Origin of the sequence: Pseudomonas mandelii (assembly GCF_900106065.1) — a bacterium.
Classification (GTDB): Bacteria; Pseudomonadota; Gammaproteobacteria; order Pseudomonadales; family Pseudomonadaceae; genus Aquipseudomonas; species Aquipseudomonas mandelii.
In genome coordinates this window covers 1,314,069-1,397,500 of record NZ_LT629796.1, presented here as the reverse complement: position 1 = coordinate 1,397,500, position 83,432 = coordinate 1,314,069, and the positions used below count along the sequence as shown (strand labels likewise).

General features: G+C 59.5%; 68 protein-coding genes, 2 rRNA genes and 2 pseudogenes (2 of these 72 cut by a window edge). 56 read left to right on the top strand and 16 right to left on the bottom strand.

Annotated elements, in window-relative coordinates; all coding sequences use genetic code 11:
- The 8 genes from BLU63_RS06395 to BLU63_RS06360 all read left to right on the top strand — a co-directional run.
- Nucleotides 1–1,802 (top strand): 23S ribosomal RNA (locus BLU63_RS06395); it begins 1,090 nt to the left of the window's first position.
- Nucleotides 1,803–1,960: 158 nt separating this feature from the next.
- A 5S ribosomal RNA gene (rrf, locus tag BLU63_RS06390) occupies nt 1,961–2,076 on the top strand.
- Between the two features lie 156 nt (nt 2,077–2,232).
- Nucleotides 2,233–5,685 (top strand): exodeoxyribonuclease V subunit gamma, encoded by a 3,453-nt coding sequence (recC, locus tag BLU63_RS06385; protein ID WP_083375113.1) that lies wholly within the window; start codon nt 2,233–2,235, stop codon nt 5,683–5,685.
- Entirely contained in the window at nt 5,682–9,371 is a 3,690-nt protein-coding gene (recB, locus tag BLU63_RS06380) for an exodeoxyribonuclease V subunit beta (RefSeq protein ID WP_077747327.1), read from the top strand. The genes recC and recB overlap by 4 nt, the downstream gene beginning before the upstream one ends.
- Entirely contained in the window at nt 9,368–11,479 is a 2,112-nt protein-coding gene (gene recD, locus BLU63_RS06375; RefSeq protein ID WP_077747328.1) for an exodeoxyribonuclease V subunit alpha, read from the top strand. The genes recB and recD overlap by 4 nt, the downstream gene beginning before the upstream one ends.
- Nucleotides 11,480–11,592: 113 nt before the next feature.
- Nucleotides 11,593–12,168: a YfiR family protein gene (locus BLU63_RS06370; RefSeq protein WP_010463742.1), complete on the top strand. Its 576-nt coding sequence runs from the start codon at nt 11,593–11,595 to the stop codon at nt 12,166–12,168.
- On the top strand, nt 12,165–13,433 hold the full coding sequence (locus BLU63_RS06365) for a diguanylate cyclase domain-containing protein (protein ID WP_083375112.1): 1,269 nt from the start codon (nt 12,165–12,167) through the stop codon (nt 13,431–13,433). Before BLU63_RS06370 ends, BLU63_RS06365 begins: the two co-directional genes overlap by 4 nt.
- 6 nt (nt 13,434–13,439) lie before the next feature.
- Nucleotides 13,440–13,943, top strand: coding sequence for an OmpA family protein (locus tag BLU63_RS06360; RefSeq protein WP_010463740.1), 504 nt, complete (start codon nt 13,440–13,442; stop codon nt 13,941–13,943).
- Here the strand turns inward: BLU63_RS06360 and BLU63_RS06355 are convergent.
- Nucleotides 13,940–14,887 (bottom strand): LysR family transcriptional regulator, encoded by a 948-nt coding sequence (locus tag BLU63_RS06355; RefSeq protein ID WP_010463739.1) that lies wholly within the window; start codon nt 14,885–14,887, stop codon nt 13,940–13,942. The two genes, BLU63_RS06360 and BLU63_RS06355, sit on opposite strands and share 4 nt — an antisense overlap.
- 163 nt (nt 14,888–15,050) lie before the next feature.
- Here BLU63_RS06355 and BLU63_RS06350 point away from each other — a divergent pair, with 163 nt between their 5' ends.
- Together BLU63_RS06350 and mmsB are read left to right on the top strand one after the other, a co-directional pair.
- Nucleotides 15,051–16,577, top strand: coding sequence for a CoA-acylating methylmalonate-semialdehyde dehydrogenase (locus BLU63_RS06350; protein ID WP_010463738.1), 1,527 nt, complete (start codon nt 15,051–15,053; stop codon nt 16,575–16,577).
- A gap of 10 nt (nt 16,578–16,587) precedes the next feature.
- Nucleotides 16,588–17,475 (top strand): 3-hydroxyisobutyrate dehydrogenase, encoded by an 888-nt coding sequence (mmsB, locus tag BLU63_RS06345; RefSeq protein WP_077747330.1) that lies wholly within the window; start codon nt 16,588–16,590, stop codon nt 17,473–17,475.
- Nucleotides 17,476–17,694: 219 nt separating this feature from the next.
- On the opposite strand, the gene BLU63_RS06335 is transcribed toward mmsB, so the two are convergent.
- Nucleotides 17,695–18,039: a cupin domain-containing protein gene (locus BLU63_RS06335; protein ID WP_007946320.1), complete on the bottom strand. Its 345-nt coding sequence runs from the start codon at nt 18,037–18,039 to the stop codon at nt 17,695–17,697.
- Nucleotides 18,040–18,559: 520 nt separating this feature from the next.
- Here BLU63_RS06335 and BLU63_RS06330 point away from each other — a divergent pair.
- The 11 genes from BLU63_RS06330 to BLU63_RS06280 all read left to right on the top strand — a co-directional run bounded on the left by BLU63_RS06330 (nt 18,560) and on the right by BLU63_RS06280 (nt 33,258).
- On the top strand, nt 18,560–19,129 hold the full coding sequence (locus BLU63_RS06330; protein ID WP_083375111.1) for an acyl carrier protein: 570 nt from the start codon (nt 18,560–18,562) through the stop codon (nt 19,127–19,129).
- A gap of 8 nt (nt 19,130–19,137) precedes the next feature.
- Nucleotides 19,138–20,412, top strand: a complete 1,275-nt coding sequence (locus BLU63_RS06325; RefSeq protein ID WP_083375110.1) for a beta-ketoacyl-[acyl-carrier-protein] synthase family protein — start codon at nt 19,138–19,140, stop codon at nt 20,410–20,412.
- A 1-nt stretch (nt 20,413) separates the two neighbouring features.
- Nucleotides 20,414–21,472: a beta-ketoacyl-[acyl-carrier-protein] synthase family protein gene (locus BLU63_RS06320; RefSeq protein ID WP_083375109.1), complete on the top strand. Its 1,059-nt coding sequence runs from the start codon at nt 20,414–20,416 to the stop codon at nt 21,470–21,472.
- A complete protein-coding gene (locus tag BLU63_RS06315) occupies nt 21,469–22,764 on the top strand; it encodes a beta-ketoacyl-[acyl-carrier-protein] synthase family protein (RefSeq protein ID WP_083375108.1) in 1,296 nt (431 codons plus the stop codon). The genes BLU63_RS06320 and BLU63_RS06315 overlap by 4 nt, the downstream gene beginning before the upstream one ends.
- Nucleotides 22,761–23,978 (top strand): beta-ketoacyl synthase N-terminal-like domain-containing protein, encoded by a 1,218-nt coding sequence (locus BLU63_RS06310; RefSeq protein ID WP_083375107.1) that lies wholly within the window; start codon nt 22,761–22,763, stop codon nt 23,976–23,978. The genes BLU63_RS06315 and BLU63_RS06310 overlap by 4 nt, the downstream gene beginning before the upstream one ends.
- A gap of 45 nt (nt 23,979–24,023) precedes the next feature.
- Nucleotides 24,024–26,894, top strand: coding sequence for an aminotransferase class III-fold pyridoxal phosphate-dependent enzyme (locus BLU63_RS06305; protein WP_083375106.1), 2,871 nt, complete (start codon nt 24,024–24,026; stop codon nt 26,892–26,894).
- Nucleotides 26,895–26,903: 9 nt separating this feature from the next.
- The gene (locus BLU63_RS06300; protein WP_083375105.1) at nt 26,904–27,641 is read left to right on the top strand and encodes a 3-oxoacyl-ACP reductase family protein; all 738 of its coding nucleotides are present in this window, start codon (nt 26,904–26,906) and stop codon (nt 27,639–27,641) included.
- On the top strand, nt 27,638–28,402 hold the full coding sequence (locus BLU63_RS06295; RefSeq protein WP_010463725.1) for an SDR family NAD(P)-dependent oxidoreductase: 765 nt from the start codon (nt 27,638–27,640) through the stop codon (nt 28,400–28,402). Before BLU63_RS06300 ends, BLU63_RS06295 begins: the two co-directional genes overlap by 4 nt.
- Before the next feature lie 2 nt (nt 28,403–28,404).
- Nucleotides 28,405–29,703, top strand: coding sequence for a DUF1302 domain-containing protein (locus tag BLU63_RS06290; RefSeq protein ID WP_083375104.1), 1,299 nt, complete (start codon nt 28,405–28,407; stop codon nt 29,701–29,703).
- A gap of 69 nt (nt 29,704–29,772) precedes the next feature.
- Nucleotides 29,773–30,609, top strand: coding sequence for an outer membrane lipoprotein-sorting protein (locus BLU63_RS06285; protein WP_010463723.1), 837 nt, complete (start codon nt 29,773–29,775; stop codon nt 30,607–30,609).
- Nucleotides 30,610–30,642: 33 nt separating this feature from the next.
- The gene (locus BLU63_RS06280) at nt 30,643–33,258 is read left to right on the top strand and encodes an efflux RND transporter permease subunit (RefSeq protein WP_083375103.1); all 2,616 of its coding nucleotides are present in this window, start codon (nt 30,643–30,645) and stop codon (nt 33,256–33,258) included.
- Between the two features lie 64 nt (nt 33,259–33,322).
- Here the strand turns inward: BLU63_RS06280 and BLU63_RS06275 are convergent, their stop codons facing one another.
- From BLU63_RS06275 to BLU63_RS06265, 3 genes are all read right to left on the bottom strand, one after another.
- Nucleotides 33,323–33,733, bottom strand: a complete 411-nt coding sequence (locus BLU63_RS06275) for a MerR family transcriptional regulator (RefSeq protein ID WP_083375102.1) — start codon at nt 33,731–33,733, stop codon at nt 33,323–33,325.
- 199 nt (nt 33,734–33,932) lie between these two features.
- Nucleotides 33,933–34,508 carry an NAD(P)H-dependent oxidoreductase gene (locus BLU63_RS06270; protein WP_077747337.1) on the bottom strand — a complete coding sequence of 192 codons (576 nt, stop codon included), beginning with the start codon at nt 34,506–34,508 and terminating at the stop codon, nt 33,933–33,935.
- 55 nt (nt 34,509–34,563) lie between these two features.
- Entirely contained in the window at nt 34,564–35,454 is an 891-nt protein-coding gene (locus tag BLU63_RS06265; RefSeq protein ID WP_083375101.1) for a LysR family transcriptional regulator, read from the bottom strand.
- A gap of 209 nt (nt 35,455–35,663) precedes the next feature.
- On the opposite strand from BLU63_RS06265, the gene BLU63_RS06260 reads away from it, so the two are divergent.
- Complete coding sequence (locus BLU63_RS06260; RefSeq protein ID WP_083375100.1) at nt 35,664–36,428, top strand: sulfite exporter TauE/SafE family protein; 765 nt, start codon at nt 35,664–35,666, stop codon at nt 36,426–36,428.
- Here BLU63_RS06260 and BLU63_RS06255 read toward each other — a convergent pair.
- Nucleotides 36,418–36,732: a putative quinol monooxygenase gene (locus BLU63_RS06255; protein WP_083375099.1), complete on the bottom strand. Its 315-nt coding sequence runs from the start codon at nt 36,730–36,732 to the stop codon at nt 36,418–36,420. The genes BLU63_RS06260 and BLU63_RS06255 overlap by 11 nt on opposite strands.
- Nucleotides 36,733–36,893: 161 nt before the next feature.
- Here BLU63_RS06255 and BLU63_RS06250 point away from each other — a divergent pair, with 161 nt between their 5' ends.
- From BLU63_RS06250 to BLU63_RS06215, 8 genes are all read left to right on the top strand, one after another.
- Entirely contained in the window at nt 36,894–37,484 is a 591-nt protein-coding gene (locus BLU63_RS06250) for an NAD(P)H-dependent oxidoreductase (RefSeq protein WP_010463714.1), read from the top strand.
- Between the two features lie 136 nt (nt 37,485–37,620).
- Nucleotides 37,621–38,532: a LysR family transcriptional regulator gene (locus BLU63_RS06245; protein ID WP_077747341.1), complete on the top strand. Its 912-nt coding sequence runs from the start codon at nt 37,621–37,623 to the stop codon at nt 38,530–38,532.
- Nucleotides 38,533–38,635: 103 nt separating this feature from the next.
- Nucleotides 38,636–39,529 carry an NAD-dependent epimerase/dehydratase family protein gene (locus BLU63_RS06240; RefSeq protein WP_083375098.1) on the top strand — a complete coding sequence of 298 codons (894 nt, stop codon included), beginning with the start codon at nt 38,636–38,638 and terminating at the stop codon, nt 39,527–39,529.
- A gap of 205 nt (nt 39,530–39,734) precedes the next feature.
- A complete protein-coding gene (locus tag BLU63_RS06235; protein WP_083375097.1) occupies nt 39,735–41,180 on the top strand; it encodes a SulP family inorganic anion transporter in 1,446 nt (481 codons plus the stop codon).
- A gap of 182 nt (nt 41,181–41,362) precedes the next feature.
- Entirely contained in the window at nt 41,363–42,712 is a 1,350-nt protein-coding gene (locus BLU63_RS06230) for a GntT/GntP/DsdX family permease (RefSeq protein WP_010463705.1), read from the top strand.
- A gap of 15 nt (nt 42,713–42,727) precedes the next feature.
- Complete coding sequence (locus tag BLU63_RS06225; RefSeq protein ID WP_077747344.1) at nt 42,728–43,588, top strand: MurR/RpiR family transcriptional regulator; 861 nt, start codon at nt 42,728–42,730, stop codon at nt 43,586–43,588.
- A gap of 1 nt (nt 43,589) precedes the next feature.
- Nucleotides 43,590–45,047 (top strand): N-acyl-D-amino-acid deacylase family protein, encoded by a 1,458-nt coding sequence (locus BLU63_RS06220; protein ID WP_083375096.1) that lies wholly within the window; start codon nt 43,590–43,592, stop codon nt 45,045–45,047.
- Between the two features lie 120 nt (nt 45,048–45,167).
- On the top strand, nt 45,168–45,536 hold the full coding sequence (locus BLU63_RS06215) for a glyoxalase superfamily protein (protein WP_083375095.1): 369 nt from the start codon (nt 45,168–45,170) through the stop codon (nt 45,534–45,536).
- 117 nt (nt 45,537–45,653) lie between these two features.
- Here BLU63_RS06215 and BLU63_RS33705 read toward each other — a convergent pair whose 3' ends face one another.
- A complete protein-coding gene (locus BLU63_RS33705; protein WP_408003734.1) occupies nt 45,654–46,367 on the bottom strand; it encodes a methyl-accepting chemotaxis protein in 714 nt (237 codons plus the stop codon).
- A gap of 144 nt (nt 46,368–46,511) precedes the next feature.
- A pseudogene (locus BLU63_RS33700) lies at nt 46,512–47,438 on the bottom strand (methyl-accepting chemotaxis protein); the annotation flags it as partial.
- Nucleotides 47,439–47,836: 398 nt separating this feature from the next.
- Between BLU63_RS33700 and pmrG the strand changes: the two are divergent.
- Nucleotides 47,837–48,508 carry a lipopolysaccharide core heptose(II)-phosphate phosphatase PmrG gene (gene pmrG, locus BLU63_RS06205; protein ID WP_083375093.1) on the top strand — a complete coding sequence of 224 codons (672 nt, stop codon included), beginning with the start codon at nt 47,837–47,839 and terminating at the stop codon, nt 48,506–48,508.
- 26 nt (nt 48,509–48,534) lie between these two features.
- Complete coding sequence (locus BLU63_RS06200) at nt 48,535–49,398, top strand: phosphatase PAP2 family protein (RefSeq protein WP_083375092.1); 864 nt, start codon at nt 48,535–48,537, stop codon at nt 49,396–49,398.
- Here BLU63_RS06200 and BLU63_RS06195 read toward each other — a convergent pair.
- The 4 genes and pseudogenes from BLU63_RS06195 to BLU63_RS06180 form a co-directional block, all read right to left on the bottom strand.
- Entirely contained in the window at nt 49,349–50,788 is a 1,440-nt protein-coding gene (locus tag BLU63_RS06195) for an ArnT family glycosyltransferase (RefSeq protein ID WP_083375091.1), read from the bottom strand. The genes BLU63_RS06200 and BLU63_RS06195 overlap by 50 nt on opposite strands.
- Nucleotides 50,789–50,872: 84 nt before the next feature.
- Complete coding sequence (gene rimJ / locus BLU63_RS06190) at nt 50,873–51,460, bottom strand: ribosomal protein S5-alanine N-acetyltransferase (protein ID WP_010463690.1); 588 nt, start codon at nt 51,458–51,460, stop codon at nt 50,873–50,875.
- 58 nt (nt 51,461–51,518) lie between these two features.
- A pseudogene (locus BLU63_RS33270) lies at nt 51,519–51,763 on the bottom strand (ATPase domain-containing protein); the annotation flags it as partial.
- Between the two features lie 276 nt (nt 51,764–52,039).
- Nucleotides 52,040–53,446, bottom strand: a complete 1,407-nt coding sequence (locus BLU63_RS06180) for a DUF2252 domain-containing protein (RefSeq protein WP_083375090.1) — start codon at nt 53,444–53,446, stop codon at nt 52,040–52,042.
- Between the two features lie 132 nt (nt 53,447–53,578).
- On the opposite strand from BLU63_RS06180, the gene BLU63_RS06175 reads away from it, so the two are divergent.
- The 5 genes from BLU63_RS06175 (at nt 53,579) to BLU63_RS06155 (ending at nt 57,569) form a co-directional block, all read left to right on the top strand.
- Nucleotides 53,579–54,508, top strand: a complete 930-nt coding sequence (locus tag BLU63_RS06175; protein WP_010463686.1) for a YeeE/YedE thiosulfate transporter family protein — start codon at nt 53,579–53,581, stop codon at nt 54,506–54,508.
- A 58-nt stretch (nt 54,509–54,566) separates the two neighbouring features.
- Nucleotides 54,567–54,818: a helix-turn-helix domain-containing protein gene (locus BLU63_RS06170; protein ID WP_010463684.1), complete on the top strand. Its 252-nt coding sequence runs from the start codon at nt 54,567–54,569 to the stop codon at nt 54,816–54,818.
- Entirely contained in the window at nt 54,815–56,014 is a 1,200-nt protein-coding gene (locus BLU63_RS06165; protein ID WP_010463682.1) for a type II toxin-antitoxin system HipA family toxin, read from the top strand. The genes BLU63_RS06170 and BLU63_RS06165 overlap by 4 nt, the downstream gene beginning before the upstream one ends.
- Before the next feature lie 90 nt (nt 56,015–56,104).
- Nucleotides 56,105–56,680 (top strand): type IV toxin-antitoxin system AbiEi family antitoxin, encoded by a 576-nt coding sequence (gene abiEi / locus BLU63_RS06160; RefSeq protein WP_231990943.1) that lies wholly within the window; start codon nt 56,105–56,107, stop codon nt 56,678–56,680.
- Nucleotides 56,667–57,569 carry a nucleotidyl transferase AbiEii/AbiGii toxin family protein gene (locus BLU63_RS06155; protein WP_083375089.1) on the top strand — a complete coding sequence of 301 codons (903 nt, stop codon included), beginning with the start codon at nt 56,667–56,669 and terminating at the stop codon, nt 57,567–57,569. The genes abiEi and BLU63_RS06155 overlap by 14 nt, the downstream gene beginning before the upstream one ends.
- Nucleotides 57,570–57,619: 50 nt before the next feature.
- On the opposite strand, the gene BLU63_RS06150 is transcribed toward BLU63_RS06155, so the two are convergent.
- The 3 genes from BLU63_RS06150 to BLU63_RS06140 form a co-directional block, all read right to left on the bottom strand.
- Nucleotides 57,620–57,874, bottom strand: coding sequence for a hypothetical protein (locus tag BLU63_RS06150; RefSeq protein ID WP_010463676.1), 255 nt, complete (start codon nt 57,872–57,874; stop codon nt 57,620–57,622).
- Nucleotides 57,875–57,909: 35 nt separating this feature from the next.
- Nucleotides 57,910–58,293, bottom strand: coding sequence for a DUF6124 family protein (locus BLU63_RS06145; RefSeq protein ID WP_083375088.1), 384 nt, complete (start codon nt 58,291–58,293; stop codon nt 57,910–57,912).
- Nucleotides 58,294–58,881: 588 nt separating this feature from the next.
- Complete coding sequence (locus BLU63_RS06140) at nt 58,882–59,805, bottom strand: hypothetical protein (RefSeq protein WP_083375087.1); 924 nt, start codon at nt 59,803–59,805, stop codon at nt 58,882–58,884.
- A gap of 417 nt (nt 59,806–60,222) precedes the next feature.
- Between BLU63_RS06140 and BLU63_RS06135 the strand changes: the two genes are divergently transcribed.
- The 10 genes from BLU63_RS06135 (at nt 60,223) to BLU63_RS06090 (ending at nt 74,981) form a co-directional block, all read left to right on the top strand.
- Complete coding sequence (locus tag BLU63_RS06135) at nt 60,223–61,155, top strand: NAD-dependent epimerase/dehydratase family protein (protein ID WP_010463668.1); 933 nt, start codon at nt 60,223–60,225, stop codon at nt 61,153–61,155.
- A gap of 62 nt (nt 61,156–61,217) precedes the next feature.
- Nucleotides 61,218–64,031, top strand: coding sequence for a bifunctional glycoside hydrolase 114/ polysaccharide deacetylase family protein (locus BLU63_RS06130; RefSeq protein ID WP_083375086.1), 2,814 nt, complete (start codon nt 61,218–61,220; stop codon nt 64,029–64,031).
- Entirely contained in the window at nt 64,009–67,602 is a 3,594-nt protein-coding gene (locus tag BLU63_RS06125) for a tetratricopeptide repeat protein (RefSeq protein WP_083375085.1), read from the top strand. The genes BLU63_RS06130 and BLU63_RS06125 overlap by 23 nt, the downstream gene beginning before the upstream one ends.
- A gap of 28 nt (nt 67,603–67,630) precedes the next feature.
- On the top strand, nt 67,631–68,149 hold the full coding sequence (locus BLU63_RS06120) for a hypothetical protein (protein WP_010463662.1): 519 nt from the start codon (nt 67,631–67,633) through the stop codon (nt 68,147–68,149).
- Nucleotides 68,150–68,154: 5 nt separating this feature from the next.
- Nucleotides 68,155–69,522, top strand: a complete 1,368-nt coding sequence (locus BLU63_RS06115; protein WP_083375084.1) for a PelD GGDEF domain-containing protein — start codon at nt 68,155–68,157, stop codon at nt 69,520–69,522.
- Nucleotides 69,500–70,489, top strand: coding sequence for a tetratricopeptide repeat protein (locus tag BLU63_RS06110; protein ID WP_010463659.1), 990 nt, complete (start codon nt 69,500–69,502; stop codon nt 70,487–70,489). The genes BLU63_RS06115 and BLU63_RS06110 overlap by 23 nt, the downstream gene beginning before the upstream one ends.
- Nucleotides 70,486–72,000, top strand: coding sequence for a GT4 family glycosyltransferase PelF (gene pelF / locus BLU63_RS06105; protein WP_010463656.1), 1,515 nt, complete (start codon nt 70,486–70,488; stop codon nt 71,998–72,000). Before BLU63_RS06110 ends, pelF begins: the two co-directional genes overlap by 4 nt.
- Nucleotides 72,001–73,371, top strand: a complete 1,371-nt coding sequence (gene pelG, locus BLU63_RS06100) for an exopolysaccharide Pel transporter PelG (RefSeq protein ID WP_010463655.1) — start codon at nt 72,001–72,003, stop codon at nt 73,369–73,371.
- A gap of 193 nt (nt 73,372–73,564) precedes the next feature.
- Complete coding sequence (locus tag BLU63_RS06095) at nt 73,565–74,521, top strand: enoyl-CoA hydratase/isomerase family protein (protein WP_174604240.1); 957 nt, start codon at nt 73,565–73,567, stop codon at nt 74,519–74,521.
- A 37-nt stretch (nt 74,522–74,558) separates the two neighbouring features.
- Nucleotides 74,559–74,981: an organic hydroperoxide resistance protein gene (locus BLU63_RS06090; protein WP_083375083.1), complete on the top strand. Its 423-nt coding sequence runs from the start codon at nt 74,559–74,561 to the stop codon at nt 74,979–74,981.
- A gap of 308 nt (nt 74,982–75,289) precedes the next feature.
- Here the strand turns inward: BLU63_RS06090 and BLU63_RS06085 are convergent, their stop codons facing one another.
- Nucleotides 75,290–76,213 carry a LysR family transcriptional regulator gene (locus tag BLU63_RS06085; RefSeq protein ID WP_083375082.1) on the bottom strand — a complete coding sequence of 308 codons (924 nt, stop codon included), beginning with the start codon at nt 76,211–76,213 and terminating at the stop codon, nt 75,290–75,292.
- 143 nt (nt 76,214–76,356) lie between these two features.
- On the opposite strand from BLU63_RS06085, the gene BLU63_RS06080 reads away from it, so the two are divergent.
- From BLU63_RS06080 to BLU63_RS06040, 9 genes are all read left to right on the top strand, one after another.
- Complete coding sequence (locus BLU63_RS06080; protein ID WP_083375081.1) at nt 76,357–77,910, top strand: MFS transporter; 1,554 nt, start codon at nt 76,357–76,359, stop codon at nt 77,908–77,910.
- Nucleotides 77,911–77,933: 23 nt separating this feature from the next.
- Nucleotides 77,934–79,127 carry an MFS transporter gene (locus BLU63_RS06075; RefSeq protein ID WP_083375080.1) on the top strand — a complete coding sequence of 398 codons (1,194 nt, stop codon included), beginning with the start codon at nt 77,934–77,936 and terminating at the stop codon, nt 79,125–79,127.
- 369 nt (nt 79,128–79,496) lie between these two features.
- Nucleotides 79,497–80,255 carry a thioesterase II family protein gene (locus tag BLU63_RS06070; RefSeq protein WP_083375079.1) on the top strand — a complete coding sequence of 253 codons (759 nt, stop codon included), beginning with the start codon at nt 79,497–79,499 and terminating at the stop codon, nt 80,253–80,255.
- Between the two features lie 10 nt (nt 80,256–80,265).
- Nucleotides 80,266–81,066: an AfsA-related hotdog domain-containing protein gene (locus tag BLU63_RS06065; RefSeq protein WP_083375078.1), complete on the top strand. Its 801-nt coding sequence runs from the start codon at nt 80,266–80,268 to the stop codon at nt 81,064–81,066.
- Nucleotides 81,067–81,088: 22 nt separating this feature from the next.
- Entirely contained in the window at nt 81,089–81,394 is a 306-nt protein-coding gene (locus BLU63_RS06060; protein ID WP_083375077.1) for a hypothetical protein, read from the top strand.
- Entirely contained in the window at nt 81,384–82,088 is a 705-nt protein-coding gene (locus BLU63_RS06055; RefSeq protein ID WP_144443442.1) for an SDR family NAD(P)-dependent oxidoreductase, read from the top strand. The genes BLU63_RS06060 and BLU63_RS06055 overlap by 11 nt, the downstream gene beginning before the upstream one ends.
- 29 nt (nt 82,089–82,117) lie before the next feature.
- A complete protein-coding gene (locus tag BLU63_RS06050; RefSeq protein WP_083375075.1) occupies nt 82,118–82,372 on the top strand; it encodes a phosphopantetheine-binding protein in 255 nt (84 codons plus the stop codon).
- Entirely contained in the window at nt 82,369–83,388 is a 1,020-nt protein-coding gene (locus BLU63_RS06045) for a 3-oxoacyl-ACP synthase III family protein (RefSeq protein ID WP_083375074.1), read from the top strand. Before BLU63_RS06050 ends, BLU63_RS06045 begins: the two co-directional genes overlap by 4 nt.
- Before the next feature lie 24 nt (nt 83,389–83,412).
- A protein-coding gene (locus BLU63_RS06040; RefSeq protein ID WP_083375073.1) for an HAD family hydrolase crosses the window boundary here: on the top strand, nt 83,413–83,432 show its 5' portion. 655 nt of this gene lie beyond the right edge of the window; the window shows 20 of its 675 coding nt (coding positions 1–20); it begins with the start codon at nt 83,413–83,415; the stop codon falls past the right edge of the window.

Below are 83,432 nucleotides of genomic sequence, written 5' to 3'. Positions count from 1 at the left end.
CTCACTAGTCGAGTCGGCCTGCGCGGAAGATGTAACGGGGCTCAAACCATACACCGAAGCTACGGGTATCACTTAGGTGATGCGGTAGAGGAGCGTTCTGTAAGCCTGTGAAGGTGAGTTGAGAAGCTTGCTGGAGGTATCAGAAGTGCGAATGCTGACATGAGTAACGACAATGGGTGTGAAAAACACCCACGCCGAAAGACCAAGGTTTCCTGCGCAACGTTAATCGACGCAGGGTTAGTCGGTCCCTAAGGCGAGGCTGAAAAGCGTAGTCGATGGAAAACAGGTTAATATTCCTGTACTTCTGGTTATTGCGATGGAGGGACGGAGAAGGCTAGGCCAGCTTGGCGTTGGTTGTCCAAGTTTAAGGTGGTAGGCTGGAATCTTAGGTAAATCCGGGATTCTAAGGCCGAGAGCTGATGACGAGTGTTCTTTTAGAACACGAAGTGGTTGATGCCATGCTTCCAAGAAAAGCTTCTAAGCTTCAGGTAACCAGGAACCGTACCCCAAACCGACACAGGTGGTTGGGTAGAGAATACCAAGGCGCTTGAGAGAACTCGGGTGAAGGAACTAGGCAAAATGGCACCGTAACTTCGGGAGAAGGTGCGCCGGTGAGGGTGAAGCATTTACTGCGTAAGCCCATGCCGGTCGAAGATACCAGGCCGCTGCGACTGTTTATTAAAAACACAGCACTCTGCAAACACGAAAGTGGACGTATAGGGTGTGACGCCTGCCCGGTGCCGGAAGGTTAATTGATGGGGTTAGCTAACGCGAAGCTCTTGATCGAAGCCCCGGTAAACGGCGGCCGTAACTATAACGGTCCTAAGGTAGCGAAATTCCTTGTCGGGTAAGTTCCGACCTGCACGAATGGCGTAACGATGGCGGCGCTGTCTCCACCCGAGACTCAGTGAAATTGAAATCGCTGTGAAGATGCAGTGTATCCGCGGCTAGACGGAAAGACCCCGTGAACCTTTACTATAGCTTTGCACTGGACTTTGAATTTGCTTGTGTAGGATAGGTGGGAGGCTTTGAAGCGCGGACGCCAGTTCGCGTGGAGCCAACCTTGAAATACCACCCTGGCAACTTTGAGGTTCTAACTCAGGTCCGTTATCCGGATCGAGGACAGTGTATGGTGGGTAGTTTGACTGGGGCGGTCTCCTCCTAAAGAGTAACGGAGGAGTACGAAGGTGCGCTCAGACCGGTCGGAAATCGGTCGTAGAGTATAAAGGCAAAAGCGCGCTTGACTGCGAGACAGACACGTCGAGCAGGTACGAAAGTAGGTCTTAGTGATCCGGTGGTTCTGTATGGAAGGGCCATCGCTCAACGGATAAAAGGTACTCCGGGGATAACAGGCTGATACCGCCCAAGAGTTCATATCGACGGCGGTGTTTGGCACCTCGATGTCGGCTCATCACATCCTGGGGCTGAAGCCGGTCCCAAGGGTATGGCTGTTCGCCATTTAAAGTGGTACGCGAGCTGGGTTTAGAACGTCGTGAGACAGTTCGGTCCCTATCTGCCGTGGACGTTTGAGATTTGAGAGGGGCTGCTCCTAGTACGAGAGGACCGGAGTGGACGAACCTCTGGTGTTCCGGTTGTCACGCCAGTGGCATTGCCGGGTAGCTATGTTCGGAATAGATAACCGCTGAAAGCATCTAAGCGGGAAACTAGCCTCAAGATGAGATCTCACTGGGACCTTGAGTCCCCTGAAGGGCCGTCGAAGACTACGACGTTGATAGGTTGGGTGTGTAAGCGCTGTGAGGCGTTGAGCTAACCAATACTAATTGCCCGTGAGGCTTGACCATATAACACCCAAGCAATTTGCTGACCTGAAAGGGCACCAGATTGCGGTGTGTGAAGACGAAACGAACCGAAAGTTCGATTGTTCACAAACACCGAGATCTATCACATACCCATTCGCTGGAGCGTGCGCCGTAAGGCAAACGACCTGGCTACCGAATTTCTTGACGACCATAGAGCATTGGAACCACCTGATCCCATCCCGAACTCAGCAGTGAAACGATGCATCGCCGATGGTAGTGTGGGGTTTCCCCATGTGAGAGTAGGTCATCGTCAAGATTAAATTCCGAAACCCCTATCTGCGTATGCAGGTAGGGGTTTTGTTTTGTCCGCAGGAAAGTTCGTACAGCAACATCGGACGGCTCCCGGCTGTCACAGTCTCCCGACAATGCTAAGGTTCGGCCCTAGCTTTTGTATTTTTCCAAGGAAGCCTTTATGCCGGACGCGACGTCCCTCAGTGCTGGTTTTATGGTGGTTCACGGTAATCGCCTGGACGAGTTGCGCAGTCTGGTGGTCAGCTGGATGCGCCGCTACCCGTTGGCTCCCTTGGAAAATGAAATCGCCCTGGTACAGAGCAACGGCATCGCCCAGTGGCTGAAACTGGCTCTGGCTGAAGACCCTGAAGAAGACGACATGGGTGGCTGCGGCATTGCGGCAGCCATCGACGTTCAACTCCCAGGCAGCTTCATGTGGCAGCTCTATCGCATGGTTCTGGGTCGTGATGAAATTCCGGTCAAATCCCTGCTCGATAAAGCTCCACTCACCTGGCGTCTGATGCGTCTGCTTCCCCAGTTGATCAATCAACCGCACTTCGAACCGCTGCAACGCTTCCTTACCAATGACACTGACCTGCGCAAACGCTACCAACTGTCCGAGCGGCTGGCTGATCTGTTCGACCAATACCAGGTATACCGGGCCGACTGGCTCGAAGATTGGGCGGACGGTCGTCATCAATTGCGAAACGGCCGAGGCGAAGCCAAGCCCCTGACCCCAGCCAACTGCTGGCAGGCAGAGTTATGGCGGGCTCTGTTGCTGGATGTGGGTGAGCAAGGCATGGCGCAAAGCCGTGCCGGTGTTCATCAACGGTTCATCGAGCGCATCAACAGCCTCGACGTGGCCCCCAGCGGATTACCTTCCCGGGTCATCGTTTTCGGGATCTCCTCTCTCCCGGCGCAAGCGCTCGAAGCTCTCGCCGGACTGGCGCGATTCAGCCAGGTTCTGCTTTGCGTACACAACCCATGTCGTCATCATTGGGCAGACATCGTCGCCGATAAAGACCTTCTGCGGCATCAATACAAGCGTCAGGCTCGCAAGAGCGGAATGCCTGTTGTGCTTGATCCGCAAACCCTTCACCAACATGCACACCCGCTATTGGCGGCATGGGGCAAGCAGGGGCGGGACTACATCAATCTGCTCGACAGCTACGACGATCCCAACAGCTACCGCTCGGCATTCCGTGATGGGCGCATCGACTTGTTCAGTGATAGCCAGCCACAGACCATGCTCAACCAGTTGCAGGACGACATCCTTGAACTGCGCCCCTTGAATGAAACCCGCGAGCTCTGGCCGCCTGTCGATCTCAATCAGGACGAATCCATTCGTTTCCACATCGCCCATAGCGCCCAGCGCGAAGTGGAAATCCTCCACGATCAGTTGCTCGCACGCTTCAGTGCCGATCCAGACTTGAAGCCTCGCGACATAATCGTGATGGTTCCGGACATCGACAGCTACGCTCCGCATATCCGTGCAGTCTTCGGTCAACTTGATCGCTTCGATCCGCGCTTCATCCCCTTTACACTGGCGGATCAAGGCCAGCGCGGTCGTGATCCACTGCTGATTGCTGTCGAACATCTACTCAAACTGCCCGACAGCCGTTTCCCCGTCAGTGAGATCCTCGATTTGATGGATGTTCCTGCACTGCGCGCTCGCTTCGGTGTCGAGGAACGTGACCTGCCCACCCTGCATCGCTGGATCGAAGGCGCTGGTATTCGCTGGGGAATGAATGCCGAGCAGCGCGCGGGTCTGGGTTTGCCTCAAGAACTGGAGCAAAACAGTTGGCGTTTTGGCCTGCGCCGGATGCTGCTTGGTTATGCCGTCGGCAGCGCCGCTGCTTGCGAAGGCATTGAGCCTTACGACGAGATTGGCGGTCTGGATGCTGCGCTCATCGGTCCTTTGGTTGCGCTGCTGGACGCGTTGGAGATTGCCCATCAGGAACTGACTCAACCTGCACCGCCTAAGCAATGGGGCGTCAGGATGCAAGCTTTGGTGCAGTTGTTCTTCCAGGCCAGCAATGAACATGACGACTACTTGCTGGGTCAACTTGAAGAACTGCGGGAAACCTGGCTCGAGACCTGCGAATCAGTGGGCTTGCATGATGAGCTGCCCTTGACCGTGGTCCGTGAAGCCTGGCTGGCAGGCCTCGACCAGGGCCGGCTGTCCCAGCGTTTTCTGGCCGGAGCCGTCAACTTCTGCACCTTGATGCCGATGCGGGCGATCCCCTTCAAACTCGTTTGTCTGCTCGGGATGAATGACGGAGATTACCCGCGTGCACAACCGCCGCTGGACTTTGATCTCATGGGCAGTGATTACCGCCCGGGTGATCGTTCCCGGCGCGAGGATGATCGCTATCTCTTGTTGGAAGCCCTGTTGTCGGCACGTGACCAACTCTATATCAGTTGGGTCGGCCGTAGTATTCGGGACAATAGCGAGCGCCCAGCCTCGGTACTGATTGGTCAACTGCGCGATCATCTCGCCGGTGGTTGGCGATTACAGGTCGACAGTGAAAAGCTGCTGGAATCCGTGACTCAGGAACACCCGCTGCAACCTTTCAGCGCTCGCTATTTTCATGAAGGTAATGACCTGTTCAGCTTCGCAAGCGAGTGGCAGGTGCTTCATCAAGCCAGTGAACAGGCAACGGACATCAAGCCCCTTGATGCCTATGTTCAGGAAGAGCCGCTGAGCCTCGGTCAATTGCAGGATTTCCTGCGCAATCCCGTGCGACATTTTTTCAGTCAGCGACTCAAGGTGTTCTTCGAAGCGGCTGAAGCCCCCTTGGCCGACGAAGAGCCCTTCGTACTCGACGCTCTCCAACGCTATAGCCTCAGTGACAGTTTGCTCGAAGCGGCGCTCGGGCAACTGGATCACGTCGATCATGCGCTTGAGGCCCAGGCAACGCGTCTGCAAAACAGCGGGCTCTTGCCCATGGCCGGTTTCGGCGAATGCCTGCAGCGAGAGTTGATCGAACCGCTGCCGGATCTGTTGCAGCGTTATCAACAACTCCTTACGTTGTGGCCAACGCCGCTGACTAGTGCGTTGCCTGTGAATCTGGAACTGGAAGGCCTGCGCCTGGAAGGCTGGCTTAGTGGCCTGCACCAGCGTGCGGATGGTGGCCTGTTGTCGATTACCACGATTCCCAACAGCATTGGTTCGATCAAGACCCGCAAGTGGCATCGGCTGACGCGACCTTGGGTCAATCACCTGGTCGCTTGCGCCAGCGGCATGTCGATGACCACCGCGCTGGTCGCCAGTGACGACAGTCTGCTACTGGCCCCTTTGGAGCAGGGCGCTGCACGTCATGCCTTGAGTAACCTGTTGCAAGCATGGCAAACCGGCATGCGCCAACCCCTGCCGATTGCCGTGAAAACCGCCTTCGCGTGGCTCTCTCAAACTGACCCGGCCAAAGCCGACGCCGCTGCTCGCAAGGCCTATGAAGGCGACGGTCAAACCACCGACGGCGAACGCCGCGAAAGTCCGGCACTGGCACGACAGTTCGCTGATTACGACGCGCTGACCGCCGAGGAGACTTTCGCCGATTGGTGCAACGCTTTGTACAAACCGATGCTTGAAGCCCCCTGGCGTTCATTGACCAGCGAGGAGGCGCGTTCATGACCACGAAAACACCGCTGGCCCTGGCTTTTCCCCTGAGCGGCAGCCAACTGATCGAAGCCAGCGCCGGTACCGGCAAGACGTTCACCATTTCTGCGCTGTACTTGCGTCTGGTCCTTGGTCACGGTGGCGAATCGAGTGGGTTTGGGCGTGAACTCTTGCCGCCGCAAATCCTCGTGGTCACGTTCACTGATGCCGCGACCAAAGAGCTGCGCGAGCGTATTCGTACCCGACTGGCCGAAGCGGCCCGATACTTTCGTGACGAGACCCAGGCACCCGATAGCCTCATCGCGGAGTTGCGTGACCAGTACCTCCCGGAACAGTGGTCCGGCTGTGCAAACCGTCTGGACATTGCCGCGCAGTGGATGGATGAAGCCGCCGTCTCGACCATTCACAGTTGGTGCCAGCGCATGTTGCGTGAGCACGCGTTTGACAGTGGCAGCCTGTTTACCCAGACCCTGGAAACCGATCACAGCGACTTGCTGGGTGAAGTCCTGCGTGATTACTGGCGGCTGTTCTGCTATCCGATGCAAGGTGATGCGCTGAACTGGGTGCGGGGTAATTGGGGAGGGCCAGCGGCGTTATTACCGCGAGTACGTAGTTTATTCGCCAGTGAGCGTGACAGCACTGAAGGCAAGGAGCCTGCCGAGCTGATCGCCGAGTGCTTGCAGGAACGGCGACTGGCCTTGCTCGAACTCAAGATGCCCTGGCGCCAATGGGCGGACGAACTGCTTGCCATCTGTCACCAAGGTGTTGCGAGCAAAAGTGTCGATGGTCGAAAGATGCAGGCACGTTATTTCGAACCCTGGTTCGAAAAGCTCAAAGCATGGGCTGAAGATGAATCCCTTGAGCAACTGGATATCGGCACGGGCTTCACTCGCCTGACGCCTGACGGCATGGCCGAAGCCTGGAAAGGCGCCGCCCCCAGTCATCCGGGGCTGGACGCCATGCCCGGGCTCAAGGCCAGCCTCGACGGCTTGCCAACCCCCGACGCGGCCGTTCTGCAACATGCTGCGCAATGGGTTGGGGCACGGTTCGAAGAAGAAAAACGCCGCCGCGCGGAAATGGGCTTCGACGACATGTTGCTGCGCCTCGATGCGGCGTTGCAATCCGAGGGTGGTGAACGCCTGGCGACCTTGATCCGCGAACAGTTTCCGGTGGCGCTGATCGATGAGTTCCAGGACACCGACCCGGTGCAGTACCGGATTTTCGAAAGCATCTATCGCATCGAAGACAACAACCCTGAAGGCGGCCTGTTTCTGATCGGCGATCCCAAGCAAGCGATCTACGCCTTTCGCGGCGCCGACATCTACACCTACTTGCGAGCCCGCCAGGCCACCGCCGGCCGTCTGCATACCCTGGGTACGAATTTCCGTTCCAGCCATGGCATGGTCAATGCGGTGAACCATGTGTTCGAGCGCGCGGAGTCCCGTGAGCTGGGGCGCGGCGCGTTTCTGTTTCGTGAAAAGAACGGTGAGAACCCGGTACCGTTCCTGCCCGTCGAGTCCCAAGGGCGCAAAGAAGTTCTGCACATCGATGGCCAGCTCGTGCCGGCTCTGAACATCTGGCACCTGTCCGCCGATCAGCCGCTGTCCGGCGTGGAATACCGACAAAAACTCGCCGCCGCGTGCGCCAGTGAAATCACTGCGTTACTTAATGGTGGCCAGGAAGGTCGGGCAGGTTTCATTGAGAAGGACATGGACTTCCGGGGCCTGCTACCCGCGGACATCGCGATTCTGGTTCGCGACGGCAAAGAGGCCCAGGCCGTGCGTGGCGAACTGTCTGCACGCGGGGTGCGCAGCGTTTATCTGTCGGACAAGGATTCGGTGTTCGCCGCTCAAGAAGCCCACGACCTGCTGACCTGGCTCAAAGCCTGTGCCGAGCCGGATGTCGAGCGACCGCTGCGAGCCGCATTGGCCAGCATCACGCTGAACCTTTCCCTGGCGGAACTGGAGCGGCTGAATCAGGACGAACTGGCCTGGGAAGCGCGGGTCATGCAGTTCCGCGGTTATCGCGAGCTGTGGCGCAAGCAAGGCGTGCTGCCCATGTTGCGGCGCTTGCTGCATGACTTCCAGTTGCCTCGATCGTTGATCGCCCGCAGCGACGGTGAACGGGTACTGACTAACCTGCTGCACCTGTCCGAGTTGTTGCAACAAGCCGCCGCCGAACTCGACGGCGAGCAAGCGCTGATTCGTCATTTGTCCGAGCATCTGGCGTTGTCCGGTCAGGCCGGCGAAGAACAGATCCTGCGTCTGGAAAGCGACGAGCAACTGGTTAAGGTCGTGACCATTCACAAGTCCAAGGGCCTTGAGTATCCCTTGGTGTTTCTGCCGTTCATTTGCTCGGCAAAACCGGTGGATGGCAGCCGTTTGCCGCTGCATTACCACGATTCAAACGGCAAGGCGCAGGTGACCTTGAAACCGACTGCGGAGTTGATCGCCCTGGCCGATGATGAACGTCTGGCGGAGGATCTGCGTTTGCTCTATGTCGCCCTGACCCGGGCGCAACATGCCTGCTGGCTGGGTGTGACCGATCTCAAGCGCGGCAATAACAACAGCTCGGTGCTGCACCTTTCTGCATTGGGTTACTTGCTCGGCGGTGGTGCCCCTCTGGCCGAGTCCGCAGGTTTGAAACGCTGGCTCGAAGACCTCCAGCAGGACTGCCCGGCGCTTCTGTACGGTGATATGCCGCCAGCGACGGCCGAGCATTACCATCCGCCACGCAATGACGCGACGTTGCTTGCGCCGCTGATACCCAAGCGCAAGGCCAGTGAAAACTGGTGGATTGCTTCGTACAGCGCTTTGCGTATCGGCGACAGTCTGAGCGTGGGCAGTGACGAGGCCCCGGAGAATCCGCAGGCGCAAAAGCTCTTTGACGATGAACGTCTCGATCCGCAGGCGCCACGAGAAGTGGCCGTCGGTGGTGCCGATATCCATCGGTTCCCTCGCGGCCCCAACCCCGGCACCTTTCTCCATGGTTTGCTGGAGTGGGCCGGTGATGAAGGTTTTTCTGCTGCACCACAAGTCGTGGAAGATGCCATTGCCCGCCGCTGCAACCGCCGAGGCTGGGAAGGCTGGATCACCACGCTGAGTGATTGGTTGCAGCACTTGCTCAAGTCTTCGTTGCACCTCGGCGGGGGGCAGCCTCCGGTCGTGTTCGAGCAGCTCACTCAATACCGCGTCGAGATGGAATTCTGGTTCGCCAGCCATAAAGTCGACGTGCTCAAGCTGGATGAACTGGTGCGCCAATACACCCACAACGGCATCGCCCGGGTCGCCGCTGAACCGGTCTCGCTCAACGGCATGTTCAAGGGTTTCATCGACTTGACGTTCGAACACGACGGCCGATATTACGTTGCCGACTACAAATCCAACTGGCTGGGCCCAGATGACGCGGCGTACACCGAGCAGGCCATGGAGCAGTCGATTCTCGACAATCGTTACGACCTGCAATACGTGTTGTACCTGCTGGCCCTGCATCGCCAGCTCAAGGCGCGGCTTGCCGACTACGATTACGACCGGCATGTCGGTGGCGCTCTGTATTTGTTCTTGCGCGGCACACGGGCATCCACCCAGGGCGTCTATTTCTCCCGTCCGCCCAGAGAGCTGATCGAGCGTCTGGATCGGCTCTTCCAGGGCAAGCCAGAACCCAAGGCCGAACCCGCCTGGGAACAGGGAGTATTGTTATGAGCCGCACCTTCGCCGATTTGCTGCCCACGTCATTGGCAGCCGAAACCATGGCGGATCTGGCACCCCTGAGTCGTGCCGATGACTTGTTGCTTTTACTCTCGCGGTGGGTCGAACGCGGCTGGCTGCGGGCGCTGGACAAAGCCTTCGTGGCCTTCCTCCACGAGCTTGCCCCCGACGACGATCCGTTGGTGTTGCTTGCCGCCGCATTGACCAGCCACCAACTGGGTCACGGCCATGTCTGCCTGGACCTGTTCGAGACGCTCAAAGAGCCGGATTTTGCCCTGTCGCTGCCACCCGAAGGCGATCTGCAAAGTGGCGCGATGCTGTTGCCGTCGCAACTGCTTGAGGCGCTGGATGGCGCCCATTGGTGCAAGGTCCTGGCGTCCAGCCGTCTGGTGGCTCTGGCGGTCGATGGTCGTGAGGCTGCGCAATCACGGCCCTTGGTGTTGTCGGGCAAGCGCCTGTACCTGCGTCGCTACTGGGTTTACGAAAGACGCATCGACAACGCCCTTCGCCTGCGCCTGGCTGAACACGAAACAACGCCGAATGACTTGCCCCAGCGACTCACTGGTTTATTCGGTCCAGCCAGGCCCGGCGAAGTGATCGATTGGCAGAAACTCGCCTGTGCCCTGGCTACCCGCAGTGCGTTCAGTATCGTCACCGGCGGCCCGGGGACCGGTAAAACCACCACGGTCGTGCGGTTGCTGGCATTGCTCCAGGCGCCAGCGGTGGAGGCCGGCAAACCGTTGCGAATTCGCCTTGCCGCACCCACCGGTAAAGCGGCGGCACGGCTGACAGAATCCATCAGCCAGCAAGTCCGGACGCTGGAAGTCGATGAAAACGTAAGAAACAAGATCCCCTCTGACGTGACTACCGTGCACCGCCTGCTTGGCAGTCGCCCCGGTACCCGGCACTTCCGTCACCATGCCGGTAATCGCTTGCCGCTGGATGTGCTGGTGGTGGACGAAGCCTCAATGATTGACCTGGAGATGATGGCGAACTTGCTCGACGCGATGCCGGCCCATGCCCGGCTGGTGTTGCTCGGTGACAAGGACCAACTGGCATCGGTGGAGGCCGGCGCCGTGCTCGGTGATTTGTGCCGCGACGCCGAGGCCGGTTGGTACAGCCCGCAGACGCGCCAGTGGCTGGAGACGGTCAGTGGTGAAAGCCTGCTGGCCAGCGGTTTGCAGGAAGACACTGACGCGACTCACCCCCTGGCCCAGCAAGTGGTGATGCTGCGTCACTCGCGCCGCTTCGGTGAAGGCAGCGGCATTGGCCAGTTGGCGCGATGGGTCAATCAGCAGCAACCGGAGGAAGCCCGCACGTTGTTGGCTGCTCGAAGTCACGCCGACGTGTTTTCCCTGCCCCTCAAAGGTGAGCACGACCGGGCGCTGGAACACTTGCTGCTCGAAGGCCATGGCGACGGACCGCAAGGTTATCGCCACTACCTGAGTGTGCTTCGCAGCCAGCGGCCACCGCTCGACAGCCTGCTCGAAGACTCCCGCTGGACCGATTGGGCGCGTCAGGTATTGCAAGCTTTCGACGCCTTCCAGTTGTTGTGCGCGGTACGCAAAGGGCCATGGGGCGTGGAGGGATTGAATCAACGTGTAACCGGCGCGCTGCTCAAGGCTCGAGTGATCGACAGCGACCAGCAGTGGTACGAAGGTCGACCGGTATTGATGACGCGTAATGACTATGGCCTGGGGTTGATGAACGGTGATATCGGTATTGCCCTCAAACTGCCGGAACGTGATGGGCCTGAGGCTGGCAAGCACGTACTGCGTGTGGCGTTCCCGCGCAATGATGGCCAGGGTGGCGTGCGATTTGTTCTACCGAGTCGACTCAACGATGTCGAGACGGTTTATGCCATGACCGTACACAAATCCCAGGGCTCGGAGTTTGCCCATACGGCGTTGATTCTGCCGGATGCGCTGAACCCTGTACTGACCAAGGAGTTGATCTACACCGGGATCACCCGGGCCAAGAACTGGTTCACCTTGATCGAGCCACGGGCCGGAGTGTTTGAGGAGGCCGTGCGGCGCAAGGTCAAGCGCTTGAGCGGGTTGATGCTGGAGTTGGACGATGGGGTTGAGCCGAGCCATCGATAGGCTGGCGTGTACGCCGGAAACTGTCCGAAGTGCCGTAGTGCACCGCCTCGCTGGGGGGTAAACGCTATGCTATCGTTGCGACATTATTTCGTAACATCGAAGAGAATCCCCGCATGAAGGTGGCTGTCTGGACGACAGGGCGCGTCGTTAGCCGCAAGCAAGTGCTGCTCGCGGGGCTCCTCTGCTTGCTGACCGGTGTCGTGTTCGCTCAATCGGAAACCCCGGTGAGCATGGCCGACCAACGTGCCAGATCGGTCACTCAGGTTGTCCTCGGGATTCTCAGTTATGCGCGCTGGCCTGTTGAGCCTGCGCAACTGCGCCTGTGCGTGGTCGGCCCCACCGAATACACCGACGACCTGGTCAAGGGCACAACCCAAGCCACCGGCCGGCCCGTCACTGTGCGCCGGCTGTTGGCCGACAATCCGTCGATCGTCGGTGAATGCGATGCGGTGTACATCGGCAAATTGACCGACGACGAGCGCCGCCAACTCTTTGCTTCGCTGACAGGACGCCCGGTGTTGAGCATCAGCGAGAGCGATGATCAATGCACCGTCGGCAGTCTGTTCTGCCTCAGGGTCACTGATGATCAGGTATCTTTCGAGGTCAACCTCGATTCCGTCGCCCGTAGCGGCGTGCGCATTCACCCCAGTGTGCTGCAACTGTCCCGCCGCAAGCCGGCGGCGCCATGAGTCTATTCAAACCGGGTAGTCGTCCAACGTTGCGCTCGGTCATTGGCCGGGGACATTTGATCGTCGCCCTGGTCGCCGTGGCCATGGCCAGCGTCTCGCTGACACTGCTGGGTGTATTGGCGTTGCGGGTGTATGCCGACCACAACCTGCACCTGATCGCACGCTCGATCAATTACACCGTGGAAGCCGCGGTGGTGTTCAACGATAAAGTCGCTGCCACTGAGGCCCTGGCATTGATCGCCTCTACTGAAGAAGTCGCTGACGCCAGGGTGCTGGATGAAAAAGGCCGGTTACTGGCCCGTTGGCAGCGACCGGAAAGCGGCTTGCTCTCTGATCTGGAATTGCAGCTCGCCAAAGCCTTTCTGGAAAAACCCATCGACATGCCGATCGTTCATCAAGGTCGGGAAATCGGCAGCATTCAGCTCACCGGTCACGGTGGCAGCTTGATGCGTTTTCTGCTCAGCGGCCTGATGGGCATTATTCTGTGTACAGCCATCAGCGCCTGGGTCGCACTCTATCTGGCACGCCGACAACTTCGCGGGATCACGGGGCCTCTGCGAAGCCTGGCCGCCGTAGCCCACGCCGCCCGCAGCGATCGAGCCTTCGACCGGCGCGTGCCACCCGCCGATATCGCTGAACTCGACAACCTGGGCAACGACTTCAATGCCTTGCTCGATGAACTCGAGTCCTGGCAGACCCACCTGCAAAGCGAAAACGAAACCCTGGCGCACCAAGCCAGCCACGACAGCCTCACCGGATTGCCAAACCGGGCGTTTTTCGAAGGCCGTCTGATGCGTGCACTGCGCAATGCCCACAAGCTCAATGAGCGCGTAGCCGTGCTGTTTCTCGACAGCGATCGATTCAAGGAAATCAATGACAGCTTCGGTCATGCCGCCGGCGACGCCGTGCTGGTTGCCGTCGCCAGCAGGGTTCGGGCGCAGTTGCGTGAAGAGGATCTGGTGGCGCGGCTGGGTGGTGACGAATTTGCGGTGTTGCTGACGCCGCTGCATAAAACCGAAGACGCCGAGCGGATCGCTGACAAGATCCTTGCCAGCATGGAAGAGCCCATCCCGTTACCGGGTCATACCCAGGTTCTGACTTCACTCAGTATCGGTATCGCCGTGTACCCGGATCATGGTGCTACCCCGGGCGCATTGCTCAATGCCGCCGATGCGGCGATGTACCAGGCCAAGCGCCTTTCCCGAGGTGCGCAGCACACGTCCGGGGCGGAGCACCCGGTCGCCCACGTACACACCAGGAGCTAAATTGCCGTGTTCTCAATTACCCAGCGTTCCCCGCGATTTTTCGCAATCACCTTGTTCATGGCCGTCCTGGCATTGACCGGGTGCCAGACCGCACCGCAAAAGGGGCTGACCCCGGCGCAAATCACTGTACTCAAACAGCAAGGCTTCGAGCTGACCGATGAGGGCTGGGCGTTCGGTCTATCCGGCAAAGTGCTGTTTGGCAGTGACGATGACAGCCTGAACGCCGCCAGTACCGGGATCGTCCAACAGATCGGCAAGGCCTTGCTGGGTGTCGGCATTGAGCGAGTGCGGGTCGACGGTCACACGGATGCCTCGGGCAAAGAGTCCTACAACGAACAACTTTCCCTGCGTCGCGCGAAAAGCGTCGGCAAAGTGCTGACCACGGTGGGCATGAAAGAAGAAAACATCCAACTGCGCGGTCTTGGCAGCAGTCAGCCGGTGACGTCGAACGACACCGCCTCTGGCCGCACCGAAAACCGCCGGGTATCGATCGTGGTGAGCGCCGATTAGTCGGCGAACAACATCTCCCGGCTTTCGCCCATCAACAGACTCTGATTCTGCTCGGTGACCGAACGGATGTAATCCCACAATAGGGTGATCCGCTTGAGCTTCCTCAGATCCTCCCGGCAGTACATCCAGAACTGCCGCGTGATGTTGATCTCTTCCGGCAACACCGGAAGCAAGCGCGAGTCCTGCGCCGCGAGGAAGCACGGCAGAATCGCCAATGACCGTCCTTGCTGCGCCGCCACGAATTGTGCGATCACGCTGGTGCTGCGCAAGTTGGCGCTGGCGCCGGGCAACACATTCGCCAGGTACAACAGCTCCGAGCTAAACGCCAGATCGTCGACATAACTGATGAATGAATGCTTGCCCAAATCTGCCGGGCGGCGGATCGGCGGGTGCTTGTCCAGATAATCCTGCGTCGCATAAAGCTGCAGTTTGTAGTCGCAGAGTTTGCAGCAGACGTAAGGGCCATGTTCCGGGCGCTCCAGGGCGATGACGATGTCCGCCTCGCGCTTGGACAGGCTGATGAAGTGCGGCAGCGGCAGTATGTCCACCGAGATCGCCGGGTAGGCGTCGACAAAATGGCTCAGCTGCGGGGTGATGAAAAAACTGCCGAAGCCTTCGGTGCAACCCATGCGCACATGCCCGGACAGCGCCACGCCGGAGCCTGAAACCTGTTCGCAAGCCATGTGCAGCGTGCTTTCAATCGATTCCGCGTAACCGAGCAATCGCTGACCTTCGGTGGTCAGGACAAAACCGCTGGTCCGGGACTTCTCGAACAGCAATGTACCCAATGCCGCTTCCAATGAACTGATGCGCCGCGACACGGTGGTGTAGTCCACCGCCAGGCGCTTGGCCGCCGTGCTGGCCTTGCGGGTGCGGGCGACTTCGAGGAAAAACTTGAGGTCATCCCAGTTCAATGAGCCTAACGACGTGATGTTTTTTTGCATGATGGACCGGCTTTTATGTGCGTTCTTATTAGAAGTTTGCACATCTATACTCCAAAAACAGTCCGACAACCAATTCGTGACACACGCCTCATCTCAAGGCTGCTTTCTCGCCTTGGCTCTCAAGATAGTTCTCTAGATAACAACAACGTCCCGGAGACCCAACATGAACGCATCGCTCACGCCAAACGAAACCACTGTGCAAACGGTCAAGCTGTTGATCGACGGCGAGTGGGTCGAGTCCCAGACCACCGAGTGGCACGACATCGTCAACCCGGCCACCCAGCAAGTGCTGGCCAAGGTTCCGTTCGCCACCGCGCAGGAAGTGGACGCCGCGATCAGTGCTGCCCACCGTGCCTTCCAGACCTGGAAGCTGACGCCGATAGGCGCGCGGATGCGCATCATGCTCAAGCTCCAGGCGTTGATTCGCGAACACTCCAAGCGCATCGCCGTGGTGCTCAGCAACGAGCAGGGCAAAACCATCGCCGACGCTGAGGGCGACATCTTCCGCGGTCTGGAAGTGGTCGAACACGCTTGCTCCATCGGCACCCTGCAAATGGGTGAGTTCGCCGAAAACGTCGCCGGCGGCGTCGATACCTACACCCTGCGTCAGCCCATCGGCGTCTGCGCCGGCATCACCCCGTTCAACTTCCCCGCGATGATTCCGCTGTGGATGTTCCCGATGGCCATCGCCTGCGGCAACACCTTTGTGCTCAAGCCGTCCGAACAGGACCCGATGTCGACCATGCTGCTGGTGGAACTGGCGATCGAGGCAGGTGTTCCGGCGGGTGTGCTCAACGTGGTGCATGGCGGCAAGGACGTGGTCGACGCGCTCTGCACCCACAAGGACATCAAGGCTGTTTCCTTCGTCGGTTCGACTGCGGTCGGTACTCACGTATACGACCTGGCCGGCAAACACGGCAAGCGCGTGCAATCGATGATGGGCGCGAAAAACCACGCCGTGGTTCTGCCAGATGCCAATCGCGTACAAGCACTGAATGCGCTGGTCGGCGCCGGTTTCGGCGCAGCGGGTCAACGTTGCATGGCCACGTCCGTGGTGGTGTTGGTGGGCGCGGCCAAACAATGGTTGCCGGACCTGAAAGCGCTGGCGCAAAAACTCACCGTGAATGCTGGCAGCGAGCCGGGCACTGACGTTGGCCCGGTGATCTCGAAAAAAGCCAAACAGCGGATCCTCGACCTGATCGAGAGCGGCATCAAGGAAGGCGCCAAGCTGGAGCTGGATGGTCGCGACGTCACCGTTCCAGGCTTCGAGAAGGGCAACTTTGTCGGCCCGACCCTGTTCTCCGGCGTGACCCCCGAGATGCAAATCTACACCCAGGAAATCTTCGGCCCGGTGCTGGTGGTCCTGGAAGTCGATACCCTCGATGAGGCCATCGCACTGGTCAACGCCAACCCGTTCGGCAACGGCACCGGCCTGTTCACCCAAAGCGGTGCGGCCGCGCGCAAATTCCAGACCGAAATCGACGTTGGCCAGGTCGGCATCAACATCCCGATTCCAGTGCCGGTCCCGTTCTTCAGCTTCACCGGTTCGCGCGGCTCCAAACTGGGCGACCTCGGTCCGTATGGCAAGCAAGTGGTGCAGTTCTACACTCAGACCAAGACGGTCACCAGTCGCTGGTTCGATGACGACAGCGTCAACGACGGTGTGAACACCACCATCAACTTGCGTTAAGGAGCGGGACATGAAAATCGCTTTTATCGGTCTCGGCAACATGGGCGCGCCGATGGCGCGCAACCTGATCAAGGCCGGCCACGCACTGAGCCTGGTGGACCTGAACAAAACCGTTCTGGCGGAGCTGGAACAACTGGGCGGCAGCATCAGCGCTTCGGCCCGTGAAGCGGCGCAAGGCGCGGAACTGGTGATCACCATGCTGCCCGCCGCTGTGCATGTCCGCAGTGTCTGGCTGGGTGAGGATGGTGTGCTCGCCGGTATCGGCAAAGGCGTGCCAGCCGTGGATTGCAGCACCATCGATCCGCAGACTGCGCGCGATGTGGCAGCCGCTGCGGCCAAGCAGGGCGTGGCCATGGCCGATGCGCCAGTCTCTGGCGGTACGGGCGGTGCGGCGGCCGGGACGCTGACTTTCATGGTCGGCGCCACGCCTGAACTGTTTGCGACCCTGCAACCGGTGCTGGCGCAGATGGGCCGCAACATCGTTCATTGCGGTGAAGTCGGCACCGGGCAAATCGCCAAGATCTGCAACAACCTGCTGCTGGCGATTTCCATGGTCGGCGTCAGTGAAGCCATGGCGCTGGGCGATGCCCTCGGCATCGACACCACCGTGCTGGCGGGAATCATCAACAGTTCCACCGGGCGTTGCTGGAGTTCGGAGATGTACAACCCGTGGCCCGGCATCGTCGAAACGGCACCGGCCTCGCGCGGTTATACCGGTGGTTTCGGTGCCGAACTGATGCTCAAGGATCTGGGGCTGGCCACTGAGGCGGCACGTCAGGCGCACCAACCGGTGGTGCTCGGCGCGGTGGCCCAGCAGTTGTATCAGGCGATGAGCCAGCGTGGGGAGGGTGGCAAGGACTTCTCGGCGATCATCAACAGCTATCGCAAACCCCAGTAAGAAGTTTTTCCGGGGAGTGTGATTAAAGGCTTTTGTGGCGAGGGAGCTTGCTCCCGCTGGTTCGCGAAGCGGACCTGATGCCCGTGAATGAGGTGCGTCAGATAAAACGCAGTTGCTGATTTTACGGCTGCTTCGCAACCGAGCGGGAGCAAGCTCCCTCGCCACAAGGAATGCGTATTTACCGGGAGACCACGTCGGGTGGTCTCCCGGTTTTTTGCATCAGGCAAACACGAAATACTTGCGCACGGTTTCAACCACTTCCCACGTGCCTTTCATCCCCGGCTCAATGACGAAAATATCACCAGCACGCAGATGGATCGGCTCTTTGCCTTCCGGGGTGATGATGCAATACCCCTCGCGGAAATCGCAGTATTCCCACTTCACGTATTCCACATACCACTTGCCCGGCGTGCAGATCCAGGTGCCCATGATCTTGCTGCCGTCTTCGCTGGTGTAGGCGTTGAGGTTGACGGTGTGCGGGTCGCCTTCGAGTTTTTCCCATTTGCAGGCGTCGAGCACCGGCAGCGGATGAGTATCGCGAAGAACGGTAATAGGTGCGGTCATGTGGACTCCGGGGCAGTGGATTAGAGAACTGAAGCCGCACCCTATAGCGCCCCGCACTCGGTCAGTTGTCTGTGCTCGACACTCAGTTACCCAGAAGCGCTGTGCCGATTTGCCTGATCGGCTTCTAAATCCTCAAGGCGCATTATCTAAGGGCCAGGTTGAAAGTTATGAAGTTATAACTGTTTTCTTATCCGGTTTTTATTATTGGTACGTCTGTGCTGTCAGCCAGAAGTTAATACTTTCGAGCCTCTCTCTATTTAGCCGGCGATACAGTGTGCACCCCACCATACGCAGCCTTTGTTAAGTAAATAAGTCGGCAGGCATGGGGCTTCGCACCAATCGAGTGCGGTGCACAGGCCTGTTAGGACGTCTGTCTCAAGTGGTTAAAAAACTTTGAATAGTTCGTTGACTCTCCCCTTAAGGGCAGAGTTTAGATTTCCGCCGCGTCAGAAGTTGCTGTGGGAAAAGTTACTTCTCACATACGGAATTCATGAAGCAATCACGATATAGGGAGATAGAGATGAACAATCCATTGGAGTTGGAAAACGTCATTGTCAGCACCCGCGAGATCCTCGCGCAACTGTTGGTGATGAGCGCCGATGATATCGATGAGAACAGCAGTATCGTCGAGGATCTCAGCGCCGATTCGCTGGACATCGTCGACCTGAGCTTTCAACTGGGCCGTCAGTATGGCTGCACCTTGCCCAAAACCAGCGTGCTCGATCACGCCGTCGCTGTCTGCGGCGACGCCGGCGAGTTCCTGGCCAGCGGTCGCATCACTGAAAACGGCAAGGCCTTGCTTGAACAGAGCCTCAGCGCCTACTCCCCGGATCAACTCCAGTCCGGCATGCAACCGGCGCAGGTATTTGCCGCCACCACCGTGCGCAACTGGGCGCAACAGTGCCGCAACCTCTTCAACTATCTGCCGCAGAACTGCCCCGATTGCGGCGCTCAAAAAGCCGTGCTGAACGAACGTCAGCAAGTGGTCTGTGACGCGTGCAGTGCGCGGCTGGTGCCGGCCGACGGCGACGAGGTTTCACGCCAACTGGTGGAGCAATTTGTGGCCACTCACGTCAAAGAGACGGTGTAGGAGTTCTCATGCGGGCACGAGAAGTCTATGTGACCGGATTCGGTCTGGTGGCGCCCATGGCACTGGACGCCGCCACGTTGTTCGAGCGGATCTGCCAGAAGCAGTCCTGTGTTCGCGAACATCCACGGTTCAAGGCGCTGGGCTTCAACAACAGCGCTGCCGGGTTTATCGATGACGGCCAGTGGCAGCAGATCGCCGCGGGTTTCGGCGGCAATGCTGCGCTGCATCCACGGCAAAGTGTGCTGGCCGAGTTCGTCGCTCGACAAGCCATTCAGCATGCCGGTCTGACCCCGACAGCCTTTGCTCACACCCGCAGTGGATTGTTCCTGGGGGCCAACAAGTACTGCGCGGACAGTCACGATCTGCACCGGGCCAGTCGCTGCATGGATGAGTCCGGGCGTGTCGATCTGGATCAACTGCTGGATAACCCGGCGGCGTCGAGCGTGGTCTTCGGGCGCCGGGTCGATCAGCAGACCCAGCACCTGGCCGAGATGCTCGGTATCCGCGATCACATTTCGACCCACTCCGATGCCTGCGCCGCCGGCACCATGGCGATCGGCAGCGCCTACCGCGCGATCGAGCGAGGTGAAATCGACCTGGCCATTTGCGGTGCCGTCGAACTGATGGCCAACGAGTTGCCGTACTACATGTTCAACAGCCTGGGCGCGCTGTGCCAGGCCGACCTGCCGGCAAGCGAGCAGAGTCGACCGTTCATGCCGGACCGCTGTGGCTTCGTGATCAGCGAGGGCGCGGCCATGATCATTATCGAATCCGCCGAGCATGCGCAACGTCGCAAAGCCGCGCCGTTGGGGCGCGTGCTGGGTTACGCGAATATGTGCGAGGCACAAAAAATGACCTCCAGCAGCCGGGACGGCAGCAAATACGAGGAATGCATGGAAGCTGCAATCGAAGACGCCGGGCTGCTCAGCAGCGCCGTGCAACACGTCAACACCCATGGCACGTCTACCCAGGCTAACGACAGCTGCGAGGCGTTGGCCTTGCAGCGCGTGTTCGGCGAGTGCCAGGAACATGTGACGTTCACTGCCAACAAATCGGCCATCGGTCATTCCTTGGCGGGCAGCGGCGCGATTGAAGCGGTGCTGTCATTGATCAGCCTGCGGGACGGCGTGCTGTTGCCGACCTTGAACTACGATCACGATCGCGCCGAATACCCCTCATTGAAGTTTCTCAGCGAGCCGGTGCGTCAGTCGATCAATGTGGTGATGTCCAATTCGTTCGGGTTCGGCGGCGTCAACAGCTCGCTGGTTCTGGGGAGGGCATGACATGAGCATTGCCGTTTTCATCCATTCTGCCGCCGTGCTGAACGCCGCCGGCAGCGAATGTGCCGACCTGCTCGGAACGCCACCTTCGCCGCAACCGCTGGCATTTGACGCGACGCGACGGGCATACCCGCTGCCGACACCGCGTCTGGCCAGCGATCTGTTCGACCGCAAAATCCAGCGCAGCGTCGAACCTCAAGGCCTGCGGCTTTTGCATTGCACGGCGCGTCTGGCGCCCGCGCTCGCGGCCCTGCAACTGCCGCCGGCACGGATTGCCCTGACGGCGGCCATTCCAGAAGTCGACGCGCCAAGCCCTTGCTGGGACGCAGTGCAAGCGATCGGCGAGCAACCGCAAAAGCCACTGGCGCGACTGTTGGCCAATACACCGCCGCTGCATGCCCTGACGCTGCTCAACAGCAGCGTGATCGCCTACGTGGCCGAAGCGTTGCAATGCCACGGGCCGATGGGGGGGTTCTGTTCCCAGGAAAACGCCGGGCTCGATGCCTTGATCGAAGCCTGCCAGCAAATTGTCGAGCAACGTGCCGAAGCGGCGCTGGTGGTCAGCAGCAGTCCGAACCTGACGCCCGCCCTGTATCTGCGTGAACCCTATCAGGCAGACGAGCCGACTTATGGCGAAGGCGCCGCGGCACTGCTGCTCGGCTCGACGCCTTCGCGCACCAACCCGAAGGCCTTGCGCATTGCCGGGTTCGCCCGGGGTTACAGCGCTGATCCGCAACGGGGCGCAGCGGTTGCCCGGCGGGTGATCGACCAGGCACTGAGCCTGGAAAAACTGTGCCTCGGTGACGTCCAGCAAATCGTCGCCAATCCTGAGGATGCGCAACTGATGAGCCTGTTCGCCGACCGACCGCAGGACGTTCGCAGCACTCATGCCATGACCGGCGATCTTGGCGCCAGCGCCTTGCTGACCGAAATCGCGCTGGCCTTGCACCTTACCCACAACGCTTCGGCGACACCGGGCTATACGCTGTTGGTCAGCCATAGCCGCGCCGGTCATTGGGGCGCCTTGCTGCTGGCCAGTGAAACCATGGAGAAGCACACATGAGTGCGACACGGATTGTGATTACCGGCATGGGCGCCGTGACCGGGTTCGGTTTCGAATGGCAGACCCTCTGGGAAAAAATGCTTGGCGCCGAACATTGCGTGCGTCCATGGCAGCCCGACGGGGTGGAAGACGGCACGTTCCCGGTGCGCTACGCCGCGGCCGTGGATATGAGCCTGTTGCCTGAGGCCCTGCAGGACCACCCGGCCTGGACCGTTGCATTGGAAAAACGCAGCCGTTTTGGCTGGGTGGCCGCCACCCAAGCAGTGAAAGACAGCGGACTTGCTCCTGAACAGCTACGTGAAGCCGCCGTGCTCTGCGCTTCGGGCGCGCCCCAACACATGCTGGCCGACATGCTGTTGACCCAGGCACCGGATGGCTGCACCCCGGGCTGGCAACACCTGATGCCCCGCGCCGGGCAGGTCAGTACCGAGGGCTCGCTGCGTCAGAGCAATGATCGACTGGCTCGGGTGATTGCCGACGGTTTGGGTTGCGAAGGCCCGGTGATCAATATCAGCAGCGCATGCGCCGGAGCCTCCCAGGCCATCGGCAATGCTTTTCAGATGATTCGTCGCGGTGAAGTGAACGTGGCGATTGCCGGCGGCGCCGATTCGGTGCTGAACCTCGACACCATGGCCGCGCTGTACCTGCTCGGCGCGGCATCGAGCGAACAGCGCTGGGGTGTCGATTTGTGCCGGCCATTCGACCGTGATCGCAGTGGCCTGATTGCCGGCGAGGGCGGTGGTTTCTTGGTACTGGAAAGCCTTGAGCATGCGTTGGCGCGAGGAGCGACGCCGTATGCCGAAGTGCTCGGTTTCGGCAGCAGCCTGGACGCCTACAAAGTCACCGCCCCGCAACCCGAAGGTCGGGGCGCGGCGCTGGCGATGCAAGCCGCGCTGGACGACGCCGGCCTGCGTGCGCAACAGATCGATCTGATCAACGCCCACGGCACCTCGACGCCGCTCAATGATGTCGCCGAAACCCTGGCGATCAAAAGTGTGTTCGCCGAGCACAAGCACTACCGGTCACTGGCCATCAGCGCCAACAAGTCGCAGTTCGGGCATTTGATTGCCGCTGCCGGCGCACCCGAATGCATGGTCACCGCGCTGGCGTGCCTGAACGATCTGGTCACGCCGACAGTGAACCTGCATGAGGTCGATGAGCAATGCGACCTGGACTATTGCGCCGGACAAGCGGTCAGCCGCCGGGTGGATTTTGCCTTGAGCAACTCCTTCGGTTTTGGCGGCCTCAACACTTCGCTGGCCTTGGGCAAATATCGGGAGCACGGACAATGACGGGCGCTACTGTGCGCGTTGCCATCGCCGGCAGCGGTTGCGTATTACCCAGCGGCTGGGGCGTGCAACGCTTTTGGTCAGCGGCCAGTGAAGCCCGCAGCGGTATCGCTTTGCTGCAGTCGAAACTGTTCCACAGTGAGCGCGTGACGGCGTTCGGGCATGTCAGTGATGAAGACCATCAAACCAGTCGCCAGGACGTGGCCCAGAACCTCCAGCGTTACTGCCCGCCGGCCGTGATCTGGGGCGTCAGCGCGGTGCGTCAGGCGTTGGTCGAAGCCGGGCTTGAACCAGGCAATGACGAGCTGCGCTACGGCCTCTATTGCTGCCAGGGCGGTTATACCCATCCGTCGTTGGCGGCCTATGGCGAGTTGCTCCACGAGTGCCGCGATGAGTCCGGTGCCGACATGCGGCGCCTTGCTCAACGGGTGTTGCGGGAGCGCGCGCTCGACCCGTTCCTGGTGCTCAAGAGCCTGAGCAACGGCTTGCTCGGGGTTGTCAGTCTGGCGCTGAAACTGGAGTGCGAATGCAACGCCTACATGCAAGGCGTGGCCGGCAATCTGGCGGCGTTGCGCGAGGCATGCGCGGCATTGCAAAGCGGTCGTATCGATGCGGCGATTGTGGTCGGCGCCGGCAGTGAACTCGATCCGTTGGCGCTGGCCGCACTGGCCGAGGCTGGCGTGATCAGCACCGACGGTTCGCAAACCTTGCGTGCATTCGATCGCCAAGGCACGGGTGGGATTGCCGGTGAAGGCGCGGCGGCATTGATTTTGCGCCGGGCCGACGATCTACCGGATGGGCCGCAGACCTGCCTGTCGGGACTCACCGCCCATCCACGACTGGGGGCGTTGAACCTGCCGGACAAACAGGTCGATCTGCTGGTCAGCAGCGCCAGTGGCGATCCGCACAAGGACACCGACCTGGCACGGACGCTGGCCCGCGCCGGTGCCTCGCATATCACCAGTAGCGTGCCGGTGACCGGCATTCTCAGCGGCGCGCCGAGCCTGGTCGACCTGATTCTGTCCCGTCATGCACTGCAGGCCCAGCGTGTGCCGCCGATCATCGGGTTGCAGCAACCGGTGGAACCGCAGCTGCCGTTTGTGCTCGGTGAGGGCCGGGACGCGGTGCTGCGCGACTGCCTGATCATCAACCGTGACGACAACGGTTTCAGCGCCTGTTACCAGCTCGACTATCAGGCGGCCGGTCAGCCGTTTTGAACGTAATGAATCGCTTCTATTTTCTGATCAAGGGATATGACTTTTATGGATTACCGCGATTACGTACGACCTAAATTCGTTGAATTGATGCAGGCCCTGGGCCTGGAATGCCAGTTCCACCGGGCGCTGGGCAGCAAGCTGTTTTACCTCGACAAACAAGGCGCAGAGGTGACCGTCACCGACTTTCTGGGCGGTTATGGTGCGGCGTTGTTTGGCCACAATGATCCGCAGTTCGTCGACCAACTCTGCGGCCTGTTGCGCGCCGATGTGCCGTTCAATGCGCAGATGTCCGTGCGTGGCGCCGCCGGTATGCTGGGCCGCGAACTCAGCGAGGCGTTCAATCGGGAGTTGAACAACAACGAGCGCTACATTTCGACCTTCTCCAACAGTGGCGCCGAGTCGGTGGAAATCGCCGTCAAGCATGCCGAATACCGCCGTCAGAAAACCTTGCAGAAGCAGTTCGACGAACGGGATTTCGCCCTGGCCAACCTGACCGCCAGCGACAAGGCCTATGTCGAACTGGACGTTGATGACCTCGACCTGCCCGTCGGATTGCTGCCGGAAAATCTGTCTTACGTGACCGTGCGCCAAGTGGTGGAAGCGGTGCGTCAACACAACCTCGCGCAGTTGCATGTCGAGCCGGTATTCGTCGCCCTTCGCGGCAGCTTTCACGGCAAACTGGTGAACACCGTCCAGCTGACGTACGGCAAACAGTACCGTCAGCCGTTCGCCCGTTTTGGCCTTAACGTCGAGTTCATCGATCCGCAGCAACCCCAGCAGCTCTTGGATTTGCCGGCCCGCCACACGCGGCATTGGCTTAGCCTTGAGTGGAGCGGCGAGACCTTGCAGGTACGTCGTGACGCTTTCAGCGCGATCACGGCGGTGTTGCTCGAACCGATCCAGGGCGAGGGCGGCATCAACGAGTTCGCCAACGAGTTCTACCTGGGCCTGCGTCGCCTGTGCAACGAGCAGCAATGCCCGCTGATCATCGACGAAGTGCAATCGGGTTTCGGCCGCACCGGCACTTTGCTCGGCGCCAGCCATTTCAACTTGCAGGGCGATTACTACTGCCTGTCCAAAGCGTTGGGCGGTGGCCTGATGAAAATTGCCGCGACGGTCATCCGTGCCAGCCACTACGAAAACGATTTCAGCTACATCCACAGCTCGACCTTCGCCGAAGACGATGCCTCGTGCCATATCGCCCTGTCGGCATTGCGCCGCTTGTTTGCCAACGACAGCGCGATGCTCAAGGAGGTGAACAGGAAAGGCGAATACCTCAAGTCGTCATTGCTCGAACTCAAAGCCGCGTACCCGGACGTGATTGCCGACGTGCGTGGTCGAGGGTTGCTGCTGGGGTTCGAATTGCACGACCTGACCGGCACCAGTTCGCTGGTGCAGGCGTCGGCGCAGTACAACGATGCGCTGGGTTACATCATTGCCGGCTACCTGCTGCAATTCGAATCGCTGCGGGTCGCGCCGTCGGGCAGCAACGCCAACGTGATTCGCCTGGAGCCGCCGGTGTGCATCACCTTCGAGGAAATCGACGGCTTGATCGGCTCGTTGCAAAAGGTCTGCGACATGCTGCGTCGACGCGATGCCTTCCCGCTGGCGGCCGGGGTGTGTGCCGACAGCATCCCCGAAGTACCGGCCCGCGAGGTGAGCTTCAAGGAACCTGAAAACCTCCCAAAGCCTGACGAGAACGTTCGCGTGGTGGCGCGCGTGGCGTTCATCAATCACCTGATCGATTCCGACATGCTCAGTGATGTTGACCCGTCGCTGTCGACCCTCAGCGCCGAACAGAAGCGCGAGTTCATCAAGCGTATGGCCCCGGAGCGGCGTGCTGCGCCAATCGGCCCGGTGCTGATTCGTTCGAAACTCGGCACCGCCGTGGAATTCACCCTGTACCCGTTGTGCATGGACTCCGATGCCATGGCTGCGTACATCGCCAGTGGCGACCTGGACACCATCCGCGACGAAGTCAGTAATCGCATCCGTGATGCCCGGGCGGATGGCTACAGTGTGGCCGGTCTGGGCATGTACACCTCGATCGTCACCAACAACTGTCAGGCGCTGAAAATCCCCGACATGGCGCTGACTTCCGGCAATGCGCTGACCATCGGCATGGGCCTGGAAGCGATCGAGCAAGGTTGCAAGCAGCAAGGCCTGGAACTGAGCCAACAGACGGCGGCGGTGGTCGGTGCGGCGGGCAACATTGCTTCGACTTACGCATCGTTGCTGTCCACCAGTGTCGAACACCTGATCCTCATCGGCAGCGGTCGCGACGGCTCACTGCGGCGCCTGGAGAAGACCGCCCAGCTGATTTACGCCGAGGCCGCCCGCGCGATTCTCAAAGGTGTCGCCGAGCACGACCGCCTCGCCAGCCGCTTGCAGAAACTCGACGGCATCGACGCGTTGTTACAGGCCCACGGTGCTGGCGCCGACCTCGGTTTGCGAGTGCAGCGTCTGGTCGAAGAGCACCTGGGTGCGAATGCGTTCATCACGGTCAGCAATGACCTTGAGGTGCTGAAGCAGGCGCGCATCGTGCTCTGTGCGGCGAATGCCCCTCAACCGTTTCTCGGTGCCGATCACTTCGCCGAAAACAGCGTGATCTGCGACATCGCGGTGCCGCTGAACGTCGATCAGAACCTCTCCGGGCAACGGGCCGACGTGTTGTACATGCACGGCGGGATTGTCCAGACACCGTTGGGCGATGGCCTGATTCGTAACGTGCGCGCCTACCTCAAGGAAGGCCAGTTGTATGCCTGCATGGCGGAGTCGGTGTTGATGGGGTTGTCCGGGATGAAACAGCACTACTCCTACGGCGATATCAGCCGCGAGCAAGTGCAGCAGATTCGTGCCCTGGCCGCGACCCACGGCTTCAGCCTCGCGCAGTTCAAGACTGACAACTCACTCTAAGGAACGGTCATGCCGAATAAAGTAGCAGTGGTGACCGGTGGCAGTCGTGGTATCGGCCGGGCGATTGTCCTGGCCCTGGCCGGCGCGGGCTATCAGATCGCATTCAGTTATGTACGCGACGAAGTGGCCGCCATGTCCTTGCGTGACGAGGTTCAGGCACTGGGCCTCGAGTGCCTGGCGCTGCAATGCGATGTCAGCAGCGGCGACAGCATCAAAGCCTTTTTCGAACGGGTCGACGAGCATTTCCAGCGCGTCGATCTGCTGGTCAACAACGCTGGCATCACCCGTGACGGGTTGCTGGCGACGATGCCGAGCCGCGACATCGTCGAGGTGATCCAGACCAACCTGATCGGCACCTTGCTCTGCTGTCAGCAAGTGGTGCCGGGCATGATGCGCCAGCGCAGCGGTTGCATCGTCAACATCAGCTCGGTGGCAGCGCAGAAACCCGGCAAGGGGCAAAGCAACTATGCCGCGGCCAAGGGCGGTGTCGAAGCGCTGACCCGTGCCCTGGCAGTGGAACTGGCGCCGCGCAACATTCGGGTGAATGCGGTGGCGCCGGGCATCGTCAACACCGAAATGAGCACGGCGCTGATCGGCAGTCAGGAACAGGAAATCCAGTCACGGTTGCTGATCAAGCGTTACGCCGAACCCCATGAGATAGCCGAGGCGGTGCTGTACATCGCCGATCGCGGTTTGTACCTGACGGGTGAGGTCCTGCCGGTCAACGGCGGGTTGAAGATGCCATGAGCCGGACCATTCTGATTACCGGTGCCGCCAAAGGCATCGGCCGGGCGGTGGCAGAGAATTTTGCCGCCGACGCCGGGCACCGCTTGATCCTGCTGGATCTGGATTTACCGGAACTGCAACGCTGGGTCGACGAGCAACACGGGCAGATCAAGGCCCGTGTCGAAACCCATTCGGCGAACATTGCCGACCTGGAGGGCATGGAAGCCTTCTTCAAAATGCTCGCCAAACAGGTGGACTACGTCGATGTGCTGGTCAACAGCGCCGGTATCTGCAACGAGAACGAACCGGAAGATTTGCACAACTGGCACAAGGTGATTTCGGTCAACCTCAACGGTACGTTCTACGTCACTTCTTTGTGCCTGCCGTTGATGCCGGACCGCGGGCGGATCATCAACATGTCGTCGATCCTCGGCCGCGCCGGCAAGGTCCGCAACACCGCGTACTGCGCTTCCAAACACGGCATCGTCGGCATGACCAAAGCCCTGGCGCTGGACCTGGCACCACGGTTGATCACCGTCAACGCGATTCTGCCCGCATGGATCGACACGCCCATGCTGCAAGGTGAACTGGCGGCGCAAGCGGCCATTGCCGGGCTGACCCAGGAACAGATCCTGCGCAACGCCAAGAAAAAACTGCCGATGCGCCGCTTCATTCAAAGCGAAGAAGTCGCGGCGATGGTGCGTTACCTGGCCAGCCCCGAAGCGGGCGGGGTCACCGCGCAGAGCCTGGTGATCGACGGCGGTGTCGGGTTGGGAATGTAACCATGCCGGGATCACACATTAACCGTGCCGCGTGGGCGGTATTGGCCTGCATGGTCGCGCCGCCGGCGCTGGCTGAATTGACGGTCGACGATCTCAAGCCGGATTACGCCGACGCCGAGGTCGGCGTCGCCACCGCGTTGCGCCTGCACGGTGACGACCAGATCACCCAGAAGGCCATGTATTTCAAGGCCAACCTGGAAGACAACTGGGACGGTGGTTACTACAAGGCCAAGGGCCGGGTGCGTTACGACGCTCGCTACGACGGCAACAATCCGTACAGCGAACGGGCGCGGGACAAATACCGCTTCGACGCCGACTGGCGGCATTTGTACTGGGGCCAGTCGGTGGGCGACGGCGAGGTGACTGTCGGCTGGCAGCAAGTGGTCTGGGGTCGTGCCGATGAGTTGCGGGTGCTCGACCAGATCAACCCGGTGGACTATCGCGATGGCCTGACTCCGCTGCTGGAAGACAGCCGGATCGCGGTGCCCATGGTGCGGTTTGCGCAACCGGTGGGCGAGTGGGAACTGGAGGCGCTGTGGGTCACCGACTTTGTGAAAAACCAGCCGCCGGTGGCGGGCAGCGAGTTCGACGCGCCGTTATTTGCCGCGCCGGATCCTCAGTATTTCCTGCTCGATTCCAAACCCGGCTACGACGGTGGCAAGGGCTTTTCGTATGGCCTGAGCGCCAACGGCCGGATCGGGTCGGTGGACACCAGTTTCGTCGCACTGAACGCCCGTCAACAGGACCCGGTGTACGCCGTCGAAGGCCTGGCCGATGACGGCCGCACGCGACTGGAGCGCCAGTTTCCCCGTTACACCATGGGCGGCGCGGGGCTCGCGATCGACGCCGGTCACAGCATCGTGGTGCGCAGCGAAATTGCCTGGTTCGACAACTGGCGGGTGACCAATCCGACCCGCACTTACGGCGCCGACAGCACCTCGATGGTCAAGTCGTTGCTGGGCGTCGACTACTTGCTGCGTGACTGGCTGATTTCCGTGCAGTGGCAGCAACAGCAATTGCTCGACTGGCAGGACGGCATGCTGCAAGACAAGCGCGAGCACCTGTTCACCTTATCCGCCGAGGGCACCCATTGGCAGGACCGACTCAAGAGCCGGCTGGTGGTCGCCGCCTCGCCACCGTTTAACGACGATGCGCTGTTGCAAGGCATCTTCACTTACAAACCGGTGGACTGGATCAAGCTCGGGCTGGAAGTGGATGTGTTCTTCGGCAAGCCCGACAAGCCCTTCGGCGAGTACGACAACCGCGATCAAGTGCGGCTGTCCGCCGGTTACCTGTTTTAACCCTATGACGCCTGCGTGCCCCTGGCGCATGGGCTCGACCATATTCATCTGACGAAAAGGGAAGTTCCCATGTTGCCGCTATTCAAAAGTCTGACCGCCGCCGCATTGATCCTGAGCGGCGCTTGCGCCACCGCCGCCGACGGCAAGAATGCCGATGAAATCATCCGCCAGGTACGGGATCGAAACGACGGCAAAAGCTTCATGTCCCAAGTGTCGCTGATCCTCCACGACAAAAAGGGCAATACTCGGGTTCGCGAGTTCACTTACCTGCAAAAGGATTACCCGGACAGCGACAAATTCAGCATGTATTTCTCCGCCCCCACTGACGTGCGCGACGTGGCTTTTCATATTGAAAACCCCCACGAAACCCTGGGTCAGGAAGACAGCCAGTGGATGTACTTGCCGGTCAGCCGCCAGACGCGGCGGATCTCCACCACCGACAAGCGCGGCTCGTTCATGGGCAGCGAGTACTCCTACGCCGACCTGGACAAGATCAGGGTCAAGGATTACACCCAGACGCTGGTCGGCGAAGAACAGGTCAAGGGCCGCGACTGCTACGTGATCGAGCGTGAACCGGCGTCGCCCGAGGTGCTGGCCAAGACTGGCTACAACAAGCTGAAAGTGTGGATCGACAAGCAGAATTTCCTGGTCATGCGTCAGGACTTCTTCGACGTCAAAGGCGTGCTGGTCAAGCAGATGCGCACGCAAAAGGTCGACACCATCGACTCGATCGACAGCATCGTGTTGAGCGAAACCGAACACTTCATCGACGGCACGCGTTCAGAGATGCGCTTCAACCACCTGCAATACAACGTGCAACTGGAAGACCGTTTGTTCACCCAGACCGCCATCAAGCGCGGGCTGAAAACCGGCGACGTGCCGGACTTTGCCGTGTCTGCCCGCTAAGCACCGATCCCGACGACCCTGGAACGCATGATCATGGAAAGATACCTGAACTTCGTCGAGCGCTATGCGCGGGCGATCGTTTTCCTGCTGGTGGCGGTCACGGCGTATTTCACCTATACGCTGGGCTCGCTGATCTCCGACACCAACCCTTACTTGCTCAAGGAAACCCATCCGGCGCGCAAGACCATCATCGACTTGCAAAGCGAATTCACCGGCACGTTTGACTCGGTGATGGTGGCAATCAACAACCCGCAGACGGTGTTCAACAAGCCGACCCTCAACGCACTGTTTTCGATGTCGCAATCGGTGCGCAAGATGATCCTGGCCAACGACGCCGACAAGGAACAGTTGACGCAAATCGTTGCGAAGCACCCAGACGACAGTCGTGCACAGTTGCTGGCGCGGGACATTCTGGAGAACGGTTTTTCCCAGAACGACTACGCCCAGGCCAAGGCCCTGCGTGATTACGCCAAGAGCCAGAACTGGGATGCCCATGATCAGCTGTTCCTGACTTTTCTCGCCGAGCGAATCAACCCGATCCGTGAAATGGCGTCGATGGGCGACCTGGAAAACATCGTGCTGACCGGCGATGGCGAGTTGCTGATCCACAAGACCCTCAACGCCTACGACATGGACCCGGCGCTGGTCGAGTCGCAGATCATGGGCAACGAGCTGATGGTCGACGGGGTCGTCTCCAAGGACAAGAAAGTCGCGATGCTGGTGGCCGAGCTGGGCACCAAGCAAGACGACGCCCAGGCGCAACTGCGCGCCTACCAGATCGTGCGCGGCATTGTCGCGGACTATCAGGCAGCGCACCCAGAGTTCAAGGATGAGATCTTCATTGCCGGCATGCCGATCTTCATCGCGGCCCAGCAGGAGATCATCGACCATGACCTGGCGGTGCTGTTTCCGATTGTCTTTTTGCTGATCACCCTGCTGTTGATTTTCTTCTTCCGCAAACCGCTGGGCGTGCTGTTGCCGCTGTTCAATATTCTGTTCTGCACCATCTGGACACTGGGCCTGATGGCTTTGTTGCGGGTGCCGTTCGACTTGCTGACCAGTGTCCTGCCGGTGTTTCTGTTCACCATTTGCTGCTCGGATGCGATCCATGTGATGGCCGAGTATTACGAGCAGAAAAACGCCGGTAAAAGTAACCGTGAAGCCAATCGCGAGACGCAACGGCTGATGGTGGTGCCGGTGGTGTTGACGACGGTGACTACCATCGCCACCTTCATGATTTCCACGACCAACAACATCGTCAGCATCCGCAATTTCGGCGTATTCATGTCCATCGGCCTGACGGCGGCGCTGATTATTTCACTGTTGCTGATTCCGGCCTGGATTTCGATCTGGGGCAAGGACCAGACTCCGAAAACCCTCGCTGCCGTGCACAAGGAATCGATCATTTCGCGTTATCTGGTGGCGTTCTGCGCGCGGTTGATCCAGTGGCGCAAACCGATCTTGATCGTGACGCTGCCCTTGCTGATCTTGATGACGGTGTTCACCTTTCGCGTCGATATCGAAGACTCGGGCATCGCCTACTTCAAGCCCGAGAGTCATATTCGCGTTTCGGACGAGTTCATCAACCAAGCCGGGGTCGCGGGCACGGCACCGGGCTGGATCGCCATCGACAGCAAAGAACCGCGCGGCGTGCTGACCACTGAAGTGGTGCAGTTCATCGACAAGCTCGACCACTTCATCAAGCAGCAACCGCACGTCAGTTACGGCTATTCCCTGGCGACTTACGTCAAGCGCATGAACCTGGTGCTCAACGATATGAACCCCGACTACTTGCGCGTGCCCCAGGCGCTGGAGCAGGTGACGTCGGTCAATGATGAGGGGCAGGTCGAGCGGTTCGAGGTGCCGGGCAATTCACTGATCGAGCAACACGTGATGCTGTTCGAGAACGGCGGCGGCTCGGACCTCAATAACGTGCTCAATGCCGACTATTCCAAGGCGTTGACGCTGTACACCATGACGTCGTCGGTGGCCAGCGACTACCAGGCCATGCTGGATCAGCTCGATGCCTGGTTGCTGGTGAACAAACCGGCCAATCTCGAAGTGACGCACGCCGGCACGCCGTTGATCTGGACCGGCGTGTTGCAGGAAATCACCCAGGGCCAGGTCTTGAGTTTTTCCCTGGCGTTGCTGGTGGTCACGCTGATGATGATGTATTGGCTCAAGTCGGTACGGTTGGGCGTACTCGGCATGCTGACCCTGTTGACCACCTCGGTGACAGTCTATGGCTTCATGTTCCTGTTCGGCATCGAGCTGAACATCGGTACGACGCTGGTGACCTTCCTGGTGGTGGGTGTGGTCGATTACGCGGTGCACCTGCTGTCACGGATCAAACTGTTGGTGCAGCAAGGCATTCATATCGACGCGGCCATTTTGCAGGCGATGCACAGCGTCGGCCGTTCGACCGTGGTCAACGTGGTGATTTTCTCCGTGGGATTCATGGCGCTTCTGTTTTCCGACTTCAAGCCGATTGTCGATTTGGGCGCACTGGTGGCGATGGCGCTGTTTTCCAGCGGTGTCATGACCATTCTGCTGGTGACGCTGGTGTCGCCGTGGTTCTTCGCCGCGATTGTTCCGGTAGCGCCGCTGCCGGAAAAAGATCGAGCCGCAGGGAAGCCCGCCTTGATCTGACCTGATGACCGGCAGCGCAGGCGCGCCAGTGACATGCGAGGGATCATCCTGTGCAGCAGGGTAGTCAGTTCAGCGTATTGCCCGGGTTTTTTTCGCCATAGCGGGCGATACGCTCGAACTGACATTCATCTCGGGCATCGTTGAGGTTGTTTTCGAATTCTTCGAGGCCGTTGTGCAGTTGCTGTAGAGCGCCGATCTGGGAGACCAGCTCGGCCTTTTTTTCGGCGATCGCTTTTTGCGCCATGTCCCACGGGAATTCGTCACCGTGGTAGTTGTTCAACATCAACCGCAGCTCTTTGAGCTTGAAACCCAGTTGCTGGGCGCACTTGATGAACGTCAACACCTCGACACTCTGCTGGCTGTAGATACGGTATTTGCCTTCACGCTTGGGCTCGGGCAATAGGCCGATTTCTTCGTAATGGCGAATGCTTTTGACTGTGGTGCCCGACAGCTGGGCGGCTTTGCCGATATACATAAAGATCCGTCTCGATGATCAAACAGGGCGTAGCGCGACCAGACCTCATGCCTGATCGGAGCGAATAATATAGTGAATAACATTCAATGGTTGCAGCGGTGTGTAAATGACGCGCACAGCCGACGAACGACCGCTTGAGAGGGGACGTGAGGACGGGCTGACGGCGAGGGTGCGCCGTCAGCAGACAGCGAAGGGGGCGTCAGCTACCGGCGGTAACCCGGGCCTGTTCGAGCCAGGCGTCACGCTGGGTCGACTTCGAACCCAGGATCGGCCCGAAAGTCAGGGTCTTCAACGGCTTGATGCCGCAGAACTCCAGGGTCGTCTTGCGCATCTGGTGCAGGCCGGGCATGTGATAGACCCATTTGTAATACCAGGGCGGCGTGTCCATGGTCACCAGCAGATGCGCGGTCCGGCCCTTGAGCAGTTTGTCGGGGAAGGCCTTGCCCTCACGGTATTTGAAAGCAAAACCGGGCAGGAAAATGCGGTCGAGAAAGCCCTTCATCAACGCCGGTATGCCGCCCCACCAGATCGGATAAACGAACGTCAGGTGTTCGGCCCAGGTGATATCGGCCTGGGCTTGCAACAGGTCCGGCTCCAGCGGCTGGATAGTGTTATAGCCGTGGTGCAAGACCGGATCAAAGTCCAGCGCATCCAGACGCAGCAGGCGCACGTCATGTCCGGCATCCTTGGCGGCCTGGACGTAAGTTTCGCTCAACGCCCCGCAGAAACTGTCGGTGGAGGGGTGGCCCAGAATCACGAGCATTCGTTTGCTCATCGCGTGTACTCCTGAAATGAAGCCCGCAGCATAGAGTCTGCCCCTTACGGTAGAGTCAAGGCGTTCCCGGCGTCAGCGCCTCCAGCAAGGCCCGGGCGTAACCGGGCAGGCTGTCGACATCACGGGCACAGATTTTCAGGGTGCGGTTGGCCCAGTCTTCGGGAAGAGCGCGGGTCGTGACCCCTTGTACCTGTGGCCAGCGCTCGATGGCCACCCGCGGCACGATGGCCAGTCCTGCGCCGCGCGCAACCATGCGAATGACCCCGTCGAAGCCGTCGGCACGAATGCGGATCGGCATGCGCTGGCCAATGTGCAGGGCCTGTTCTTCCACGTGGATGGCCAAGGCACTGCTGGTGCCCAGGGCCACATAGTCGTGGTTCAAGGTGTCGGCGAAGGTCAATGATGGCTGGTCGGCCAAGGGATGATCCGGAGGCAGAATCAACACCAGCGGGTCATCGCGAAACGGCCGGGTGTGCAGGTCATCGGTGTCCACCGCGTCGGACACGATGCCGAGGTCAGCCGCCCCCTGGCGCAGCGCATGGGTGATGCGGGCACTGGGCAACTCTTGAAGATCGATGTCGAGGTTCGGATGCTCGCGCAGAAAGTCGGCGAGCAACTCCGGCAGGTATTCGGTGATCGCGGTGGTGTTGCACAGCAATCGCACCTGACCTTTGACGCCCTTGGCGTATTCGGCCAGATCCTGTTGCAGGCGCTCGGCTTGTTGCAGCAGGGCACGGGCGTGTTTCGCCAGGGCGTTGCCGGCCGGGGTGGGTGTGACACCGCGCCGGCCACGCTCCAGGAAGTCGATGCCGAGGGAGGATTCCATGGCCCGGATTCGGGCGCTGGCCGCTGCCAGGGATAAGTGGCTGCGGGCGGCACCGGCGGTGATGTTGCCAGTGTCGAGGATGTTCAGGTAGAGGCGCAGGTCGGTCAGGTCGAAGTGCATGGCAGCAACCTCTAAATATGTGTTGCCTGGAAGGGCGCTTTCGCGAGCCGGCTCGCTCCGACATTGGGAAATGCGTTTTAACTGTGGGGGCGAGCCTGCTCGCGAAGGCGTCAGTCGTAACGACGCAGTTGTCAGCCTCTTGTCAGGCAAGAGGCTGCCTCAGTATATGGCAGATTTTCAACCCGCCAATCCAGGCTCACCATGGCCCCATGAATACTCTCTCTGCGTTCTATCAAAACCTCGGTCTGACCCTTTCCTTGCTGGTGATCGCCACATTCCTGCTGGCCGGGATGATCAAAGGCGTGATCGGCCTCGGATTACCCACCATCGCCATGGGCCTGCTCGGTCTGGCTATGGCCCCGTCACAGGCTGCCGCGCTGCTGATCATCCCGGCAACCCTCACCAATGTCTGGCAACTGGCATTCGGTGGGCATTTGCTCGGTTTGATCAAACGGTTGTGGCCGATGCTCCTGGCGATCTTCATCGGCACCGGGGCCGGCACGGTGTGGATCGGCATGGCCGGAGGTCAGTGGGTGGTGCGGGCGTTGGGCGGGGCGCTGATGCTCTATGCACTGAGCGGTCTATTCCTGCCGGCCTTGCGCGTGGGGGGGCAGAGCGAACGCTGGCTTGGTCCGCTGTGTGGAGTTGTGACGGGCGTCATCACCTCGGCCACCGGCGTCTTCGTGATTCCGGCGGTGCCGTATCTGCAAGCACTGGGTTTGAGCAAGGATGAACTGGTGCAGGCCCTGGGCCTGTCGTTCACCGTCTCGACCCTCGCCCTGGCCGCCGGCCTGTTATGGCGCGGCGCCCTTGGCGGTGGTGAACTGAGTGCGTCGTTGCTGGCGTTGATTCCTGCAGTGCTCGGCATGTTGCTCGGCCAATGGCTGCGTCAGCGGATCAGCGCCGTGCTGTTCAAGCGCGTGTTCTTCATCGGCCTCGGTGTGCTCGGCGGCCATTTGCTAATCAACGGGTAGCGGAGGAAGGGCTAAGCATCTCGATGGCGCGGATATCAAAATCCCGTTCCAGGTATTCCATGCGCATGTCGCGGAACTGCTGCATGTGCGGCAGGTTCGAGTGCACGTCGAGGTGCGCCTGGGACTGCCAGATCTCGTAGAAGATAAACAGGGTCGGGTCCTGTTTGTCGCGCAGCATGTGGTACTCGATGCAGCCGGGCTCGGCGCGACTCGCTTCTACATGGCCGCTGAAAAACGCTTCGAAGGCGTCGGATTTTTCCGGGCGGGTCTTGGCGTGCAGGATGAAGCCTTGCAGTTCACTCATCAGAAATCTCCTCAAGTTCAGAATCGGCGCAAGTTTATGGCAACAATCCCCTGTCGATTCGTGCGTATTGGTCAAATGTATTTTGCGAATTCAGCGCTTATTCCGCGCGAGGCAGCTCGTTACTCTGCCGCCATCGAATTCCTGACCTTCCGAGATTTCTCATGAAAAAAGTTCTGTTGCTCAATGGCGGCAAAAAGTTCGCCCACTCCGATGGCCGCTACAACACCACTCTGCATGAAGCCGCGTTGAGCGTGCTGGATCGCGGCGGCATCGATGTAAAAGCCACCTTCATCGACGAGGGCTACGACGTTGCTGAAGAAGTCGCCAAATATCTCTGGGCCGACGTGATCATTTATCAAATGCCCGGTTGGTGGATGGGCGCACCGTGGACGGTGAAGAAGTACATCGACGAAGTCTTCACTGAAGGCCATGGCAGCCTCTACGCCAGCGACGGCCGCACCCGTTCCGACGCCTCGCAAAAATACGGCAGCGGCGGTTTGGTGCACGGCAAGCAATACATGTTGTCGCTGACCTGGAACGCACCGCAGCAAGCCTTTGACGACCCGACCGACTTCTTCGAAGGCAAAGGTGTGGACGCGGTGTACTTCCCGTTTCACAAGGCCAACGAATTTCTCGGCATGAGCGGTTTGCCGACGTTCCTGGCGGTCGATGTGATGAAGCGTCCGAATATCGAGGCTGATGTGGCGCGTTATGAACAGCACCTGACCGAGGTGTTCGGCCTCAAGGCGTGAGCTCGGTTACTATCGATACCTGAAGCCAGAACCTGTAGGAGCCAGGCTTGCCGGCGAAGGCGTTTTAGCGGACGCCTTCGCCGGCAAGCCTGGCTCCTACAGAGGCCGGCGCTGAATTGATCGATGAGGGGCGTCCGTGAAAGCCAGATCCGATGAGTTGCAGATTTTCGTCTGCGTGATTGAGTGCGGGTCGATTTCCGCGGCGGCCGAACAGGTTGGGCAGACGCCTTCGGCGGTCAGCCGTACGCTGTCGCGGCTGGAGGCCAAGCTCGATACCACGCTGATCAACCGCACCACGCGGCGCATGGACCTGACGGAGGAGGGCAAGTATTTCTTCGAGCACGCCAAGCTGATTCTCGATCAGATGGACGAGCTCGAAGAACGCCTGACCTCACGCCAGCAAACCCCGTCCGGGCGTCTGCGGATCAACGCCGCCTCGCCGTTCATGCTGCACGCCATCGTGCCGTACATCGACGAGTTCCGCCGCCTCTACCCCGACATTCAGCTCGAACTCAACAGCAACGACCTGATCATCGACTTGCTCGAACAAAGCACCGATATCGCCATCCGCATCGGCGCACTGGCCGATTCAACCCTGCACGCACGCTCACTGGGTTGCAGCCCGCTGCACATCCTCGCCAGCCCGGCGTACCTTGAGCAACACGGCACGCCAACGGCGGTTGCAGACCTGGCCGGGCATGCGTTGCTGGGCTTTACCCAGAACGAGGGCCTCAACCAGTGGCCGCTACGGTATGTGCACGGTGATCGCTGGCCGATTCAGGCATCGATCAGCGCCTCCAGCGGCGAGACGATCCGGCACCTGGCGCTGGAAGGCCAGGGCATTGCCTGTCTGTCGCACTTCATGACGATCGACGACATTCGTGCCGGTCGGTTGCAGGTGCTGCTGGCGGATTTCAACAGCGGCTATCGCCAACCGATCAACGCGGTGTACTACCGCAACTCGCAACTGGCCCTGCGCATTCAATGCTTCCTGGACTTCATTCAGGGCAAGTTGGCGGCTTATGCGAATGCGAACTTCACAGGCTGATTCGTGATCCCTGCGCAAGAGTGATTTGGGTCAGCGGGTCTGTTTCACCACGGGACGGTCCTCGATACTCAGTGCATCACTTATTCACGCAGGGAGTTTCTCCATGAACGTATTCGTTACCGGCGCTGCTGGTTTCATCGGCGGCTCCATTGCCACCGGTCTTGTCCGGGCGGGCCATAAAGTCACCGGCCTGGTTCGCAACGCCGACCAAGCCACTGAACTGAGCGCAATCGGTATCATCCCGGTGATCGGCACTCTTGACGACAGCGCACTATTGGCTGAACAGGCCCGCGCCGCCGATGCCGTGATCAACGCTGCCAGCAGCGACCATCGTGGCGCGGTGGAAGCCTTGCTCAATGCGTTGCGCGGCTCCCACAAAGTGTTCCTGCACACCAGCGGTTCGAGCATCGTCGGCGATGCCTCCGGCGGTAAAGCCAGTGACGTCATCTACTTCGAAGACAACCTGCCGGAACCGACCGTCGACAAGGCTGCCCGCGTGGCCATCGACAACCTGATCCTCGCCGCGGCGAAAGACGGCGTGAACTCGGCCGTGATCTGCAACACCCTGATTTACGGCCACAGCCTGGGCGTCAATCGCGACAGCGTGCAATTGCCGCGCTTGCTCAAACAGGCGCGTAAAAGCGGTGTGGTCCGACATGTCGGTACGGGTCAGAACATCTGGTCCAACGTACACATCGAAGACGTGGTGTCCCTGTATCTGCTGGCACTGACCAAAAACGTCCCGGGGACGTTCTACTTCGTCGAAAGCGGTGAAGCGTCCTTCATCGACATGACCACGGCCATGGCTGAAGCGCTGAAACTGGGCAAGGCGCAAGACTGGCCGTTGAAAGACGCCGAAGCCGAATGGGGTTATGAAATGGCCAACTATGGCCTGGGCTCCAACAGCCGGGTGCGCGGCAAGCATGCGCGTGAATTGCTGGGCTGGGTGCCGAAGCGGACGTCGGTGGTTGAATGGATTCGGGACGAGATGGTTTGAGTTCGCTTTAGACCGCGTCGCTGCAATCGCGAGCAGGCTCGCTCCCACATTTTGATCTTCATTGGACACAGATTTTGTGTGTAACGGACATCCACTGTGGGAGCGAGCCTGCTCGCGATTGCGTTTTCAGCAACCCGACAACTGGCCGGGTCGCCCCCGATTCCGTAACATCCGCACCCTCTCTCCCTGTCGTGTTCGATTCTCCATGAAACCAAAACGTCTGCGCGCCGATGTCCTGGCCGGACTCACCACTTCTTTCGCCCTGCTCCCCGAATGCATTGCCTTCGCGTTGGTGGCCCACCTCAATCCGCTGATGGGGCTTTACGGCGCGTTCATCATTTGTACCCTGACCGCGCTTTTCGGCGGACGGCCGGGGATGGTGTCCGGTGCGGCGGGTTCGATGGCGGTGGTGATCGTCGCGCTGGTGGTGCAACACGGCGTGCAGTATCTGCTCGCGACCGTGTTGCTCGGTGGCCTGATCATGCTGGCGTTCGGGCTGCTGAGGCTTGGCAAACTGGTGCGCATGGTGCCGCACCCGGTGATGCTTGGGTTCGTCAACGGCCTGGCGATCATCATTGCGCTGGCGCAACTCGAACACTTCAAGGATGGCGAAACCTGGCTCAGTGGCACGCCGTTGTACCTGATGACCGGGTTGGTGGTGTTGACGATGGCGATCGTTTACCTGCTGCCGCGCCTGACGCGTGCCGTGCCGCCGGCGCTGGTGGCGATCCTGAGTGTCGGGCTGGCGGTGTATCTGCTGGGCCTGCCGACGCGCACTTTGGGCGACATGGCGCACATCGCCGGCGGCTTGCCGACGTTCGCGCTGCCAGACATTCCCTGGAGCCTGGACACCCTGCGCATCATCGCCCCCTACGCGATCTTGATGGCGCTGGTCGGCCTGCTGGAAACCCTGCTGACCCTGAACCTCACCGATGAGATCACCGAAAGCCGTGGCTTCCCTGATCGCGAGTGCGTGGCGTTGGGCGCGGCCAATATGGTTTCGGGGGTTTTTGGCGGCATGGGTGGCTGCGCGATGATCGGTCAGACCGTCATCAACCTCAGTTCCGGTGGTCGTGGCCGGCTGTCCGGGGTGGTGGCCGGGGTGCTGATTCTGCTGTTCATTCTGTTTCTGTCGCCGCTGATCGAGCGCATCCCGTTGGCCGCGCTGGTCGGCGTGATGTTTGTGGTGTCGCAGCAAACGTTCGCCTGGGCGTCGTTGCGGGTGGTGAACAAGGTGCCGCTGAACGATGTGTTGGTGATTGTGGCGGTCACAGTCATCACCGTGTTCACCGACCTGGCCACTGCCGTGTTGTGCGGGATCATCATCGCGGCGCTCAATTTTGCCTGGCAGCAGGCGCGCGAGCTGTATGCCGATGCTCATCTCGAAGCTGACGGAAGCAAGCACTATCACCTGCATGGCACGTTGTTCTTTGCCTCGACTACGCCGTTTCTCAATCAGTTCGACCCCGCCAACGATCCGCCAGTGGTGACCATCGACTGCCGCCACCTGAGTTTTGTCGACTATTCGGCCATCGCCGCTCTGAAGACTTTGCGTGAACGCTACGCCAAGGCCGGCAAGCATCTGCGGGTGCTGCATTTGTCCGAGCGCTGCAAGAAGCTGCTCAAACGTGCCCGCGTGAATCACGACTGAAATCAACGCAGGCGCGATGTAAATCCGCCTGCCTGATTTTCATATCCACCGACCTGGCATACCTCTGCGCGACATCCCTTACCTCTGCACGAAAATAACTTTCACCTCGTTTGAATGTCACGCCTCGAAATGATTTAAGAGTTTCACAATCCATTCGACGTGACCCTTTCGAGGAGTACCGCATGACCCTGTCCTTCGGCTATTGGCTGTTGGTGTATGCCGCCATCGCCATCATTGCCCTGATCGTTCTGATCGCCCGTTACCGACTCAATCCGTTCATTGTCATTACCCTGGTCTCCATCGGCCTCGCGCTGCTGGCGGGCATGCCAGCGTCCGGGGTGGTCGGCGCTTACGAGGCCGGGGTTGGCAAAACCCTGGGGCACATTGCCCTGGTGGTGGCGCTGGGCACGATGCTCGGCAAGATGATGGCCGAGTCCGGCGGTGCCGAGCAGGTGGCGCGGACCTTGATCGACCGTTTTGGCGAGAAGAACGCGCACTGGGCGATGGTTTGCATCGCCTTTCTGGTCGGGCTGCCGCTGTTCTTCGAGGTCGGTTTTGTATTGCTGGTGCCGATCGCCTTTACCGTGGCCCGGCGGGTTGGCGTGTCGATCTTGATGGTCGGTTTACCGATGGTCGCTGGCTTGTCGGTGGTGCATGCGCTGGTGCCGCCGCACCCGGCCGCGATGCTGGCGGTGCAGGTGTATGGGGCGTCGGTCGGACAGACCTTGATGTACGCGATTCTGATCGGCATTCCGACCGCAATCATCGCAGGTCCCTTGTACGCCAAGTTCATCGTGCCGCGCATTCAACTGCCGGCGGAAAACCCGCTGGAACGCCAGTTCCTCGACCGCGAACCGCGCGACAGCCTGCCGGGTTTCGGCATCACCATGGCGACCATTCTGTTGCCGGTGGTGCTGATGCTGATCGGTGGCTGGGCCAACCTGATTTCCACGCCGGGCAGCGGTTTCAACCAGTTCCTGCTGTTCATCGGCAACTCGGTGATCGCGCTGCTGCTGGCGACGTTGCTGAGTTTCTGGACCCTCGGCATCGCCCAAGGCTTCAGCCGCGAATCGATCCTCAAGTTCACCAACGAATGCCTGGCGCCGACCGCCAGCATCACCTTGCTGGTCGGCGCCGGCGGTGGCTTGAACCGGATCCTGGTGGACGCCGGGGTCACCGATCAGATCGTCAGCCTGGCCGATGAATTTCACCTGTCGCCGCTGATCATGGGCTGGCTGTTTGCGGCGTTGATGAGGATCGCCACCGGTTCCGCCACCGTGGCCATGACCACCGCGTCAGGCATCGTCGCGCCGGTGGCCATCGGTCTGGGGTATCCGCACCCCGAGTTGCTGGTGCTGGCGACCGGCGCCGGGTCGGTGATTTTTTCCCACGTCAACGACGGCGGCTTCTGGTTGATCAAGGAATACTTCAACATGACCGTTGCCCAGACCTTCAAGACCTGGACGGTGCTTGAAACCATTATTTCGGTGGTGGCTTTCGCGCTGACCGTGGGTCTTTCTTACCTGATCTAACCGGAGCCGCCTGCCATGGACATCCTCTACCAGATCCGCGCCCGCCAGGATTCCTTCAGCGCCGGTGAAGGACGCATCGCGCGGCTGATGCTCAACGACGTCGGCTTTGCCTCCGCCGCCAGCCTCGATGAGCTGGCGCAGAGGGCGGAGGTCAGCACCGCCACGCTGTCGCGGTTTGCCCGCACGGTGGGCTGTCGCGACCTGCGTGATCTGCGCCTGCAACTGGCCCAGGCCAGCGGCGTCGGCAGCCGCTTCCTTGACCCGGCGGGGACGCCGGATCAGTCGGCGTTCTATGGGCAGATCGTCGGCGATATCGAGTCGACCCTGCGTCAGCATCTGTCGGCGTTCGACGAGTCGCGGTTCGCCGATGCCGTGAAACTGCTGGGCAAGGCGCGGATGATTCATGCATTCGGCCTGGGCGGTTGTTCAACCTTGTGCAGCGATGAGCTGCAAGTGCGGCTGGTGCGATTTGGCTACCCGATTGCGGCGTGCCACGACCCGGTGATGATGCGCGTCACCGCCGCCAGCCTTGATGCCGAACGCGCGGTCATTGCCTGCTCGCTGACCGGCATCACCCCCGAACTCATCGACGCCGTCGAACTGGCCCGCAACTACGGTGCACGGATTATCGCCATCACCCGGGCCGACTCACCGCTGGCGCAATTGGCCGATGTGCTGCTGCCGCTGCAAGGCGTCGAAACCTCGTTTATCTACAAACCGACGGCGGCGCGCTACGGCATGCTGCTGGCCATCGACGTGCTTGCCACCGAGCTCGCGCTGGCCAACCCTGAAGACAATCAAGAACGTCTGCGGCGGATCAAACTCGCCCTGGACGATTACCGCGGCGGCGACGATCGTTTGCCGCTGGGAGACTGACATGATGTACGACACGCTGATCCGCAACGCTTTGGTCATCGATGGCAGCAACAGCCCCGGTTACCCCGCCGATGTGGCGATTCAGAACGGCCGCATCGCGCGCATCGGCGACTTGCATGAGGCGACCGCCCGCGAGGAAATCGACGCTGCCGGCCGCGTGCTGGCGCCGGGTTTTATCGACGTGCACACCCATGACGACACGGTGGTGATCCGCCAGCCGCAGATGCTGCCCAAACTCAGCCAGGGCGTGACCACGGTGATTGTCGGCAACTGCGGGATCAGCGCGTCACCGGTGAGCCTGCGTGGCGATCCGCCCGATCCGATGAACCTGCTCGGCACCTCGGCAGCCTTCGCTTATCCGACGTTCAGCGCTTACCGCGCAGCGGTCGAAGCGGCGAACACTACGCTGAACGTCGCCGCGCTGGTGGGCCACACCGCGTTGCGCAGCAACCATCTCGACGACCTATTTCGCACCGCCACGCCTGATGAAATCAGCGCGATGCGCGAGCAGTTGCGTGAAAGTCTTGAGGCGGGCGCCTTGGGGTTATCCACCGGTCTGGCCTACGCCAGCGCGTTCTCGGCGTCCACCGACGAAGTGATGCAACTGACTGAAGAGCTGACGGCGTTCGGCGCCGTGTACACCACCCATTTGCGCAGTGAATTCGAACCGGTGCTGGAGGCGATGGACGAGGCGTTCCAGATCGGCCGGCATGCGAACTCCCCGGTGATCATTTCCCACCTCAAATGCGCGGGGGCCGGTAACTGGGGGCGCAGTCCGCAATTGCTGGCCTCGCTTGAGGAAGCGGCGAAAACTCACCCGGTGGGCTGCGATTGTTATCCCTACGCGGCGAGTTCTTCGACCCTGGACCTCAAGCAAGTCACCGACGCCCATCGCATCACCATCACCTGGTCCACGCCACACCCGGAATTGGGCGGCCGCGACTTGATGGACATCGCCGCCGAATGGAGCGTGCCGTTGCTTGATGCTGCACGCCGTCTGCAACCGGCCGGCGCGGTGTACTACGGCATGGACGAGGCCGATGTGCGAAAAATCCTTGCCCATCCCTTGTCGATGGTGGGGTCCGACGGATTGCCGGAAGATCCGTTCCCGCATCCGCGCTTGTGGGGCGCTTTCCCACGTGTGCTTGGACATTTCAGTCGCGACGTCGGCCTGTTTCCGCTGCATACCGCCGTACACAAAATGACCGGATTGTCGGCGGCGCGTTTCGGCTTGAAGCAAAGGGGTGAGATTCGTGAAGGGCATTGGGCGGACCTGGTGTTGTTCGATCCGCTGAGCATTCGCGACGTGGCGGACTTCAGTGACCCGCAACAGGCGGCCGAGGGGATTGAAGGTGTATGGGTCAACGGCGTGTTGAGTTACAGCGATGGCCAGGCGAACGGGAAACGGGAAGGGCGGTTTCTGGCGCGGGAAGGGGATTTGCGTGACGGGTTTCAGTAGTGATTCCGAGAAATACGTCACAGTGATGGCACATTGCGATTAAAGAATGTCAGCGCCAAGCCGAAGCGCTGACATCCAGCCCAACTTCAACGGGTGTCTTTTCAGTCAGGGAGCAACCCAATGAGCTTCGGCAAAACCACCCCGATCCTGCGGATTTTCGACGAGGCCAAGGCATTGGAATTCTACGTCGACTTTCTGGGATTCACCGTCGACTGGCAGCATCGCTTCGAGCCGAATTCCCCGCTGTACCTGCAAGTCTCCCGTGGCGAATGCGTGCTGCACCTGTCCGAGCACCATGGCGACGGCACGCCGGGTTCGGCCCTGCGCATCGAGACCGATGAGCTCGAGGCCTTCCAGCAGCAACTGCTGGCGAAGGCGTATCCGTTTTCGCACCCGCAGATCCAGGCCATGCCCTGGGGAAGCCAGGACATGACCATTAGTGATCCGTTCGGCAACCGGTTGGTGTTTACCAACGCGATCTGCCTGTAAAAAGCTTCATCAGTTCCTCCAAATCACCCGTGAGCGTTACGGACGGATAAACGCTCCGTAAAAATGACGAAGCCCTTTATTTAAAGGGCTTCTGCGGGGCTGGAGAGCGGCGGTGCTTTAAACCCTGAAGTGACTGACCATCATCTGCAACTGATTCCCCAACCGCGCCAGCTCAACACTGGACTTGGCCGTTTCATCGCTGGCGGCGGCGGTTTGCTCCGACACGTCGCGCACGTTGATGATGCTGCGGCTGATTTCTTCGGCCACGGCGCTTTGTTGCTCGGCGGCGGCAGCGATCTGCTGGTTCATCGACTGGATGTTGGACACCGTGCGGGTGATGTTTTCCAGCGACGTGCCAGCCTTGCGGGTCAGGGCCACGCTGCTGTCGGTCAGGGCGCGGCTGTTGTTCATCACGGTCGACACTTGTTGGGTGCCATTCTGCAGACCGGCCACCAGGCCTTCGATTTCCTCGGTGGACTTCTGTGTGCGCTGGGCCAGGCCACGGACTTCGTCGGCAACCACCGCAAAACCACGACCGGCTTCACCGGCGCGCGCGGCTTCAATGGCGGCGTTGAGGGCCAGCAGGTTGGTCTGTTCGGCGACGGCCTTGATCACGTCCATGACGCTGCCGATCTTGTCGCTTTCCTGTTGCAGCACACTCATGGCTTCGGTGGAGCGCGCCACTTCAGTGGCCAGGCGTTCGATCTGGGCGATGGCTTCGTTGACCACTTTATCGCCTTCGCGGGCTTCACCATCAGCGGCGGCTGCGGCCTGGGAGGCTTCTTCGGCATTGCGCGCGACTTCCTGCACGGTGGCCGTCATCTCGTGCATGGCGGTGGCCACTTGATCGGTTTCGATCTTCTGGCTGTTGACGCCGGCACTGGTTTGCTCGGTGACGGCGGACAGTTCCTCGGCAGCGCTGGCGATCTGGGTCACACCGTCGCGGATGCCGCTGATCAAGTCACGCAGGGTCACGCCCATGCGTGCGATGCCTTGCTGCAACACGCCGAGTTCATCGCGGCGCGTCACTTTGACGTCTTGGGACAGGTCGCCGCTGGCGATGCGTTCGACCACGGCCAGGGTGTCGCGTAGCGGGCCGGTGATCTGACGGGTGATGATCACGGCTGCAATGATGCCCACCAGCAATGCCAGCAATGTGCTGATCAACTGCAGTGTGCGCGCCTGGGCGCTTTCGGCGTCGCGACGGTCGAGCTGGATCTGATACAGCTGCTCGCTCAGGGTCACGATGGCGGCGCCCTGGTCGGTCATTTCCTTGCGCGCCTGCACGGCATCGCTGTTGGCGGTTTTATAGGCGATCAACGCGCTGCGGTAATTGCCCAGTGCGGTTTCCAGCTGACGCAGGGCATCTTGCTGGGTCTCGGCGAAATGCACGTTCAGCGGCTTCAGGCTGGCAATTGCTGAATCCAGTTGGGCGACGGCTTTTTGCTCGGTCTCGGCATTGGTGGTGGCGGTGTAGCCGCGCACTTCGTAGCGGGCCAGGATGAATGCTTCCTTGGCGGTGGTGACGGCCTGGAATTGTTCGAAACGCTGGTCACTCAGGGGCATTTGTTGCACGCGGGTGCTGATGGCGTCGATTAGCGTGCTGGCTGTTTCAGCATTGGCGGCCATGGTGTCGCGGGCGCTGTTGCCGGTGCGGTAGGCGCTGCGCATTTTGTTCAGCGACGTCTTGTAAGCGTCGATGTAAGTGCCTTGCTCTTTGAGCAGCTTGAGGTTTTCCGGGCTCTTGAACTTCGACAACAGCGATTGTTGCTGAGCGGAAAAGGCGTCAAGGGTGGTCTGTACGTTCTGAGCGGCGGTTTCGTCGCCGTTGGTCAGCATGTATTGCAGGCGAACCACACGAAGCTTGGTCAAGCCGGAGTTGAGCTGGGTGATGTCGCTCATCCAGTTGCTGCGGTCAATCAACCCGCCCAGGCTCGTCCAGCCGGTCAGGGCCAGTACGCAGGTCAGTGCCAGGACCAGGCCGAACCCCAGGCCCAGTTTCATGTTCACGCTGATGTTGCCGAACCAGCTATTCATCAAATTCCTCCAGGAACGTTGCGCTTTCGATCGTCAGTTGGCTGGAAGATTGTTGTTTTTTTAGGTGCCAGCAAGGGTGTGTAGCAGGCCTGTATCGGCAGCAATCGCGAGAGCTGAAAGGTTTTTGTCGGACTGATTCTGTAACAAGGTTTTTGTGAGCGGCTTAAGCTTTTTTTCACATGGGTTTCACCGGCTGCCGACGCGCGCCTCTCTACCCTCGCGGCTTCGAATAACAATGGTGCATGCCGGCGAGGCGGCTTGATGTGGAATTGAGACTGAGTCTGTTCGGGATAAAACGCTCAATTAACCTGAGCTGTTTGACCCGCCATCGAAACACCGTAGTGGTGCTGGCCTCGGCGCTGCTGGTCACTCCATTGATCGTATGGCTGTTGCAGCCGGCCGCTGTGCCTGACCTGGCCCATGGCAATGTGGCCGGCGCACGAACGTTGGCCACCGAATGGGCCAAAGGCGACGTCATCGTGCTGGTCCGCCATGTCGAGCGCTGCGATCACTCGAAAGCCGCGTGCCTGAGTGGCAACGATGGCATTACCGATCGCTCGCGCAGCGTCGCGGTCAGTGTCGGTGCGCGGTTCGAACAGTTGGGGTTGGACAAGACCGATATCTACAACAGTCCGATGATGCGCACGTCACAGACGGCCGGCTACATGTTCAACAAGGTCGGTGTGGGCGAGGACTGGCTGGTGAGCTGCAAGGGCACGATGCTGCGCGATGCCCTGGCGCACAAAGTGGCGGGTCGCAATTTGATCCTGGTGACCCACAGCGAATGCATGGCGCAACTTGAAAAAGACCTCAAGGTGTCGACCTCCACGCTCGGTTATGGCGCTTCATTGTTTATTTCCGCCAGAAAACCTCTGACACCGAAAATGCTCGGCTTCATTGAAGCCTCTGACTGGCGTTCGGTGACCACCGAATGAAATTTTCCTCTGTATCAGGACAGACGATGCTGACTTCTTCCCGCAACCGCTTTTACTGGGCGAACTTCGGTATCCCGTTGGCCTGCGCGGCCTTGGTTTTCCTGATGTTCGACATGACCCGGATCGACATCGCCTTCAGTAATCTTCTGTTTGATCCGGTCGCTCAGATCTTCCCGCTCGACAAGGTTCACTTCTTCGAAAAGCTCACCCACAAGTGGGCGCGCATCATTCCGAACTGGACCGCCGAGATTGCCTTGATCGGTGCGATGCTGTCGTTTGTCTGGCCGCTGATCAACACTTCAAAGCATCCTCGCCTCGGTGGTTTTCTGGAGCGGAGCAAGGCGGCATCGGTGTTGCGATTTGCCAACGAACATCGTCGGGATTTTCTGTTCGTCGTCTTCGCATTTGCCATCTGCACCGGCGTGATCCATTTCCTCAAGGCGCACACCAGCGTGTACTGCCCGATCGAAACAACCCTCTACGGTGGGAAATTGCCCCACGTGGAGTGGTACAACAACTTCCAGCTGTTCAGGGAGGCCGGTGATGGCCGTTGCTGGCCGGGTGGCCATGCTTCCGGCGGTTTTACCATGCTCGCGCTGTATTTCGTGGCTCGCCGCTACCGCTGGCGCTACTCCAAGGCGCTGATGTACGGAGCGTTGCTGCTCGGTTTCGTCTATGGCACGACACGTGTCCTGCAAGGCTGGCACTACATGTCCCACACCTTTTGGGCCGGGATCTTCGTGTGGCTGGCCTGTTTGCTGACGGCGTTGCCATTTTACGGACGAGCGCTGCTGGAGATGCCGGTGCTGCAAAAGGCTGAAGCGCCGCACGCCGAGCCGCTTATTGGTTCACAAAGTAGTAAGCCTGACGCCCCACCTTCATGCTCTTGAGCACTTTCAACGGCGCGGCCGGTTCGATTTCACCAGACATGACCGCCACGTTGGTGGGTGAGGCCGCCAGAAACTCATGCAGTTGCGCCTCGGTGTTCAGGCCCTTGAGCACTTGTCGGGTGTAGAACACGCTGGCACCGCCCACCCGTTCGTTGGCCTGGAACAGGGCGATGTGTTGCCCGTTGGCCTGCATCGTCTGGATCTGTGCAGTCAACGGCAGGAAGGACAGTTTGCGGTCCGCATGGGGCAGCGCCCATTGAGCGGCGGCCAGGTAGCTGCCAATCACCAACGCGATCACGCCAACGGCTGCGCCGCGTCGATGCCGTGCGATGTGCCCCAAAAGGTTCGAGGCCCCTTCGCGCATCTTCAGCCGCTCGAACAGAACGCCCGCATACTCCGCCGCAATCACCGCCGCCGCAGGCGTCATCGACATGAGATACACCGTGCGCTTGCTCGACGCCAATGTCAGCATCACAAACTGCGCCACGATCCACAGGGTGAAAAACAGCAAGTAACGATTGGCCATCAGGCGTTTGCGAAAATGCCACAGCCCCAGGTACACCAGAATATTCCACGGCAGAAACGCCTGGGGCAACTTGGCCAGGTAGTAGTAGTACGGTTCGTAATGCCCGGCCTCGACGAAGGATCCACTGAAGCGCCCGACACTGTTGGTCAGCAGCACTTCCCCCACGGCCTGCGCGCCACCATGCTGGTACAGCACGGCGAGCCAAATCATCAGCGGGATCAATCCAGCCAGTGTCAGTAAACCGGGACGCAACCAGTCGTGGATTTTCAGGCGCCTGTCCATCAAGGTCTCGGCCAGCAGATAGGCGAAAATCACCACGCCCGGCATCGCCAGGCCTAGGACGCCTTTGCTCAGTGTGGCGATAGCGATTCCCGAGGCGAACAGCAGCGCGTTGCCGGGCGTCGATTGACGTTGCCCCTGAAAGAACGCCAGCAACGCCAGGGTCACGCCGAGGGCGAGCAACGCGTCTTCACCGACGCCGCGCACGTTGCTCCAATAACTGGCCATGGTTGCCAGAAAGATTCCCGCCGTCCAGGCAATCGCCTTGGACCGGCCGATCCGCCGCAGCATCGCGTACAACAGCATCACGCTGAACAGCCCGGCGAACGCCGAGGCCAGTCGCACCGCCCACGGCGTGCCGCCAAATGCACGGATGGCGCCGGCATCGAGCCACAAGCTCAAAGGTGGTTTTTCCAGAAACGGTTCGCCGAACAAACGGGGCGTCACCCAGTCGTTGTCCAAGTGCATCTGCATGGCGATCCCGGCCACCCGGGCCTCGGTGGACCCTTGCAGTTGATGATTGCCCAAGGCAAAGAAAAACAGCAGGGCGGCCAGCAGGAACAGTGAAGTGGCGGGACGCGACATAGGCTTCTGGCTACCGAGCAGGTGGACCGGGAAGCCCGAGCATACGGTGCGAATGCTTAATGAATTGTGAACGGCCGCGAAATATTACGAGAGGCGCCTGGACCAGCGCTGTTCCGGGGTTTCAAAGCGATCATTGATCAACGCGGTCAACACGTGATCCTGCCAGCGCCCGGCGATACTCAGGTAGGCCTTGGCGTAGCCTTCACGTTCAAATCCCAGACGTTCCAGCAGCCGCGCGCTGCGTTCGTTGCCGGGGATGTAATTGGCCATGATCCGGTGCAGTTTCTGCTCATCGAACATGTAGCCGATGCCTGCTTCCAGTGCTTCCTGCATTAAGCCTTGGCCCTGACGGGATTCGTCGATGTGGTAACCGAGATAACACGCCTGAAACGCTCCGCGAGTGATGCCGCTGAAATTGCAGGCGCCGATCATCTGGCCGTTGTCCGGGTCCAGTAGCGCGAAATGCACCGCCAGGCCAGCCTCGAATGCACTGGCTTGCACCTCAAGGCGCGGACGAATGTTTTCAGGGCTGTGGTAGTCGGAAGGGCGAATCGGCGACCACCGGGCAAGGTGCCTTTGGTTGCGCCGGTAGAAATCGCTTTCCAGCGCCGCCTGTTCGGGGGCGAGCACCGCCAGCGTCAAGCGTTTGCAGGGCAGGGACAACAACGGCATAGGGCGCTCCGGTTCGGGGGGATCGTCGCGCAAGCATTACGCGACCAGCGGAAAAACTCTGCAGGCCGTTATCATCGATGCTGTACAGGCGCAATTCATCGGAATGGGCGCTGGCCTGTACCTTGACCACCGCCATGATGCCAACAAGCGGCTCTGCACTTCGATGTAGCGCTGGACAATGATTGCATCGGTGAGAAACGCCGTGCCGTAAGGGCTGAAACGCAGGTCGGTGCAGCGGTCTTCCAGTTCCGAGGTCAGCAACACACTGACACTGACACCGATGCTCGTCAGTGCGGTGACGAAAACTCCGGCAAACCTCCGCCCAGCACCACGTCCAGTCCTGGCACGCCGGTGGCAGACATCGAGGGTACACCCAATAAGGTGGTTGGGCGTGATTGGCGACAGTTCCAGAGGAGACACTGGGTGACACCGACCGCTGCTGGTTGATCAAAAGGCAAAAAAAAGCCCGCGGGAGGGCGGGCAAACCGTAGTTTCTTGAATGAGCGGGAGCACTGTACCGGTTGGGGGTGGGTGGTGGGGTGAAGAAAAGTTCATGTGTGGATGGACCGCGTTACCCGCTTAGGGCAAATGATCTGCCGCAAAGTCTGCCTCGGAGCGAGCTTGTAACCGGCCCTTGCGGCAGGCCTGCTGGAATCGCTCAAAGTCTTGCTCATTCTGCGTTGCATAACTTTTCGCATACTTGAACAGCGCGCCGGCCAGCGCATCGCTCTTGCCGATGTAACCGCTGATCTGCGCGGCCTGCCCGGACGATTTGGCATGCGCGCGAGCGAGGGCTCGACCACAGACGCGACCATACGCGGCGAAGGTGTCCGCATCGAACGTCTCGAGTTCGGCCGAGATTTTCATGTCGCGCAATTGCCGCACGTAGAAGTGTCGACCGCTGGGGCCGGTGGTCCAACCGAGAAACAGGTCACTGGCCGATTGCATCAATCGTTGACCCTCAACCACCCGCTGACCGTTATGCCGCACTGTTGATTTCGTCTTCACGTAATCGGCCAGCACCGAGCGCCGTGCTTCCTTGAATTGCAGGAACAGCGGGAATTCCTGATCGTCGGTCAGCAAGACCACCAGACAACGGGTGCCAACACTGCCGACCCCCACCACTTTGAACGCCATGTCCTGGGCGTGAAAACGTGAAAACAACGCCCGTCGGTCAGCCTGCAGCGTGCTGGGATACTCGCGCATGAAGGCGTCGTAGATTGGCCGCCAATCCGAGTGGCGTAGCCAGTCATCATCGGCATCCAGCAATGTGGTGTTTTTGTGCAAGTGGAAAATTTCCGGCAGGTCATCGCGAATGATCAGACGACCATGGGCGTCACGTTCGCTGATTTTCGGCAGTAGCTCGGCGTGGGATCGGCCCTCGGCCTTTTCGATGGCACGCTCTATATGCTCCAGCGTTTTTTTGTTCGCCTGCTTGCGCAAGTCGTCGTAACGGATGGACTCGTACCAGGTTTCCAGCGAGCTTTGTTCGGCGCACTCGAGCATGGTTTCCTGATAAGCGCTGACCACTTCGCGGCAGACCGTCTCTTCGATCGTTTCGCCATGACGCAGATCGCGGGCGGCCACTACGATACTCGCCACCAGCCGTTTAACGTCCCACTCCCAAGGGCCGGGATGGACCTCGTCGAAGTCGTGGACGCCGAACAACAGATTGCGTTCGGGCGTGGCGAACCCGCCGAAATTCATCAGGTGGCAATCGCCGCAGATCGGTGAGGTCAGTCCCATGGTTGGCGTTGCGGCGAGGTCGTGAGCCTGCAACAGCGCGTTGCCGCGATAGAAGGTGAAGGGGGAAACGAGCATTCGACCGTAGCGTAATTCGACCAGGGATTTGATCCGGCCCTCGCTGGACGCTTTGATAAGCGGGAGTGGGTCGCGGCTCATTTTTCCCGTTGACGCTTGAGTATTGCGGGGGCAGTTCTTGCGCGCATCCTTGCCTTGCTTCAAGCGGTCTTTGAGGGTGGTCATGGGGGCTCGTTTGATGGGGGCGTATGCGGATTGAGTGTAGAAGGCCTTTGCCGGATCACCCGTAGTTTGGGCAGCGGCTAATCTATCCTTCAGAGACCTGTTCGATGTGGCGGCCCGGAAACAAGGAGGCCTGTGCTTTCCCTGCTGATTTCACTGCTGTTGGCCTTCCTTATCGGTTGGGTATCCCAGCGCATGGGCATGTGCCTGGTCAATGCCACCGGGTTGTTGCTCAGACGCCGGCCGACACTGTTTGTGTCGCTCATCTCTTGCGGTCTGTTCGGCCTGTTACTGGCACCGTTTTACCGGCTGTTTGGCATCAGTCAGCCGTTGTTCGTTCCTGACGTCGGCTACGTGTCGCTGGTCGGGGGCGGGTTGCTGTTCGGCATCGCCTCGGTGCTCAACGACGGTTGCAGCGTCGGCACCCTCACCAAACTCGCCAGCGGCAACCTCAGCAAAGCCTTCACGATTGTTGGCTGGGTGGTGGGGATCGTCCTCTGGTATCACCTGAACATGCTGACCGAACACAAAACCCTGCAAATGCCGACGATCTCCAGCCACCAATACTGGCTGACCATCGGCATCGTGCTGATGGCATTACTCTTCCTGATCCGCGTTCACGGCGACAAACACCTGGTGCTGTCCAGCATGCTCCTGGGCGCTTTGACCAGCGCCCTCTACACCTTCGAACCGCTGTGGACCCCGAGCGTGTTCTTTTACGACCTCTCGCAAATGTTCTGGGCCTCGGGCGACGGCTCACTGACCAGCCAGCGCGTCGCGGTGTTCGTCATGCTCATGGTGGGGATGCTCAGCTACACGTTGCATCGACGGACGTTCAGCTATCAGCGGTTTGAATGGCGGGCCGCGGGGAAGCATTTACTGGCGGGGGTGCTGATGGGGATTGGTGCGTCGATGATGCTGGGTGGAAATGATTCGCAGATTTTGCTGGTGTTTCCGACGATGACTTGGGTGGGCGCGGTGCCGTTGGGGGCGATTGTGGTGGGGATATTGGTGGGGATTGGGGTGAGGCGGGTGAGGGGGCGGATTCGTGAGACTAGAAGTTGAGTTGGCTTTAATGTGCCGTATACAATACATTTGTCTTTCAATGTTGCGGTAACGACACATGGATTATGCTCTGCTAATTTCCCGTCTCGGCAACCAAATACGCGAAAAGCGTATGAATCGTGGCCTGACGCAAGCTCAGCTTGCCGAGCTCGCAGGACTGACACGATACAAAATCATTGCCGTAGAGAAGGGGACCCTTTCTGTAGGAATGATCGCCTATGCGCGGATGCTGGCAGCGCTGGATTGCGAATTAGCGGTCATTCCGGCAGCTATGCCGACGCTTGAAGAGCTTGGGGGGCTGTTCGAATGAAAATGACTTCTCTTAAAGTCAGCACGCCAGAGGGGAGCAGCGGCAGCATCCTCACCAGTGCTGAGGATTTCCTGTTTCGCTATGACGAAGATGCATTGCCCCCCATGGCAATCAGTTTGTCGATGCCTGTACGCCCCGACGAGTTTCGCCGCCGAGACCTGCACCCGATTTTCCAGATGAACCTGCCGGAAGGTTATGTCCTGGAACAACTACGTAATCGCCTGGCTAAAACCGTCAACGTCGATCCGATGCTGTTGTTGGCACTGTCTGGTAGCAGTTCGCCAATCGGTCGGGTTCAGGTGCATTCCGAAACGGTCGATTCTTTGCTTGCCGGACAGCAGTTTCCCGGGGAAAGGCTCGATGAGATTCTGACGTGGGACGGTGCCGAAGATATCTTCGCTGACCTGCTCGATCGTTACATCCTGCGGGCGGGCATTTCGGGTGTTCAACCTAAAGTGTTAGTGCCTGAACAGCAGGAAACGGCCTTGCCGCGAGTCACCTCGAAAACCTCGGACTTGATCATCAAAAGTGGTCGAGAGGAGTTTCCAGGCCTGGCGATCAACGAGTTCCTTTGCATGTCCATTGCCAAGGAAGCAGGTATTCCCGTTCCGGAGTTTTTCCTGTCCGATAATGCACAGCTGTTTGTCATGCGGCGCTTTGACCGAGACGATCAGCAAAACCCGATCGGTTTCGAAGACATGGCTGCGTTGATGGGGCTTTCGGCCGATCAGAAATACAGCAAAAGTTACGCGGCAATCGCCAAGGCGGTACGGCTGTTCTGCCCCGCTAAACATCAGCGAACTTCCCTTGATCAACTGTTCGATAGCGTCGCATTGAGCTGCATCGTCGGAAACGGTGATGCTCACCTGAAGAATTTTGGCTTGCTCTACTCGGAACCTACGCAACGCGATGCGTGCCTGGCACCGGCTTACGACATCGTCAACACCACGGCCTATATCCCCGAGGATGTATTGGCGCTGGATCTGGCGGGTAACAAGTCTTTGTTCGCCTCCCGGCAAGGGTTGCTGGAGTTTGCACATACATGTGAGATCGAACGGCCAAAGGAGCGTATTCAGAACTTGCTTACTGCACTCGAAGTGGTGCTTGAACGTTACCCGCAGCATCGGGAGCGAGCACCTCATGTTGTCAGTGCCATTCAACAAGCGGCTGCGCCATTTGCGCTGACGTTCGGGTAATGCTTGTTTTGGGTTACGGCCGAAAAAAGAATATTGGCTTTTTCAATGACTCAACAGTAAGTTACACAAAGTGAAACCTTCTGTAGAGTCATGGGTATGCATCCACACTCAAAATCCACCCAGCCAATGGGGCGGCTTCTCCGAAAACTGACCCGTCTGGCCAGCGAAGAACGCTACCTGTTCACCCCCGAAGATCTCAGAGGGGTGGTGCCCGATATTTCCGAAGGTGCTTACAAAACCTTGTTGAGCCGCGCAGCTTCGGAAGGTCATCTGGCTCGGGTGTGCAGAGGGCTTTACCTGTTTGAAGCGGCCAAACCGTCTAGCGGATTGGTGCTGTTTCATGCCGCTGCCAGGCTACGTGCCAAGGAGTTCAACTACATCAGCCTTGAAACGGCATTGAGCGATAGCGGCGTTATCTCTCAGATCCCCATCAATTGGATCACGCTGATGTCTTCCGGTCGCAGCAGCACCATTTCATGCGGACGCTGGGGCACCATCGAATTCGTGCACACCCGCCAGAAACCTCAAGATCTGGTTGGCCTGGTTCACTATGACGCGCGTTGCCGCCTATGGCGGGCAACACCGCAACAAGCATTGCGGGACATGAAGGCCGCGAAACGAAACATGGATTTGATCGATTGGAGCGTCGCCAATGAGTTTGTTTGATGAACTGGTAGATGAAGCACTTAAACACAAACAGGATCTGGCGCCATTGCGGGTCGTGGTGGAAAAGGAATTGCTGCACCACGACATCATGCTCGCACTGAGCTCTGCCGGCATGCTCGCCAAACTCACCTTCATCGGTGGAACCTGCTTGCGTGCCTGTTACGGCTCAAACCGCTTGAGCGAGGATCTGGATTTCACTGGTGGCGCTGACTTCAATCGCGAGAGTCTGACTGAGCTTGCTCACGTTCTTGTCTCAACGCTGAAAACCAAATATGGCCTTGAAGTTGAAGTCGGTGAACCTGTTCGTGAGGAGGGGAATGTTGATACCTGGAAGCTGAAGGTTCAGACCCGACCCGGGCGCAAAGACCTTCCGGCGCAACGCATCAACATCGATGTGTGCTCCATTCCGAGTTATCAGCCACAACCCATGTTGCTGCTGAATCCGTATGGCGTCGACATGGGCACGAGTGGCCTTATTTTGCAGGCAGAAACGCGCGAAGAAATCTATGCCGACAAAATTGTGGCTTTTGCTCTGCGCCCTAACCGAATCAAGAACCGGGATCTCTGGGACATGGTCTGGCTACGTCAGCAAGGTGTAACGCCGCAGCTGGATTTGATTGGGAAGAAACTCAGCGATCATCGCTGTGGGCAGGATGAGTTCTTGAAGTTGTTCAAGGAGCGTTCAGAGCAGCTCAATGCAGATCTGAAAGTGGTGCTCGAATTCCGCAAGGAAATGAATCGGTTCCTGCCAGCAGACTTGGTCGCTCAAACCGTCAATGACCCGGCGTTCTGGACGTTTTTGGTCGGACATATACGTGAATTGTATGTGACGACGGAGAAGGCGTTGGCCGGAATTGATAGCGCTCAGGGGTTTGGTTTCAAGATGTAAAGTCCAGTAGTCATAAACAATGGGCGATCTCAGGGAGATCGCCCATTTTTTTATGCCGAAACTTGAGCCTGCAATCGACGGCCGACCACATCCATCAAATCGCAACCATCGCGCAGCGAAGTCACCAACACCCGCGCCAGTTCACTGTGAACCCCCTCGTTCACAGCAAAACTCTCCAGCAATTGAGTTGCCGTGCGAATTCGGTAAGCCGCAGTTTCGTGCAATACGTCCAGCGGTGCTTCGGTGTCGATCAGCAGCGACGCGATGGTGCAGTCGATGCCGGTGACAGGCATGTATCGATCCATGACAAAACCTCCATTTAGTAAAAGAGCGCGACCACTCAGTGGTGGCGGGCGGACGAAACTTCCGACACACCATTGGGTGGATCGAGGTTGTCCAGCGCTCGGTTTACCAACAGTTCACCCAGCACCGCCAACTGCTGAATCGCCAGTGCCACGTTACGGCGCGAGCCTTCGAGGTCGCAGGCCAGGTCGGTGGTCATGACGTTGAGTGAGGCGAGGGTTTCGCAGGCGTGAGCGAGCAGGGTTGGCGTGTCGACGGCGGGGAGGAGGGTAAAGACGTGACTGATGGGATCGGAGTGGTTCGGGTTGCGCAGGCGTGCGCTGATGATGCGTTCTGTGGTTTCGGAGAGTTGGCTTAAATCGGGTGCGTCTGCTTCTGAAAGTGCGGCAGATTCGGGCGGATTTGGGGTGATCTTTTTCATGATGGAGCTCCTTGCGTTGGTGGGAGCTGCCAGTCCCCTGCTGTCAAACAGGATTGGGTGGCGGCTGTACGCGGGTTGACAGACCGGAAACGCAAGCATCCAGTGCACCCGAAGATGCCCCACGCACAGCCACCAGAACGGAACTGCACACGTGAAAGGATGCCGTTTTATCCGGAGGAGTGAAAGCTTGCGGTTCTTCAGCCTGTCAAAGCCGATCGCTGATTTGCAGCGACACCTGAAGGCTATCGACGCAGAACCGCTTCCGCCAGTTCATGAAAGCCGATACGAGTTGCGGGAAGTTTCCTAGGACGAGGACTACGTTCTTACAATAAAAGTCATTGATCAGATTTTACTGAAGCTAACGCTCCGAAATTCTCCTCTCATAGCCAACCTACGGCTGATAGAGGTAATTCCTACGCAATCTGGCGGTTGACGGTAAGGAAGGTGACGAGTCAAAGTTTGCCCATCAGCTCAGTACCGCGTGCAGTCAATTGTTAGATCTGCCCTGCAGTCCTGGGCTTTTTTTCGCCCAGAGAAAAGAGAAAAGGACGGATCTGTTTTCGGTGATCTACCCGAGCCTATTTTTTCTCAATACTCCGTAACCCCATCCCCCCGCAAAACCCACCCAGCCTCCCCAGCCATCAACCGATACCGAACCTCGCGCATCTTCCCCGTCCTCCCGGCCCCGGCGTCCGCACTCTCATAAACCGGAAAGCGCCGCACCAGCACATTTTCCACCACCGCAAACTCATCCTCGCCCTGATAGCCCTCGGCTGCTTTGGCGTCCTCACTGACCGGCGGAAGATAAATCTCGCTGAGCGATTTTTTGCGATTCGCTGAATAGGCGACGAGTTCACCCGGCAACCCGCGTCCCGGTGATCGGGCAAAGACGTAAAGCTCTGGCGAGCCATCCCGATCAAGGTCCGCCACCTCGGCCCGGACGACGTTTCCCGTCAATGGCCGTGTGAAGTCTGAATTATCGGTTTCCAGCCCTTGAGGTGAAATACGCAGCACACGGTGGTCATCGATCCCCTCCGTCGTCACATGAAACCGGATGCCCTGTAATTCAAGCGTCTGGTCAAACGGCCGAGTGCTGTCCGAGGCATCAGCGGGGCTGAGGATCAATGAAAGGTTGTAGTTCGCCACCTCATTGCGCCGTGCGGCGTTGCGCATGAGGTACACCTGAACCGTGTACTCACCATCGGCGGGTAACGGACCCATGAAATGGTTGCCCATGATCGAGCCGTTAAACAGCGCGTAGTCCGCGCCTTTGGCGGTGATGTTGAAGTAGGCAGATGTATTGGAAGGCTTGAGGTCGACGGTCAGTATTTGGCCCGCCTTTGCACTCACTCGGTATTGCGCGGTGAGCGGGCCCTGGATGGACTGGTTGAACTCGACAGCGTCGGCGCCTTTTTCGAAAGTGACTCGTTCGACTCGTGGCGTAACTTTAGTGGCCGCTTGTGCAGACAGGGAAACAATGGCCGCAAGCGCGGCGGCAAGCCAGATGTTCATGTTTGATTTCCTGCAAGCGCGACAGCGCCCAATAGCCCTACCCAAATTGATTACAGCTCATCTGATCATATCGTGTGCTTGAAATGATGCTCCCAAGGCTTCACGCCAGCGCGCCGGTCTGATTCGCGAAGCTGAGCTGAAGCGTCGATGATGAGGAGGGCTTGAAGCCTGGCGTGAGTTCCGGTGCAGACGGAGTTTGCGGGTCAGAAGTGGCAATTGTATGACGGCCTGTAACTGATAACTGCCGTCAAATAAGTGACGATTTTAGGGGCAAATTACCGCTCGGCGATAAATTAGACAAAGTATTGACAGTGCCAATCTGATCTCCCATTATCGGCCGCGTTTTGATGGCCTTGCGCCACAAAGTTGGCGGACTTCAACCACTCGTATCCGCTCTAATGTTCAGGGAGAGATTTCATGTTTGTTGAGCGAATACTGGTGACTGGCGGTGCCGGTTTTATTGGGTCGCACCTCGTAGAAGCCTTGCTGGGCAAGGGCTACAAGGTTCGCGTGCTGGATAATTTGTCGACTGGAAAAGTCAGCAATCTGCCGATGGACAATGCCAATCTGAACCTGGTCATCGGTGATGTCGCGGACGGCGCCGTAGTGGCACAAGCCATGCGCGATTGCGGTGCTGTCGTTCACCTGGCCGCAGTGGCCTCGGTGCAAGCATCGGTGGATGATCCGGTCAGCACCCATCAAAGCAACTTCGTCGGCACCCTCAACGTGTGCGAAAGCATGGTGAAGGCCGGGATCAAGCGCGTGGTATTCGCGTCCAGCGCTGCTATCTACGGCAACAACGGCGAAGGCACGGCGATTCACGAAGACACGCCAAAATCCCCGCTCACGCCGTATGCCAGCGACAAACTGGCCAGCGAGCAATACCTCGATTTCTATCGCCGCGAACATGGTCTGGAGCCGATGATCTTTCGGTTCTTCAACATCTTTGGTCCACGCCAGGATCCGTCATCGCCGTACTCTGGCGTGATCAGCATCTTTACCAAGCTGGCCTTGGCCGAGCAGTCGGTGGCGATTTTCGGCGACGGTTCGCAGACCCGCGACTTCGTCTATGTCCAGGACCTGGTGAGTATTCTCGTGCAGTCCCTGGAAGTCAGTGAACCGAGCCCCGGCGCGGTGAACGTTGGCCTGAGTCGTTCCACCAGCCTCAACGATCTGATCGCCGAATTGGGCACCGTCACCGGCAGCCCGTTGAAGGTGATTCATCACGCGCCACGTCAAGGCGACATTCGCCATTCGCGCGCCAACAACAGTCGCCTGCTGGAGCGTTTCAAGCTCCCGGAACCGACCGCCATCGGCAAGGGGCTGTCGCAGCTTATTCGCAGCCTGTAACCCGGCCGGTTCCACTGTCCGACATCCAAGCAGTATCGGTTCAGTCCATTCAAGAGTGAGTTATGGAAATCGTTTTTCGCAGGACGCGTGTCCGCGCGGCCGCTAAACGGCTGCTCGCCGCTTTAGCGTTGTTCGTGAGTGGGCCCGCTGTTCAGGCCGCAGCATTGCCGCAACCCGCCAGCGTGGTTTTCTGGTACGCCGATCAACCACCCATTTCCGAGTTGGCTCAGTTCGACTGGTCAGTGGTCGAGCCGGGGCATCTGACCGCGGGCGACGTCAAAACACTGCGCAAGTTGGGCAGCCAACCGTTCGCCTACCTGTCGGTGGGCGAGTTCCATGGTGGCAAGGCCGAGCTCGAAAAGGCATCCCTCACGGGAGCGGTCAGCCCGGTGCGCAATGGCGCGTGGGACAGCCAGGTCATGGACCTCGCGGCACCTGCCTGGCGTGAACATTTGTTCGGCCGAGCCAAGGCGTTGCAGGCCGAAGGCTACGCCGGGTTGTTCCTCGATACCCTCGACAGCTTCCAGTTGCTGCCGGAGTCGGCGCGAGAAACACAGCGTGTGGCACTCGCCGGTTTCCTGCGGGAATTGCATCAACGTCAGCCAAACCTGAAGCTGTTTTTCAACCGTGGCTTCGAAGTGCTGCCCGACCTCGATGGCGTGGCCGCCGCGGTGGCGATCGAATCGATTCACGCTGGTTGGGACGCTTCCGCCAAGCGTTATCGCCCGGTACCGGAAGCCGACCGCGAATGGCTGGAAACCCAGATCCAGCCGTTGCGCGCCAAAGGTATTCCGCTGGTAGCGATTGACTATCTGCCGCCGGAGCGCCGCGATGAAGCGCGCAAACTGGCCAAGCGTCTGCGCGATGAGGGCTTCATTCCCTATATCGGCACGCCAGAGCTGGACTCGATGGGCATCAGCAGCATCGAAATCCAGCCGCGCCGAATCGCGATGCTTTACGACCCGCGCGAAGGCGATCTGGTGCGCAACGCCGGGCACACCTTGCTCGGCGGTTTGCTCGAATACCTCGGCTACCGGGTCGATTACCTGCCGGTCGACGGCTCGCTGCCGGAGCACCGTTTCAGCGGTTTGTACGCCGGGATCGTGACCTGGATGACCAGCGGCCCGCCGCAGGACGCATCGGCTTTCAATAGCTGGATCGGCAAACGTCTGGACGAACAGGTGCCAGTGGTGTTCTTTTCCGGCCTGCCGATTCAAGACCCGCTGCTGCTCAAGCGCCTGGGCCTGAACCGCTCGGCGCCGATTGGTACTCAGGCCTTGACCATCAGCTATCAGGACAAGGCGCTGATCGGCGCTTTCGAAGCCCCGGTGCAGCCCCGGTCCCGTGACCTGACCGCAATCTCCCTGCTGCCCAAAGGCCCGAAAGCCGCGTTGCTGCTGACCGCTGCCGACGGCCAGACATTTGCCCCGGTGGCGACGGCCGAGTGGGGCGGTGTTGCCCTTGCGCCATACATTCTCGAAACGAATAACGAGCGCAGCCGCTGGATTCTCGATCCGTTCGCTTTCCTCCAGGCCAGCTTGCGCCTGCCGGTTCAGCCACGCCCCGACACCACCACCGAAAACGGCCGCCGCATCGCCACCGTGCACATCGACGGCGATGGTTTTCCGTCGCGCGCTGAAGTGCGCGGCACGCCGTATGCCGGCAAGCAGGTGCTCGACGATTTCATCCGGCCCAACCCGTTCCTGACTTCGGTGTCGATCGTCGAAGGCGAGATTTCACCGCGCGGCATGTTCCCGTTCCTGGCGCGCGAACTGGAACCCATTGCCCGTGAGTTGTTTGCCAACCCGAAAGTCGAAGTCGCCACCCACACCTTCAGCCATCCGTTTTTCATGCAGCCGGAAGTGGCGCAGAAACGTGAGAACTTCAACCCGGAATACGGCTTGAAGATGGCCATTCCGGGCTACGACAAAATCGATTTCCGCCGCGAGATTTTTGGCTCGCGCGACTACATCAACCAGCAGCTCACCACCCCGGAAAAACCGGTGAAGCTTGTCTTCTGGCCGGGCGATGCCTTGCCCTCGGCAGCGACCTTGAAGCTGGCCTACGACGCGGGCCTGAAAAACGTCAACGGCGCCGAGACCATGCTGACCAAGGCCAACCCGTCGCTGACCGGTCTCAATCCTTTGCTGCGTCCCACCGAAGGCGGCCTGCAGTACTACGCGCCGATCATCAACGAGAACCTCTACACCAACCTGTGGAAGGGGCCGTATTACGGTTTCCGCGATGTGATCGACACCTTCGAACTCACCGACAGCCCACGGCGCTTGCGCGGCCTGCACCTGTATTACCACTTCTATTCGAGCACCAAGCAGGCCTCGATCAAGGCGATGAACGAGATCTACGGCTACATGAAGGACCAGCAACCGATGTCGCTGTGGATGAGCGACTACCTCGATCGTGTGCACGGTTTGTATCAGGCCAGTCTGGCGCGCACCGCCGAGGGTGACTGGCAGGTTCGCGGCATGGACGCGCTGCGCACCCTTCGACTCGACCCGCAAATGGGCTGGCCGGACCTGCTGCGTTCGCAAGGTGTTGCCGGTGTTCGTGACTTGCCGCAAGGCCGGTATGTGGCGTTGAGCAGCGACCAGGCGTTGCTGGTGTTGCGTCCCGACCGGGATGAACGGCCGGCGCTGGAGGAGGCCAACCTGCCGTTGGTGGACTGGAAATATGTGGATGAAAAACACGTGAGCTTTTCGTTTGCCGGTCAAGTGGACCTGAGCTTCTCCGTGCGCTCGGCGAGCAGTTGCCGGGTGGAAGTGGACGGGCAAACTTTTGCAGGCAAGGCATCCGCCGGTCTGTGGACTTTTCAATTACCAATGAAGCAGGTGAGTCATGGTCAGCTCTACTGCATCTAACGCCTCAGCAACTAAAAGCCGCCGCCTGCTCAATCCCTGGGCATTGGCGGTGGTGGCGGTGGCCGTGGGCGGCCTGTTGTGGCTGACGTTCCAGCGCGAAGAAGTGTTCCAGCCGGACGGCCGTGAGCCCGATGCGGTCTCGGCCAATTACGCCGAATTGCTGCTGGCCGCGCACCCGGATGACGATCACCTGCGCTTGCAGCTGGTCGATCTGCTGATCCGTCTCGGCGACTACCCGAAAGCGCGCCTGCACCTTGAGAACTGGCCGAAACCGGTCGTTGAGTTGCAGGCCTATTACCGGCTGGAACTCGATGCATTGGAAGCGGCGAAAGCCGATGATCCGATCGCGCAGAAAGCCTTGATCGAACGCCTGCAAAGCTTCGATCACCGCCTGTTGCCGCTGCCGCAATTGCACAACCTGGCCAAGCTGGCGCTGACGCTACAAGCGCCGGCGTTTGCTGCCAGCGTCTACGAAGAAATCGCCGACCGCGACCCGGCCCAGCGCATCGCTTCGCTCAAGTCCGCCGCGCAGTGGTACCTGGCCGGTGAGCAACCTGGTCGCGCCGCCGACATTTATCTGCTGCTCAAACAGGACAGCCAGCAAGCGTCCGAGCGTCGCGAATACGCGCAACTGGCGTTCAACAGCCTGTTGGCCGCCGGTCGCGGTGAACAGGCCGCGCGCGTACTGGCCGATGAACTGGATCAGCTCAAGGATCCGCAAACCGATTCGCCGTGGCTGGAGCAGGGCGTCGACGTTGCCGTTGGCAGCAAGCGCTTTGATCTGGCGCAGCGCTTTCTGGATCAGTGGCGCGTGTTGCAGCCGGACAACCCACAAATCCTGCGCAAGGAATTCAGCATGCGCCTGGCCCTCGGCGATTTGGCCGGTGCGTGGGACAGTGGTCAGCAGCTGGTGGCTGAGCACCCGGATGACTTGGCATTGCTCGAGCAAATGGGGCATCTGGGCGAATGGCGTGGCGACAGTCAGGCCGCCCTCGGCTACTGGATTCGCCTGCTCAAGCTGCACGAAGACCCGCAAACCCGTGAACACGCCTGGCGTCTGGCGAGTCAGCAGTTCGACTTTGACCATGCGATTCCCTTGCTCGCCGAGATCATGGAGCAACGTGCGCTGACCGACGTCGAACTCGATGCGCTGATCTACGCTCACGAATCGCGCGGCACACCGGCCCAGGCCGAAGCCTGGTTGCACGCCTACTTGCGCAAGTACCCGGCGCATCGCCTGGCCTGGACACGCCTGCTGCAGAACCTGGAAAACACCGGGCAGTTCGCACAGAAAACCGAGGTCTATCAGCGCTACTCGAAACGCTTCGCGCTGACGACGACCGAGCGCATCGACTGGGCCAATACCGACCTTAAGCTGTTTGATAATCAGGCGGCGTGGGAGGTATTGCAGGTTGATAACCGCAAGATCACCGATGAGGGTTACTGGCGCTTGCGTGCTGCGCTGGCGTGGGATCTGGAGCTCGATGACGAGCTGCAGTTTTCCCTGGAGAAACTCCTCGCGCTCAAGGGTTCGCTGAACAGTGGCGACGAAAGTCAGCTGATCACGATGTACCGCACCAGCGATCCGAAGCGGGCGCTGACCATGATGGTCGGCAGCTGGAAGCGCACCCGGGATCCGCAGCGTCTGGTTGAATCCTTGCAGCAAGCCCAGGAATTGCAGGATTGGCCGCAAGTGGTCGCGCTGCTCAAAGACGCCGAGCAATACCCGGAAGCCAACGAGCAAGCACAAGTGCTGGCGATTCGCGGTGCCTTGGCGGTGCAGCAGGGAAATATCGACGAGGCGCAGCGTTTGTACCTGTTGGGCCTGTCGCGTTTCCCGGATGACAACCTGTTCCGCGAGCGCCTGATGTGGCTGTACGTTGATCAAGGCAACACCGCCGCGCTCAAGCCTTTGCTGACGGAATGGAAACCCCAGGCGCGTCAGGACCGAATCCTCTGGCTGCCGTTCGCCAGTGCCAGCCAGATGCTCGGTCGCGATACCGAAGCGTTGGCCTGGTATCGGATGTACCTCAAGACCAGTCCGCAGGATTGGCTGGTGCGTGCGGCCTACGCCGATGCTTTGGAAAGCGCCGGTTATCAGGACGCGGCCCAACGGTTGCGCCTGAAGCTGCTGCGCAGCCCCGAAGGCGAAAACATTCAGCCATCGTCCCAGCGTTATGCGATCTGGTTGCGCTTGATGGCCAGCAGTTATTCGCCGGCCAAGGCACAGCAGGACGTGGCGAAGTGGAAAGACGGCTCGCCGGCCATGCTGCAATTGTGGTTCGAGCGGTTGCTGGCGCGTCTCGACGCGACGAACCAGGAATCGCAGAAAGACCAGTGGCTGGAGTGGGCGCGCAGCCAGGGCTTGAAAGTCCAGCGTTACGAAGAAATCCAGCAAGCCTTGCGCAGCCGTAACAAGGCGCAAGTCGAAACACTGTTGGCCAGTAGCGACCTCAACCCGGCGCAACGCGCCCAGGCCTTGAGTCGTCTCGGCCGCTTCGACGAAGCTCTAGACCTCAGCCAGTCCGCGCTGGGTGACGATCAACCGGCTGCCGTGCGCGAGCAGTTGCGCCGTCAGGCTGCCGAGTTGCAGGAATTGACGCCGCAGGGCGCGCAGCTGTCCTGGCATCAACAGGATTTCGGTGGCCTGGAATTCAACACCCCGCGCCTGCAAATCGCGCACAACCTTGGCGCTCAGTGGTACGCCAATCTTGAGTTGGAGAATGGCACCTACAACAGCGATCAGCTGATCGAATCGCGCATGGGCGATGAGCGCAACGCTGCGCTGACCCTGCAACGTTCGGTGGAAGACGGCGGCTACAAATTGTTCGCCGACACCAGCCAGCGCAAGGACGACGACCGAAATGGCCTGGGCCTGTCCCGGACCTGGCAGTTGAGCGCCAGCGACCAGATCGAGACCGGCCTGGACTGGCACCGCAAAAGCGAAGACAGCGGCCTGATGCGCGCTTTCGGCCAGCACGACAGTGTGTGGGTCGGCGGTCGTCACGGGTTCTCGGCGCGGGATCAGATCAGCTGGGAAGTGGCGCAGAAATCGTTCTCGACTCGTGCGGGCGATTCCTTGGGCAACGGCCAGGCGCTGAAGATGGAATACAACCACACGCTGGAATTCGCCGGACCTAACTGGACCGTGCGCAGCGGTGTCGATTATCAGCACAACAACGTCAAGGACCGCACGCTGGAGTACCTGTCCAGCGCCAACGGCGGTCCGGTGAAAAGCGTTGATGACTCGGACGATCCCGCGATCGTGACGGCCAACGATCTGCTGCAAAGCCGTTACGGCCAACTGTATGTCGGTAGCTCATGGCGTCGCGGCTTGCCGGGTGCCCTGGTGCGTACTCGCCCGCAATACACCTGGCTGGTGGACGTGACGGCGGGCTGGCAATGGCTGGATCAAACCTTCAACTACGGCATCAACACCGGGATCGGCGTCGAAGTGCTGGGCGGTGACGAATTGGCCCTTACCGTTGGCTACCAATCCGCGCCACAAGGCGGGGACGGTCAGGCGGGCGGAACACTGGGTGTGAGCTACGGCGTGCGATTCGGACGCTGATCATGAAATGTTTACGGGAGAAAAACTGATGCAAGCAATTCGTAATCTGAGCCTGGCTCTGGCAGTCCTGTTCGTCGCCGGTTGCGCCAGCTTTACCGGCGACACCAGCCCGAACTTTGCGCGTACTGCGAAGTGGGGCACCGTGCCGATGATCAACTACTCGCAAACCCCGCAAGCCGGCGAGCGTGCCGAGCAGATCCTGCTCAGCGTGCTCAGCAGCCACGGTCTGCAACCACGTGTTTACCCGGTCAGTACGCAGGGCGAACAAGCGCTGATGGACGACAACGAACGCTTGGCCGGCGCCCTCGATTGGGCACGTGATCAGAAGCTTGATTACGTGGTCGCTGGCAGCGTTGAAGAGTGGCAGTACAAGAACGGTCTGGACGGCGAACCGGCAGTGGGCATCAGCCTGCGCGTGCTCGAAGCCAGCAGCGGTCGTGTGCTCTGGAGCAAGAGCGGCGCGCGTGCGGGCTGGTCCCGTGAAAGCCTCGCCGGCACCGCACAAACGGTGCTCGACACACTTGTTGGCGCCCTTCGGTTCGAGTGAATGCAATGAATTCTCCTCACATGGATTACAGCCTCGCGCCGCGTGCCAGCGGCCCGGTGTCTTGGCTGGAAACGCTGTTGGTCACCGGCGCGGCGATCGGCCTGGGCTTGTGGCTGACCCCGCAAGACCCGTTGCAAATGCACGCCGGTTTCCCTTGGCCGGTGCTGGCGCCGCTGCTGTTGGGTGTGCGTTATGGTTTTGTGCGTGGCCTGCTCAGTGCGGGCCTGTTGGTGGCGGCGCTGTTTGCGCTGCGCTATATCGGGCATGAAGCCTACGCGCAGCTTGATCCGTCATTCATTGTTGGCGTGCTGGTCAGCGGCATGCTGGTGGGCGAGGTTCGCGATCTGTGGGAACGGCGCTTGCAGCGTCTGCAGATGGCCAACGATTACCGCCAGTATCGACTCGACGAATTTACCCGCGCGCACCAGATTTTGCGGGTTTCCCACGACCTGCTGGAGCAGCGCGTGGCGGGCAGCGATCAAAGCTTGCGCAGTTCGTTGCTGGGCTTGCGCGACAAACTGCGGGTGATGCCGGACGAAGGCGATGCACTGGCCGCGCTGGCCGACCCGATCGTGGGCATGCTCGGTCAGTACGGTGCGCTACGCGTGGCCGGGCTGTATCGCGTCGATGAACGCGAAGAGAACGTGTTGCCCGAAGCCCTGGCGACCATCGGCGTCATGGGGCCGTTGGGCACCGAAGACGGTCTGGTCAAGCTGTGCCTGGAACGCGGTGAGCTGGTCAGCGTGCGTCAGGAACTGATTGATGCCGGCAGCTCGGCGCAATTCTCGTCATTGCAGGCCTGCATTCCGCTGATCGATGCCGAAGGTCGTTTGCTGGCGATTCTGGCGGTGCGGCAGATGCCGTTCTTCGCCTTCCAGGATCGCACGCTGAGCCTGTTGGCGTTGCTCGCCGGGCACATCGCCGACCTGCTGCGCCGCGACCCGCAAGTGCTGCAACTGGCCGACGCCGATGCGCAGCAGTTCACGCTGCAACTCAAGCGTTCGCTGGTGGATGTCGAGCAGCACAAACTGGCGGCCGGCCTTTTTGCCTTCGAATTGACCCGCCCCAACGATGAGCTGTCGCGTCTGTTCGAGCGCAGCCAGCGTGGCCTCGACCTGCAATTGCCGCTGCGTAATAACCGCGATCATCAGCTGTTGCTGGTGCTGTTGCCTTTGACCAGTCCGCAAGGCACCGAAGGTTATCTGGCGCGGATGAACCTGATGCTGCACGAGCACTTTGGCATTGAAAGCAGCCTCGACAGCCTCGGCGTGCGCGTGTTGCCGTTCAACCTGGAGCCTGGCTGTGAACGCAACGGGCTGCGTAATTTCCTGTTCAACGAGTGTGGCCTGAATGATCAGCAAGTGGCTGTTTAGCGGAGCCTTGTTGTTAGAGGCGGGCAGTTGGGCCAGCTTGTGGCTCACCGCGCCCGAGTTGCAACAATTGCTGGTGTTCACCCTCAGCCACGGCCTGGCGTGCGTGATGTTGTGCGCGGCCGTGTGGCTGTTGCTGCCGGCGCGCTACCGTTCGCCGCTGCCGTGGAGCCCGCTGTTTATCTTCAGCCTGGCGTTCTTCGTGCCGGTGCTCGGCGCGGTCGGCGTAGTGGCGGCGATTTTCCCGGCGCTGTACCTGCCGCGCAAACGCGACAAGCAAGCCTGGCAAGCGGTGGGCATTCCGAAGCTGCCGTTCCGCGCGCAATTGCAACTGCACTCGCCGATCTTTGCCGATGGCGGTTTGCAGGACGTGTTGCGCCATGCCCCGGATCCGGATCAGCGTCTGGCCGCCCTCTTGGCGACTCGGCGCATGCCCGGCAAAGAAGCGGTGCCGATCCTCAAACTGGCCCTCGGTGACCCGAGTGACGATGTGCGGCTGCTGGCGTATTCGATGCTCGACAAGCAGGAAAGCGACATCAACCTGCACATCCAGATCGCGCTCGGCGAACTGGTCAACGCCAACGCCAAAACGGCGGGTGCGCTGCACGGCAGGCTGGCGCGTTGGTATTGGGAGCTGGCGTATCTGGGCCTGGCGCAAGGCAGCGTGCTTGATCACGTGCTGACCCAGGCCAGCGAACATGCCGAGCAAGGCTTGAAAGCGGGCGAGGGCGGTGAGCTGTTCCTGCTGGCCGGGCGCATCGCGCTGGAGCGTGGCGATGTCGAGCGTGCCGAAGTGCTGCTGAGTCAGGCTCAAGAGAACGGCATGGGCGCGGCGCAGGTGCTGCCGTTTCGCGCCGAGCTGGCGTTCGAGGCCGGTCGTTACCACGAAATTCCCGGTTTGCTCGCCCGTCTTCCCGAGGAAACCCGTCAGCGGCCGCCGTTCGCCGCATTGGTCAGGAGCTGGACATGAGTCACAAGGAACAGGCACCGGTTGCCGACATCTGTCTGCTGCTCGAAGGCACCTGGCCTTACGTGCGTGGCGGCGTTTCCAGCTGGATTCACCAGATGATCCTCGGCCTGCCGGAACTGACCTTTTCGGTGATGTTCATCGGCGGCCAGCGTCAGGCCTATCCGACCCGGCGCTACGAAATACCGGCCAACGTGCTGCACATCGAAGAAGTGTTCCTCGAAGATGCGACCCATCCGACCAACACGCACGTAGAGCCGCGCGAGGCTGACCCGCAGCAGTTGCAGGATTTGTATCGCTTCCTGCATCACCCGGATGCGCCAGACCCGGCCCTGGGCGAACGCTTGCTCGACTGCATCGCCCAGGGCCACATGACCCTCGACGACGTGCTGCGCAGCCGCGCCAGTTGGGAGTCGCTGAGCGAAGGCTATCGCCAGCATTGCGCCGATCCGTCCTTCGTCAATTATTTCTGGACCTTGCGCGCGATGCAGTCGCCGTTGCTGATGCTCGCCGAAGCCGCGCAACGGATGCCGAAGGCGCGGGTGCTGCATTCGATTTCCACCGGGTACGCGGGCTTTCTGGGTTGCATCCTCAAGCAGCGTTGGAACTGCACCTACTTGCTCAGCGAACACGGGATCTACACCAAGGAACGCAAGATCGACCTGGCTCAGGCCAGCTGGATCGCCGAGAGTTCCGGCCAGGCGCTGAACCGCAGCCTCGATGCCGGCTCGGGTTACATCCGCACCTTGTGGGTGCGTTTCTTCGAGCGCATTGGCCAACTGACCTACAACAGCGCCGACAACATCATCGCGCTCTACGACGGTAACCGTCAGCGGCAGATCAAGGACGGCGCCCTCGCGACCCGTACTCAAGTCATTCCGAATGGCATTGACCTGCCGATGTGGACCGCAGCGCTGGAATCCCGCGCCCACGGCATTGCGCCTGTGGTCGGTTTGATCGGCCGTGTGGTGCCGATCAAGGACGTGAAAACCTATCTGCGGGCGATGCGCGGGGTGATCAGTGCCATGCCGCAAGCTGAAGGCTGGATCGTCGGTCCGGAAGAGGAAGACCCGGAATACGTCAGCGAATGCCGCAGCCTGATGGCCAGTCTGGGCCTGGAAGGCAAGGTGCATTTCCTCGGCTTCCAGCGCATTCAGGACATCCTGCCGAAACTCGGCCTGATGGTGCTGACCTCGATCAGTGAAGCGCAGCCGCTGGTTATCCTCGAAGCCTGGGCCGCCGGTACGCCGGTGGTCAGCAGCGACGTGGGTTCGTGCCGCGAGTTGATCGAAGGCGGCAGTGCCGAAGACCGTGACCTCGGACACGCCGGCAAAGTGGTGGCGATTGCCGACCCACAAGCCACGTGCGCCGCGATCCTTGAACTGTTGCGCAGCCCGCGACGCTGGCAGGCCGCCCAGGCCAGCGGCTTGTTGCGGGTCAATCGTTATTACACCGAAGCCTTGATGCTGCAGCGTTACCGCGACCTGTATCAAGCCGCCATGGAGAACAGCTAAATGGCCGGTATTGGCTTTGAACTGCGAAAAATCCTTTCGCGTGATTCCTACACGGCGACCTTGCACGCCTACGTCTACGCCGGGCTGATCAGCTCCGGGCCGTGGGTGTTGTCGATCATCAGTGTCATGCTGGTGGGCATCATCAGCATCGGCCTGTTGCTGCCGAACATGCTGGTCGGGCAGTTCCTGGTGACGGTGACGTACCTGATGGCCACCTCGTTGATCCTGACGGGTGGCTTGCAGTTGTTCTTCACGCGCTTCGTCTCCGACCGTTTGTTCGAGCACAAGTACGATCAGATCCTGCCCAACCTGTTGGGGGTGTTGTTGCTGGTCACCCTCGGCGCCGGGTTGTTGGGGATCGTCGTGTTGGGCTTGTTGTTCGATGAGCCGCTGATTTACCGCGTACTGGTGTTGGCGAACTTCGTGGTGCTGTGCAACTTGTGGCTGGTGATCATCTTCCTCTCGGGGATGAAGGCCTATAACCGCATTCTGCTGGTGATGCTGGTGGGTTACACGCTGATGGTCGCGAGCGCCTACCTGTTGAGCTTTTTGCAGATGCCGGGCTTGCTGCTGGCGCTGTTGATCGGGCACAGCACGCTGCTGTTCCTGTTCCTCTACGACATCCTGCGCGAGTACCGCGCCGAGAAACTGATCGCCTTCGATTTCCTCGACCGGCGCAACGTTTTCCTCAGCCTGCTGGCCACCGGTTTCTTCTACAACCTGGGGATCTGGATCGACAAATTCCTGTTCTGGTTCAATCCCGGCACCTCCAATGAAATCGTCGGCCCGCTGCGTGCTTCGATCCTCTACGACTTGCCGATCTTCCTCGCGTATCTGGCGATCATCCCCGGCATGGCGGTGTTTCTGGTGCGCATCGAGACCGACTTTGCCGAGTGGTACGACCGTCTGTTCCGGGCGATCCGCGAAGGTGAAACCCTGCAACACATCGGGCAACTGAAAACCGAGATGACCTTGTCGATCCGCCAGGGCCTGCTGGAAATCTGCAAGGTGCAGGGGCTGACGGCGGTGCTGTTGTTCCTGTTCGCGCCGCGCCTGCTGGAATGGCTGGGTATCTCCAGTTATTACCTGCCGCTGTTCTACATCGACCTGATCGGCGTGAGCATCCAGGTGGTGTTCATGGCGTTGCTCAACGTGTTCTTCTACCTCGACAAGCGCACCGTGGTGCTGGAGCTGTGCGTGCTGTTTGCGGTGTTGAACGCGATGCTGACGTTGTTCAGCATGTACCTGGGGCCAAGCTTCTTCGGGTATGGGTTTACGCTGTCGTTGCTGATTTGTGTATTGCTGGGTTTGCACAGGCTTTCGACGGCGCTGGAAGATCTGGAGTACGACACTTTCATGCTGTCTCGCTGACGTTACGGTTCAGGCAAAAAAGGCACTGGCGATCATCGCCAGTGCCTTTTTTTTGTCCGACTGACGTCACTTGTCAGCCGGAGTTGCGCTGCTAGGCTTGTTCAGCCGGACCTTTCCGGCATGCCCATTATCTGCTTCAGACTGTAGAACGTTGTTCGCGGGGACCACATGTTTTTCAACTGGAGGTTTTCCCATGAGACTGCAGCTATTCAATGCCGCGATCATTGTCGCCAGCATGGCGGCCACCGACCCGTCTCTCGCCGGTGAAGCATCGACCGCATCCGCTTCACCCGACAAGACCCCGTCCACCCACGCAGCAAAACAGGAGATCAAGCTCACCCGCCTCACCCCCGAGTATTGGCGCGTCACCTTCCACAACCCGCCGTACAACATCTACGGCCCCGAGACCATGCCGCAACTTAATGAGGTCGTCACGGCCATCGAGACCGATCCGAAAGTGGTGGTCGTAGTCTTCGACAGTGACGTTCCAGACTTCTTCCTCACCCACTACGACTTCGTCCCGCCGCTGACCGACACCACCAGCCTGCCCAACGGCCCCACCGGCCTGCCACCGCTGCCCGATATGCTGGTTCGCTTGAGCAAGGCGCCAGTGGTCTCGATAGTGTCCATTCGCGGTCGCGCCACCGGCGTCGGCAGCGAACTGGCCCTGGCCAGCGACATGCGCTTCGCCAGCCGCGAAAAAGCCATCCTCTCGCAATGGGAAATCGGCGCCGCCCTGGTGCCCGGCGGCGGCCCGATGGCGCGTCTGCCCAGGCTGATGGGCCGTGGGCGCGCGCTGGAAGTGCTGCTCACCGGCAATGACATCAATGGCGAACTCGCCGAACGCTACGGCTACGTCAACCGTGAGCTGCCCGATGCCGAACTCGATGCATTCGTCGACACCATGGCCCGGCGCATTGCCCGGTTCGACAAACAGTCGATCGCCGACATCAAGCGCCTGGTCGACGCCGCCAGCCTGCCACCCAACGAAGCCATCGCCGCCGAATGGGACGGTTTCATCGGCTCGGTCAAACGCCCGGCTGCGCAGCAACGCATCACCCAACTGATGGAGCTTGGCCTGCAGAAAAAAGCCGACGTCGAAAAACGCCTGGCGCACTACACCGGCACCCTGGGCGAGGCCTCGAAATGAGCTCGCCGTCGTTCAATCCTGATCAGGAGTCACTGTCATGAGTGCTGCACTGGAAACCGTTCTCTACACCGCAAAAACCCACACAGTCGGCGGTCGCACCGGCACCGGCAAATCCAGCGACGGCGAGCTGGACGTCAAATTCAGCTCGCCCGGCTCGGGCAAGCCGGGCACTAATCCGGAGCAACTGTTTGCGCTGGGGTATTCCGCCTGCTTCATCGGCGCGATACAGGTGGCGGCGGGCAAGATGAAGATCAAATTGCCGGAAGAAACGTCTGTGGATGCCGAAGTGGATCTGGGCAAAACCGGCGCTGGGGATTTTCAATTAGCGGTCCGGTTGAACGTCAACTTTCCCGGGTTGGAAGAGAGGGTGAAACGGGAACTGGCTGAGGCTGCGCACGAGATGTGCCCGTATTCGCGGATGACGCGGGGGCATGTGTCGGTGGATTTGAAGGTGCTTTGAATCCCAGCGGTCCAATGGACTGCTTTTGTGGGAGTGAGCCTGCTCGCGATAGCGATTGTTCATTCAACATGGATGTCGACTGACACACCGCCATCGCGAGCAGGCTCGCTCCTACAAGGGGATTAGCTGCGTGGCGAAGATCTTGGCATTTCAACCGCGACAATCAGTAATTTGTATTTCATGGCGGCGTCCTTGCACGTAGACCGCCAGCATAGGCCCGGTTGTGTCTAACCACAGATCACCAACCCCCCAGATGCAACAAAACCCGCACTTGGCGGGTTATGTCTTGCTTCATACGCCACGTCGCCTCATGAGCGCCTCGCATCCGGGTTGTCTACAGCAGGATTAGCAAAAAGGTGCTCCGCAGCAAAGTCCACGAATACGCGGATTTTCGGTGAAAGATGGCGACTGGACGGCCACAACGCCCAGAACTGTCCTTGGTCTTCGGTGTGACCGTCGAGCACCGTTTCCAGGCGCCCTTGGGCGATTGCTTCGCGGGCCAGGAAGTCCGGGACAAATGCGATGCCGTGCCCGTCCACCACGGCCATCAGCATGGCTTCCATGTTGTTCAATGTCAGGGCGGTTGGCAGGCGCAACTGCGTGATCTGGGGGGATGAAGACATACTCCATTCCATTATTTTGCCCGTCGTGACAAATCGATAACGCAAGCACTCGTGATGCTCAAGGTCACTGAGCGTGACAGGCCGTCCCTTACGCTGCAAATAATCAGGCGATGCGCACAGGACAAACTTGAAGGGCCCCAGCTTGCGGGCCATCAGCTTGGAGTCGGCCTGCCCGCCGCTGCGAATGACCACGTCAAAGCCTTCATCGATCACATCCACCAGTTGGTCGTTGAAGTCCAGTTCCAGCTCGATCTCCGGGTAGGCTTTGCGGAACCGCGCCATGTGGGGCAAGAGAAAGCGATAGCCGATGGTGGGCAAGCTGACGCGTAACTTTCCGCGGGGTTCCTGTGTGGCGTGGGAAAGCATCGCCCGGGCATCTTGAAGATCGTCAAGGATCTTGCGGCAGCGCTCATAGAACAACTGCCCCTCCGCGGTCAGGCTGACTTTGCGGGTGCTGCGGTGCAATAACCGCACGTTCAGCGAAGCTTCAAGCTTGGCGACGTTTTTGCCCACGGCCGAGGCAGAAATCCCCAACGTCCTGGCGGCGCTGATGAAACTGAGCGCCTCGGCGGTTTTTACGAATGAGATCACCCCACTAAGACTGTCCATGCCTCGATTACATCCTTCTGGTTCATTATAAGTGGAATAAAAGCCCGTTTATCTTCGATTGTATCCTAACTAGAGTGGGTGAACGATCGCGTGCCTCGGCCTGGACAGCACGGATACTTCACAGATATGCAGGGATTGATTTGATGAACTCAGTGACCGAATCGCTGCCGACCCATGGTCGGCACTCCATTTTGGCTGCCATTTGCCTGGCAGCCCTGGTGTTACCCATGAGTTTTACCGGCGGGGCAGTGGCTACGCCGTTCATTGGTCAAACGTTTGATGCCCAGCCCACGGAACTGGCCTGGATCACCAATGCCTTCATGCTCAGCTTCGGCAGCTTGCTGATGGCCGCCGGTACCCTTGCTGACCTCTATGGGCGCAAGCGTCTGTTCATGTGTGGCATGGCGTTGTTTGCACTGGTGTCGACCCTGTTGGCGGTGGTGCCCGATATTCTCTGGCTGGACCTGTTGCGCGGCGTGCAGGGTATTGCCGCGGCGGCAGCCCTGTCGAGCGGGTCGGCGGCATTGGCTCAGGAGTTTGACGGGCATGCCAGGACGCGGGCGTTCAGCCTTCTGGGCACCACGTTCGGGGTTGGCCTGGCCTTCGGTCCGTTGTTGTCGGGGTTGCTGATCGAGTACATGGGGTGGCGCGCCATTTTTCTTTGCACCGCCCTGATTGCCATCCTTTCTTTGATCTTTGCCCTGCCGAAAATGCGCGAAAGCCGCGACCCGCAAGCACAACGTCTGGATACGCCTGGCGTGCTGACGTTTTCCGGCCTGTTGATCTCGTTCACCACGGCGGTGATTCTGGCGCCCGAGCAAGGCTGGGGCTCGCCGGTGATCCTCGCGCTGCTTGGAGCATCGGCGGTCTTTTTGTTGCTGTTTGTCGTAGTTGAAAATCGGGCGAAACATCCGATGCTGGAACTGGGGCTATTTCTGTTTCCTCGCTTTGTTGGTGTGCAGATCCTGCCGATCGGTACCTGCTACTGCTACATCGTCTTGATCGTATTGCTGCCGTTTCGGTTTATCGGCGTGGAAGGGGCCAGTGCCTTTGAAGCGGGGCTGATGATGCTGGCACTTTCTGCCCCGATGCTGATTGTTCCGATCATTGCTGCGTCGCTGACGCGCTGGTTGTCGGCGGGCGTACTCTGCGCCATCGGCTTCGTTATTGCAGCGACCGGGCTCTACTGGCTGAGTGCGATCCCGGTCGGCGCGCACGCGCAGATCATCGCGGCCATGCTGCTGACCGGTATCGGTACAGGTCTGCCCTGGGGCTTGATGGATGGTTTGTCGATAAGCGTGATCCCCAAGGAGCGGGCGGGGATGGCCGCCGGAATTTTCAACACAACGCGGGTGGCCAGCGAAGGTGTCGCCCTGGCCATCACGGTTGCGGTGCTGACGGCCCTGGTCGCGCACCATTTGAGCCTCAGTACCTCGGTCCAACTGTTCGCCGGTGACTATTCAACGATCGCGCAACGCCTGGTAATGGGTGACATCCAGCACGCGAGCGCCGACGCCAGTCAAATCCCGCTGACGGTACTGCGCTCGGCTTATACCGCGGGGTTCAACACCTTGTTGCAACTGCTGGCGATGTTCACGCTGTTCACTGCCGCCGTGGTCTTTCTGTTTCTTGGGCGCCAAAGCGAAGTCGGCACTCAATCCGCATCCGATGTCGTGCGTCTCTCATCGGACACCTGAAAGCCGCTTTGGAGCCATGCCTGATGTCGCCCAACACACACTTCACGCCGCTGGTTCTGGCGGGCATTGCCTTACTCTGCGGCTTGTCGGTGGCCAATGTTTACTTTAACCAGGCACTGCTGCCGGTCTTCGCCGATACCCTGCACGCCGGTGCCGGGCAAACCAGCTGGATCGCCACTGCATCGCAGATGGGCTATGCCTTGGGGATGTTGCTGATCGTTCCGCTGGGCGACAGAGTGTCGCCCTTGCGACTCTGTCGCGTACTGCTGGCGTGGACTTGCGTGCTGTTATTACTGGCAAGCCAGGCCACCCATCTTTCATTCCTGGCAGGCGCCAGCTTCTTGCTCTGCATGGGCACATGCATCCCGCAGGTGTTGCTCCCCTACCTGGCCGGGCTGGCCACGGCTGGCGAACGCAGCCGCGTCATTGCCTGGGTACAAACGGGGCTGGTCACCGGGATCCTGCTGTCCCGGGCCATTGCCGGATGGTTGGCCGATCACCTCGGCTGGCAGTCGGTCTATTGGGTGGCGGCTTCTGCCATGGTGCTGTGTGCACTGGCGCTGCCGAGCGTTCTGCCACGGCGCGATACGCCTGCGGTGTCCGTTGCCTATGGCAGATTATTGAGCTCGATGCTGCACCTGTTCTGGCACGAGCCGCTGCTGCGCCTGTCATGCGCCCTGGGTGCAGCGGTCTTCGCAGCGTTCAGTGCGTTCTGGTCGGTTATCGCGTTCAAACTGATGGCGCCGCCCTACAGCATGAACGCCGCTGATGTCGGGTTGTTCAGCTTGTGGGGCGCCCTCGCCACCCTGCTGACTCCTGCCGCCGGCAAGGTGTGTGAGCGCTTTGGCACAGTCGCCATCAGCCTCGTCTCTATCTTGCTCTGCGGCCTGAGCTTCGCCTTGACCATCGCCTGGTCCAATAACTTTATTGTGTTGCTGGTGTGCGCCAATCTGCTCAGCTTCGCCCTGCAACTGGGCCAAGTTGCCAACCAGACGCGTATTTTTTCTCTGAGACCGGAAAGTCGCAGCCGCTTGAACACGGTGTACATGGTCTGCAATTTTTGTGGTGGCGCGTTCGGCAGTGCCATGGGAGGGTACCTTTGGCAGCGTTTCGGCTGGACCGGGTGCGTCTTGTTGGGATTGCTATGTGCTGTATTGGCGATGGTTGCCTTGCTGGCTATTCTCAGACCGCGTCAAAAACAACTTTCCGCCATTTAATCATTGAATGACTGAGCGGCCACGCTTGTAACTTGCTATTCCCCTCCTGCACTGACTAGTTGTATTGGTTAGCCACGCCAATGCAACTACCTTCGCCTTCTGATTTCTTCCTGCGTTCAAATCCTCGACTCGTGCCCAATCTACTCATTGGTCTTTCGCGCAATGATGTATTTAGCGTTGCTGGACCTTGGACTTATAGTTCAGACAGTTCAGCCTAAAACGCTCAACCGCTTTGAAATACCCTGAAATACAATTGGCCGCAGCAAACAGATTTTTCGAAAAAAGCAGACAGACTCCAACTTGGCAGAAAGGTCAGGGTGTTCGTTAGTTCCCTGGTTTTAATTTGATCTCTCAAAAAAGGAGTCTTCGATGACTGTCATCGACTCTGAAAAAGTGTGTGTTTTCATACCCTTCGCCGGGGGCAGTGGCTTGTCCTTTGAAGCACTGCGGCGTGCCGTAGGCGATTACATGCCCGTGATTGGCGTCACTTACAATGGGCGCTATCAGAAGAGTGTGACGCCGGCACCAGGCACGGTCGAAGCAATGGCGAATGAGGTCATTGCACTTATCGATAATCTGGCGGCGCGTGAGGTCATTGTTTTTGGTTATAGCCTGGGTGCCATCGTTGCTTACGAAGTTGCTCGACGCAAACATGAGTTTGGCACGCGACTGATCAGTCTGGTGGTCGCTGCCTGTCGTGCCCCACATCTTTTTAATTGCGCGCAGGTGACACTCGACGAATCTGAAGAAGTATTTGTTCAAACTGTTTCCAGGTTTGGTGCCATCCCGGATTTCATGCTTAAACACTCGGCGGCGAAGGCACGCATGCTGCCTTCGCTTATCAAGGATTTCCATGCTGCGGCCAAGTATCGCCACATTCCTGGTGAGCCTCTGGACGTTCCCATGATGGTTTTGGGTGGAAAAGAGGATCCGTTTGCACCGATTCAGGATGTTATTGCCTGGAAGGAGCATAGCCACAATTTTGTTCGTCTGGAGTTTTTTGAAGGAAGCCATTTTTTCCTCACTCAGCATATTCCTGCCATCACCCAACTGATTACCGAGTTTGTTAGCCCGGCAGCACCGCTGCCAGTTTCATCCCAATATCTGGAAACATCTGCACGCATATAAAGGTGAAAAAATGGAAGAACTCAGAGTTTCAAATAGCGCTTCTTCGTGCCCGTTTTCTGGGCTTTCCTCGTTCTGCGAAACTCAGCAGGAATCGCCCAGGCATTACATTGTGGTGGGCGATCGAATCAAAAGTCAGTGCAGTGACAATATGTTCATTTCGGTGACGGCAGCAGAAGAAATAGTGACCCAGCTAGATAGAGACGAAAAGTTAACTTTGCATGTTGGTCAAGGTATTACCGATGAGCAACTCAATATTCTGTATGGCTTCAAGGAGGTTTTGTCGCCTGCCTTGAATATTGTTCCAGTTGATCGCCGTCTTCGTGCCTCCTCAACAGCTACTCATAAATTGAAGAGTCATAACATTGCCATCTCTATGCCGAGTGAAAATGGCAACGGTACTTACTCTGCCTCGCTGATGATCGATGATGCCAATGCCGAACTAAGCGATCATCTGACGGGGCAACACGTTTCCGGAATGATGGTGATCGAAGCTGCCCGGCAAATGACCATCGCCGTGGCAGAAGCCTATTACGTGACACCGGCTGCCAAAGGAAAAGTTAACTTTGTCACTAACAAGATGGACGTCACTTACATGGACTTCCTGTTGCCGATACACACGGAAATCCTCTGCGTTCCTATTGAATTACGCCGCTCTGGTACCTCGAATTTTCGTTTTGGCTGCCGCCTTGAATTCAAGCAACAAGGCCAGTGTCTAGCGGCGCTCGGCTTTGAACTATCGGTCATCGACTCGCGCTATTTCCAACTCAAGGAAGCGCAACTTATTCACCAATTCGTCAAGCGTCTCGCCTGATCTCACGTTGAGAGGAACCCCTATGAAAGAGCAAATTCTCGGCATCATTTACAACGCTATCGAAAATGAAAACCGCAGTCTCGTCCAACCCATCAGCCTGGAAAAAGGTGAAGACACCGCCCTCTACGGTGCCGGAGGCGTCCTCGACTCGATGAGTCTGGTGTCCATCGTGATTGATGTCGAGCAGATGATCGAGGAGCAACTGGGGGTCAAAATGACGCTGGTCAACGACAGCGCCATGTCTCCCAAACGCAGCCCGTTCCAGTCGGTAAAGACCTTCGCCAACTACATTCTCGAATTGAATGCACAGGTGTCCCATGCCCGATAACACGCCTGTCACGCTGATTACGGGGACACGCAAGGGCATCGGCAGACATCTTGCCGAGTACTACCTTGCCCAAGGCCATCGTGTGATCGGCTGCAGTCGCTCATCCTGCGATCTGAGCCATCCGGGCTATGACCACTTTATTGCCGATGTGGCCGATGAACAGGCCATCAGTGAACTGATGAGGCACGTGCGCGGCACCTGCGGTCGGCTCGATCACCTGATCAACAATGCCGGGATCGCCAGCATGAACCACTCACTGCTGACGCCCTACAAAACCGCGCAAAATATTATGCAAACCAATGTTCTGGGCACATTCCTGCTCAGCCGTGAGGCAGCAAAGCTCATGCGAGCCGGGCGCCAGGGGCGCATCGTGAATTTTTCCACAGTGGCCAAGCCGTTGAAGCTGGAAGGCGAGGCACTGTACGCCGCGTCAAAAGCCGCCGTGGAAACCCTGACCTGTGTGATGGCCAAGGAGCTCGCCAGTTTTGGTATCACCGTCAATGCCGTGGGTCCTACACCGATCGATACCGATCTGACGCGGGTCATCCCCGCACAAAAGATGAAAGACCTGCTGGCGCAACAATCGCTGCAGCGCTTTGGCACTTTCGACGACGTGACCAATGTGACGGATTTTTTCCTTTCACCGCGTAGCAATTTCATTACCGGCCAAGTCGTGTATCTCGGCGGGCTCTAACTCTCGTTCTCTTGCAAAAGGATCTCACCATGAACCTGGACGCCATCAAGAAAGAACTGGCAGAACTTCTGGAACTGCGCGAATCGGAACTTCAAGTCGATGTATTGCTGCACCCCCTGAGCAATTGGGATTCATTGACCAAGGTCACGCTGCTGGGGGTGTTGAATGACCAGTTCGGTTTCGCCTTGAGCCCTTCCGTGCTCGACGAGGTTGAAACCATGGGTGAGCTGTTCGATGCCATTCAGGCCGATGCGGCTGGCGCTCGCGTCAGTGAGCCTTCATGAGCGCGTCTATCGATGGGGTGTCGATCCGCGCGCTGTCGGCCGCAGTACCCCAGGACGTGATGACCCTGGCCGATTTCGCCACGTTGTTTGGTGAAAAAGAAGTGCAGCGGATCGCCAAGAGTACCGGTATCCATCAAGTGCGGGTGGCCAACCGGCTGTCGACGGTGGATCTGTGTGCCGCGGCTGCCCGGTCGTTGTTCAACGCCGCGGATATCGATCCCGCCAGCATCGATGGCCTGGTGGTCGTCACACAAACGCCCGACAGCCTGATGCCAGCCAGCAGTGCAATCCTGGCGGATCGCCTGGGGTTGAAGAAAGGACTGGCTGCCTTCGACCTCAACTTCGGCTGTTCCGGCTACATCTATGGCCTGTTTCAGGCAGCCATGCTGATCAAGGCCGGTGGCTGCCGTCGAGTCCTGGTATGTACTGGCGATGTGATCAGCAAACTGCTCAACCCTGAAGACCGGCACGTGCGGCTGGTCTTCGGCGATGCCGCGACCTGCACCCTGTTGGAATGCGGCGATCAGACGCTCGGGTTTGCGTTCGATACCGATGGCGCCGGTGCGCAATACCTCAACACTGCGCTGGATTACACGCCCGGCAGCACCAGCCGGGTACAGGCGGCCGGATTGCATATGGACGGCGGCCAAGTGATGAACTTTGCTTTGGAAAAAGTGCCGTCGGCGATCAACGCCTTCCTGCGGGACAAAGGCATCGACCCCGACCGTGTGCCGTTCTTCCTGCTGCACCAGGCCAACAAATTCATGCTCGATTACCTGGCCAAAAAGCTCGGCGTTTCGCCGGCCAGGGTCCCCATCGAAGTCGCTGATGTGGGCAACACCGGCCCCTCGTCGATTCCGCTGATGATCTGCAAGCGGCACGACCGCGAAGACTTGCGGCAAGACAACCTGATTGCCTGTGGTTTTGGCGTCGGATTGTCGATCGGCGTGGCCCATTTGTCGCTGCGCGATGCGCTCATCGTTGACCCCGTAGAAGTACCTGCCCTCCCTAACTGATCTGACAATCAAGGAAAGATGACGATGACTATCCAAGCAATCTG

What these genes read in the sequence shown, in the direction of transcription:
- BLU63_RS06165 (WP_010463682.1), top strand. Translation starts at nt 54,815, where the DNA reads ATGAAAATGACTTCTCTTAAAGTCAGCACGCCAGAGGGGAGCAGCGGC.
- BLU63_RS06355 (WP_010463739.1), bottom strand. Translation starts at nt 14,887, where the DNA reads ATGCAAAAAAACATCACGTCGTTAGGCTCATTGAACTGGGATGACCTC.
- BLU63_RS06140 (WP_083375087.1), bottom strand. Translation starts at nt 59,805, where the DNA reads ATGAACATCTGGCTTGCCGCCGCGCTTGCGGCCATTGTTTCCCTGTCT.
- BLU63_RS06240 (WP_083375098.1), top strand. Translation starts at nt 38,636, where the DNA reads ATGAACGTATTCGTTACCGGCGCTGCTGGTTTCATCGGCGGCTCCATT.
- BLU63_RS06300 (WP_083375105.1), top strand. Translation starts at nt 26,904, where the DNA reads ATGCCGAATAAAGTAGCAGTGGTGACCGGTGGCAGTCGTGGTATCGGC.
- BLU63_RS06170 (WP_010463684.1), top strand. Translation starts at nt 54,567, where the DNA reads ATGGATTATGCTCTGCTAATTTCCCGTCTCGGCAACCAAATACGCGAA.
- BLU63_RS06115 (WP_083375084.1), top strand. Translation starts at nt 68,155, where the DNA reads ATGAATTCTCCTCACATGGATTACAGCCTCGCGCCGCGTGCCAGCGGC.
- BLU63_RS06050 (WP_083375075.1), top strand. Translation starts at nt 82,118, where the DNA reads ATGAACCTGGACGCCATCAAGAAAGAACTGGCAGAACTTCTGGAACTG.
- BLU63_RS06350 (WP_010463738.1), top strand. Translation starts at nt 15,051, where the DNA reads ATGAACGCATCGCTCACGCCAAACGAAACCACTGTGCAAACGGTCAAG.
- BLU63_RS06265 (WP_083375101.1), bottom strand. Translation starts at nt 35,454, where the DNA reads ATGCACTTCGACCTGACCGACCTGCGCCTCTACCTGAACATCCTCGAC.
- BLU63_RS06090 (WP_083375083.1), top strand. Translation starts at nt 74,559, where the DNA reads ATGAGTGCTGCACTGGAAACCGTTCTCTACACCGCAAAAACCCACACA.
- BLU63_RS06275 (WP_083375102.1), bottom strand. Translation starts at nt 33,733, where the DNA reads ATGTATATCGGCAAAGCCGCCCAGCTGTCGGGCACCACAGTCAAAAGC.
- BLU63_RS06150 (WP_010463676.1), bottom strand. Translation starts at nt 57,874, where the DNA reads ATGGATCGATACATGCCTGTCACCGGCATCGACTGCACCATCGCGTCG.
- BLU63_RS06215 (WP_083375095.1), top strand. Translation starts at nt 45,168, where the DNA reads ATGAGCTTCGGCAAAACCACCCCGATCCTGCGGATTTTCGACGAGGCC.
- pelF (WP_010463656.1), top strand. Translation starts at nt 70,486, where the DNA reads ATGAGTCACAAGGAACAGGCACCGGTTGCCGACATCTGTCTGCTGCTC.
- recB (WP_077747327.1), top strand. Translation starts at nt 5,682, where the DNA reads ATGACCACGAAAACACCGCTGGCCCTGGCTTTTCCCCTGAGCGGCAGC.
- BLU63_RS06250 (WP_010463714.1), top strand. Translation starts at nt 36,894, where the DNA reads ATGAAAAAAGTTCTGTTGCTCAATGGCGGCAAAAAGTTCGCCCACTCC.
- BLU63_RS06080 (WP_083375081.1), top strand. Translation starts at nt 76,357, where the DNA reads ATGAACTCAGTGACCGAATCGCTGCCGACCCATGGTCGGCACTCCATT.
- recD (WP_077747328.1), top strand. Translation starts at nt 9,368, where the DNA reads ATGAGCCGCACCTTCGCCGATTTGCTGCCCACGTCATTGGCAGCCGAA.
- BLU63_RS06310 (WP_083375107.1), top strand. Translation starts at nt 22,761, where the DNA reads ATGACGGGCGCTACTGTGCGCGTTGCCATCGCCGGCAGCGGTTGCGTA.
- BLU63_RS06120 (WP_010463662.1), top strand. Translation starts at nt 67,631, where the DNA reads ATGCAAGCAATTCGTAATCTGAGCCTGGCTCTGGCAGTCCTGTTCGTC.
- BLU63_RS06270 (WP_077747337.1), bottom strand. Translation starts at nt 34,508, where the DNA reads ATGAGCAAACGAATGCTCGTGATTCTGGGCCACCCCTCCACCGACAGT.
- BLU63_RS06065 (WP_083375078.1), top strand. Translation starts at nt 80,266, where the DNA reads ATGGAAGAACTCAGAGTTTCAAATAGCGCTTCTTCGTGCCCGTTTTCT.
- BLU63_RS06255 (WP_083375099.1), bottom strand. Translation starts at nt 36,732, where the DNA reads ATGAGTGAACTGCAAGGCTTCATCCTGCACGCCAAGACCCGCCCGGAA.
- BLU63_RS06155 (WP_083375089.1), top strand. Translation starts at nt 56,667, where the DNA reads ATGAGTTTGTTTGATGAACTGGTAGATGAAGCACTTAAACACAAACAG.
- BLU63_RS06085 (WP_083375082.1), bottom strand. Translation starts at nt 76,213, where the DNA reads ATGGACAGTCTTAGTGGGGTGATCTCATTCGTAAAAACCGCCGAGGCG.
- BLU63_RS06130 (WP_083375086.1), top strand. Translation starts at nt 61,218, where the DNA reads ATGGAAATCGTTTTTCGCAGGACGCGTGTCCGCGCGGCCGCTAAACGG.
- BLU63_RS06260 (WP_083375100.1), top strand. Translation starts at nt 35,664, where the DNA reads ATGAATACTCTCTCTGCGTTCTATCAAAACCTCGGTCTGACCCTTTCC.
- BLU63_RS06335 (WP_007946320.1), bottom strand. Translation starts at nt 18,039, where the DNA reads ATGACCGCACCTATTACCGTTCTTCGCGATACTCATCCGCTGCCGGTG.
- rimJ (WP_010463690.1), bottom strand. Translation starts at nt 51,460, where the DNA reads ATGCCGTTGTTGTCCCTGCCCTGCAAACGCTTGACGCTGGCGGTGCTC.
- BLU63_RS06045 (WP_083375074.1), top strand. Translation starts at nt 82,369, where the DNA reads ATGAGCGCGTCTATCGATGGGGTGTCGATCCGCGCGCTGTCGGCCGCA.
- abiEi (WP_231990943.1), top strand. Translation starts at nt 56,105, where the DNA reads ATGGGTATGCATCCACACTCAAAATCCACCCAGCCAATGGGGCGGCTT.
- BLU63_RS06315 (WP_083375108.1), top strand. Translation starts at nt 21,469, where the DNA reads ATGAGTGCGACACGGATTGTGATTACCGGCATGGGCGCCGTGACCGGG.
- BLU63_RS06280 (WP_083375103.1), top strand. Translation starts at nt 30,643, where the DNA reads ATGGAAAGATACCTGAACTTCGTCGAGCGCTATGCGCGGGCGATCGTT.
- BLU63_RS06290 (WP_083375104.1), top strand. Translation starts at nt 28,405, where the DNA reads ATGCCGGGATCACACATTAACCGTGCCGCGTGGGCGGTATTGGCCTGC.
- BLU63_RS06055 (WP_144443442.1), top strand. Translation starts at nt 81,384, where the DNA reads ATGCCCGATAACACGCCTGTCACGCTGATTACGGGGACACGCAAGGGC.
- BLU63_RS06135 (WP_010463668.1), top strand. Translation starts at nt 60,223, where the DNA reads ATGTTTGTTGAGCGAATACTGGTGACTGGCGGTGCCGGTTTTATTGGG.
- pelG (WP_010463655.1), top strand. Translation starts at nt 72,001, where the DNA reads ATGGCCGGTATTGGCTTTGAACTGCGAAAAATCCTTTCGCGTGATTCC.
- BLU63_RS06235 (WP_083375097.1), top strand. Translation starts at nt 39,735, where the DNA reads ATGAAACCAAAACGTCTGCGCGCCGATGTCCTGGCCGGACTCACCACT.
- BLU63_RS06365 (WP_083375112.1), top strand. Translation starts at nt 12,165, where the DNA reads ATGAGTCTATTCAAACCGGGTAGTCGTCCAACGTTGCGCTCGGTCATT.
- BLU63_RS06305 (WP_083375106.1), top strand. Translation starts at nt 24,024, where the DNA reads ATGGATTACCGCGATTACGTACGACCTAAATTCGTTGAATTGATGCAG.
- BLU63_RS06180 (WP_083375090.1), bottom strand. Translation starts at nt 53,446, where the DNA reads ATGACCACCCTCAAAGACCGCTTGAAGCAAGGCAAGGATGCGCGCAAG.
- BLU63_RS06225 (WP_077747344.1), top strand. Translation starts at nt 42,728, where the DNA reads ATGGACATCCTCTACCAGATCCGCGCCCGCCAGGATTCCTTCAGCGCC.
- BLU63_RS06125 (WP_083375085.1), top strand. Translation starts at nt 64,009, where the DNA reads ATGGTCAGCTCTACTGCATCTAACGCCTCAGCAACTAAAAGCCGCCGC.
- BLU63_RS06060 (WP_083375077.1), top strand. Translation starts at nt 81,089, where the DNA reads ATGAAAGAGCAAATTCTCGGCATCATTTACAACGCTATCGAAAATGAA.
- BLU63_RS33705 (WP_408003734.1), bottom strand. Translation starts at nt 46,367, where the DNA reads ATGCACGAGATGACGGCCACCGTGCAGGAAGTCGCGCGCAATGCCGAA.
- BLU63_RS06370 (WP_010463742.1), top strand. Translation starts at nt 11,593, where the DNA reads ATGAAGGTGGCTGTCTGGACGACAGGGCGCGTCGTTAGCCGCAAGCAA.
- BLU63_RS06070 (WP_083375079.1), top strand. Translation starts at nt 79,497, where the DNA reads ATGACTGTCATCGACTCTGAAAAAGTGTGTGTTTTCATACCCTTCGCC.
- BLU63_RS06295 (WP_010463725.1), top strand. Translation starts at nt 27,638, where the DNA reads ATGAGCCGGACCATTCTGATTACCGGTGCCGCCAAAGGCATCGGCCGG.
- recC (WP_083375113.1), top strand. Translation starts at nt 2,233, where the DNA reads ATGCCGGACGCGACGTCCCTCAGTGCTGGTTTTATGGTGGTTCACGGT.
- BLU63_RS06285 (WP_010463723.1), top strand. Translation starts at nt 29,773, where the DNA reads ATGTTGCCGCTATTCAAAAGTCTGACCGCCGCCGCATTGATCCTGAGC.
- BLU63_RS06325 (WP_083375110.1), top strand. Translation starts at nt 19,138, where the DNA reads ATGCGGGCACGAGAAGTCTATGTGACCGGATTCGGTCTGGTGGCGCCC.
- BLU63_RS06320 (WP_083375109.1), top strand. Translation starts at nt 20,414, where the DNA reads ATGAGCATTGCCGTTTTCATCCATTCTGCCGCCGTGCTGAACGCCGCC.
- BLU63_RS06220 (WP_083375096.1), top strand. Translation starts at nt 43,590, where the DNA reads ATGATGTACGACACGCTGATCCGCAACGCTTTGGTCATCGATGGCAGC.
- BLU63_RS06330 (WP_083375111.1), top strand. Translation starts at nt 18,560, where the DNA reads ATGAACAATCCATTGGAGTTGGAAAACGTCATTGTCAGCACCCGCGAG.
- BLU63_RS06095 (WP_174604240.1), top strand. Translation starts at nt 73,565, where the DNA reads ATGAGACTGCAGCTATTCAATGCCGCGATCATTGTCGCCAGCATGGCG.
- BLU63_RS06200 (WP_083375092.1), top strand. Translation starts at nt 48,535, where the DNA reads ATGCTGACTTCTTCCCGCAACCGCTTTTACTGGGCGAACTTCGGTATC.
- BLU63_RS06145 (WP_083375088.1), bottom strand. Translation starts at nt 58,293, where the DNA reads ATGAAAAAGATCACCCCAAATCCGCCCGAATCTGCCGCACTTTCAGAA.
- BLU63_RS06075 (WP_083375080.1), top strand. Translation starts at nt 77,934, where the DNA reads ATGTCGCCCAACACACACTTCACGCCGCTGGTTCTGGCGGGCATTGCC.
- BLU63_RS06110 (WP_010463659.1), top strand. Translation starts at nt 69,500, where the DNA reads ATGATCAGCAAGTGGCTGTTTAGCGGAGCCTTGTTGTTAGAGGCGGGC.
- BLU63_RS06195 (WP_083375091.1), bottom strand. Translation starts at nt 50,788, where the DNA reads ATGTCGCGTCCCGCCACTTCACTGTTCCTGCTGGCCGCCCTGCTGTTT.
- mmsB (WP_077747330.1), top strand. Translation starts at nt 16,588, where the DNA reads ATGAAAATCGCTTTTATCGGTCTCGGCAACATGGGCGCGCCGATGGCG.
- BLU63_RS06230 (WP_010463705.1), top strand. Translation starts at nt 41,363, where the DNA reads ATGACCCTGTCCTTCGGCTATTGGCTGTTGGTGTATGCCGCCATCGCC.